This is a genomic window from Pseudomonas sp. FBCC-B1565, from assembly GCF_059133265.1.
This window is the reverse complement of record NZ_CP101438.1, coordinates 1,142,840-1,258,182: the sequence shown is the minus strand read 5'-3', so window position 1 is coordinate 1,258,182 and position 115,343 is coordinate 1,142,840. Positions and strand designations below refer to the sequence as shown.

At 60.8% G+C, this 115,343-nt stretch carries 102 protein-coding genes, 3 tRNA genes and 2 pseudogenes (2 of these 107 running past the window's edge); 35 read left to right on the top strand and 72 right to left on the bottom strand.

The window, feature by feature from the left end; all coding sequences use genetic code 11:
• The 3 genes from NL123_RS05965 to NL123_RS05955 form a co-directional block, all read left to right on the top strand.
• Positions 1-323, top strand: the 3' end of a protein-coding gene (locus NL123_RS05965) for a response regulator (protein WP_494357403.1). Its footprint begins 376 nt before the window's first position; the window shows 323 of its 699 coding nt (coding positions 377-699); its start codon lies beyond the left edge, outside the window; its stop codon occupies positions 321-323.
• Entirely contained in the window at positions 313-1,611 is a 1,299-nt protein-coding gene (locus NL123_RS05960; protein WP_494357402.1) for an ATP-binding protein, read from the top strand. The genes NL123_RS05965 and NL123_RS05960 overlap by 11 nt, the downstream gene beginning before the upstream one ends.
• 120 nt (positions 1,612-1,731) lie before the next feature.
• A complete protein-coding gene (locus NL123_RS05955) occupies positions 1,732-2,079 on the top strand; it encodes a hypothetical protein (protein ID WP_248484113.1) in 348 nt (115 codons plus the stop codon).
• A gap of 75 nt (positions 2,080-2,154) precedes the next feature.
• Here NL123_RS05955 and groL read toward each other — a convergent pair whose 3' ends face one another.
• The 5 genes from groL to NL123_RS05930 form a co-directional block, all read right to left on the bottom strand.
• Positions 2,155-3,801, bottom strand: a complete 1,647-nt coding sequence (groL, locus tag NL123_RS05950; protein WP_248484115.1) for a chaperonin GroEL — start codon at positions 3,799-3,801, stop codon at positions 2,155-2,157.
• A gap of 50 nt (positions 3,802-3,851) precedes the next feature.
• Complete coding sequence (locus NL123_RS05945; protein ID WP_071496483.1) at positions 3,852-4,148, bottom strand: co-chaperone GroES; 297 nt, start codon at positions 4,146-4,148, stop codon at positions 3,852-3,854.
• A gap of 247 nt (positions 4,149-4,395) precedes the next feature.
• A complete protein-coding gene (locus NL123_RS05940) occupies positions 4,396-4,872 on the bottom strand; it encodes an FxsA family protein (protein WP_016975517.1) in 477 nt (158 codons plus the stop codon).
• 66 nt (positions 4,873-4,938) lie between these two features.
• A complete protein-coding gene (locus NL123_RS05935) occupies positions 4,939-5,670 on the bottom strand; it encodes a HugZ family pyridoxamine 5'-phosphate oxidase (RefSeq protein WP_494357401.1) in 732 nt (243 codons plus the stop codon).
• Between the two features lie 105 nt (positions 5,671-5,775).
• The gene (locus NL123_RS05930; RefSeq protein ID WP_058423310.1) at positions 5,776-6,783 is read right to left on the bottom strand and encodes a DUF481 domain-containing protein; all 1,008 of its coding nucleotides are present in this window, start codon (positions 6,781-6,783) and stop codon (positions 5,776-5,778) included.
• A gap of 154 nt (positions 6,784-6,937) precedes the next feature.
• Between NL123_RS05930 and NL123_RS05925 the strand changes: the two genes are divergently transcribed.
• The 4 genes from NL123_RS05925 (at position 6,938) to NL123_RS05910 (ending at position 11,739) form a co-directional block, all read left to right on the top strand.
• A complete protein-coding gene (locus NL123_RS05925) occupies positions 6,938-7,291 on the top strand; it encodes an MGMT family protein (protein WP_179028691.1) in 354 nt (117 codons plus the stop codon).
• Between the two features lie 43 nt (positions 7,292-7,334).
• Positions 7,335-8,867, top strand: coding sequence for an AmpG family muropeptide MFS transporter (locus tag NL123_RS05920; RefSeq protein WP_071489296.1), 1,533 nt, complete (start codon positions 7,335-7,337; stop codon positions 8,865-8,867).
• Between the two features lie 182 nt (positions 8,868-9,049).
• Positions 9,050-10,765 (top strand): proline--tRNA ligase, encoded by a 1,716-nt coding sequence (locus NL123_RS05915; RefSeq protein ID WP_494357400.1) that lies wholly within the window; start codon positions 9,050-9,052, stop codon positions 10,763-10,765.
• A gap of 20 nt (positions 10,766-10,785) precedes the next feature.
• Positions 10,786-11,739, top strand: coding sequence for a hypothetical protein (locus tag NL123_RS05910; RefSeq protein WP_248484123.1), 954 nt, complete (start codon positions 10,786-10,788; stop codon positions 11,737-11,739).
• A 67-nt stretch (positions 11,740-11,806) separates the two neighbouring features.
• Here NL123_RS05910 and dinB read toward each other — a convergent pair whose 3' ends face one another.
• On the bottom strand, positions 11,807-12,865 hold the full coding sequence (gene dinB, locus NL123_RS05905) for a DNA polymerase IV (protein WP_064054577.1): 1,059 nt from the start codon (positions 12,863-12,865) through the stop codon (positions 11,807-11,809).
• 279 nt (positions 12,866-13,144) lie between these two features.
• On the opposite strand from dinB, the gene NL123_RS05900 reads away from it, so the two are divergent.
• From NL123_RS05900 to NL123_RS05885, 4 genes are all read left to right on the top strand, one after another.
• Positions 13,145-13,221 (top strand) — tRNA-Met (locus NL123_RS05900).
• 206 nt (positions 13,222-13,427) lie between these two features.
• Positions 13,428-13,504: transfer RNA gene (locus NL123_RS05895), tRNA-Met, on the top strand.
• A 279-nt stretch (positions 13,505-13,783) separates the two neighbouring features.
• Positions 13,784-16,426: a bifunctional lysylphosphatidylglycerol flippase/synthetase MprF gene (gene mprF / locus NL123_RS05890; RefSeq protein ID WP_494357399.1), complete on the top strand. Its 2,643-nt coding sequence runs from the start codon at positions 13,784-13,786 to the stop codon at positions 16,424-16,426.
• The gene (locus NL123_RS05885; protein WP_494357398.1) at positions 16,426-17,706 is read left to right on the top strand and encodes a virulence factor family protein; all 1,281 of its coding nucleotides are present in this window, start codon (positions 16,426-16,428) and stop codon (positions 17,704-17,706) included. Before mprF ends, NL123_RS05885 begins: the two co-directional genes overlap by 1 nt.
• 76 nt (positions 17,707-17,782) lie before the next feature.
• Here NL123_RS05885 and recJ read toward each other — a convergent pair whose 3' ends face one another.
• Both recJ and NL123_RS05875 read right to left on the bottom strand, forming a co-directional pair.
• On the bottom strand, positions 17,783-19,492 hold the full coding sequence (recJ, locus tag NL123_RS05880) for a single-stranded-DNA-specific exonuclease RecJ (RefSeq protein ID WP_248484129.1): 1,710 nt from the start codon (positions 19,490-19,492) through the stop codon (positions 17,783-17,785).
• A 60-nt stretch (positions 19,493-19,552) separates the two neighbouring features.
• A complete protein-coding gene (locus tag NL123_RS05875; protein WP_032858231.1) occupies positions 19,553-20,095 on the bottom strand; it encodes a YaeQ family protein in 543 nt (180 codons plus the stop codon).
• A gap of 136 nt (positions 20,096-20,231) precedes the next feature.
• Here NL123_RS05875 and NL123_RS05870 point away from each other — a divergent pair, with 136 nt between their 5' ends.
• Positions 20,232-21,431, top strand: a complete 1,200-nt coding sequence (locus NL123_RS05870; protein ID WP_494357397.1) for a CaiB/BaiF CoA transferase family protein — start codon at positions 20,232-20,234, stop codon at positions 21,429-21,431.
• Between the two features lie 226 nt (positions 21,432-21,657).
• Here the strand turns inward: NL123_RS05870 and NL123_RS05865 are convergent, their stop codons facing one another.
• The gene (locus NL123_RS05865; RefSeq protein ID WP_494357396.1) at positions 21,658-21,942 is read right to left on the bottom strand and encodes a DUF3509 domain-containing protein; all 285 of its coding nucleotides are present in this window, start codon (positions 21,940-21,942) and stop codon (positions 21,658-21,660) included.
• A gap of 313 nt (positions 21,943-22,255) precedes the next feature.
• Here NL123_RS05865 and NL123_RS05860 point away from each other — a divergent pair, with 313 nt between their 5' ends.
• Positions 22,256-22,456, top strand: a complete 201-nt coding sequence (locus NL123_RS05860) for a hypothetical protein (protein WP_248484133.1) — start codon at positions 22,256-22,258, stop codon at positions 22,454-22,456.
• 87 nt (positions 22,457-22,543) lie between these two features.
• On the opposite strand, the gene thrC is transcribed toward NL123_RS05860, so the two are convergent.
• The 9 genes from thrC to ffh all read right to left on the bottom strand — a co-directional run bounded on the left by thrC (position 22,544) and on the right by ffh (position 30,908).
• Positions 22,544-23,953: a threonine synthase gene (thrC, locus tag NL123_RS05855; RefSeq protein ID WP_248484135.1), complete on the bottom strand. Its 1,410-nt coding sequence runs from the start codon at positions 23,951-23,953 to the stop codon at positions 22,544-22,546.
• Positions 23,954-24,020: 67 nt separating this feature from the next.
• Positions 24,021-25,325 carry a homoserine dehydrogenase gene (locus NL123_RS05850; protein WP_010207988.1) on the bottom strand — a complete coding sequence of 435 codons (1,305 nt, stop codon included), beginning with the start codon at positions 25,323-25,325 and terminating at the stop codon, positions 24,021-24,023.
• A gap of 129 nt (positions 25,326-25,454) precedes the next feature.
• Positions 25,455-26,186, bottom strand: a complete 732-nt coding sequence (locus NL123_RS05845; RefSeq protein WP_010207987.1) for a thioredoxin fold domain-containing protein — start codon at positions 26,184-26,186, stop codon at positions 25,455-25,457.
• Between the two features lie 139 nt (positions 26,187-26,325).
• Entirely contained in the window at positions 26,326-27,222 is an 897-nt protein-coding gene (gene xerD / locus NL123_RS05840) for a site-specific tyrosine recombinase XerD (protein WP_058423323.1), read from the bottom strand.
• 113 nt (positions 27,223-27,335) lie between these two features.
• Positions 27,336-27,686, bottom strand: coding sequence for a 50S ribosomal protein L19 (rplS, locus tag NL123_RS05835; RefSeq protein WP_003175895.1), 351 nt, complete (start codon positions 27,684-27,686; stop codon positions 27,336-27,338).
• A 45-nt stretch (positions 27,687-27,731) separates the two neighbouring features.
• Positions 27,732-28,505, bottom strand: a complete 774-nt coding sequence (trmD, locus tag NL123_RS05830; protein WP_248484137.1) for a tRNA (guanosine(37)-N1)-methyltransferase TrmD — start codon at positions 28,503-28,505, stop codon at positions 27,732-27,734.
• Positions 28,487-29,023, bottom strand: a complete 537-nt coding sequence (rimM, locus tag NL123_RS05825) for a ribosome maturation factor RimM (protein ID WP_053135622.1) — start codon at positions 29,021-29,023, stop codon at positions 28,487-28,489. The genes trmD and rimM overlap by 19 nt, the downstream gene beginning before the upstream one ends.
• A gap of 5 nt (positions 29,024-29,028) precedes the next feature.
• On the bottom strand, positions 29,029-29,280 hold the full coding sequence (rpsP, locus tag NL123_RS05820; RefSeq protein WP_003175899.1) for a 30S ribosomal protein S16: 252 nt from the start codon (positions 29,278-29,280) through the stop codon (positions 29,029-29,031).
• 251 nt (positions 29,281-29,531) lie between these two features.
• Positions 29,532-30,908 carry a signal recognition particle protein gene (gene ffh, locus NL123_RS05815; RefSeq protein WP_003193965.1) on the bottom strand — a complete coding sequence of 459 codons (1,377 nt, stop codon included), beginning with the start codon at positions 30,906-30,908 and terminating at the stop codon, positions 29,532-29,534.
• A 220-nt stretch (positions 30,909-31,128) separates the two neighbouring features.
• Here ffh and NL123_RS05810 point away from each other — a divergent pair, with 220 nt between their 5' ends.
• The 3 genes from NL123_RS05810 to NL123_RS05800 all read left to right on the top strand — a co-directional run bounded on the left by NL123_RS05810 (position 31,129) and on the right by NL123_RS05800 (position 34,834).
• Positions 31,129-31,941, top strand: a complete 813-nt coding sequence (locus tag NL123_RS05810; RefSeq protein ID WP_071489286.1) for a cytochrome C assembly family protein — start codon at positions 31,129-31,131, stop codon at positions 31,939-31,941.
• 12 nt (positions 31,942-31,953) lie between these two features.
• Entirely contained in the window at positions 31,954-33,192 is a 1,239-nt protein-coding gene (locus NL123_RS05805; protein ID WP_494357395.1) for a transporter associated domain-containing protein, read from the top strand.
• Positions 33,193-33,520: 328 nt separating this feature from the next.
• Positions 33,521-34,834, top strand: a complete 1,314-nt coding sequence (locus NL123_RS05800) for an MFS transporter (protein WP_248484141.1) — start codon at positions 33,521-33,523, stop codon at positions 34,832-34,834.
• Positions 34,835-34,938: 104 nt separating this feature from the next.
• On the opposite strand, the gene purT is transcribed toward NL123_RS05800, so the two are convergent.
• The 5 genes from purT to NL123_RS05775 all read right to left on the bottom strand — a co-directional run bounded on the left by purT (position 34,939) and on the right by NL123_RS05775 (position 38,195).
• Entirely contained in the window at positions 34,939-36,120 is a 1,182-nt protein-coding gene (gene purT / locus NL123_RS05795; protein ID WP_065939222.1) for a formate-dependent phosphoribosylglycinamide formyltransferase, read from the bottom strand.
• Between the two features lie 69 nt (positions 36,121-36,189).
• Positions 36,190-36,657: a VUT family protein gene (locus NL123_RS05790; RefSeq protein ID WP_015885703.1), complete on the bottom strand. Its 468-nt coding sequence runs from the start codon at positions 36,655-36,657 to the stop codon at positions 36,190-36,192.
• Positions 36,658-36,819: 162 nt separating this feature from the next.
• Positions 36,820-37,035: a DUF1289 domain-containing protein gene (locus NL123_RS05785; protein ID WP_494357394.1), complete on the bottom strand. Its 216-nt coding sequence runs from the start codon at positions 37,033-37,035 to the stop codon at positions 36,820-36,822.
• The gene (locus NL123_RS05780; RefSeq protein WP_028617818.1) at positions 37,032-37,556 is read right to left on the bottom strand and encodes a gamma carbonic anhydrase family protein; all 525 of its coding nucleotides are present in this window, start codon (positions 37,554-37,556) and stop codon (positions 37,032-37,034) included. Before NL123_RS05780 ends, NL123_RS05785 begins: the two co-directional genes overlap by 4 nt.
• A gap of 36 nt (positions 37,557-37,592) precedes the next feature.
• On the bottom strand, positions 37,593-38,195 hold the full coding sequence (locus NL123_RS05775; protein ID WP_248484145.1) for a CoA pyrophosphatase: 603 nt from the start codon (positions 38,193-38,195) through the stop codon (positions 37,593-37,595).
• Positions 38,196-38,341: 146 nt separating this feature from the next.
• Here NL123_RS05775 and NL123_RS05770 point away from each other — a divergent pair, with 146 nt between their 5' ends.
• From NL123_RS05770 to nagE, 7 genes are all read left to right on the top strand, one after another.
• Positions 38,342-38,890 carry an NUDIX hydrolase gene (locus NL123_RS05770; protein WP_248484147.1) on the top strand — a complete coding sequence of 183 codons (549 nt, stop codon included), beginning with the start codon at positions 38,342-38,344 and terminating at the stop codon, positions 38,888-38,890.
• A gap of 17 nt (positions 38,891-38,907) precedes the next feature.
• Positions 38,908-39,411, top strand: a complete 504-nt coding sequence (locus NL123_RS05765; RefSeq protein ID WP_179028730.1) for a L,D-transpeptidase family protein — start codon at positions 38,908-38,910, stop codon at positions 39,409-39,411.
• A 263-nt stretch (positions 39,412-39,674) separates the two neighbouring features.
• A complete protein-coding gene (locus NL123_RS05760; protein ID WP_248484149.1) occupies positions 39,675-40,433 on the top strand; it encodes a GntR family transcriptional regulator in 759 nt (252 codons plus the stop codon).
• Positions 40,434-40,443: 10 nt separating this feature from the next.
• Entirely contained in the window at positions 40,444-41,550 is a 1,107-nt protein-coding gene (gene nagA, locus NL123_RS05755; RefSeq protein ID WP_494357393.1) for an N-acetylglucosamine-6-phosphate deacetylase, read from the top strand.
• A complete protein-coding gene (locus tag NL123_RS05750) occupies positions 41,531-42,553 on the top strand; it encodes an SIS domain-containing protein (protein ID WP_494357392.1) in 1,023 nt (340 codons plus the stop codon). The genes nagA and NL123_RS05750 overlap by 20 nt, the downstream gene beginning before the upstream one ends.
• 29 nt (positions 42,554-42,582) lie before the next feature.
• Positions 42,583-45,093, top strand: a complete 2,511-nt coding sequence (gene ptsP / locus NL123_RS05745) for a phosphoenolpyruvate--protein phosphotransferase (RefSeq protein WP_494357391.1) — start codon at positions 42,583-42,585, stop codon at positions 45,091-45,093.
• 25 nt (positions 45,094-45,118) lie between these two features.
• On the top strand, positions 45,119-46,825 hold the full coding sequence (gene nagE / locus NL123_RS05740; RefSeq protein WP_494357390.1) for an N-acetylglucosamine-specific PTS transporter subunit IIBC: 1,707 nt from the start codon (positions 45,119-45,121) through the stop codon (positions 46,823-46,825).
• A gap of 163 nt (positions 46,826-46,988) precedes the next feature.
• Here the strand turns inward: nagE and NL123_RS05735 are convergent, their stop codons facing one another.
• A complete protein-coding gene (locus tag NL123_RS05735) occupies positions 46,989-47,300 on the bottom strand; it encodes a YqfO family protein (protein ID WP_248484160.1) in 312 nt (103 codons plus the stop codon).
• Positions 47,301-47,304: 4 nt separating this feature from the next.
• Positions 47,305-51,201 (bottom strand): phosphoribosylformylglycinamidine synthase, encoded by a 3,897-nt coding sequence (gene purL, locus NL123_RS05730; protein WP_494357389.1) that lies wholly within the window; start codon positions 51,199-51,201, stop codon positions 47,305-47,307.
• Positions 51,202-51,488: 287 nt separating this feature from the next.
• On the opposite strand from purL, the gene mltF reads away from it, so the two are divergent.
• A complete protein-coding gene (mltF, locus tag NL123_RS05725) occupies positions 51,489-52,949 on the top strand; it encodes a membrane-bound lytic murein transglycosylase MltF (protein WP_248484164.1) in 1,461 nt (486 codons plus the stop codon).
• Between the two features lie 123 nt (positions 52,950-53,072).
• On the opposite strand, the gene NL123_RS05720 is transcribed toward mltF, so the two are convergent.
• From NL123_RS05720 to treP, 5 genes are all read right to left on the bottom strand, one after another.
• Complete coding sequence (locus NL123_RS05720; protein ID WP_248484166.1) at positions 53,073-53,351, bottom strand: PTS sugar transporter subunit IIB; 279 nt, start codon at positions 53,349-53,351, stop codon at positions 53,073-53,075.
• A 2-nt stretch (positions 53,352-53,353) separates the two neighbouring features.
• Positions 53,354-55,870 carry a phosphoenolpyruvate--protein phosphotransferase gene (gene ptsP, locus NL123_RS05715; protein WP_494357388.1) on the bottom strand — a complete coding sequence of 839 codons (2,517 nt, stop codon included), beginning with the start codon at positions 55,868-55,870 and terminating at the stop codon, positions 53,354-53,356.
• A 48-nt stretch (positions 55,871-55,918) separates the two neighbouring features.
• Positions 55,919-57,139, bottom strand: a complete 1,221-nt coding sequence (locus tag NL123_RS05710) for a maltoporin (RefSeq protein ID WP_248484170.1) — start codon at positions 57,137-57,139, stop codon at positions 55,919-55,921.
• A 69-nt stretch (positions 57,140-57,208) separates the two neighbouring features.
• Positions 57,209-58,855, bottom strand: a complete 1,647-nt coding sequence (gene treC / locus NL123_RS05705) for an alpha,alpha-phosphotrehalase (RefSeq protein WP_494357387.1) — start codon at positions 58,853-58,855, stop codon at positions 57,209-57,211.
• Positions 58,856-58,988: 133 nt separating this feature from the next.
• Positions 58,989-60,431, bottom strand: a complete 1,443-nt coding sequence (treP, locus tag NL123_RS05700) for a PTS system trehalose-specific EIIBC component (RefSeq protein WP_494357386.1) — start codon at positions 60,429-60,431, stop codon at positions 58,989-58,991.
• 238 nt (positions 60,432-60,669) lie between these two features.
• On the opposite strand from treP, the gene treR reads away from it, so the two are divergent.
• On the top strand, positions 60,670-61,374 hold the full coding sequence (treR, locus tag NL123_RS05695) for a trehalose operon repressor (RefSeq protein ID WP_494357385.1): 705 nt from the start codon (positions 60,670-60,672) through the stop codon (positions 61,372-61,374).
• Positions 61,375-61,450: 76 nt separating this feature from the next.
• Here treR and NL123_RS05690 read toward each other — a convergent pair.
• Positions 61,451-61,921: pseudogene (locus NL123_RS05690) on the bottom strand (HipA N-terminal domain-containing protein); the annotation flags it as partial.
• Positions 61,905-62,060, bottom strand: a pseudogene (locus NL123_RS05685) (transcriptional regulator); the annotation flags it as partial. The pseudogenes NL123_RS05690 and NL123_RS05685, both read right to left, overlap by 17 nt.
• Positions 62,061-62,153: 93 nt before the next feature.
• On the opposite strand from NL123_RS05685, the gene NL123_RS05680 reads away from it, so the two are divergent.
• Entirely contained in the window at positions 62,154-63,017 is an 864-nt protein-coding gene (locus NL123_RS05680; RefSeq protein WP_248488258.1) for an alpha/beta hydrolase, read from the top strand.
• Between the two features lie 290 nt (positions 63,018-63,307).
• Positions 63,308-65,596 (top strand): autotransporter family protein, encoded by a 2,289-nt coding sequence (locus tag NL123_RS05675; protein ID WP_494357384.1) that lies wholly within the window; start codon positions 63,308-63,310, stop codon positions 65,594-65,596.
• Positions 65,597-65,660: 64 nt separating this feature from the next.
• Here NL123_RS05675 and guaA read toward each other — a convergent pair whose 3' ends face one another.
• The 4 genes from guaA to NL123_RS05655 all read right to left on the bottom strand — a co-directional run bounded on the left by guaA (position 65,661) and on the right by NL123_RS05655 (position 70,342).
• Positions 65,661-67,238 carry a glutamine-hydrolyzing GMP synthase gene (guaA, locus tag NL123_RS05670; RefSeq protein ID WP_248484182.1) on the bottom strand — a complete coding sequence of 526 codons (1,578 nt, stop codon included), beginning with the start codon at positions 67,236-67,238 and terminating at the stop codon, positions 65,661-65,663.
• Between the two features lie 80 nt (positions 67,239-67,318).
• The gene (gene guaB, locus NL123_RS05665) at positions 67,319-68,788 is read right to left on the bottom strand and encodes an IMP dehydrogenase (RefSeq protein WP_010207937.1); all 1,470 of its coding nucleotides are present in this window, start codon (positions 68,786-68,788) and stop codon (positions 67,319-67,321) included.
• 162 nt (positions 68,789-68,950) lie between these two features.
• Positions 68,951-69,499 carry a hypothetical protein gene (locus tag NL123_RS05660; RefSeq protein WP_021492272.1) on the bottom strand — a complete coding sequence of 183 codons (549 nt, stop codon included), beginning with the start codon at positions 69,497-69,499 and terminating at the stop codon, positions 68,951-68,953.
• Between the two features lie 75 nt (positions 69,500-69,574).
• Positions 69,575-70,342, bottom strand: coding sequence for a sulfite exporter TauE/SafE family protein (locus tag NL123_RS05655; RefSeq protein ID WP_494357383.1), 768 nt, complete (start codon positions 70,340-70,342; stop codon positions 69,575-69,577).
• A 99-nt stretch (positions 70,343-70,441) separates the two neighbouring features.
• On the opposite strand from NL123_RS05655, the gene NL123_RS05650 reads away from it, so the two are divergent.
• From NL123_RS05650 to leuA, 5 genes are all read left to right on the top strand, one after another.
• Complete coding sequence (locus tag NL123_RS05650; RefSeq protein ID WP_494357382.1) at positions 70,442-71,332, top strand: LysR family transcriptional regulator; 891 nt, start codon at positions 70,442-70,444, stop codon at positions 71,330-71,332.
• Between the two features lie 10 nt (positions 71,333-71,342).
• Positions 71,343-72,722, top strand: a complete 1,380-nt coding sequence (xseA, locus tag NL123_RS05645; RefSeq protein ID WP_494357381.1) for an exodeoxyribonuclease VII large subunit — start codon at positions 71,343-71,345, stop codon at positions 72,720-72,722.
• Positions 72,723-72,725: 3 nt separating this feature from the next.
• Positions 72,726-73,547, top strand: coding sequence for a peptidoglycan DD-metalloendopeptidase family protein (locus NL123_RS05640; protein WP_494357380.1), 822 nt, complete (start codon positions 72,726-72,728; stop codon positions 73,545-73,547).
• A 406-nt stretch (positions 73,548-73,953) separates the two neighbouring features.
• A complete protein-coding gene (locus NL123_RS05635; RefSeq protein ID WP_494357379.1) occupies positions 73,954-77,799 on the top strand; it encodes a dermonecrotic toxin domain-containing protein in 3,846 nt (1,281 codons plus the stop codon).
• A gap of 367 nt (positions 77,800-78,166) precedes the next feature.
• On the top strand, positions 78,167-79,846 hold the full coding sequence (gene leuA, locus NL123_RS05630) for a 2-isopropylmalate synthase (RefSeq protein WP_248484192.1): 1,680 nt from the start codon (positions 78,167-78,169) through the stop codon (positions 79,844-79,846).
• Between the two features lie 164 nt (positions 79,847-80,010).
• On the opposite strand, the gene NL123_RS05625 is transcribed toward leuA, so the two are convergent.
• From NL123_RS05625 to trmJ, 21 genes are all read right to left on the bottom strand, one after another.
• Positions 80,011-80,802 carry an amidohydrolase gene (locus tag NL123_RS05625; protein ID WP_248484194.1) on the bottom strand — a complete coding sequence of 264 codons (792 nt, stop codon included), beginning with the start codon at positions 80,800-80,802 and terminating at the stop codon, positions 80,011-80,013.
• Positions 80,790-81,938 (bottom strand): pyridoxal phosphate-dependent aminotransferase, encoded by a 1,149-nt coding sequence (locus NL123_RS05620; RefSeq protein ID WP_494357378.1) that lies wholly within the window; start codon positions 81,936-81,938, stop codon positions 80,790-80,792. The genes NL123_RS05625 and NL123_RS05620 overlap by 13 nt, the downstream gene beginning before the upstream one ends.
• A gap of 128 nt (positions 81,939-82,066) precedes the next feature.
• On the bottom strand, positions 82,067-83,536 hold the full coding sequence (gene der / locus NL123_RS05615) for a ribosome biogenesis GTPase Der (RefSeq protein WP_016977675.1): 1,470 nt from the start codon (positions 83,534-83,536) through the stop codon (positions 82,067-82,069).
• A gap of 134 nt (positions 83,537-83,670) precedes the next feature.
• Complete coding sequence (gene bamB / locus NL123_RS05610; RefSeq protein WP_248484198.1) at positions 83,671-84,822, bottom strand: outer membrane protein assembly factor BamB; 1,152 nt, start codon at positions 84,820-84,822, stop codon at positions 83,671-83,673.
• Entirely contained in the window at positions 84,815-85,456 is a 642-nt protein-coding gene (locus NL123_RS05605; RefSeq protein ID WP_032890712.1) for a YfgM family protein, read from the bottom strand. The genes bamB and NL123_RS05605 overlap by 8 nt, the downstream gene beginning before the upstream one ends.
• Before the next feature lie 41 nt (positions 85,457-85,497).
• On the bottom strand, positions 85,498-86,787 hold the full coding sequence (gene hisS / locus NL123_RS05600; RefSeq protein ID WP_494357377.1) for a histidine--tRNA ligase: 1,290 nt from the start codon (positions 86,785-86,787) through the stop codon (positions 85,498-85,500).
• 21 nt (positions 86,788-86,808) lie between these two features.
• Positions 86,809-87,918, bottom strand: coding sequence for a flavodoxin-dependent (E)-4-hydroxy-3-methylbut-2-enyl-diphosphate synthase (ispG, locus tag NL123_RS05595; protein WP_248484202.1), 1,110 nt, complete (start codon positions 87,916-87,918; stop codon positions 86,809-86,811).
• A gap of 2 nt (positions 87,919-87,920) precedes the next feature.
• Positions 87,921-88,907: a RodZ domain-containing protein gene (locus tag NL123_RS05590; protein ID WP_248484204.1), complete on the bottom strand. Its 987-nt coding sequence runs from the start codon at positions 88,905-88,907 to the stop codon at positions 87,921-87,923.
• Positions 88,907-89,665: a type IV pilus biogenesis/stability protein PilW gene (gene pilW / locus NL123_RS05585; RefSeq protein ID WP_248484206.1), complete on the bottom strand. Its 759-nt coding sequence runs from the start codon at positions 89,663-89,665 to the stop codon at positions 88,907-88,909. Before pilW ends, NL123_RS05590 begins: the two co-directional genes overlap by 1 nt.
• A gap of 12 nt (positions 89,666-89,677) precedes the next feature.
• Positions 89,678-90,826 carry a dual-specificity RNA methyltransferase RlmN gene (gene rlmN, locus NL123_RS05580; protein ID WP_071496434.1) on the bottom strand — a complete coding sequence of 383 codons (1,149 nt, stop codon included), beginning with the start codon at positions 90,824-90,826 and terminating at the stop codon, positions 89,678-89,680.
• A gap of 29 nt (positions 90,827-90,855) precedes the next feature.
• The gene (gene ndk / locus NL123_RS05575) at positions 90,856-91,281 is read right to left on the bottom strand and encodes a nucleoside-diphosphate kinase (RefSeq protein WP_003175956.1); all 426 of its coding nucleotides are present in this window, start codon (positions 91,279-91,281) and stop codon (positions 90,856-90,858) included.
• 91 nt (positions 91,282-91,372) lie between these two features.
• Positions 91,373-91,573, bottom strand: a complete 201-nt coding sequence (gene iscX / locus NL123_RS05570) for a Fe-S cluster assembly protein IscX (protein ID WP_016977667.1) — start codon at positions 91,571-91,573, stop codon at positions 91,373-91,375.
• A gap of 14 nt (positions 91,574-91,587) precedes the next feature.
• The gene (gene fdx, locus NL123_RS05565; protein WP_016971995.1) at positions 91,588-91,929 is read right to left on the bottom strand and encodes an ISC system 2Fe-2S type ferredoxin; all 342 of its coding nucleotides are present in this window, start codon (positions 91,927-91,929) and stop codon (positions 91,588-91,590) included.
• Positions 91,930-91,932: 3 nt separating this feature from the next.
• Entirely contained in the window at positions 91,933-93,795 is a 1,863-nt protein-coding gene (gene hscA / locus NL123_RS05560) for a Fe-S protein assembly chaperone HscA (protein ID WP_494357376.1), read from the bottom strand.
• 53 nt (positions 93,796-93,848) lie between these two features.
• Entirely contained in the window at positions 93,849-94,370 is a 522-nt protein-coding gene (gene hscB, locus NL123_RS05555; protein ID WP_248484210.1) for a co-chaperone HscB, read from the bottom strand.
• A gap of 8 nt (positions 94,371-94,378) precedes the next feature.
• Positions 94,379-94,702, bottom strand: a complete 324-nt coding sequence (iscA, locus tag NL123_RS05550) for an iron-sulfur cluster assembly protein IscA (RefSeq protein WP_003175963.1) — start codon at positions 94,700-94,702, stop codon at positions 94,379-94,381.
• A gap of 28 nt (positions 94,703-94,730) precedes the next feature.
• A complete protein-coding gene (gene iscU, locus NL123_RS05545; RefSeq protein WP_028617851.1) occupies positions 94,731-95,117 on the bottom strand; it encodes a Fe-S cluster assembly scaffold IscU in 387 nt (128 codons plus the stop codon).
• Between the two features lie 99 nt (positions 95,118-95,216).
• Entirely contained in the window at positions 95,217-96,431 is a 1,215-nt protein-coding gene (locus NL123_RS05540) for an IscS subfamily cysteine desulfurase (protein WP_058423378.1), read from the bottom strand.
• 50 nt (positions 96,432-96,481) lie between these two features.
• A complete protein-coding gene (gene iscR / locus NL123_RS05535; RefSeq protein WP_003194020.1) occupies positions 96,482-96,973 on the bottom strand; it encodes a Fe-S cluster assembly transcriptional regulator IscR in 492 nt (163 codons plus the stop codon).
• A 303-nt stretch (positions 96,974-97,276) separates the two neighbouring features.
• Complete coding sequence (gene cysE / locus NL123_RS05530) at positions 97,277-98,059, bottom strand: serine O-acetyltransferase (protein ID WP_494357375.1); 783 nt, start codon at positions 98,057-98,059, stop codon at positions 97,277-97,279.
• Between the two features lie 2 nt (positions 98,060-98,061).
• Positions 98,062-98,832 (bottom strand): tRNA (cytosine(32)/uridine(32)-2'-O)-methyltransferase TrmJ, encoded by a 771-nt coding sequence (gene trmJ, locus NL123_RS05525; RefSeq protein WP_010207895.1) that lies wholly within the window; start codon positions 98,830-98,832, stop codon positions 98,062-98,064.
• A gap of 145 nt (positions 98,833-98,977) precedes the next feature.
• Here trmJ and suhB point away from each other — a divergent pair, with 145 nt between their 5' ends.
• Entirely contained in the window at positions 98,978-99,793 is an 816-nt protein-coding gene (suhB, locus tag NL123_RS05520) for a type III secretion system regulator SuhB (protein WP_003175971.1), read from the top strand.
• Positions 99,794-99,844: 51 nt separating this feature from the next.
• Here suhB and NL123_RS05515 read toward each other — a convergent pair whose 3' ends face one another.
• The 6 genes from NL123_RS05515 to queA form a co-directional block, all read right to left on the bottom strand.
• The gene (locus NL123_RS05515; protein WP_069078215.1) at positions 99,845-100,387 is read right to left on the bottom strand and encodes a glycine zipper 2TM domain-containing protein; all 543 of its coding nucleotides are present in this window, start codon (positions 100,385-100,387) and stop codon (positions 99,845-99,847) included.
• Positions 100,388-100,510: 123 nt separating this feature from the next.
• Complete coding sequence (gene secF, locus NL123_RS05510; RefSeq protein WP_248484214.1) at positions 100,511-101,425, bottom strand: protein translocase subunit SecF; 915 nt, start codon at positions 101,423-101,425, stop codon at positions 100,511-100,513.
• Positions 101,426-101,434: 9 nt separating this feature from the next.
• The gene (secD, locus tag NL123_RS05505; protein WP_058423382.1) at positions 101,435-103,306 is read right to left on the bottom strand and encodes a protein translocase subunit SecD; all 1,872 of its coding nucleotides are present in this window, start codon (positions 103,304-103,306) and stop codon (positions 101,435-101,437) included.
• 62 nt (positions 103,307-103,368) lie between these two features.
• Complete coding sequence (gene yajC, locus NL123_RS05500; protein ID WP_003175975.1) at positions 103,369-103,707, bottom strand: preprotein translocase subunit YajC; 339 nt, start codon at positions 103,705-103,707, stop codon at positions 103,369-103,371.
• Between the two features lie 43 nt (positions 103,708-103,750).
• Entirely contained in the window at positions 103,751-104,866 is a 1,116-nt protein-coding gene (gene tgt / locus NL123_RS05495; protein ID WP_003175976.1) for a tRNA guanosine(34) transglycosylase Tgt, read from the bottom strand.
• A gap of 5 nt (positions 104,867-104,871) precedes the next feature.
• Positions 104,872-105,921, bottom strand: a complete 1,050-nt coding sequence (gene queA / locus NL123_RS05490) for a tRNA preQ1(34) S-adenosylmethionine ribosyltransferase-isomerase QueA (protein WP_071489241.1) — start codon at positions 105,919-105,921, stop codon at positions 104,872-104,874.
• Positions 105,922-106,029: 108 nt separating this feature from the next.
• Between queA and NL123_RS05485 the strand changes: the two genes are divergently transcribed.
• Positions 106,030-106,114 (top strand) — tRNA-Leu (locus tag NL123_RS05485).
• A gap of 94 nt (positions 106,115-106,208) precedes the next feature.
• Here NL123_RS05485 and NL123_RS05480 read toward each other — a convergent pair.
• Genes NL123_RS05480 through NL123_RS05440 form a run of 9 tightly spaced genes read right to left on the bottom strand, consistent with a single transcriptional unit; the run spans position 106,209 to position 114,544 of the window.
• Positions 106,209-107,285 (bottom strand): protein-glutamate methylesterase/protein-glutamine glutaminase, encoded by a 1,077-nt coding sequence (locus NL123_RS05480; RefSeq protein WP_494357374.1) that lies wholly within the window; start codon positions 107,283-107,285, stop codon positions 106,209-106,211.
• Positions 107,248-107,781, bottom strand: a complete 534-nt coding sequence (cheD, locus tag NL123_RS05475) for a chemoreceptor glutamine deamidase CheD (RefSeq protein WP_058423385.1) — start codon at positions 107,779-107,781, stop codon at positions 107,248-107,250. Before cheD ends, NL123_RS05480 begins: the two co-directional genes overlap by 38 nt.
• On the bottom strand, positions 107,778-108,587 hold the full coding sequence (locus NL123_RS05470; RefSeq protein WP_494357373.1) for a CheR family methyltransferase: 810 nt from the start codon (positions 108,585-108,587) through the stop codon (positions 107,778-107,780). The genes cheD and NL123_RS05470 overlap by 4 nt, the downstream gene beginning before the upstream one ends.
• Before the next feature lie 9 nt (positions 108,588-108,596).
• Positions 108,597-109,136 carry a chemotaxis protein CheW gene (locus tag NL123_RS05465; protein WP_058423387.1) on the bottom strand — a complete coding sequence of 180 codons (540 nt, stop codon included), beginning with the start codon at positions 109,134-109,136 and terminating at the stop codon, positions 108,597-108,599.
• A gap of 39 nt (positions 109,137-109,175) precedes the next feature.
• Entirely contained in the window at positions 109,176-110,834 is a 1,659-nt protein-coding gene (locus NL123_RS05460; protein ID WP_494357372.1) for a methyl-accepting chemotaxis protein, read from the bottom strand.
• 29 nt (positions 110,835-110,863) lie between these two features.
• Complete coding sequence (locus tag NL123_RS05455; protein ID WP_248484223.1) at positions 110,864-112,903, bottom strand: chemotaxis protein CheA; 2,040 nt, start codon at positions 112,901-112,903, stop codon at positions 110,864-110,866.
• 40 nt (positions 112,904-112,943) lie between these two features.
• A complete protein-coding gene (locus NL123_RS05450; protein WP_248484225.1) occupies positions 112,944-113,231 on the bottom strand; it encodes an STAS domain-containing protein in 288 nt (95 codons plus the stop codon).
• A 23-nt stretch (positions 113,232-113,254) separates the two neighbouring features.
• On the bottom strand, positions 113,255-113,623 hold the full coding sequence (locus tag NL123_RS05445; protein WP_058423391.1) for a response regulator: 369 nt from the start codon (positions 113,621-113,623) through the stop codon (positions 113,255-113,257).
• Between the two features lie 9 nt (positions 113,624-113,632).
• Positions 113,633-114,544, bottom strand: coding sequence for a methyl-accepting chemotaxis protein (locus NL123_RS05440; RefSeq protein ID WP_371914395.1), 912 nt, complete (start codon positions 114,542-114,544; stop codon positions 113,633-113,635).
• A gap of 538 nt (positions 114,545-115,082) precedes the next feature.
• On the opposite strand from NL123_RS05440, the gene NL123_RS05435 reads away from it, so the two are divergent.
• Positions 115,083-115,343, top strand: the 5' portion of a protein-coding gene (locus NL123_RS05435) for a cupin domain-containing protein (protein ID WP_248484230.1). The gene runs 120 nt beyond the window's last position; only the first 261 of its 381 coding nucleotides appear in the window; the start codon lies at positions 115,083-115,085; its stop codon lies beyond the right edge, outside the window.

The following is a 115,343-nucleotide window of genomic DNA, read 5'->3' as shown; positions in this document are numbered from 1 at the left end:
CGTATTACCAGTGGGGCACATTCCGCTTGGACCTCAACAGCCATTTCGCCTGGCTCGACGAGGTGCCTTTGCAGTTCTCGGTGGCCGAGTTCGAGTTGCTTGCGATCTTTGCCCGCCACTGCGGGGTGTTGCTGACCCGGGAAAAACTCCTGCAAAGCCTGCGCGGCCTGGAGTACGACGGGCTCAATCGCTCGGTGGACATGCGCGTGTCACGCCTGCGCAAAAAGCTGATGAGCCTGGGGTGCCCGGTGACGATCCAGACCATCACCGCCCAGGGCTACCTGTTTGTCGAAACACCGCAAGAGGCCCGGCATGTTCTCTAGAGTGCGACCCTGGATGGCGATTCTCGCAGGCACCGGCTGGGGCGCGTTGACCCTGTATTTGCTGTGGCTGTGCGCCAATGCCTCGGTATTTGTCGGCGAATACAGCTTTTTGCGCTTGATGGCCGGGCCGGGCTATCTGGTGGCAGAGCAACTCAAGGCCCTGCCGGCCGACCAGCGTGAAGCCCGTATGGAGGTACTGCGCGCGCGCTTCCAGTACCCGATCCGCCTCGTCACCCTGGGCGAGGTCGAACTGCCGCCCGAAGCCCTGATCATGCTGCAACACCAGCAACCGGCACAGAGCAGCGATGAAGACATCACCTATTTCCCATTCGATGACAAAACGCTGATCCAATTCGGTCCGATGTGGGGAACCGCCGAGGTCAAGGACCTGCTGCAATTCCCGGTGTATGGGATCACCGCGTGCGTGGCCGGCCTGCCGCTGGTGCTGTGGATGTGGTTCGGTCTGCGCGCACGCCGCCAGCGTAGTGCCGACTTGCAAGCGCTCGATAGCTGCCTGGCTACCCTGGCCCGTACGCCCAATGCGATGCTGCCAGCCATGGGCAAGGAATGGGCGCCCGTGCTGCAGACCTTGCAGCAACATGCCCACGACATCAACGCCATGAGCGAACGTCACCGAGAGGTTTCCCAGGCCGTCTCCCATGAGTTGCGCACGCCGCTGGCACGCATGCGTTTTGCCTTGACCCTGCTGGGCAAAAGCGATGACCCGTCCACGCGCATACGCTTGCAGGAACGCCTGCAAACCGATGTGGAAGAGCTTGAAGCCCTGGTGCGCGCCAGCCTGGCCTTTGCCCGGATGGCCGGCGCGCCCGCCGACCTGCAGCATGAGCCCATCCCTATCCGTGACTGGTTGCATCAGGAGTTTGCCTTGCTCGACGGGCATCAGCGGCGCCTGAGCCTGGACACCGAGCCGGCGGACCTGCAATTGATCGGCGATCGCGCCTTGTTGCATCTGATCGTGCGCAACCTGTTGAGCAACGCCATCACCTACGCCCGCGACCAAGTCAGCGTCAGTGCAGCCCAACAGGATGACCAGCACCTGGTGCTGCATGTGGACGACGACGGCCCGGGCATACTCGCTGAAAACCGCGAAAAGATATTCGAGCCGTTTGTACGATTGGCCATGGGTGGCGATGAACCCGGCGGCTTCGGCCTTGGGCTGGCACTGGCCAGGCGCGCCACCCAATGGCATCGCGGTGAGCTGTCTGTGGCGCGCAGCCCGTTGGGCGGGGCACGCCTGACCCTGATCCTGCCACTGCGCCCCCAGTAACCTTCGTGTTACAGCCTGTGACAGTGAACCGCTGGCATTCTCCGTAATCTCGCCACCTGATCCAGGGTTGCCCCTGCGCCCTGGGTCCCCGTCCTTTGGACCCGGTTGGAGAGCCCGTTCATGCGTCCCCCAAAACAGCATTTACCCACGTTGATGCTATCGCTGTGTATCGTCGCCAGCGCGCTGCTGACCAGCCAAGCGGCTGCCGTGAGCCGCGCAGCGCCTGACTTCACTGGTTCGATCAAGTCGCCCGGCTACGACTCCCACACCCTTAAACTGCTGGGCGAGGTGACCATGTCCAGCCGCTGGCGGCGGCCCATACCCAGGCCACGCACTAAAGCCGCGACTCTGTCTGCCCAAGGGCCGCTCGGCCACACGTCTGCACCGTGGTCCTCTGCACGTGTGCCCTCGGCGCTTGCCAGAGGGATGACCTTCAAGAGGCTGTTGCGACGCGGCGGCATGGGCTGAACGCTCAACCAAGCATAAAAAAACCCCGCCTGCATCACTGCAGGCGGGGTTTTTTATGAGCCGGGTAAGGCTGGCTTACATCATGCCGCCCATGCCACCCATGCCGCCCATGTCTGGCATACCGCCGCCAGCTGCGCCTTCAGCCTTAGGCTTGTCGGCAATTGCAGCTTCGGTGGTCAGGATCAGACCGCCGATGGAAGCTGCAGCTTGCAGCGCGGAACGAGTCACCTTGGTTGGGTCCAGGATGCCCATTTCGATCATGTCGCCGTAGACGCCAGTCGCAGCGTTGTAACCGTAGTTACCTTTGCCGTTCTTGACTTCATTGACCACAACGCTTGGCTCGTCGCCGGAGTTGGCAGCGATCTGGCGCAGTGGCGCTTCAACAGCGCGACGCAGCACAGCGATACCGACGTTCTGGTCAGCGTTGTCGCCGGTCAAGTTGGTCAGGGCTTCCAGAGCACGGATCAGCGCAACGCCACCGCCAGGTACCACGCCTTCTTCAACGGCTGCACGGGTTGCGTGCAGGGCGTCTTCAACGCGGGCTTTCTTCTCTTTCATTTCAACTTCGGAACCGGCGCCAACCTTGATCACTGCAACGCCGCCAGACAGCTTGGCCAGACGCTCTTGCAGTTTTTCACGGTCGTAGTCCGAGGAAGTTTCGGCAACCTGGGCACGGATCTGAGTGATGCGCGCCTGGATGTCCTGCTCAACGCCAGCACCGTCAACGATGATGGTGGCTTCCTTGGAGATGGTCACGCGCTTGGCGCTACCCAGGTTTTCCAGGGTGGCGCTTTCCAGGCTCAGGCCGATTTCTTCGGAGATAACGGTACCGCCGGTCAGAACGGCGATGTCCTGCAGCATGGCCTTGCGACGGTCGCCGAAGCCTGGCGCCTTGACGGCTGCGACTTTAACGATGCCACGCATGTTGTTCACAACCAGCGTCGCCAGGGCTTCGCCTTCAACGTCTTCGGAAACGATCAGCAGTGGGCGGCCGGCTTTGGCAACGGCTTCCAGCACTGGCAGCATTTCGCGGATGTTGGAGATTTTCTTGTCGACCAGCAGGATCAGCGGGCTGTCCAGCTCGGCAACCATGGTTTCCGGCTTGTTGACGAAGTACGGAGACAGGTAGCCACGGTCGAACTGCATGCCTTCTACAACCGACAGTTCGTTTTCCAGGCCAGTGCCTTCTTCAACGGTGATCACGCCTTCTTTACCGACTTTTTCCATGGCTTCGGCAATGATGTCGCCGATGGAGCTGTCGGAGTTGGCGGAGATGGTGCCTACCTGAGCGATAGCCTTGGTGTCGGCGCATGGCTTGGACAGGTTTTTCAGCTCAGCAACGATGGCGATGGTCGCCTTGTCGATGCCGCGCTTGAGGTCCATCGGGTTCATGCCGGCAGCAACGGCCTTGTAGCCTTCGTTGACGATCGCCTGGGCCAGGACGGTAGCGGTGGTGGTGCCGTCGCCTGCGTCATCGTTGGCACGGGAGGCAACGTCTTTGACCAGCTGCGCGCCCATGTTTTCGAAACGGTCTTCCAGTTCGATTTCTTTGGCGACGGAAACGCCGTCCTTGGTGATGGTCGGAGCGCCGAAGCTCTTCTCGATGATCACGTTACGGCCTTTCGGGCCCAGGGTCGCTTTTACTGCGTCAGCCAGGATGTTGACACCGGTGAGCATTTTCTTGCGGGCGGAATCGCCAAATTTAACTTCTTTAGCAGCCATGATCGATAATCCTTAAATACTTTGGAGTAACGGGAAAATGAGCGGGGAAATTACGCTTCCAGTACGGCGAGAATCTCGTTCTCAGCCATGACCAGCAGGTCTTCGCCGTCGATTTTCACAGTGTTGCTGCCGGAGTAAGGGCCGAATACAACCTTGTCACCGACTTTAACGGCCAGAGCACGCACTTCACCGTTTTCCAGGGTCTTGCCTGGGCCAGCAGCGACGATCACACCGTGGTTGGCTTTTTCAGCAGCCGAACCTGGCAGAACGATCCCGCCAGCGGTTTTCTTTTCTTCTTCGCTGCGACGGATTACGACGCGGTCGTGCAGAGGACGAAGCTTGCTCATTGTCGATCTCTCCTAATTGTGTTTTTCATCGGCCGGTGTCTGTACCGGCGGGTTGTATTCCGGCTGTGCCGGTCGCGCCTCGCCAAGCAAGACGCGGAAGTCTGTCTGGTGTCGCCACCAGAAACCTTGCGGTGACCGTTACATAAGGGCGCATAAGCTTATTACAAGGGGCCGCGACGGAAATTTTTTGCAGGCGCCGACAGTTGAAAGCAACACGGCACCCGAAGGTGCCGTGCCAATGAAGCGGTTATTTGCTGTCGCGGTGTTCGAACTCGCCTTCGATCACATCCCCTTCACGCCCCAGCGGCTGGCGTGGAGCCGGTCCGCCACGGGGTTGCAGGTCGTCGGCAAAGGCTCGCTGGCGAATCGCCGCCTCTTCGGCGCGCTGGCGCATCTTGCCGGCCAGCAGCTTGCGGGTGAACGGCAGCAACATCACCAGACCCACCACATCGCTGATGAAGCCCGGCAGGATCAACAGGCCACCGGCCAGGGCCATCATCAGGCCTTCAAGCATGGTCTGTGCGGGCAGCTCGCCACGGTTCAGGCTTTCACGGGCACGCAGCGCCGTGGCCAGGCCGGCGACGCGCAGCACCAGCACGCCGAGCATCGAGCCGAGAATGATCAGCAACAGGGCCGGGAAAAACCCGATCGCGCTGCTGACTTGAACGAATACGAACAGCTCCAACACCGGGAACAGCAGAAAGAGCAATAAAAAAGGGCGCATCAAATGGTTCCTCAACGCAAGAATGCCTTGCCAGTCCACCTTAGATGACGTCGCCGTTTCGTGAATTCAAGCGTCAGCAGTGGCTTTTTTCGGCCAGGCCTCGGCATGGGCCAATGAAACCAGGGCTTCGCGTACTTGTGTCGGCGTGTTGCAAGGCTCCGCAAACGGCAACCAATATAAGGAATGGCCGATACGTAAGTGCATGCCTTCGCTGTCGATGCCGGCCAATTGAGCGGGCTCGGAAGTCGGCAAACCGCCGAGATCGACGTAATGGGCAATGGCCTTGGTGTGATCGCTGTTCATGTGTTCGATCATGCTGCGCTCGGCCTTGCCGGCGAACGGATTGGCCAGGTTCAACTGGTCGATCCAGTGAATCGCCCCAAAGCCACCGATGTAACGGTGGCGTACGGGCTTGAGTACCCAGAAGTCGAAGTCGTGGGCCTTGTGGTAGTTGGCGGAGTCCGGGAAGTAGCGGTAGTAACGCTCGGCCGCCGCCTCGATGGCCGCGCCCTCCTCCAGCTTTTCCGCTTCGGCCAGGTAGGTCAGGCGCCCGACGGCCTGCACGTCATCGGCCTCACGCTCACCGACCAGCAACGAACACTTGGGGTCTTTCTGCAGGTTATGGGTGTGCTGTGCGATGCGGCTGATCAGGATCAACGGGCGACCCTGCTCGTCGAGGCAATACGGTACGACCGAGCCGAAAGGGAAGCCAGGCATGGCTTTGGATAAAGTGGAGAGAGCCCCACGGTATTCCTTGAGCAACAGCTCTCGGGCGTTCTTGGCAACCTGTGCGCTCAACGTATGACTCCTCGGGTATTCAGCCGCCCATGGCATATGGGAATGGATCTCAACGCAAGGTAATCATATCCGCAAAGGTTGCCAAGCAGGTTTTGTGCGCCCGTGTTACCAGGCCACACCGAAACCAGCGGTGTAGCGGGTCTTGCTCAGGCTGCTCTCGGAGTCGCCGCTGATGATGTCGCGCTCGGCCTTGAGGTTGAGGGAGGCCCATTCGGTGACTTTGTAGCGCAGGCCCATTTCCGCATCCAGGGAGTAATCCACGGGCCCATCAATCGGCCGGCCCAGTTCACCATTGGTGAAGAACTCAACCGTCTTGCCCACCAGGTAGCGGTTGTAGTTCCACTTCATGGCCACCGAGTAGAAGTTGTCTTTGCCACCCTCGGCATATTCATAGTCAGTGCGGTTGACCAGCGAACCGAGGGAGAACGCGCCCAGTTCATCATCCCAGAACTGGTAGCCGGGGCCGGTGCCGACGGTGCGCTGGCGGGACAGGTCTTCGACCTTGTCGCGCTTGTAGGTCAAGCGTCCCTGCCAGAACCAATGCTCGGTGAGGAAACGGTCCAGGTCGTATTCCAGGGCCCAGTTGTCGGTGGTGGTGACATCGTCCTGGAACTCACGGTTGTATTCGCCCTGGCCGGTGTGGCGCCACTGGCCATGCCGCGCCGTGGTCTTGAAGTCGATGTCGTAGTCGTTGGTGTCTTTTTCGGCGCGCTTGTAGTCCAGCGCCAGGTCGACATTGCCCTTCCACACCAGGTCTTCGATCACCGGCTTGGGCTTGATGATCTGCTGGATGCTTGCCAAGTCCACCGTCTTGGGCGCCTCGCCGTTGGCCAGCACCACCTTGCCATCATCCGCTGCCTTCAGAGACTTGGCCTTCTCGCCGGTGTAGGCGTCCTGTTTGACCAATAATTCCTGGTCGCTCTCCAGGGTTTTCACCTGCTTCCAGTCCACGGGGATGGCACCGGCGTAGTCGGTCTGGATCAGCAATTTGCCGCCATCGAAGACTTTGATCTTGCCGGTCAGGCGGTCACCGTTCTTCAACCAGACGGTGTCGGCCAGCAAGGGCGTGGAGGCGCTGAAAACAGCAAGGCACAGCAGGGTTCTGGACAACATAAGCGGGTATGGGGCTCAAGGTTGGCGAAAAGGAGGCATTATCGTGTTAGATAGCTAGGACTGACTCAAGTATCGGGGTCGAGTTCAATGCTCATCGCCATGTTTACAGACGTTTCTTACAAAAATGCCGACGATTTCAACGGATAGCCGCGCAATGAATCAACCAGCCGAGTCGCCGCAAAGCCCTGCCGAGATGCGCCGTACTGCGCTGTACCTGACCCTGGCACAAGTGCCACCAGGCTGCGTGGTGAGTTACGGCGAGCTGGCTCACCTGGCGGGCCTCGGCCGTGCTGCGCGCTGGGTGGGTCGTACGTTGAGCCAACTGCCTGAAGACACCAGGCTGCCGTGGCACCGTGTGCTGGGTGCCGGTGGTCGGATAAGTCTGCCGGTGGGCAGTGCTTCAGGCGACGAACAACGGGCGCGTTTGCGCGACGAAGGCGTCACGGTCCGCAACAATCGCGTGGATATTCAGCGCCATGGCTGGCGCCCGGTAGAGCACAGCGGTTAGAGTGCGCGCTTTGTTTCCGCAAATCTGAGGCAGACTCCAGCCCATGCCCCGTAAAACCTGGCGCGCCGCGCTCGCTGCCTATGCCAGCCCTTCGACGTTAGTCCTGTTGTTGCTCGGCTTTGCCGCCGGTCTGCCTTACATGTTGGTGTTCTCGACGCTTTCGGTGTGGTTGCGCGAAGCCGGTGTGGCGCGCGAGACCATCGGCTATGCGAGCCTGATCGGTTTGGCGTATGCCTTTAAATGGGTCTGGTCGCCGCTGCTCGACCAATGGCGCCTGCCACTGCTCGGTAAACTCGGACGCCGCCGTTCCTGGCTGGTGCTGGCCCAGTCGCTGGTGATCCTCGGATTGATCGGCATGGGTTTCTGCGACCCACAGAAACACTTGTCCTGGCTGATCGCTATCGCCGTCATCGTCGCCTTCGCCTCCGCCACCCAGGACATCGCGGTGGACGCCTACCGCCTGGAAATCGCCGACGACAGCCGCCAGGCCGCGCTGGCCGCCAGCTACATGTCCGGTTATCGCATCGCCGCCCTGCTGGCTACGGCAGGCGCACTGTTTTTTGCCGAAGGGTTCGGCTCCACCGGTTTCAACTACAAGCACTCGGCCTGGACCGGCACCTACGTGCTGTTCGGCGTACTGATGATTCCGGCGCTGCTGACCACGCTGTTCATGCGCGAACCTGATGTGCCACTGCGCACCCAGTTGCAGGCCGGGCGCTACAGCTTCGTACACCAACTGGCATCGGTGTTTGTGCTGATCGTGCTGCTGGTATCGGTACCGGCGATGTTTACCCAGTTGTTCAACACGGACTTCGGCAGCGTGATATTCCACGGCGTGAGCCTGTGGGACCTGCTGATGGAAGACCGCGCCTTCCTGCGCGCCATCCTCTATATAACCCTCACGTCGCTGTGCCTGTCGGCCATGGGTCGCCGGGGTCTAGCGCCGGTGCTGACACCGGTCAACGACTTCATCCTGCGTTACCGCTGGCAGGCATTGCTGTTGTTGGGGCTGATCGCCACCTACCGCATGTCCGACACCGTGATGGGCGTGATGGCCAACGTGTTCTACATCGACCAGGGCTTCACCAAGGACCAGATCGCCGGCGTCAGCAAGATCTTCGGCCTGATCATGACCCTGCTGGGTGCAGGTATGGGCGGCCTGCTGATTGTGCGCTTCGGTATCCTGCCGATCCTGTTCATCGGCGGCGTGGCGTCGGCTGGCACCAACCTGCTGTTCGTGATGCTCGCCGACATGGGCCCGGACCTGCAGATGCTGATCTTCACCATTTCCCTGGATAACTTCAGCTCAGGGCTGGCGACCTCAGCGTTCGTGGCGTACCTGTCGAGCCTGACCAACCTCAAGTTCTCCGCCACCCAATATGCCCTGCTCAGCTCGATCATGCTGTTGCTGCCGCGCCTTATCGGCGGGTATTCGGGGGTGATGGTGGAGAAGTTCGGGTATCACAATTTCTTCCTGATCACCTGCCTGCTGGGCGTGCCGACGCTGTTCCTGATCGCGTTGCACTGGTTCCAGGAAAATCGGCGGGCGCGGTTGAGTCCGCCGACCGAAGACTGACAATGAGGGAGGGGCTTGCCCCCGATAGCAGGTTGTCAGGCGCTTATGTGTTACTGATCCACCGCTATCGGGGGCAAGCCCCCTCCCACATACCCCTCTGCGTTCTGATGCCTGTACTCCAGCAGCCGGCGCCCGTACAATCCCAAGTCATTTCAAGTCCAAGCAACCGACAACGGCCTACCATGCGTACCAGTCAATATTTGCTCGCCACACAGAAAGAAACGCCTTCCGACGCGGTCGTGATCAGCCACCAGCTGATGCTGCGCGCCGGCATGATCCGCAAACTGGCCTCCGGCCTCTACACCTGGCTGCCCATGGGCTTGAAGGTGATGCGCAAGGTCGAAGCCATCGTTCGTGAAGAAATGAACGCCGCCGGCTCTCTGGAAGTGTTGATGCCGAGCACCCAACCGGCTGAACTGTGGCAGGAATCCGGGCGCTGGGAAGAGTACGGGCCTGAGTTGCTGCGCTTCAAGGATCGCCATGGCCGCGATTTCTGCGCCGGCCCGACCCACGAAGAAGTGATCACCGACCTGATGCGCAACGAGCTGAGCAGCTACAAGCAGCTGCCGCTGAACCTGTATCAGATCCAGACCAAGTTCCGTGACGAAATCCGCCCACGCTTCGGCTTGATGCGCGGCCGCGAATTCATCATGAAGGATGCCTATTCGTTCCACGCTGACCAAGCGTCCTTGCAGGTCACCTACGACCGTATGCACCAGGCCTACTGCAACGTGTTCACGCGCCTGGGCTTGAAGTTCCGCCCGGTTGAAGCCGACAACGGCTCCATCGGCGGCGCCGGCTCCCACGAATTCCACGTGCTGGCCGAGTCCGGCGAAGACGACATCGTGTTCAGCAACGGTTCCGACTACGCGGCGAACATCGAGAAAGCCGAAGCCGTGCCACGGGAAACTTCCCGTCCAGCCCCGGCCGAAGAGCTGCGTCTGGTGGACACGCCGGATACCAAGACCATCGCGGCCCTGGTGGAAAAATTCAATCTGCCGATTGAAAAGACCATCAAGACCCTGATCGTGCGTGCCGAGGAAGAAGGCAAGCTGATTGCCCTGGTGATCCGTGGCGATCACGAGCTCAACGAAATCAAGGCGGCCCAGCAACCTGGCGTGGCCAGCCCGCTGGTCATGGCCACCGACGCCGAACTGCGCGACGCCATTGGCGCCGGTGCCGGTTCGCTCGGCCCGCTGAACCTGCCGCTGCCGATCATCATCGACCGTTCGGTGGAGCTGATGAGCGACTTCGGGATCGGCGCCAACATCGACGACAAACACTACTTCGGCGTGAACTGGGAACGTGACCTGCCGGTGCCGACCGTGGCCGACCTGCGTAACGTGGTAGCTGGCGACCCAAGCCCGGACGGCAAGGGCACCCTGGAAATCAAGCGCGGGATCGAAGTCGGGCACATCTTCCAGCTGGGCAACAAGTACAGCAAGGCGATGAAGTGCGAAGTGCTGGGCGAGAACGGCAAGCCGATCACCCTGGACATGGGCTGCTACGGCATTGGCGTATCCCGCGTGGTTGCCGCTGCCATCGAGCAGAACAACGATGAGAAAGGCATCATCTGGAGTGACGCCCTGGCGCCGTTCCAGGTCGCCCTGGTGCCGCTGCGTTATGAAACCGAGCAAGTGCGCGAAGCCACCGACAAGCTGTATGCCGAATTGACGGCTGCTGGTTTTGAAGTGCTGCTGGATGACCGGGACAAGAAAACCAGCCCGGGCATCAAGTTCGCCGACATGGAACTGATTGGCATCCCGCACCGGATCGTGGTCAGTGACCGCGGCCTGGCGGATGGCAATCTGGAATACAAGAGCCGGACCGAAGCCGAAGCCCAACCGTTGCCGGTGGCTGACGTGCTGTCTTTCCTTCAGGCGCGTATTCGTCGCTGAAAACCAGATCAAGAGAAGTCATGTTCAAGCGAAACACCAGAGCCCTGGGGGGCGCCGCCTTGTGCGGCGCCCTGCTGGTCAGCGGCTGCGCCAACCAGATGTCGCAACGCAGTGAGCACGAAGAGCGAGTCGAGCGTAAGTTGCTCGACCACAGCCTGCAGATCGATGTAGGCGAGCCCAAAGTGCTGGAGCTGCCGCAACGCCGGGTTCGCATTCACGAGCAGAAGACCTTCGAGGTCACCGAGTTCGAAGTCACCCGTCGTTACGACCGCTATACCCCTTACCAACCCTGGCGCAAGCTCTACGAGATGCCCTTGGGTGCGGTTGCCCTGGTGGCGGGCGCGGGTGCCAACGTGGCGAATATCTTCGCCCTCGGCCACCTGCCGACCAGCATGACCCATGACTGGCTGACCTATGGCGTGGACGGCCTCAACCCGTTCATGAACGTGCAATCCCACGGCCGTGCACAACAGAACCTGGCGGGTATCGATGAAGTCCAGCGCGACAAGCGCGTGGAGTATTCGAGCCTGCCCTGGAGCGAGCGCCCGGTGCAGGTCACCGCCGGCAAGCAGACCCATGAGCTGACCACCGACCGCAACGGCGTCCTGCGCCTGAACCTGTTGGACAGCCCATTTGCCGAGCAGGACCTAAACCGCGTCACCACCTTGAAGATCAGCGTGGAAGATGGCCAGGACGATGTGCATTCGGACTCGACCCTGGCGATCAGCAACACCCTGCGCGGCAAGTTGCTCGAAGCCCACGGTTTGATCTACGACGATCTGGAAGACGATGAAGTCAGCCAGTGGGTGCACCGGGTCAAGCGCTTGTCGGAGCTGGGCCTGGAAGAAGAGGCCAGTGAGCTGGAGCAAAGCCTGATCGAACTGACGCGCAATGATCCCGAGTTGCAGCAAGAGTTTCTGCAGGCGCTGACCAAGGATGCGGGGCGGCTAGTCGCAGATCCCGGCGCACGCTGAGCCCCTCAAATTGTTGCCGGTCAAATGTGTTAGGGGGCAAGCCCCCTCCCACATTTGCTCCCGATTTTTACCAGGAAAATTCGAGCTGCTCGTTGCCATTGCTCAGGTCCAACAACCGCACACCAATCCCCAACAAGCGCACCGGCTTGCCTCCGCGGTTGAACGCCTGCGTCAGCAGCTGTTGATAACTCTCCAGATCCCGCCCTGCCCCAGCCTGTTCCAGTGTGGTCTGGGTAAAGTCATGAAACTTCACCTTCACGAACGGCTTGCCCGCCCTGTAACTGCTATCGATGCGCGCCATGCGCCCGGCCAGGGTTTCCATCAGTTCGGGAAGTTTGGCCAGGCAGCTTGAGAGGTCCGGCAGGTCCACGTCATAGGTATTTTCCACACTGATCGATTGTCGGCGACTGTCGTTCTGCACCACACGGTCATCAATCCCACGCGCCAGGCTCCACAGCCGCTCGCCAAAACTGCCGAATTCGCGCACCAGCGCCAGCTTGTTCCACTCGCGCAGTTGCAGGCAGTCTTCGATGCCCAGGCGTGCCAGTTTATCGGCCGTGACCTTGCCCACACCGTGCAACTTGCTGACCCGCAACTGTGAGACAAAGTCTTCGACCTGGTCCGGGGTAATCACAAACAGGCCGTTGGGTTTCTTCCAGTCGCTGGCGATCTTGGCCAGGAACTTGTTCGGCGCCACGCCTGCGGACACGGTGATGTGCAGTTGGTTGGAGACACGGCGACGAATGTCCTGGGCGATGCGCGTGGCGCTGCCGCCAAAGTGCGGGCTGTCGGACACATCCAGGTAAGCCTCATCCAGCGACAGCGGCTCGATCAGGTCGGTGTAGTCGCGAAAGATCGTCTGGATTTCCTTCGAGGCTTCCTTGTAGGCGTCCATGCGTGGCTTGACGATGGTCAGGTCCGGGCACAGCTTCAAGGCATGCCGCGACGACATGGCCGAGCGCACGCCATAGGCGCGCGCCTCGTAGTTGCAGGTGGCAATCACGCCGCGCCGGTCCGCCGAGCCGCCCACCGCCAGCGGTTTTTGCGCCAGGCTCGGGTCATCGCGCATCTCGATGGCGGCGTAGAAGCAATCACAGTCGACGTGGATGATTTTGCGCTGCGTCATATAAACGGGGTGTGTACCTACGGGTGGCCAGTATCGCACTCACACCTGTATATAGCACCAGTAGTTTGAATCTTCCGCTTAAGCGGTAGGAAAATTCCAGGATGAATTTATTTTCTCAATCGGATTTGACCTTCCGATAGAGCTGAAAGCCTCGGCCAGACTGGGCCCGCGGGGTATCAAGGGGCCTTTATGGAGAGCTAAGCGATTGAACCACAAGCGCTTTTCTTTAATTCACAGGTTGACACACCGGCGTTCCTCTGTAGAATGCCGACACACAGACGCGGGATGGAGCAGTCTGGTAGCTCGTCGGGCTCATAACCCGAAGGTCGTCGGTTCAAATCCGGCTCCCGCAACCAAACATCAAAAAAGGCTACTCGAAAGAGTGGCCTTTTTTGTGCGTGCCTGTTTTGTCCTGTACGAAAATTGTAAGACAAAAAAATCTTTGCCCTTCGCGCACTTACGGTGCATGGCCGACATTCAACGGCTAATTCACACTTATTTGACCCATCGGCTCATTAACGGTTGACACCTCGGCGCTGAACTGTAGAATGCCGCCCACAGACGCGGGATGGAGCAGTCTGGTAGCTCGTCGGGCTCATAACCCGAAGGTCGTCGGTTCAAATCCGGCTCCCGCAACCAAACATCAAAAAAGGCTACTCGAAAGAGTGGCCTTTTTTGTATCTGGTGAAAAAGTTCTTCTGAAACAATGGCATGGCATCTTTCATGAAACCGCACGCGGTTTGTAGAGTCCATCTCATTGCAAGCTATGCTCAATGCTCAAGCGCTGCCCTCTACGACCAATGGCCGCAGTCGCCGCCCCCGGCGATACGCGTTAATATTTGTAATTATTTTGTCCATAGGGATTGGTAACTTGGCTGGATACCTCCATCCTGTCGCGCACAATCCACGAGGTGATTGATGCGCGCCAACTCGTCTGAACCACAAGACACCGTCACAGCAGAACAACCGATCACACCCACCCGCTTGCGCTGGCTGGATCTGGTGAGCAAGTACCGGCAACCTATCGGGCTGGCCGTCACCTTATTGCTGTTTGCCATTGCCCTGATCGCCTGCCGCCACCTGCTGCTGGAGCTGGACCTCTACGCCCTCCACGACTCGATCCTGGAAGTGCCCAAGCCGGCCCTGCTCGGTGCGTTTGCCGCAGCCGTTGCCGGTTTTGTCATTCTATTAGGCTATGAATTCTCCGGCGCCCGCTATGCCGGCGTAAACCTGCCCGCCAAGACCCTGGCCCTTGGCGGCTTTACCGCATTCGCCATCGGCAATGCCATTGGCCTGTCGATGCTTTCCGGCGGATCGGTACGCTACCGTTTATATGCACGCCATGGCATCGGTGCATCCGAAGTCGCCCATATGACCGTGTTCGCCAGCCTGGCGCTGGGCACTGCCCTGCCGCCACTGGCTGCATTGGCAACACTGAGCAACCTGCCCGCCGCATCGACCTACCTGCATTTACCGCAAGCGGTGCTGGGCGGTATTGCCGGCGCGGTGCTGCTGTTGTCGGCGGTGTTGTGCATCGGCATTTATCGCCGTCGCCTGCCGGAGCAACCCTACCCGGACAACCTGTTGGTCAAAGCCGGCCGCCGCACCTTGCGCCTGCCGGGCCGTCGCCTGACCTTCCTGCAACTGATCATTACCGCACTGGACGTTGCCGCCGCCGCTACCGTCCTTTATATGCTGTTGCCCGAGGCTCCGCCCTTCGGCCCCTTCCTGCTCGTGTACCTGCTGGCGCTGGCCGCCGGTGTACTCAGCCATGTACCGGGCGGTGTGGGTGTATTCGAAGCGATCCTGCTGGCAGCCTTCGCCGACAAACTGGGCGCCGCGCCACTGGCCGCCGCCCTGCTGCTGTACCGCATGATCTACGTGGTGCTGCCCCTGCTGATCGCCTGCGTGTTCCTGCTGGTCAACGAAGCGCAGCGCCTGTTCCAGACCCAGCAAAGCCTGCGGGTCGCCTCGGGGCTGGCGGCGCCAGTACTGGCCGTCCTGGTTTTTCTGTCCGGCGTGGTCCTGCTGTTCTCTGGCGCCACGCCCGAAATCGACTCGCGCCTGGAAAACATCGGCTTCCTGATTCCCCACCGCCTGATTGACGCCTCGCACTTTGGCGCCAGCCTGATCGGCGTGTTGTGCCTGCTGCTGGCCCAAGGCCTGCGTCGACGCCTGTCCGCCGCCTGGATGCTGACCATGGTGCTCTTGCTGGCGGGCGCCCTGCTCTCGCTGCTCAAAGGCTTCGACTGGGAAGAAGCCAGCCTGATGACCATGACCGCGATCCTGCTGGCGATCTTCCGACGCTCGTTCTATCGCGCCAGCCGCCTTACCGAGCTGCCGTTCTCGCCGCTGTACCTGGTGGCCAGTGTCTGCGTGCTCGGGGCGTCGATCTGGCTGTTGCTGTTCGCCTATCAGGACGTACCGTACAGCCACCAGCTGTGGTGGCAGTTCACCCTGGACGCCAACGCCCCCCGTGGCCTGCGCTCGTTGCTCGGCGCTGCCGTGTTGCTGGTGATCGTGTCGCTGACCTGGCTGCTGCGTACCGCGCGCCCGGTGATCCATTTGCCGACACCCGATGAACTGGAGCGCGCCAGCAAAATCCTGATGGCCTCTTCACAGCCCGACGGCGGCCTGTCGCTCACCGGCGACAAGGCTCTGCTGTTCCACCCCAACGACGAAGCCTTCCTGATGTACGCCCGTCGCGGACGCAGCCTGGTGGCCTTGTACGACCCGATCGGGCCAACCCAGCCACGGGCCGAGATGATCTGGCAATTTCGCGACCTGTGCGACATCCACCACGCCCGCCCGGTGTTCTACCAGGTGCGTGCGGAGAACCTGCCGTACTACATGGACATCGGCCTCACCGCGATCAAGCTGGGCGAAGAAGCCCGCGTCGACCTGAAACGCTTTGACCTGGAAGCCAAGGGCAAAGAGATGAAGGACCTGCGCTACACCTGGAACCGTGGCTCGCGGGACGGCCTGTCCCTGGAGATCTGCGAACCGGGCACCGCGCCGATGGACGAGCTCAAGGTGATCTCCGATGCCTGGCTGACCGGCAAGAACGTGCGGGAAAAGGGCTTTTCCCTGGGACGCTTCAGCGACGACTACCTCAAGCACTTCCGCATAGCGATCATTCGCTTCGAAGGGCGCCCGGTGGCCTTCGCCAACCTGCTCGAGACCTACAACCATGACCTGGCCAGTCTCGACCTGATGCGCGCCCACCCGGACGCGCCCAAGCTGACCATGGAATTCATGATGGTCGGCCTGATTCAACATTATAAGAGTCACGGCTACGCCCGCTTCAGCCTCGGCATGGTGCCGTTGTCGGGCCTGCAACCACGACGCGGCGCACCGCTGACCCAACGCCTGGGCTCGATGGTGTTCCGCCGTGGCGAGCAACTGTATAACTTCCAAGGTTTGCGCCGCTTCAAAGACAAGTTCCAGCCTGACTGGGAACCCCGTTACATGGCCGTGCCCGCAGGACTTGATCCGCTGGTGGCACTGGCCGATACCGCCGCCCTGATCGCGGGCGGCTTGACTGGATTGGTGAAACGCTGATGATTCGACGCTCCTGGCGGTATGTATTGGCCTTTGTAGTGCTGCTCGCCCTGTTCCTGGGTGGCGGCTATTGGTACTGGAACCGCCCTGCCCCACAACCGGTGCTGGAGCAACTGCCCCAGGCCGACGGTTCGGTCATGACCCGCGTGACCCCCAACGGCACGCCAAAAGCCCGCGTGGCCGTGGCCGTAATGGCCGATGAAACCCTGACCGACAGCCAGTTGATTGCCCTGAGCCAAGGCGGCAAGGCGCAGATTGTCCAGGTGGTCCTGCCCAAGGATGACTGCAAGCTGCAGGAACAAGCGCTGCAAGGCGCCCTGGCCCAGCTCAAGGGCCCGGCCACACTGGTCAGCGGCATCGGCCCTGGCGCTGCCCTCGCCTGGCGCTGGCTGGCCACCCAGAACGACGACAAGGCCAACGCCATCTCCGTCGGCTTCGCCCTGATGCAGGAAGGCTGCAAGGACCCACTGCCGAAGACAGCCGCCCACGGCAACTGGCTGGTGGCCTGGAACGACAACCCTGACGATGAAAGCGCCAGTTTCGTACGCGACACACCGCGCGCCACCACCAGCATCAGTGACTACGACATTCATTACCCGCAAGTGCTGAACAACGAGTTGCGCAAGCAACTGGTGGGCTCGGACAACGGCGGCCTGGCGATTCCGGTGGTTGAAGTACCGGCCGGCCAGGCCAAGGATACTGTCACCCTGTTCCTGTCCGGCGACGGCGGCTGGCGCGACCTCGACCGTGACGTGGCTGGCGAGATGGCCAAGATCGGCTACCCGGTGGTGGGCATCGACACGCTGCGCTACTACTGGCAGCACAAGACCCCGGAACAAAGCGCCAAGGACCTTACCGAGTTGATGCAGCACTACCGTCAGAAATGGGGCACCAAGCGCTTCGTACTGACCGGCTATTCGTTCGGTGCCGATGTACTGCCGGCCATCTACAACCGCCTGCCGGAGAACGAGCAGCAGCGTGTGGACGCAATCATCCTGCTGGCGTTTGCGCGTACGGGCAGCTTCGAGATTGAAGTGGAAGGTTGGCTGGGCAATGCCGGCAAAGAAGCCGCCACAGGCCCGGAAATGGCCAAGCTGCCGGCTGACAAAGTGGTGTGCATCTACGGCGCCGAAGAAGTCGACGAGAGTGGCTGCACGGACAAGACGGCTGTAGGTGAAGCCATCAAGCTGCCAGGTGGGCATCACTTCGATGAGAACTACCCGGCGCTGGCCAAGCGGTTGGTGGATATCATCGTCAAACACCAAACCAAAACCGAATAAGCCCGAGCCTTACACAAATCAAAATGTGGGAGGGGGTTTGCCCCCTCCCACATTGGTTTTGTGGTGTTGGTGAGATCTAACGCGGCTCGATGTGCGCAATCATCAACTGCACGGTTTCATTCCCGCGAAACTCGTTCACATCCAGCTTGTAGGCCAGCTCCACCCAGCGCACCGTCGGGTTCGGCCAGATCTCCCGGTCCACCCCAAACGCAATGCCATCGAGCTTCACCGAGCCGCATTCGCTCTTGAGCACGACCTTCAAGTGCCGCTCGCCCACCACGCGCTGCTCCACCAACTGAAACACGCCGTGGAACAACGGCTCCGGAAAGTGCTGCCCCCATGGCCCGGCATGTCGCAACGCGCGGGCCAGTTCCAAGTGAAACTCTTCCACCGCCAGTGTGCCGTCTGACAGCAGACGACCGGTCAGGTCTTCTTCGCGCAGTTGCCGACGCACTTCGGCATCGAAGGCTTCGGCAAACAGCGGAAAGTTTTCCTCGGGTAATGTCAGCCCGGCCGCCATGGCGTGACCGCCGTATTTGCTGATCAGGTTCGGATGCTGGCTGGCGACGACCGCCAAGGCATCACGGATATGAAAACCCTGCACGGAACGCCCAGAGCCCTTGAGCAAACCGTCGCCAGCATCGGCGAAGGCGATGGTCGGGCGGAAATAGCGCTCTTTCATGCGTGACGCCAGAATCCCGATCACACCTTGGTGCCATTCCGGGTCGAACAGGCACAAACCGTAGGGCATCGACTCCACCGGCAAGTCCTTGAGCTGGGCCAGGGCCTCGCGCTGCATGCCTTGCTCGATGGATTTGCGGTCCTGGTTCATGCCGTCCAGTTGCGCGGCCATTTCACGGGCAGCGGCCACGTCGGTGGTGAGCAGGCATTCGATGCCCAGGCTCATGTCATCCAGGCGTCCGGCGGCGTTCAGGCGCGGCCCGAGGATAAAGCCCAGGTCGGTGGAGGTGATACGTGCGGCGTCGCGCTTGGCCACTTCCAGAATCGCCTTGATCCCCGGCCGTGCGCGACCGGCGCGGATACGTTCCAGCCCCTGATGCACCAGGATGCGGTTGTTGGCGTCCAGGGGCACCACGTCGGCGACGCTGCCCAGGGCGACCAGGTCGAGCAACTCGCCGATGTTTGGCTGTGGCTTGTTCTCGTACCAGCCCAAACTGCGCAGGCGCGCACGCAAGGCCATCAGCACGTAGAAGATCACGCCCACGCCAGCCAGCGCCTTGCTCGGGAATTCACAGCCCGGCTGGTTCGGGTTGACGATGGCATCCGCCGCCGGCAACTCGTCGCCGGGCAAGTGGTGGTCGGTCACCAGCACCTGCAACCCCGCCGCTTTCGCCGCTGCCACGCCTTCGACGCTGGAGATGCCATTGTCCACGGTAATGAGCAACTGCGGCTCGCGCTGCAAGGCAACGGCGACGATTTCCGGGGTCAGGCCGTAGCCGTATTCGAAACGGTTGGGCACCAGGTAATCGACATGGGCCGCGCCGAGCAAGCGCAGGCCCAAGGTGCCCACGGTGCTGGCGGTGGCGCCATCGGCGTCGAAGTCACCGACGATGAGGATGCGTTGGCGTTGCTCCAATGCTGTCACCAGCAGGTCGACCGCCGCGTCGATGCCCTTGAGCTGCTGGTAGGGAATCAACCGCGCCAGGCTTTTATCCAGTTCGGCCTCGGACTGTACCCCGCGCGCGGCGTAAAGACGGGTCAACAGCGGCGGCAATTCACCAAGAAACGGCAGGACGGCGGGCAACGGGCGGGGATCGATACGCATGGGGTGACGGATACTTCTCTTCTGATACGGAAATAAAACAGGTGACCGGCGGCGATCCAATCAACCGCGTTCGCCAACCAGCCACTGCAACTGCACTTCATGCTGGCCGCGGTCGTCGGTGACGAAGATCGTGCCTTCGCTGATCATCACATCCCACTTGATAACACGCGGCATGTCCTTGGCCAGGGTCTCAAGGACTTCCTGCGGCACGGCGGCGATGTGTACGTTTTTCAGGTTGTTCGCCACCGGCACCACCTTGCCTTCCCACACACGCAGGCTGCCGTAGGCCAGCAGGCTGGTGCGTTCAGTGCGGCGCGAGCACCAGGTGAGGCGGTCCGCATCGGGCTGGCCGACTTCGATCCAGTGCAACACCCGGTCATCCAGGCTTTTTTCCCACAAGGCTGGCTCGTCTACATCTGATAGGCCACGTCCGAACGACAACTGCTCGTTGTACCAGAGGGCGTAGGCCAGCAGACGCACGGTCATGCGCTCTTCGGTTTCCGACGGGTGGCGGGCGATGGTCTGTTTGACGCTCTCGTACACCGAGCGATCGAGGTCGGTGAGGTTGAGTTCGAATTTGTAGGTCGTGGACGGCTGGGCCATGAACGGGCTTCTAGAGACAGGGAAAGGCGGCCAGTCTAACCGATGACGAGGCCAATCAACGAATCCAGCGCTGCCCTGGGCTGCTCGCCTATGTTAAAAGGCATCACACCACCGCCCTGCGCAGACAAGGATCCTCATGTCGTTCAATGCCAAACCACTTGCCGGCCTGAAAGTCATCGAACTCGGCACCCTGATCGCCGGCCCGTTCGCCTCACGTATCTGCGCGGAGTTCGGCGCCGAGGTGATCAAGGTCGAATCACCGGACGGCGGCGACCCGCTGCGAAAATGGCGCAAGTTGTACGAGGGCACTTCGCTGTGGTGGTTCGTGCAGGCGCGCAACAAGCAGTCACTGACGCTGAACCTCAAGCACCCGGACGGCCTGGCCATTCTCAAGAAGCTGTTGGCGGACGCCGACATCCTGATCGAGAACTTCCGCCCCGGCGTGCTGGAAAAGCTCGGCCTGAGTTGGGAGACCCTGCACGCGCTGAACCCCAAGTTGGTGATGGTGCGTCTCTCCGGCTTTGGCCAGACCGGGCCGATGAAAGACCAGCCAGGGTTCGGTGCGGTGGGTGAATCCATGGGCGGCCTGCGCTATATCACCGGTTTCGAAGATCGCCCGCCGGTGCGTACCGGCATTTCCATCGGCGACTCGATTGCCGCGTTGTGGGCGGTGATCGGCGCACTGATGGCGCTGCGTCATCGCGAGGTCAACGGTGGCCTGGGCCAGGTGGTGGATGTGGCGCTGTACGAAGCCATCTTCGCCATGATGGAAAGCATGATCCCGGAGTTCGACGTGTTTGGCTTTATTCGCGAGCGCACCGGCAACATCATGCCCGGCATCACGCCCTCCTCCATCCACACCAGCGCCGACGGCAAGCATGTGCAGATCGGCGCCAATGGCGATGCGATCTTCAAGCGCTTCATGTCGGCCATTGGTCGTGAGGACTTGGCCATCGATCCGGTACTGGCCAGCAATGACGGGCGCGACAGCCGCCGTGATGAACTGTACGGCGTGATTGATCGCTGGGTGAACTCACTGTCGCTGGATCAGGTGGTAGAAATTCTGAATAAAGCCGAAGTGCCCGCCAGCCGCATCTACAGCGCCGAGGACATGCTCGGCGACCCGCAATTCCTCGCCAGGGAAATGTTCCTCAAGGCCCAGCTTCCCGACGGCAAGGAATTCAAGATGCCGGGCATCGTGCCCAAGCTGTCGGACACGCCGGGCAGCTGTGAATGGGTGGGGCCGCAACTGGGTGAACATAACAGCGTAGTGCTCGCTGGCCTGGGCTACGACGCGGCCGCCATTGTGCGCTTGCGCGAGGAAGGCGCGATCTGATGTCCCATTCCGCCAGGCTTTGGCACCAGATGCCCTGTGCCAGATGACTTGCCTGACAAATCGCAGGCAAAAAGAAACCCCAAAGCGTGGGGAGACACTTTGGGGTTAAACGTGGCCTACAAAGACCAGTACAGCAAGGCACAAACACCGGAGCACAATGTTTGCTCTTGCTGTTACAAAATCTGACCGGCCACGCTGTAGGAAGTTTCCACAGTTAAACAATTCTTCATGCGGCGGTGACGTTGCGAGTCTGGGCTGCGTTGCGCAAGGCTGCTATGACCGAGGGTTCCAGACGTCCTTCGGCAATTTTGATGTCACGCAGCAGGCAATCCACTACATCCACCAGCACGCGCTTGTCCATCAATTGGGCGCGGTCGACGTCACGCTCGACCACGATGGCGCCAGCAGGATTCTTAACGGTTACCAGGCACTCGTCCTGCACACCAGAGGTGGTCAGCGTAACCTGATAAGGGCTCAGTGCTTCTTCGAGCAATAGGCTGATACTTTCCATCTCGATCACCACTCAATAGTTCGGGAACAATCGTTTCAACGGGAGCTGCATCTATCCTAAGTGACTGTTTGTGACGTAGGAAAGTTCGCTTTATCGTCTTTATGGGGCCGTCAGGGGGTGACGGATTCCAGCATGCGCTTGCAACATGACAACGAAAAAACGGCCGCACATAAGTGCTTACGCAATGGGCGGCTTTTTTGGGGGTTCCGGGCGTTGAGGCCCAAGGTGAATCCTATACTCGGTGGGCGCTGATCACTTTGCCTTGCAGGCAGGAGCGCATGTCAAAAGGCCCTTATTGCGAAGGATAAATACGATGCTGGAACACGATAAAGAGCAAGCTGCGCTAGAGAAGATTCACGCCGACATATCACGCATTTATGCGGAGCAACGCAAACTCACTGCCGAGACACACAAGATAACCCGTGAGAATTTCTGGTATCCATTGGGTGTCGTCATGGTCATGTTTACGGCGTTCAGCACTGTCTTGGCTATCGTACAGAAACTACTCACGTAGCCGCGTATACCAAGCGGGGCCTGCCAGAAACGAAAAACGCCGCTGCCCCAGGAAGGGAAAGCGGCGTTTTTGTCTACGCGGTGTGCCTTACAACGGCTTACCCCGGTTGCCATGCTGGCTCACAAACGCCTGTACGGCCTTCAGGTCATTGGCCAACACCGTGCAACGCTCTTCACGCTCGAACAGGTCAGCCAGGTGCACCGGCAACTCCAGCGCCTTGCCAACACCGGCCTTCTCCACCGCTTCCGGGAATTTCACCGGATGGGCGGTGCCCAGGATGACCATCGGGATATCCAGGCTGCGACGGCAGTCGCGGGCGGCCTTCACGCCGATGGCGGTGTGCGGGTCGAGCAGCTCGCCGGTCTGGGCATAGACTTCAGCGATGGTTTCGCAGGTCTGCGCGTCGTCCACGGCCAGGGAGTCGAACAGCTTGCGGGTTTCGGTCCAGCGCTCTTCATCCACGCTGAAACCGCCGCCGCTCTTGAAGGTGTCCATCAAGCCGGCAATCGCCGCACCGTTGCGACCGTGCATGTCGAACAGCAGGCGTTCGAAGTTCGACGAGACCATGATGTCCATGGACGGCGACAGGGTCGCGTGCAGGGTCTCCTTGACGTACTGGTTGCCGCTCATGAAGCGGTGCAGGATGTCGTTGCGGTTGGTGGCGACGATCAATTGGTTGATCGGCAGGCCCATGTTGCGCGCCAGGTAACCGGCGAAGATATCGCCGAAGTTACCGGTCGGCACCGAGAACGACACCGAACGCGCCGGGCCGCCCAACTGCAGCGAGGCATGAAAGTAGTAGACGATCTGGGCCATGATCCGCGCCCAGTTGATCGAATTCACCGCCACCAGGCGTGTGCCCTTCAGGAAGCTCTGGTCAGCGAAGCTGTTCTTGACCATTTCCTGGCAGTCATCGAAGTTGCCTTCGATGGCGATGTTATGGATGTTCTCGCCGAAGATGGTAGTCATCTGGCGGCGCTGCACTTCCGACACACGCTTGTGCGGGTGCAGGATGAAGATGTCGACGTTTTCGCAGTGCTTGCAACCTTCGATGGCCGCCGAACCGGTATCACCGGAGGTGGCACCGATGATCACCACGCGCTCGCCGCGCTTCTGCAGCACGTAGTCCAGCAGACGCCCCAGCAACTGCAGGGCGAAGTCCTTGAAGGCCAGGGTCGGGCCGTGGAACAGCTCCAGCACCCACTCGTTACCATTCAGTTGGCGCAGCGGTGCGATGGCGTTGTGGGAAAACACACCGTAGGTTTCTTCCAGAATCTTTTTAAAGTCCGCATCCGGAATGCTGCCGGTGACGAACGGGCGCATCACCCGGAAGGCCAGTTCGTGGTACGGCAAGCCGGCCCAGGAAGCGATCTCTTCCTGGGTGAAGCGTGGCAGGTTTTCCGGCACGTACAGGCCGCCGTCCGTGGCAAGGCCTGCCAGCAGGACGTCTTCGAAATTCAGGGCCGGTGCCTGGCCGCGGGTACTGATATAACGCATGACTGGCTCCTCTAGAGCATTCTTGAACAAGGGCCGCCGAACTTGCGGGGCTCTTGCCGCAAAACCATTAGTTCAGGTGTTCGACGCGAATCCGTACCACCGGGCCGACCACGCCTTGCAGGGCTTCCAGGGCAGCGATGGCATCGTTGATGTGCTGCTCGAGCACGCGGTGGGTCAGCAGGATCATCGGCACCTGGCCGTTTTGCTCCTCGACTTCCTTCTGCATGATCGACTCGATGTTGATACCGCGCTCCGACAGGATGCTCGCCACTTGGGCCAACACGCCCGGGTGGTCCTGGGCCTGGATGCGCAAGTAATAGGCGCTTTCGCAGGCTTCGATCGGCAGGATCGGGTGAGCCGACAGCGAGTCCGGCTGGAACGCCAAGTGCGGCACACGGTTTTCCGGGTCACTGGTCATCGCACGCACCACGTCCACCAGGTCGGCGATCACCGACGAAGCGGTTGGCTCCATGCCGGCACCGGCGCCGTAGAACAATGTGGAACCGGCGGCGTCACCGTTGACCATCACCGCGTTCATCACGCCATTGACGTTGGCGATCAGGCGGTCGGCCGGGATCAGCGTCGGGTGCACTCGCAGCTCGATACCGGCCGGCGTGCTGCGCGCCACGCCCAGATGCTTGATGCGGTAGCCCAGGGCTTCGGCGTAGTTCACATCGGCCGTGGTCAGCTTGGTGATGCCTTCTGTGTAGGCTTTGTCGAACTGCAGCGGGATACCAAAGGCGATGGACGCCAGGATGGTCAGCTTGTGCGCGGCGTCGATACCTTCCACGTCGAAGGTCGGGTCGGCTTCGGCGTAACCCAGGGCCTGGGCCTCGGCGAGAACGTCTTCGAAGGTGCGGCCCTTCTCGCGCATTTCGGTGAGGATGAAGTTGCCGGTACCGTTGATGATGCCGGCCACCCAGTTGATGCGGTTGGCGGACAGGCCTTCACGGATCGCCTTGATCACAGGGATGCCACCGGCCACTGCGGCTTCGAATGCCACGATCACGCCCTTCTCACGCGCCTTGGCGAAGATCTCGTTGCCGTGCACGGCGATCAGCGCCTTGTTGGCAGTGACCACGTGCTTGCCGTTCTCGATGGCCTTGAGCACCAGTTCGCGGGCAACGGTGTAGCCACCCACCAGTTCGATCACGATATCGATTTCAGGGTTGGTGGCCACGGCGAAGACATCGTTGGTAATCGCAATACCGGTCGTTTCGAACTGAGGCTTTGGCGAACGCGTGGCAATTTGCGCCACTTCAATCCCACGCCCTGCACGGCGGGAAATTTCTTCAGCGTTACGCTGAAGTACGTTGAAGGTGCCGCCACCGACGGTCCCTAACCCACAGATGCCTACTTTGACCGGTTTCACTGAAGAACTCCCCATGAAACGGCCGACGCGAGGTCGGCCGTGGAAAACAGCCGCACGACTGCGGCTTTCAATTAACGGCCTGTCGACTTATCCACAGGCCATGATCGTCAAAGGTTCGACGATGCTGGTTTATTTGGCACTCAGCGCCAGTTTCGCAACTTGTGGTGCCGGCTGGTAGCCCGGAATCACCTGGCCGTCAGCCAAAACGATGGCCGGTGTACCGTTGACGCCGATGGACTGGCCCAACGCGAACTGCTTGGAGACCGGGTTGGCGCATTTGGCGGCCTTGATTTCCTTGCCGTCGACCATCTTGTCCATGGCCGCTTTTTTGTCGGCCGAGCACCATACGGCTTGCAGCTGCTCGTCACCCGGCGAACCCAGGCCCTGGCGCGGGAACGCCACGTAGCGCACTTCCACACCCAGTTTGTTCAGCGCAGGCACTTCGGCGTGCAGCTTGTGGCAGTACGGGCAGGTGGTGTCGGTAAACACGGTGATGTGGGTCTTGGTCTCGCCGATGGCTGGGTAAACCACGGTTTCAGCCACCGGAATACCATTGATCAGCTTGGAAACACCCAGGCGTTCGGCTTTCTCGGTCAGGTTGACCGGCTTGCCGTCCTTCAACTGGAACAGGTAGCCCTGGACGATGTACTGGCCATCGGCACTGGCATACAGCACGCGGCTACCCTTGAGCTTGACTTCGTACAGGCCGGCCATCGGGCTGGCGCTGATGCTCTCGATCGGGGTGTCGAGCTGCAGGTTGGCCAGGCTTTTGCGGATGGTCTGCTCGGCGGCGTCATCGGCAAAGGCAAAGGTGGAAACCAACGCAATGGCTGCGGCGGCAATAATCTGGGTCAAGCGCATGGGAACTCCTGAAGGCAGATGCAGGGACGGGCAGTAACACTGCTTGGAAACACAGGTCTGGGTCGTCCCCTTTGCTAACCGGCAAAGCCTACCACAGTTGGGCCGCAGGGCAGCCCGTGGCCGGATAAATTGGACGTTTTCAGCCTCGCGGGTGGTGCTTGGCGTGCATATCCTGCAAACGCGCGCGGGCCACGTGGGTGTAGATCTGGGTGGTGGACAAATCGCTGTGGCCGAGCAGCATCTGCACCACACGCAAATCCGCACCGTGGTTGAGCAAATGCGTGGCGAATGCATGGCGCAGTGTGTGGGGCGACAGCGCCTTGCCGATCCCGGCGACCTTGGCCTGGTGCTTGATGCGGTGCCAGAAGGTCTGGCGAGTCATCTGCTCGCCACGCAAGCTGGGGAACAGCACATCACTGGGCCGTCCACCGAGCAGTTCGCTGCGGGCATCGCGCATATAGCGCTCGACCCACACAATCGCTTCCTCGCCCATCGGCACCAGCCGCTCCTTGCTGCCTTTGCCCATCACCCGCAACACGCCCTGGCGCAGATTGACTTGCTCCAGGGTCAGACTGATCAGCTCGGTCACCCGCAGGCCACAGGCGTAGAGCACTTCGAGCATGGCGCGGTCGCGCTGACCGATGGCCTCACTGAGGTCGGGGGCGGCGAGCAAGGCCTCCACGTCGGCTTCCGACAGGGATTTGGGCAACGGTCTGCCAAGTTGTGGCATATCGACTTGCAGGGTGGGGTCTAGGGCGATCAGCTTTTCCCGCAGCAGATAGCGATAAAAACCACGCACGCCGGAGAGGAATCTCGCGGTGGAACGTGGTTTGTAGTTCTGTTCCAGGCGCCAGGCCAGGTGGTCGAGGATCAGCTCACGGCCCGCGTTGATCAGTTCGAGGTTTTTCTCCTGCAACCAGCCGTTGAACAGCGCCAGATCGCTGCGGTAAGCCTGGCGCGTGTTGTCCGACAGGCCTTTTTCCAGCCAGAGGGCGTCGAGAAAACGGTCGATCAGGGGGTGGTCAATGGCAGGCATAGAGGCTCGAACAAAAAAGTGGGAGAGGCAGGTAGCATCCTATCTCGGACCTCAAATCGCAGGCACAAAAAAGCAGCCCGTAGGCTGCTTTTTTCTGCATCGGGAAGCTGGACTTAAGCCAGTTTTTCCTTGATGCGAGCTGCTTTACCGGACAGGTCACGCAGGTAGTACAGCTTGGCTTTACGTACGTCACCGCGACGCTTGACGGCCATGCTGTCGATTTGCGGGCTGTAGGTCTGGAAAGTACGCTCTACGCCAACACCGTTGGAGATTTTACGAACAGTGAAAGCACTGTTCACACCACGGTTACGCTTGGCGATTACCACGCCTTCGAACGCTTGCAGACGCGAACGGTCGCCTTCCTTCACTTTCACCTGAACGACAATGGTGTCGCCCGGGGCAAAGGTAGGGATCTCTTTGGTCATCTGCTCTGCTTCGAGTGCAAGGATGATTTTGTTAGTCATGCTGTGCTCCTAAGGTAAGTCAATGGACCTACCATCGATACGTTGTTAACTATCGTCCCGCGCGAGGATGTATTCCTCGAGCAGCTTCTTCTCTTCTCCAGAAAGCGAGCGGCTTTCCAGAAGATCGGCGCGTCGTTCATAGGTCCGACCAAGGGACTGCTGTAAACGCCAACGCCGGATGTGTGCGTGATTGCCACTTAGCAATACGTCGGGAACACGCTGATCCGCATACACCTCCGGTCGGGTGTAGTGCGGGCAATCCAGCAAACCATCCGTGAAGGAATCTTCCTCCGCGGAGTCCGCATGCCCTAAAGCTCCAGGCAGCAGTCGTGTAACCGCATCTATCAGGACCATCGCTGGCAGCTCGCCGCCAGACAGGACATAGTCCCCAATCGACCACTCTTCATCGACATGAGCTTCAATAAAACGCTCGTCAATGCCTTCATAGCGACCGGCAATCAGGATCAGTGCTTCCTCATTCGCCAGTTCGCGGACCCCAGCCTGTTTCAGCTGACGGCCTTGAGGGGACAGGTAAATCACCTTCGCCTTCTCCCCGGCAGCGACCTTGGCCTGAACCAACGCGTCTTCCAGGGGCTTGATCTTCATCACCATGCCCGGGCCACCGCCAAATGGGCGATCGTCCACAGTGTGATGTCGATCCGTCGTGTAGTCTCGCGGATTCCAACAGGTAAGCTGCAACAGCCCCTGTTTCACCGCCCGACTGGTGATGCCGTACTCGCTGATGGCGGAAAACATCTCGGGAAACAAACTGATCACTTCAATGCGCAAATTAGCCACGCTTAGAAGTCCGCGTCCCATTCCACCTTCATCTCGCCCGCTGCCAGGTCGACGGCCAACACGCATTGCTCGGTATAGGGCAACAGGCGTTCGCGATCATCCAGGCTGCCAGCGCAAGGCTTGACCACCATTACATCATTGGCGCCGGTTTCCAGAAGATGATCGATTTTCCCGAACAGTTGCCCGAGTTGATCAATAACCTTCAGACCTTCCAGCTGGTACCAGTAGTACTCGCCGTCGGTCAATTCAGGGAACAGGTTGCGCGGCACGCAGATCTCATAACCGGCCAGAAGACGAGCTTCTTCACGATCATCAAGACCCTTGAGCTTTGCGACCAGGAACTTGTCGCTCCCGCGTCCACTGACCAGCTCGACCTGTTTCACACTACCCTCGCGCTTGAGCGTCCAGGTTTTGTACTGCAACAGGTTTTCAGTCGGATCAGTAAAGGAATACACCTTCACTTCGCCGCGAACGCCATGAACCGAGTAAATCTTGCCGATAACGATCAAATCATCAGCAACAGCTGGCGTCGCGTTCATATTGCTCAGGCTGCGGCCTTAGCCGAGTCCTTCAACAGTTTTGCAACGCGCTCGGATGGCTGTGCACCCACGCTCAGCCAGTAGGCTACGCGCTCTTGGTTCACGGACAGACGAACTTCTTGACCACGAGCAACAGGGTTGAAGAAACCAACCTGTTCCTTGTGCGAACCGTCGCGCGGGTTGCGGCTGTCGGTTACGGTCAAGTGGTAAAACGGGCGCTTTTTGGAGCCGCCAAGGGCAAGACGGATTGTTAGCATGTGAACATCGTTCCTGTAGTCGGTGCTGCAAATCTAAATGCACAGCGGGCATAGGTGCCCGAAAGGCCGCATATTCTAAGGAATATCCGGACTTTTGCAAATGTCTTTTTCTGGCGCCTATCAGCGTGCCATTCAGATCTGCTATAGAGCCGTCGGTTAAAACGGCGAGTCAGCGCCCGCCAACGGCGGGTTTGCTGGAGATCCCACATCCCTGTGGGTCGGAGCAGGAGCTGGGCTCCCGCTCGAATTCTTTACATCTTGGGCATGCCACCGCCGGGCAACATACCGCCCATGCCGCGCATCATCTTGGCCATACCGCCCTTGGCGGAGAATTTCTTCATCATCTTCTGCATCTGCTTGTGTTGCTTGATCAAGCGACCGATGTCCTGCACCTGGGTGCCGGAACCCATGGCGATCCGACGCTTGCGCGAACCGCTGATCAGCTCAGGGTCGCGGCGCTCGGCCGGGGTCATGGAGTTGATGATGGCTTCCATCTGCTTGAACTGCTTCTCTGCCGCGCCCTGGGCATTGCCCATCTGCGCCAGGTTCACACCGCCGATGTTCGGCAGCTTGTCCATCAGGCCGCCGAGGCCGCCCATGTTCTTCATCTGTTGCAGCTGGTCGCGGAAGTCTTCGAGGTCGAAGCCCTTGCCCTTCTTCAGCTTTTTAGCAAGCTTGTCGGCCTTGTCTTTGTCGAGGGTAGCTTCGGCCTGCTCGATCAGGCTGAGCACGTCGCCCATGCCGAGGATGCGCGAGGCGATACGCTCGGGATGGAACGGTTCGAGCGCTTCGCTCTTCTCGCCCATACCGATGAACTTGATCGGCTTGCCGGTGATGGCACGTACCGACAGCGCGGCACCGCCACGGGCATCGCCGTCGACCTTGGTCAGGATCACGCCGGTCAGCGGCAGTGCGTCGCCGAAGGCCTTGGCGGTGTTGGCCGCGTCCTGGCCGGTCATGGCGTCGACCACGAACAGCGTCTCGACCGGGTTGATCGCGGCATGCAGCGCCTTGATCTCGCCCATCATCTCTTCGTCGATGTGCAGGCGACCGGCGGTATCGACGATGACCACGTCGATGAACTTGAGCTTGGCTTCTTTAATGGCAGCGTTGGCGATGTCGACTGGCTTCTGGCTCAGGTCGGACGGGAAGAAGGTCACGCCCACTTCGCCCGCGAGCATTTCCAGCTGCTTGATAGCGGCCGGACGGTACACGTCGGCCGACACCACCATCACGGACTTCTTCTTGCGCTCTTTAAGGAAGCGCGCCAGCTTGCCGGCGGTGGTGGTCTTACCCGCACCTTGCAGACCCGCCATCAAGACGACAGCCGGCGGCACCGCACTGAGGTTCAAGTCTTCGTTGGCCGCGCCCATCAGGCTTTCGAGTTCGGCCTGGACAATCTTCACGAACGCCTGGCCCGGGGTCAGGCTGCGGGACACTTCGGTGCCCACCGCGCGCTCTTTGACCGAGTTGACGAAGTCCTTCACCACCGGCAAGGCCACGTCGGCTTCCAGCAACGCCATGCGCACTTCACGCAGGGTGTCTTTAATATTGTCCTCGGTCAGCTTGGCCTTGCCGGTAACGTGGCGCAGCGTCTGCGAGAGACGGTCAGTCAGATTTTCAAACATGCGCGATCCTTTCAGGCCCTATTCATAGACCGAGGTAATGGCGGCCCAGGCTGTGGTAAATCGCTATTAAAAACAGCGCTCGGCGAGCCTGCGGCGTGGGCAGGTCGCGGATTATAGCGAAGACTGCGCCCATGCACACCCGCTGTCTGGCCCGGGAGTCTTTCGTGTTGCGCGGGGGTATGCCAAACTCAGCGCCTTTCGGGCTTGCCTAACAGGATTTATGCTCCCTTTGTCACCCAGTTTGCTACCCAGCCTCGCCGCCGCCATCTTGTACGCCGCTGCGACCGTCTATCAGGGCACTCGTCTGGCCCAGGGCACCAAGGCGGACAAACGCCTGTTGGTAGGCCTTGGTGTCCTCGCCTTGCTCGCCCATGCGGCCAGCCTGTTCACGCACTTGATGACGCCGGTCGGCCTGGCCCTGGACTTTTTCAGCGCCGCCAGCCTGATCGCGGCGGCCGTCATCGCGCTGACCCTGATGGCCTGTTACCGGATCCCGGTCGAAAACCTGCTGGTGCTGCTCTTCCCGCTGGGCATGCTGACTGTGCTGCTGGCGCAATTCGCGCCTACCGGTACGGTGCCGGTGATCGATGAAGAGCCGGGCATCCTCGCCCACATCCTGCTGTCGATCCTGGCCTATGGCATGTTCACCATCGCGGTGTTCCAGGCCCTGCTCCTGCTGCTGCAGGACCACCAGCTCAAGCACAAGCATCCGTCCGGGCTGATCAAGAACTTCCCGCCACTGCAAACCATGGAAAGCCTGCTGTTCGGTTTCCTGTGGGCCGGCTGGACCTTGCTCTCGCTGTCGCTGATCTCCGGCTGGCTGTTCTTCGAAAACCTGTTCGCCCAGCACCTGGTGCACAAGACCCTGCTGGCCTGCCTGGCCTGGATCGTGTTCAGCGTCCTGCTGTGGGGCCGCAACCGCCTCGGCTGGCGCGGGCACAAGGCGATCCGCTGGACCCTGGCCGGGTTCTGCCTGCTGATGCTGGCCTATTTCGGCAGCAAGCTGGTTCGCGAATACATCCTGCATATCTGACGGGCGGCGATCATGGACAACTTGCCCCTGGAGCCGATGCTCGCGGTAATCGCCCTGCTGGTGTTGTGGGCCGCGCTGTTCACCGCCATCGAGGCCGCCCAGCAACATTTGCTGGCCCTGCGCCCCGGTACACGCCAGGGTGACAAGGCGGCCACCCGCCTGAGCTTTCCGCGTAACAGCCTGATCCTGTGCAACAGCCTGTGTCGCGCCGCCGTGGTCATCCTGTGCACGCTGCTGGCCATATACGCCTGGGCGCAGAACGGGCCGTGGCTCGGCTGGCTGATCTCCTGCGCGATCCTGCTGATACTGGCCGACTACCTGCCCCGCGCCCTGGCCACCCGCTATCCGCAAGCGGTACTGGGCTTCGGCAATACGCTGCTGGGCGTGCCACTGAAAATCGTCTACCCCCTGGCCTGGCTGCTCAATGGTATTAGTCTGTTGCTGCTTCGCCCGTTCGCGCGCAAGACCGGCGTGGTGAAGAAGAGCGACGAACCGCTGCCTGACCATGATGACGAACCCGAGCCCGAGATCGCCGAAGGCCGTACCCCCGGCATGCCGGGCATCCATGCTCTGGACAACATCACCGTCAACGACATCCTGGTGCCCCGCAGCGAGGTGGACGGCATCAACCTGGATGACGACATCGAGGAAATCATCGAGCAACTGCGCACCTCCCAGCGTACGCGGCTGCCGGTGTTCCACAGCGACATCAACCAGGTCGAAGCCGTGCTCAACACGCGGCAGATCCAACACCTGCTGCCCGACGCCAGCCTGACCAAAGAGGCATTGCTCGCCGCCTGCCACGAGCCCTACTTCGTCCCGGAAAGCACCCCGCTGCAACTGCAACTGCTGAACTTCCACAAACAGCAGCGCCGCCTGGGCATGGTGGTGGATGAATACGGCGAAGTGCTGGGTATCGTGACCCTGGAAGACATTCTCGAAGAAATCGTCGGTGAATTCGAAAGCGAACAGAGTGCGGACAACCCGCATATCGAAGCGCAACCGGATGGCCGCTACATCATCGACGGCGCCGCCTCGATCCGCGAATTGAACAAGAGCCTGAACTGGCACCTGCCCAGCGACGGCCCCAAGACGCTCAACGGCCTGGTCACCGAGGCGCTGGAGACCATTCCGGATTGCGCGGTGTGCCTGAAAATAGGCCGCTACCGCCTGGAAATCCTCGAGACCGAGGACAACCGGGTGAGCAAGGTGCTGATCTGGCATACCAGCCGGATGCCGGTCGCCGCTTAATTCGTAATCAAATAATGTGGGAGGGGGCTTGCCCCCGATGGCCGAGTGTCAGTCACCGCATCAAGTGGCTATACACAGCTATCGGGGGCAAGCCCCCTCCCACATTTTGACTTGTTGTATGTTCAAACCCCTTCCTATAATCGGGACGGCTTACCAGAGCCCCGCCCGACCGCGTGCTACCCGCACTGAACGCGTCCAGGCGCCGCTGTACCGCGTCTGACCGGTGTTCGCTCCCATCCCGAGCCGCCCCGCGCGCTACCCTGATCCATGGGAGTTCGACCAATAATAATCCGCGTCCAAACGCGCAATGACCGTCAGGGATACCACCATGAGCACCACCTACAACGAGGCCGCGCCCGCCGCTGCCCCGACCAACTCGACCGCACGGGTCGCCACGGCGAGCATCGTCGGCACCGCCATCGAGTTCTACGACTTCTATATCTACGCCACGGCCGCTGCGCTGGTGATCGGCCCGGTGTTCTTCCCGCAGACTTCCGGCACCGCGCAGATGCTGGCGTCGTTCCTGACCTTCGGTATCGCCTTCATCGCCCGCCCACTGGGGTCGGCGCTGTTCGGTCACTTTGGCGACCGTATCGGGCGCAAATCGACCCTGGTGGCCTCGCTGCTGCTGATGGGCGTGTGCACCACGCTGATCGGTTTGTTGCCCGGTTATGACAGCATCGGGGCGTGGGCGCCGATCCTGTTGTGCGTACTGCGCTTCGGCCAGGGCCTGGGCCTTGGCGGTGAATGGGGCGGCGCAGCGCTGCTGGCGACCGAGAACGCTCCCAAAGGCAAACGCGCCTGGTTCGGCATGTTCCCGCAACTAGGGCCTTCAATCGGCTTCCTGGCGGCCAACGGTTTGTTCCTGATCCTGGCCATGAGCCTGAGTGACGAACAGTTCCGCAGTTGGGGCTGGCGCATCCCGTTCATCCTCAGCGCGGCGCTGGTGATGGTGGGCCTGTACGCACGATTGAAGCTGCACGAGACGCCGGTGTTCGCCAACGCCGTCGCCAAGCAAGCGCCGGTCAAAGTGCCGTTGGTGGAACTGTTCAGCCAGCATTGGCTGCCGGTGTTGCTAGGCGCTGCATCCATGGTGGTGTGCTATGCGTTGTTTTACATCACTACTGCGTTTTCCCTGAGTTATGGCGTTTCAACCCTGGGCTACAGCCGCGAAACCTTCCTCGGCCTGCTGTGCTTTGCGGTGCTGTTCATGGGGCTGGCGACGCCATTGGCAGCGTTGGCCAGTGATCGTTACGGACGCAAACCGGTGCTGATCGTCGGCGCGATCCTGGCGATTCTGTCGGGCTTTACCATGGAGCCATTGCTCACCCACGGTTCGACCTGGGCGGTGGCGCTGTTCCTGGCGCTGGAGCTGTTCCTGATGGGCGTGACGTTCGCCCCGATGGGCGCGCTGTTGCCGGAACTGTTCCCGACACGCGTGCGTTATACCGGCGCTTCGGCGGCGTATAACCTGGGGGGAATTGTGGGGGCATCCGCCGCACCGTTCTTCGCGACCAAACTGGTGGCGATGGGTGGGCTGAGTTATGTCGGTGGGTATGTGTCGGCGGCGGCGTTGCTCAGCTTGATTGCTGTGCTGTGCCTGAAAGAGACGCGGGATAATGATTTGAATCGCGTGGGCTGATAGACCGCTATCGGGGGCAAGCCCCCTCCCACATTTGAATGTATTCACAAATCTAACTCTGTGAACTGGATCAAGTGTGGGAGGGGGGCTTGCCCCCGATGCTTTTAGAGCTCTACCACCACTGCCTGGGAAGCACGGGTCGCCTTGGCCCGAGCCGCTTCAATCGACTCATCCCGCGCCAACGCCACACCCATGCGGCGCTGGCCATTCACTTCCGGTTTGCCGAACAGGCGCAGGGCGGTATCAGGCTCGCTCAACGCGGCGCCCAGGTTGGCGAACGCCGTCTGGGTCGACTGCCCTTCCACCAGGATCACCGCCGAGGCCGAAGGGCCGAACTGACGGATCAACGGGATCGGCAGGCCCAGGATCGCACGAGCATGCAGTGCGAACTGCGACAGGTCCTGGGAAATCAGGGTCACCAAACCGGTGTCATGCGGGCGTGGCGACACTTCGCTGAACCACACCTGATCACCCTTGATGAACAACTCCACGCCAAACAGGCCGCGGCCACCCAGGGCCTCGGTAACCGCCTTGGCAACGCGCTCGGATTCGGCCAGGGCAATCGGGCTCATGGCCTGTGGCTGCCAGGATTCCTGGTAGTCGCCCTTCTCCTGACGGTGGCCGACTGGCGCGCAGAAGGTGGTGCCGCCGATGTGGCGCACGGTCAGCAGGGTGATTTCGTAGTCGAAGTCGATAAAGCCTTCGATGATCACACGGCCTTTACCTGCACGGCCGCCTTCCTGGGCGTAGTCCCAGGCTTTCTGCACGTCATCGACGCTGCGCAGCAGGCTCTGGCCCTTGCCCGACGAACTCATCACCGGCTTGACCACGCACGGGAAGCCCAGGTCCTGCACAGCCTTGCTGTAGTCTTCGAAGGTATCGGCGAAGTGGTACGGCGAGGTCGGCAGGTCCAGCTCTTCGGCGGCCAGGCGGCGGATGCCTTCGCGGTTCATGGTCAGCGAGGTGGCGCGCGCGGTCGGGATTACGGTGAAGCCTTCGGCTTCCAATTCCACCAGGGTGGCGGTGGCGATGGCTTCGATTTCCGGCACGATAAAGTGCGGTTTTTCCGCCTCAATCACCGCACGCAGCGCGGCGCCGTCGAGCATGTTGATCACGTGGCTACGGTGCGCAACCTGCATGGCCGGCGCGTTGGCGTAGCGATCCACGGCAATCACTTCAACGCCCAGGCGCTGCAGTTCGATTACCACTTCCTTGCCCAGCTCACCGCAGCCACACAGCAAAACGCGGGTCGCGGTTGGCGACAATGGAGTTCCGATTCGGGTCATCTCAGGTCCTCAGGGGAGCGGATCATTGGGAGAAAGGCCGGCATTTTACATGAACTGCAGGAATTGGCCTCAGTTGGCGACGGCCCGCTTGCGGATACGCCAGGCCATGATCAGCCACACCACCGTGACCCCGGCGAACTTCGACACCAGCGCAGTTCCCGCCACCGCCGGGGTAAGCGCGCCGATCAGGCCGAAGAAGATAAAGGTGTCGAGGGGAATGCTCAGCGCCGAACTGATCCACAGGCGGTCGTGCAGCGGACGCTTGGTGATGCTGAACACCAGCCAGTCGATACACTCGGACACTGCGAAGGCCGTGGCGCTGGCGAGGGCGATGGCCGGGTCGGACGTGACGTACGACAGCACCAGCGCGGCCAGCATGGCGATGATTGCGCCATGGCCGAAGCGGGTTTGCACCATGTCGCGCAGGATAAAGACCAGGCCACCCCAGGCGGACCAGATGACATCCAGGTGCGGGGCGGTGGAGAAGGCGAAGTTGATCAGCACGACGCTGCTGATGTAGGCGATCAGGAAGAGCATGGGAGTGGACCTGTGAACAAGGGGCACAGGGTACTTCACATTTTGAAATATGTCGTCTGGGTGGACCCTATCGGGGGCAAGCCCCCTCCCACATTTTGACCGCATTCCTACAGATTAAACGCGGTCAACTGTGGGAGGGGGCTTGCCCCCGATAGCGATCGATCAGTTGCCCGAGCTCTCAGGCATCATCCACACCAACCCACTCGCCAGCGCCCGCTCATGACACAGCCCCAGCACCACCCGGCGCTCGGCATTATCCATGCGGCTCCAGCGCGTAATCTCATCCACCGTACGCTGGCAGCCTGTGCAGATATCGTCATCGTCCAGCGCGCAAATACTCACGCAAGGCGACACAACAGGACGTTCAATCGGGTTCATTCTTCCTGCTCGACCAGGTCCCGCGCATAACGCTGCGAGTTATGCACATAGTGCGCGGCGCTGGCTTCGAGCATGCGTTTCTGCGCGTCGGTCAGTTCACGCACCACCTTGCCCGGCGAGCCCATTACCAGCGAACCATCGGGAATTTCCTTGCCTTCACCGATCAGCGAATTGGCGCCGATGATGCAGTGCTTGCCGATCTTGGCGCCGTTGAGGATCACCGCATTGATGCCGATCAGGCTGTAATCGTCCACCGTGCAACCGTGCAACATGGCGTTATGGCCGATGGTCACGCCGGTGCCCAGCGTCAGCGGGTAGCCCATGTCGGTGTGCATCACGCTGCCGTCCTGCACGTTACTGTTCTTGCCGATCAGGATCAGTTCGTTGTCGCCACGCAACACCGCGTTGAACCACACGTTGGCGCCCTCCTCCAGCTTGACCTTGCCCACCAGGGTGGCATTCGGCGCTACCCAGCTGTGTGGATGAGTCTCGACGCGGGCGTCGCCCAGGCGGTATTTCATGGTTTTTCCTCACGGCGTTGCCATTCAAACGATGGCTTAGATATTGATGAAACTCTTGGGCGGTTGATGCAGGCTGATCTTGGCGTCGTCATAGAGCAGATTGATCAGCTCGACGATCATGATCGCCGTCAGCCCCCAGATCTTGTATTCGCCAAACCGATAGCTGGGCACGTACCAACTGCGGCCCTGGTAATCGATCCGGTGGGTATGTTCGCGTGGGTCCTGTCGGAAGAAGTCCAAGGGCACGCTGAAAACCGCGGCAATCTCCGCATCGTTGGCCAGGTATTCGACGTAATCAGGGATCACGCCGACATACGGCGTGACCCGAATGCCATGCAGGGAGATCAAGGGGCTCAGCGGGCCGATGACTTCGACCAGGCCGGGTGGCAGGCCGATCTCTTCTTCCGCTTCACGTAGCGCGGTGAAGATCAGGTCCGGGTCTTCGGGGTCGCGGCGTCCACCGGGAAAGGCCACTTCGCCACCATGGGTCGACAGGCCGCTGGCGCGCAGGGTCAGGATCAGCTCAGGTTCGTCACTGCGGGTAATCGGCACCAGCACCGCGGCCTCGGGGAAACGCCCGTCGGCTTCAAGCAGGTGGGGGGTGTGGTTGCTTACCCGTCGAAGTAGCTCGTCCAGCATGAGTCATCTCGGTCTGTTGGCTACCTTGCATCATGCACCAAAGCGTACGGGCGCCCAACCCCAAAACCCGCCCGGTGTCGCTAAACGACAACTTGCAGCGCCCTGCCCGTCACGCCAAGATAGACGCACTTTCCAGGAACCCCAGCATGAATTTCTGCAGCCAGTGTGGCAAACCGGTTACCCAACGCATCCCCGAAGGCGATGGCCGCCTGCGCTTTGTGTGTGATCACTGCTCGACCATCCACTACCAGAACCCCAATATCGTTGCTGGCACAGTGCCGGTGTGGGGCGACAAAGTGCTGCTGTGCCGCCGCGCCATCGAGCCGCGCCTGGGTTACTGGACCCTGCCCGCCGGTTTCATGGAGAACGGCGAGACGGTCGAACAGGCAGCCGCTCGCGAAACCCTGGAAGAAGCCTGCGCCCGCGTGCACAACCTGAGCATCTACACGCTGATCGACGTGCCGCATATCAACCAGGTGCATATCTTCTACCGTGCCGACCTGGTGGACCTGGACTACGCCGCAGGCCCCGAAAGCCTTGAAGTGCAGCTATTCGACGAAGCCGACATCCCTTGGTCAGAGCTGGCGTTCCGCACGGTCGGGCGTACCCTCGAATACTATTTCGCTGACCGTCGGCAGCAGGCCTTCCCGGTGCGCAGCGAGGCCGTAGAGCCGCGGGTGTTGCCCGCTCCATGACCAGGGATACCGTTTTAATGCGTTGGCTGCTTGCGCTTATCTGCCTGTCGTTCGCGACCCTGTCATCAGCCTCGACCGTGGAAACCCTGGGCGGCAAGACCGTCGAAAAGGTCCTGGTGCTCAAGTCCGCCCATCAGTTGCAGTTGATCAACGACGGCAAGCCGCTCAAGACCTACCGCATTTCCCTGGGCAAGAACCCCAAGGGCCACAAGCTGATCGAGGGTGACCGCCGCACGCCAGAGGGGCTCTACTGGATCGACTGGCGCAAGACCAGCGACCGCTTCAACCTGGCCATGCACATCTCCTACCCGAATATCAGCGACGCCGCCCGCGCCCGCCGCGAAGGCGTGAAACCCGGCAGCATGATCATGATCCACGGCACCCCCGATACCGAGGAATACCCGGAGCAGTGGTTCCACACCCTGGACTGGACCGACGGCTGCATCGGCATGCGCAACGTGGATATGCGTGAAGTCTGGAACCTGGTCAAGGACGGCACACTGATCGAGATTCGTCCGTAATCTCGTACCGTTCGTAAAATAATTCAAAAAAAATTCCCATCCCAGCCTGCGCCCGCCGGTGAATACCAGTTCATCCCCGCGGGCTGCGCCGTTCTGCGCGCGATAAAGACCTCTCTAATACCACTTGATACCAGGCCCCATTGCAGGGCCCTTAAATCAATGAACGCACTGTTTTCGCTGCATTGACATGGTATTTAAGTGGTATTAATTTCCGGCCAATACCGGGCGACAACACTCCAATAACCGCATCGGAAACCTGACAGATGAATCCCATCCTGGCCCTGCGCCCCGACGACAAACAATCCACGCCGCTGTACCTGCAATTGGCGCGCAAACTGGAAGCAGCGATCCATGCCGGCCAGTGGACGTCCGAACAAGCCCTGCCATCGGAACGCGTACTCAGCGAGCAACTGAGCATTTCGCGAGTCACCGCTCGCAAGGCGCTGGAAGTGTTGTTTGCCCAAGGGCTGATCCGCCGCAACCAAGGCTCCGGCACTTACATTTCGCCACGCCTGGAGCAGCCGCTGTCGCGCCTGTCGGGGTTCAGCGAGATGCTGCGACTCAAGGGTTTTGTGCCCAGCTCCCAATGGCTGGAGCGTGAACTGACCCAGCCGACCCACGAAGAGATGATCCGCCTGGGCCTGTCGCCCGCCGACAAAGTGGCACGCCTCAAGCGCTTGCGTAAGGCGGACGACACGGTGATGGCGATTGAAATGAGCACCCTGCCCGCCTTGGTGCTGCCGCAGCCCCAAGCCATCGGTCATTCGCTGTACGAATACCTGGAAGGCATCGGCAAACCGGTGGTGCGTGCCCTGCAGCATATCCAGGCGATCAACGCCTCCGACGAGTTCGCCAAGCTGGTCGGCATCGCCCCCGGTACCGCCATGCTGCTGATGACCCGGGTCGGCTACACCGCCGACAACACGCCGATTGAAATCACCGACACCTACTGCCGCAACGACTACTACGACTTCGTCGCAGAGCTGCGCCGCCATGACTATTCCGCTGAACTGCGAATTTAGAGAACTGCCCATGTCCGAAGACAACATCCTCACGCCCAACGGCTGGATTCGCGGCCGCCTGGTGCACGAGCTCGGCAAGGTGGTCGCCATCGAAGGCGACCCCTGCGACCCGGCTGACAACGACCGGCCCTACCTGCTGCCAGGTTTTATCGACCTGCACGTCCACGGCGGTGGTGGCAAAGACATCATGCAAGGCGTTGAAGCCTTCGAGACCATCACCCGCACCCATGTGCGTTTTGGTACGACTTCTCTACTGGCTACGACCATGACGGCGCCGGTAGATGAAATCTCCAGCGTACTCGGCCAGCTCGGCACCTTCTGCGAACAGCGTCCGACGGGCAGCGCCCGCGTACTGGGTGTGCACCTGGAAGGGCCCTACATCAATCCGGGAAAACTCGGCGCCCAACCCAACTTCGCCCACACCGCATTGATGGCCGAAGTGGAAGCCTACCTGCGCCTGGCGCCGATCCGTGTAATCACCATCGCCCCGGAAATCGCCGGCCACGATGCCCTGATCCGCGCCCTCAGTGAACGCGGCGTGCGCATGCAGATCGGCCACACCCTGGGCAGCTACGAAGAAGGCGTCGCCGCCCTCGCTGCCGGCGCCACCAGCTTCACCCATTTGTACAACGCCATGAGCCCGCTGCATCACCGCGAGCCAGGCATCGTCGGCGCCGCGCTGGCCCACGCCAAGTACGCCGAATTGATCCCGGACCTGCTGCATGTGCACCCCGGCGCCATGCGCGTGGCTTTGCGCTCGATCCCGTGCCTGTACTGCGTCACCGACTCCACTGCCGCCGCCGGCATGCCCGATGGTGAATACAAGCTGGGCAGCCACACCGTGACCAAATGCCTGGGCGGCGTGCGCCTGGCCGACGGCACCCTGGCCGGCAGCACGCTGACCATGGACCAGGCGCTGCGCAACCTGGTGAAGATCGGCCTGCCCATCAGCGAAGCCTCACAACGCCTGTCGCAATTTCCTGCGGACTACCTGGGCCTGGAAGAACGCGGCCGCCTGCAACCCGGCAGCTTTGCCGACTGCGTACGCCTGGACCGCTCCCTGACACTCACCGACGTAATGGTCGAAGGAGAAACCATTGACTTCAAAAATGCTTGAAGAGGCCCTGGCCTCCTGCGACGCCGTGTCGGCGCAATTGCAACGCCTGGACCCGCTGCTGGAAGACGTCGCCGGGCGCCTGCGCCGTCAGCCACCGCAAGTGGCGATGACCATCGCCCGGGGCAGCTCCGACCACGCCGCCAGCTACTTCGCCTACCTGGCCATGCAACACGTGGGCATTCCAGTGGCGTCGCTGCCGATGTCGGTGGTGACCCTGCTGCAAGCCCCGTTGAAAGTCTGCGGCCAAGTGGCGTTCGGTTTCTCGCAGTCGGGGCAAAGCCCGGACCTGGTCAACAGCTTGCGCCTGCTGCGCAAACGCGGCGCCCTGAGCATTTCGCTGGTCAACGCCGAAGACTCGCCGCTGGAAGCCGCCTGTGAATTCCATGTGCCGCTGTGCGCCGGGACGGAGCAAAGCGTTGCCGCCACCAAAAGTTTTATCGCCACCCTGAGTGCCAGCGCGCTGCTGATCGGCCACTGGAACCAGGAAGCCGATTTGCTCCAAGCCTGTCGCGCCTTGCCGGACGAACTGCGTGCCGCCGCCAAGCAGGACTGGACGGTCGCCATCGACGCCCTGCGCGGCTGCCAGCAATTGATGGTGATCGGTCGCGGCGCCGGTTTTGCCATCGCCCAGGAAGCCGCGCTCAAGCTCAAGGAAACCTCGGCGATCCAGGCCGAAGCCTTCAGCAGTGCCGAAGTGCGCCACGGCCCGATGGCCTTGATTGGCGATAACTACCCCCTGCTGGTGTTCGCCCCGCGTGGCGCCGAGCAGGCTGGCCTGTTGAGCCTGGCCGCCGACATGCGCCAACGCGGTGCCCGCGTGTTGCTGGCCGCGCCGGACGATATCGCCGAGCGCGACCTGACCCTGAGCCGCGCCGAACACCCGAGTTTGGACCCGATCCTGGCCATCCAAAGCTTTTACGTCATGGCCGCTGGCCTGGCTGAAGCCCGGGGCATGGACCCGGACCAGCCGCGTCACCTGAGCAAAGTTACCCGCACTCACTGAGTCGCGTTTTCCTGATGAGTACCGTGCCCATGTCCAACAACAATAATGACCTGACCCTCAGCGCCCCCCTCAGCGGGCCGGTGCTGGCCTTGGGCAACGTTCCCGACGAAGTATTCGCCAGCGGCGCCATGGGCGACGGCATTGCCATCGACCCGTTGAACGATTGCCTGCATGCGCCATGTGACGGGGTGATCATCCACGTCGCCCGCACCGGGCATGCGCTGACGATCCGCGCTGACAACGGTGCCGAAGTGTTGATGCATGTGGGCATCGATACTGTGGAACTGAACGGCGAAGGCTTTGCCTTGCTGGTCAAGGACGGCACGCGGGTAAGCAAGGGCCAGGCATTGGTGCAGTTCGATCTGGACCGCATTGCGCGCCAGTGCAAAAGCCTGGTGAGCCTGATCATCCTGACCAATGGCGAGCGCTTCGAGTTGCGCTCGGTGGCGGCTAAAACGGTCAAGGTCGGCGAGCCGTTGTTGCAGATTGTCGCGCGTTTGGCCGCGTCGGTTTCGGCGTCTGTGGATAACTCGGCGGGTGAAGCCAGCGCCAGCGTACGCATCACCCATCGTGGTGGTTTGCATGCCCGCCCGGCGGCGTTGGTGCGCAAGGCTGCGCAGGGTTTCAGCAGTCAGGCCTCGCTGCACTTCGGCGATAAAACCGCCTCGTGTGACAGCCTGATCGGTTTGCTGGGCCTGGGGATTGGCGAAGGCGATGAGGTGCGTGTGAGCTGTCGCGGCAAGGATGCCGAGGCGGCGATGCAGGCGGTGGTCGCGGCCTTGTCAGCCGTGATCAACGAAGAACACCACGCCCCAGTCGTCGCCGCGCCCCGTCGGGTCAATACCGAGGTCGGTGTATTGCAAGGCGTGTGTGCCGCACCGGGCCTGGTCTGCGGGCCGCTGTTTCGCCTGACCGGTATCGAACTGCCGGCAGACACCGGCAAGCATGCGGCCGACGAGCAACTGCAACGCCTGGACGCTGCCCTGGAGCAGGTGCGCAGCGAAATCCGCAGCACCCTGGAGCACGCCCGCCAGCGCAGGAACGTTGAAGAAGAAGACATCTTCGCCGCCCACCTTGCCCTGCTGGAAGACCCGACCCTGCTGGACGCCGCCACCGCCGCCATCGAGCACGGCAGCGCCGCCACTCATGCCTGGCGCGATGCGATCCAGGCGCAATGCGCCGTGTTGCTGGCGTTGGGCAAACCGCTGTTTGCCGAACGCGCCAACGACCTGCGCGACCTGCAACAACGGGTACTGCGCGCACTGCTGGGCGAAGCCTGGCACTTCGAATTGCCCGCAGGGGCGATTGTCAGCGCTCACGAACTGACCCCGTCCGACCTGCTGCAACTGAGCGCGCAAAACGCCGCCGGCATCTGCATGGCCGAAGGCGGCGCCACTTCCCATGTGGCTATTTTGGCCCGTGGTAAAGGCTTGCCCTGTGTGGTCGCGCTGGGCGCCGAAGTACTCGACGTGCCCCAAGGCCAACGGGTGGTGCTGGACGCCGCCAACGGCCGCCTGGAACTAGCCCCCAACGACGCGCGCCATGCCGAAGTCCACCAGATTCGCGACGCGCAAAAACTGCGACGCCAGCAGCAACAAGCGCAGGCCCAACAACCGGCGCGTACCACCGATGGCGTGGGCATCGAAGTCGCGGCGAATGTCGCCTCCAGTGCCGAAGCCCAGGTGGCATTTGAAAACGGTGCCGATGGCGTCGGCCTGCTGCGCACCGAATTTCTTTTCGTCGACCGCCGCACCGCGCCGGATGAGCAGGAACAACGCCAGGCCTACCAGGCCGTGCTGGACGCCATGGGCGACAAGTCGGTGATCATCCGCACCATCGACGTAGGTGGCGACAAGCAGCTCGACTACCTGCCGCTGCCGGTCGAGGCCAACCCGGTGCTGGGTCTGCGCGGTATCCGCATGGCCCAGGTACGCCCGGAACTGCTCGACCAGCAACTGCGGGCGCTGCTGCAAGTCAGCCCGCTGGAACGCTGCCGCATCCTGCTGCCGATGGTCAGCGAAGTGGATGAACTGCTGCAGATCCGCCAACGCCTGGATGAGTTGTGCGCCGAGCTGGAACTGACCCAGCGCCCCGAACTGGGCGTGATGATCGAAGTGCCCGCCGCGGCATTGATGGCCGAGCAACTGGCCAGGCACGCGGACTTTTTATCCATCGGCACTAATGACCTGTCCCAGTACACCCTGGCCATGGACCGCGACCACGCCGGCCTCGCCGCCCGCGTCGATGCGCTGCACCCGGCGTTGCTGAGGCTGATCGCCCAGACCTGCGCCGGGGCAGCCAAACACGGGCGCTGGGTCGGCGTGTGCGGTGCCCTCGCTTCCGATCCGCTGGCCACGCCGGTACTGGTCGGCCTGGGTGTCAGCGAACTGTCGGTGAGCCCGCCGCAGATCGGAGAAATCAAGGACCGCGTCCGCCACCTGGACGCGGCGCAATGCCGGCAACTGAGCCAGGGCCTGCTCGACCTGAGCAGCGCCAAGGCCGTTCGCCAAGCCTGTCAACACCACTGGCCGCTGAGCTGATAACAACAACAAAAGGAGACTCGCCATGTACCAACATTTCATCGAAGGCCTGCAACGCCTGGGCCGTGCACTGATGCTGCCGATCGCGATCCTGCCGATCGCCGGCCTGCTGCTGCGCCTGGGCGACACCGATCTTTTGAACATCGCGGTGATGCACGACGCCGGGCAGGCGATCTTCGCCAACCTGGCGCTGATCTTTGCCATCGGCATTGCCGTGGGTTTTGCCCGCGACAACAACGGCACGGCGGGTCTCGCCGGGGCGATTGGTTACCTGGTGATGGTTTCCACGCTCAAGGTGATGGACACCACCATCAACATGGGCATGCTCGCCGGTATCGCCAGTGGTTTGATGGCAGGCGGGCTGTATAACCGCTTCAAGGACATCAAGCTGCCGGAGTACCTGGCGTTCTTTGGTGGGCGACGGTTTGTGCCGATTGTCACCGGGTTTTCGGCGGTTGCGCTGGGTGTGATCTTTGGCCTGATCTGGCCGCCGATACAGCACGGCATCAACAGCTTCGGCGTGTTGCTGATGGAGAGCGGCAGCCTCGGCGCCTTCGTGTTTGGCGTGTTCAACCGCCTGCTGATCGTCACTGGCCTGCACCATATCCTCAACAACATGGCGTGGTTCGTGTTTGGCACCTTCACCGACCCGGTGACCGGTGCCGTGGTGACCGGTGACCTGACCCGTTACTTTGCTGGTGACCCCAAAGGTGGCCAGTTCATGACCGGCATGTTCCCGGTGATGCTGTTCGGCCTGCCGGCTGCGTGCCTGGCGATGTACCGCAATGCATTGCCCGAGCGCCGTAAAGTGATGGGCGGGATTTTCCTGTCGATGGCGCTGACCTCGTTTCTGACCGGGGTGACCGAGCCGATTGAATTCGCCTTCATGTTCCTCGCGCCGTTTTTGTACCTGATCCATGCGGTGCTGACCGGCCTGTCGATGGCGGTCACTAACCTGCTGAATATCCACCTCGGGTTTACCTTCTCCGGTGGGTTTATCGACATGGTGCTGGGTTGGGGCAAGTCCACCAACGGCTGGCTGGTGTTCCCGGTGGGGTTGGCGTATGCGCTGATCTACTACAGCGTGTTCAACTACTGCATTCGCAAGTTCAACCTGAAGACGCCGGGGCGGGAAGATATCCAGGTGGTGCAGGCTGAGGTGATGACGGATAACCAGCGCGCCAGTGCCTATATTCGTGCGCTCGGGGGTGCGGCGAACCTGCTGAGCGTGGGTGCGTGCACTACCCGTCTGCGCCTGGACATGGTTGATCGCAACCAAGCGGTGGATGCGGAGCTGAAAGCACTGGGCGCCATGGCCGTGGTTCGGCCGGGTAACGGCGGGAGTTTGCAGGTGGTGGTTGGGCCGATGGCGGATAGCATTGCTGATGAAATCCGGCTGGCCATGCCTTCGTTTGTTGCCAGCGCGCCGGTGAAGGTTTCCCCTGTGGATAAGCCGGTGGCGGTGAATGTGCAGGAGGCCGAGAAGTGGCTGAGTGCGTTGGGTGGCCAAGCGAATGTGCGGCAGTTGGAAGCGGTGGCGATGACCCGCTTGCGCGTGGAGTTGGGAGATGATTCGGGGCTGTCTGAAGCTCAGCTCACTGCGCTCGGTTGCCAAGGTATGAGTCAGCTTGAGAGCGGTGTTTGGCACCTGTTGATTGGTGACAAGGCTTCCGGGTTGGGTGAGGCGTTGGAGCGGTTGGTCAGTGGTCGAGAGGTCGGCGCCAGGGTTTAGAGATGCAGTGGCTGTTCTCGCCTCATCGGGGGCAAGCCCCCTCCCACAGTTGACCGCATTGCCAAGGTGGGAGGGGGCTTGCCCCCGATGAGGCCCTGACAGACAACAAAAAACCCGCTGACCAAACTGGCCCAGCGGGTTTCTTGTTTTTGCAGCATGCGAATCAAAAGTCCGCCAACTGCCACACCTCATAGGCCGGTGTCTCATACGGGTGGCTGAGTTTCAAAGCAGCCACAACAGCCACAATCAACTCATCCGCCACCACCAACTCCACCTTCCACTCTTCAACCCCTTCAACCTGGCCCACCTGTCCGATGAACGGCTGGCTGCCGTCCAACGCGCGGAATTGGCCCTGGCCCAGCACTTGCCAGGCGCAGCTGTCGTAGTTGCCGATGCGCCCGCCGCCGGCGGCAAAGACGGCGATCTTCACCGTCTCCACATGGCTGTCGGGCACAAAGAAGGCGAGCTTGTACACCGTCTTAGTTCACCCACACGCGGGCGTTACGGAACATGCGCATCCAGGCGCCGTCTTCGTTCCACTCTTCCGGGCGCCACGAGTTTTGCACGGCGCGGAATACACGCTCCGGGTGCGGCATCATGATGGTCACGCGACCGTCGCGGCTGGTGAGGCCGGTGATCCCGCGCGGCGAGCCGTTCGGGTTGGCCGGGTAGGTCTCGGTGACCTTGCCATGGTTGTCGACGAAACGCATGGCCACGCAACCGGACAGGTCGGCTTCCAATAAAGCTTCTTCGCTGGAAAACTCAGCGTGACCTTCACCGTGGGCGATGGCGATTGGCATGCGCGAACCGGCCATGCCTTGCAGGAAGATCGAGTTGGACTCCTGCACCTGCACCATGGCGACACGGGCTTCGAACTGCTCGGAACGGTTGCGCACGAAGTGCGGCCAGAACTCGCTGCCCGGGATCAGCTCGCTGAGGTTGGACATCATCTGGCAACCGTTGCACACACCCAGGGTGAAGCTGTCGTTGCGCTCGAAGAAACCCTGGAACGCATCACGCGCACGGCTGTTGAACAGGGCCGATTTGGCCCAGCCTTCACCGGCACCCAGCACGTCGCCGTAGGAGAAACCGCCGCAGGCCACCAGGCCTTTGAACTCGTTGAGGTCAACGCGACCGGCGAGGATGTCGCTCATGTGCACGTCGATCGCATTGAAGCCGGCACGGTCGAACGCGGCCGCCATTTCCACCTGGCCGTTGACGCCCTGCTCACGCAGTACGGCAACCTGTGGGCGAATGCCTTTCTTGATGTAAGGCGCGGCGATGTCCTGGTTGACGTCGAAGCTGAGCTTGGTGCTCAGGCCCGGGTTGTCTTCTTCCAGGATCACGTCGAATTCCTGCTCGGCGCAATCGGCGTTGTCACGCAGGCGTTGGATCTGGTAGCTGGTCTCGGCCCACTGGCGTTGCAGCAAGCGGCGCTGACCGGCAAAAACAGTATCGCCGTTGAAGGAGATGTTGATCTCGCCGTTGTTGATCGGCTGGCCGATCACCGCCACGCAGTCGTCCAGGCCGGCGGCGCTGAACTGTGCAAGTACGTCCGGGGTAGCGTCCTGGCGCACCTGGATCACCGCGCCCAACTCTTCGTTGAACAGGATGCCGTTGATCTCGGCCGCATCCTCGGCAACGCTGTCGAGCACAATGTTCAGGCCGCAGTGACCGGCGAAGGCCATTTCGACGACGCTGGTCAGCAGACCACCATCGGAACGGTCGTGGTAAGCCAGCAGGTGGCCGTCGGCATTGAGGCCCTGGATCACGGCGAAGAACGCCTTGAGGTCTTCGGCGTCATCGACGTCCGGTGCCTGTTTGCCGAGCTTGCCATGGGTCTGCGCCAGGATCGAAGCGCCCATGCGGTTCTGGCCACGGCCCAGGTCGATCAGGATCAGGTCGGTGGTGCCCTTGTCCATGCGCAGTTGCGGGGTCAGGGTCTGGCGGATGTCGGTGACCGGTGCAAAACCGGTGACGATCAGCGACAGCGGCGAGGTGACTGTCTTGTCGACGCCGTCTTCGTTCCAACGGGTGGCCATGGACATGGAGTCCTTGCCCACCGGAATGGTGATACCCAGCTCAGGGCACAGCTCCATGCCGACCGCCTTGACGGTGTCGTACAGGCGCGCATCTTCACCCGGGTGGCCGGCTGCGGACATCCAGTTGGCCGACAACTTGATGTCGGACAGCTTACCGATGCGCGATGCGGCGATGTTGGTGAGGGTTTCACCAATGGCCATGCGGCCCGACGCCGGAGCGTCGAGCAGGGCCAGCGGGGTACGCTCGCCCATGGCCATGGCTTCACCGGTGTAGACGTCGAAGCTGGTAGCGGTGACGGCAACGTCGGCCACCGGAACCTGCCACGGGCCGACCATTTGGTCACGGGCCACCAGGCCGGTGATGGTACGGTCGCCGATGGTGATCAGGAAGCTCTTGCTCGCCACGGCCGGGTGGTGCAGCACGCGTTCGATGCTGTCGGCCAGTTCCAGCGTGCTTGGGTCGAAATCATCGCCCAGCTCGGCTTCACGCACAGCGGAACGGTGCATGCGCGGGGCTTTGCCCAGCAGCACTTCGAGCGGCATGTCCACCGGGCTGTTGCCGAAGTGGCTGTCGGTGACCGTCAGTTGCGGCTCGGCAGTGGCTTCGCCGACCACGGCGAACGGGCAGCGCTCACGCTCGCAGATGGCTTGGAAGCGCGCGAAGTCTTCTGCGCCAACCGCCAGCACGTAGCGTTCCTGGGATTCGTTGCTCCAGATTTCGTGCGGGGCCATGCCCGGCTCGTCGTTTGGAATATTGCGCAATTCGAAGCGGCCACCGCGGTCGCCATCGTTGACCAGTTCCGGGAAGGCGTTGGACAAACCGCCCGCGCCGACGTCATGGATGAAGCTGATCGGGTTCTTGTCACCCAACTGCCAGCAACGGTCGATGACTTCCTGGCAGCGACGCTCCATTTCTGGGTTTTCGCGCTGTACCGAAGCGAAGTCCAGGTCTGCCGAGCTGGTGCCGGTGGCCATGGAGGAAGCGGCGCCGCCGCCGAGGCCGATCAGCATTGCCGGGCCGCCGAGCACGATCAGCTTGGAGCCGACCAGGATCTCGCCTTTCTTGACGTGTTCTTCACGGATGTTGCCCATGCCGCCGGCCAACATGATCGGCTTGTGGTAACCGCGCACTTCATCGCCACGCGGGGTGGTGATGGACTGCTCGAACGTACGGAAGTAACCGGTCAGGGCCGGACGCCCGAATTCGTTGTTGAACGCAGCGCCGCCCAGTGGGCCTTCGATCATGATGTCGAGCGCGGTGACGATGCGCTCAGGCTTGCCGTACGGCACTTCCCACGGCTGTTCGAAGCCCGGGATCTGCAGGTTGGAGACGGTGAAACCGGTCAGGCCCGCCTTGGGCTTGGCGCCACGGCCGGTGGCGCCTTCGTCGCGGATTTCGCCGCCGGAACCGGTGGCTGCGCCCGGGAACGGGGCAATCGCAGTCGGGTGGTTGTGGGTCTCGACCTTCATCAGGATGTGCACCGGCTCCTGCACCGCGCCGTACTGGCGGGTCTCAGGGTCCGGGAAGAAACGGCCGGCGACGGAGCCGACGATCACCGAGGCGTTGTCCTTATAAGCAGAAAGAACACCTTCGCTGTGCATCACGTAGGTGTTCTTGATCATGCCGAACAGGCTTTTTTCCTGGCTTTCGCCGTCGATGTCCCAACTGGCGTTGAAGATCTTGTGACGGCAGTGCTCGGAGTTGGCCTGGGCAAACATCATCAGTTCGATGTCGTGCGGGTTGCGCTTCAAGCCGTTGAAGGCGTTGACCAGGTAGTCGATCTCGTCTTCGGCCAGGGCCAGGCCCAGTTCGGTGTTGGCCTTCTCGAGGGCGGCACGGCCACCACCGATCACGTCAATCGCGGTCAGCGGCTTGGGCTCGGCGTGGCTGAACAGGCCGGCAGCCTGTTCCAGCTGGCTGACGATGATCTGGGTCATGCGGTCATGCAGGCTGCTGGCGATCAGCTCGGCCTCGGCATCGCTGAACTGGCCGGCGACATAGAAAGCGATACCACGCTCCAGGCGCTGGATTTTCTCCAGGCCGCAGTTGCGGGCGATATCGCTGGCCTTGCTCGACCAAGGCGAGATGGTGCCGAACCGTGGCAGAACCAGGAACAAGCGGCCAGTCGGCTCTTGAACGGGAACGCTTGGGCCGTACTTCAGAAGGCGTGCGAGCACTTGCTGTTCGTCGGCGGTCAATACGCCGGTAACGTCGGCGAAGTGAGCAAATTCAGCGTACAGGCCTGTAACAGCTGGAACCTTCTGGCTCAGTTGCTCAAGGAGTTTGCTGTGGCGAAAGGCAGAAAGGGCAGGAGCGCCGCGCAGGATCAACATCTTCGGGACAGCCTCGGGAAGGGGGTGTGCTTTGAGGCCGTGCATTCTAGCGTAAACCGCCGCCAACGGCACCCGAAACGCTACCGGTGGCTGCCGCCGAACGTCAGTTGGCCGGATTACACCCCTTTCGCGGGGTCATGGAGGGCATTCGGCGCAGTTATTTTAACCGTCACAATACCTCGCCAAGCCGCGTTTCTGCGGGTTGCAGCACAGTTTTGCCAGCGCTAGCAGACAACGCCCATGCTGTCGAGATATGGCGCCGTGGGCCGTTTGCGTATACTGCGCAGATGTTCTCCCCAACGGCTTTGCGACCGCGATGCGCCAAATGGCTCATCGCCACCGGACTCTTCCTGATGCTCAGCGCCTGTGTTGATAAACCCAGCACGCTCGAGCGAATCAAGGAGGATGGCGTATTGCGGGTGATCACCCGGAACAGCCCGGCGACTTATTTCCAGGACCGCAACGGCGAAACCGGTTTCGAGTACGAACTGGTCAAGCGCTTCGCCGACGACCTGGGCGTGAAGCTGGAGATCGAGACCGCCGACAACCTCGACGACCTGTTCGGCCAGTTGGGCAAACCCAACGGCCCGGTCCTCGCCGCCGCCGGCCTGGTCAGCAGCGAACAGCGCAAGGCGCAGGTGCGTTTCTCCCACCCTTACCTGGAAGTTACCCCGCAGATCATCTACCGCAACGGCCAGTCCCGCCCGACGAACGCGGCAGACCTGGTGGGCAAGAAGATCATGGTGCTCAAGGGCAGCACCCACGCCGAACAATTGGCGGCGCTTAAAAAGCAGAATCCTGCGATTGAATACGAAGAATCCGACGCCGTTGAGGTGGTCGACCTGCTGCGCATGGTGGACGAGGGGCAAATCGACCTGACCCTGGTGGACTCCAACGAAGTGGCGATGAACCAGGTGTACTTCCCCAACGTGCGCGTGGCGTTCGACCTCGGCGATGCCAGCAACCAGAGCTGGGCCGTGGCGCCGGGTGAAGACAACAGCCTGCTCAACGAGATCAACAGCTACCTGGATAAAGTCGAAAAGAACGGCACGTTGCAGCGCCTGAAAGACCGCTACTACGGGCACGTTGATGTGCTCGGTTATGTGGGCGCCTACACCTTCGCCCAGCATCTGCAGCAGCGTTTGCCCAAGTACGAGAAACACTTCCGCGCCTATGCCAAGGAAGAAAAGGTCGATTGGCGCCTGTTGGCCGCCATCGGCTATCAGGAATCGCTGTGGCAGCCGGCCGTCACCTCCAAGACCGGCGTGCGCGGCCTGATGATGCTGACCCAGAACACCGCCCAGGCCATGGGCGTGTCCAACCGCCTGGATCCCAAGCAAAGCATCATGGGCGGCGCCAAGTACCTGGCCAAGATCAAGGATGAACTGGACGACAGCATCGCCGAGCCGGATCGCACCTGGTTCGCCCTCGCCGCCTACAACGTCGGCACCGGTCACCTGGAGGATGCGCGCACGCTGGCCAAGCGCGAGGGCCTGAACCCGAACAAGTGGCTGGATGTGAAAAAGATGCTGCCGCGCCTGTCGCAGAAGCAGTGGTACAGCAAGACCCGCTACGGGTATGCGCGAGGCGGTGAGCCGGTGCACTTTGTGGCGAACATCCGGCGTTACTACGACATCCTCACCTGGGTGACCCAGCCGCAGCTGGAGGGCAACCAGGTGGTCGAAGGCAACTTGCATGTGCCGGGTATCGACAAGACCAAGCCGCCGGAAGATAACCCTCAATTGTAAGAACACCACAAAACCCGGTGGGAGGGGGCTTGCCCCCGATAGCGGTGTGTCAGTTACTACTAAGCTGGCAGATACATTGCAATCGGGGGCAAGCCCCCTCCCACATTGGGATCTCTACCGGGCTTAGAGGCCGGTAAGCAGGTGGACCACTCCGCCTGCGAGCATCATCACTGCCGGTACTCCCGCCGCCTTCAACGCCACCTCATCCAACCGCCCCACATCCTGCAACTGCACCCTCACCCGCGTCAACGCCACACGCTGCTGCGACTTGAGGTTGTCCGCGCCGCCCAGCGCGCTGATTACTTCGGCCGGCAATAGACTCTGCGTCGGTGTTGCTACGGTCTCGGCAATCAAATCCGGCGTCAGGGCCTTCCAGAACGCCCGCTGCAATTTCTCGAACATGCTCAAAGCTCCATGACAGGTGAGGTTTCAACGGTAGCTGCGTGATATTGGCGCAGGGCCTCACGCACTTGGGCGGCTTCTTCCAGGCCCAACACTTGGCGGGCGATGATCTGGCAGTCGGCCAGGTCCAGTTCGCGCACGGTGGCCTTGATGGTGGGGATCAACGGCACGCTGACTGACAACTCGTCCACGCCCAGCCCGATCAGCACCGGCGCGGCCAGCGCTTCGGAGGCCAGCGCACCGCACACCCCTACCCACTTGCCATGGGCATGGGCGGCCTTGACGGTGGTGGCGATCAGGCGCAGCACCGCCGGGTGGAAGCTGTCGGCCTGGCTGGCCAGGCGCGGGTGGTCGCGGTCCATGGCCAGGGTGTATTGGGTCAGGTCGTTGGTGCCGATGGAGAAGAAATCCACGTGGGGCGCGAACACATCCGCCATCAGCGCGGCGGACGGTACTTCAATCATGATGCCCAGCTTCGGCAGCTCGGTAAGCCCCAGCGCCAGCGCTTCCTCTTCCAGAATCTTGCGCGCCAGGTGCAGCTCCGACAGCAGGCTGACCATCGGCAACATGATGTGCAGGCGCGCAAAACCGGCGCTGGCAAGGATCGCGCGGAACTGTTCGCGCAGCAGCTCAGGACGTTCCAGGCACAGGCGGATGCCGCGCAGGCCGAGGAACGGGTTGGTTTCGGCATCCATCGGCACATAGGCCAACGGCTTGTCACCACCCACGTCCAGGGTGCGCACCACCAGGTTGCGCTCGGTGCCCAGGGCACGGGCGATGGCGGTGTAGGTGGCTGCTTGTTCATCGGGGCCTGGCGCACGGTTGCGGTCCAGGTAGAGAAATTCTGAACGCAGCAGGCCGACGCCTTCACCGCCGAGGGTCAGGGATTGCTCAACTTCCTGCAAGGAGGCCACGTTGGCGGTGACTTCAACGTGATGGCCGTCGCGGGTGGTGGCGGGCAACGACGCCTGCGCCACATCGCGCTGATGGCGCAGCACCTGTTGCTTGCGGGCAGTTTCCAACTGCTCGATTTCGGCCAGGTTCGGCTCCAGGTGCAGCTCACCTTTGTCGGCGTCGAGCAGCACCTGTTTGCCATTGGCCAGCCCCAGAACCTCGGCTGAAACACCGCAAATGGCCGGCAGGCCGAGGGCGCGGGCAAGGATGGCGACATGGCTGGTCGCGCCACCACCGACGGTGACGAACCCCAGCACTTTGCGGGTATCCAGGCTCGCCGTCTGCGAGGGGGTCAATTGCTCGGCGATCAGGATCGCGCGCTCCGGCAAGTCCCAGGCGCTGTCCTGGATGCCCAGGATCAGTTTCAGTACGCGCTGGCCGACGTCCGCCAGGTCTGCCGCGCGCTCGGCGATCAGCGCATTGCCCAGGCCCTGGAACAGCTTGACGGTCGCGAGCGTGGCACTGTTCCAGGCAAACGCGGCGCTCTTGCCCTCCGCCAACAAACTGTGGGCGTGTTCCAGCAAGGTCGGGTCTTCGAGCAATTCCTGGTGAGCGCGAAAAATCTCGGCCTGGGCACTGCCAGCAGCCTTGTCCCGCAGCGCCTGCAATGCCTCAGTGGCAGCCAGCAGGCCACGCTTCAAAGCAGCACGCTCAGTGGCTTCACCCGTGCCATGTTCAGTGATGGTCAACTCAGGTTCAGTCACTTGAACCACCTGGCCAAACGCCGACCCCGGCGATGCACACACGCCACCTAGCACGGTCGCCGACGACTGCGTTGCCAACGGCTCGGCAACGCTCGCCACTACCTCGCCACAACCTTCAGCCAACAAGGCCACCAGCGCCTTGATCGCCACTTCGGCATCCTCACCCGCAGCGCTCACCTGCAAGGTATCGCCGTGCACGGTTTGCAGCGCCATGATCGCTACCAGTGATTTGGCGTTGGCGCTCTGGGTTTGCTTGTGCAGGTAGATGCTCGCCTTGAAGCCCTTCGCGGCCTGGGCGAACACCGCCGCCGGGCGGGCGTGCAAACCGTTGGCATTGGGCAAAGTCAGCGGTTTGGAGAACAGTGCGTCGCCCTCCTCTTCGTCCACTGTGTCAACGGCTTCACCTGGGGATAACTGCAACAGCGGCTGGCCGACCTCTACACAATCAGTGGCCAACACGCTGAACGGCTCGCCGCTGACCACCAGCATCAAGGTCAGCAGACTGCGCGCATGGAGCGCCACATAGTCGGCATCGAATTCGATCAGCGCCTGCCCGGCCTCCACCCGCTGGCCTTCCTGCACCAACCGGGTGAAGCCCTTGCCCGCCAGGTTCACGGTGTCCATGCCGATGTGCATGAGCACCTGGACGCCGTTGTCGTCGGTAATGCTGACGGCATGACCACTGTCCTGGATATTGCTGATCGTCCCGGCCAATGGCGCGCAGAGGGTCTGCGACGTGGGGTCGATGCACAGGCCATCGCCAATCAGGCGGCTGGAGAAGACCGGGTCGGGCACCTTGTCCAGCGCCAGCAGCACACCCGACAAGGGCGCCAGCAATTCCAGGGGTTGCGTTGTGGTCATGACTTCACCTGCTGTTTTGTTCTGTAGATATATTGAGCGGAGGAAGGATCACTTCCACCAGTACTCAACCTGCACACCAACGTTCGACCCATGCCGCGCCGTGCCATACGAGCCGGTATCGGACAACGCCGACCCCGCCGCCAATTCATTCGCCGCACGCTTGGCCGCTTCGTTCCAGGTGGCATAGGTGTAGTACAAGCGCACCTCCGGCCGCGCCCAGAAATCCGGGCCTTTGGGCGACCAGGTCGGGGCGAAGGTGAATTTGCTCAGCTTGCGCGTCCCGCCCGTAGCCTCGACCTGATCATGCCCAAGCTCCGTGACCAGTTTGAACTGCTCGCTGATGGCGTACGCCGGGCGCACACCGAGGGACATCCAGGTCTGGTCCTGGCTGCCCGGACGAATATCCTTCTGGTACACCGCTTCGATCTGCCCACCGAAACGCGGGGTCACCTGCCAGTCGAAAAACTCCACGGCGCGGTAACTTTTGCTGCTGTTGTCCAGGAAGGTATTGCCGGTGTAACCCAGGCCGGTGCCGGGGCCTTCGCCGTACTGCAAGGCGAACTTGTTCTTGCCGCCCAGGAAAGGTTTTTGCACGTGCTGCGCGGTGATCGCCCAGCCGCTGTTGGTGTCACGCCCGCCGGCTTTTTCGATGTAGCTAAGGCCCAGCTCCAGCTCCCCGCCGGGGTTGGTCTTGAAGCCTGCAACGTTGAAGTCATGACGGGTCGCGTATTCCTTCTGGTATAGGTTGTCCTTACGAGAAATGGCGTAGCTGTACTTGAGGTCGCCGATCAGCACGTCCTCGATACCACCGCCCGTGGCGCTCTGGTTCCAGTAGTAGAAGTCGGAGATATGGATGTCATTACGTTTGTAGTAACGCCGGCCGGCCCACAGTGAACCGCCATTGAGGCTGGGCAGGTTGGACCACTGCGCATACATCTGCGGCATGCGCGCGGTGCCGTTGTCTTCGCCCTGGAACTTCAGCGCGCGGTCGTACTTGTTGTAGAGCGATGCCATGGCATCGACGCTGAGCACCGAGCCGTCGTCGAGGGTGAGCAGGTCCTGGCGCAGCTCCAGCTCGGCGTATTGCTCGCATTCGTTACCCAGGCGGTACTTGGATTGCGCCCCCGGCAGTTGGAAGCACTGCTGCGGGCCGCTGCCCGTGGAAGTGCCCGCGCCGCTGCGCAGGTAACCGGCAAATTCCAGGGCTTGAGCGCCGAACGGCAAGCCCAGGCAAGACGCAACGAGGCCCAGCTTTATTGTTGTTTTCATGAAGCACTCCGATATTTTTATTATGTTTTTTGAAGCGCCCCGTGCTCCCACACGGGGTTACAACAGGTCTCAGTCCTTGAGGTGCAGCACGAACGATTCGTAAGGACGCAATGCAACCGTGCCCGTTCGCACCGGGCAGTCGGGGTAGTTGCTGATCAGCAGGCGTTGCTCGGTCGCCTGGTTGATCACGTTGTCCGGCAGTTGGATTTCGCAGGGCGTGCCGTAGAAGTTGTTCAGCACCAGCAGACGCTCGCCCTGGCCTTCGCGCAGGTACGCCCAGACTTGCGAGTGGCCTTGCAGCAGCTCGCGATAAACTCCTTCTTGGATCAGCGGTTCATGACGGCGCAACGCAATCAATGCGCGGTAGTGATGCAGCACGGACTCGGGGTCATCCAGCTGGCTTTCGACGTTGATGATGGAGGCGTTGGCCGGAATGCCAATCCAGGGTTCACCGGTACTGAAACCGGCGTTTTCCCCGGCATGCCACTGCATCGGCGTACGGCCGTTGTCGCGGGACTTCTGCATGATCGCCGCCATGCTCGACGCCGCGGATTCCCCCGCATCGCGCTTGAGGCGGAAGATGTTCAAAGTCTCCACATCGCGGTACTGCTCGATCCGATCGAAGCCCGGATTGGTCATGCCCAACTCTTCGCCCTGATACACATACGGCGTGCCCTGGAGAAAGTGCAGCGCGGTGGCGAGCATCTTGGCCGAGACCACGCGATGCTCGCCGTCGTTGCCAAAGCGCGAGACCACCCGCGGCTGATCGTGGTTACACCAGAACAGCGCGTTCCAGCCACCACCGGCCTGCATGCCCAGTTGCCAGTCAGAGAAGATCTGCTTGAGTTGCAGGAAGTCGAAGTCGGCCTTCACCCACTTCTGCAGGTTCGGGTAATCGACTTTCAGGTGATGAAAGTTGAAGGTCATCGACAGTTCTTTCGACGCAGGATTCGAGTAGCGAATGCAATGCTCGAGGCTGGTGGAGGACATCTCGCCGACGTTGATCAGGTCATGCCCTTCGAAGACTTCGCGGTGCATTTCCTGCAGGTATTCGTGCACGTTCGGGCCGTCGGTGTAGAAGCGCCGGCCATCCGTGCTGTCCTCGGGGAAATCGGCGGGCTTGGAGATCAGGTTGATCACGTCCAGGCGGAAGCCGCCCACGCCCTTGTCGCGCCAGAAGCGCATCAGCTTGAACACTTCGGCACGCACCTTGGGGTTGTCCCAATTCAGGTCTGCCTGGGTGTGGTCGAACAGGTGCAGGAAATACTGGCCGGTTTGCGCCTCGTATTCCCAGGCCGAGCCGCCGAACTTGGATTCCCAGTTGTTCGGCTGGTCGCGCCAGATGTAGAAGTCACGGTACGGGTTGTCGAGGCTGCTGCGCGCCTGCTGGAACCATTCGTGTTCGATGGAGGTGTGGTTGACCACGATGTCGAGCATCAGCTTGATGCCGCGCTTGGCCGCTTCGCTGATCAGCAGGTCGCAGTCGGCCATGGTCCCGTAGCTGGGGTCGATGGCGTAGTAGTCGCTGATGTCGTAGCCGTTGTCGCGTTGCGGCGAGCGCAGGAACGGGGTGATCCACAGGCAGTCGACGCCCAGCCATTTGAGGTAGTCGAGTTTGTCCACGATGCCCAGCAGGTCACCGGTGGCGTTACCCGCGTGGCTGTGGAAGCTTTTGGGGTAGATCTGGTAGATCACCGAGTGTTGCCAGTCTTGCATGGTGGGTTCCTTCAGTTGATTTTTGTGCAGGCCTTTCGGGCCTCATCGGGGGCAAGTCGAGTCGTCGCACCGCCCCTCCCACATTTGAAATGCGTTCCAATGTGGGAGGGGGCTTGCCCCCGATTGCGCCGGTTCAGGCGACGCGGTACCCAGGCCGAACAATCTTCATGCTCAACGCACAGGTCAAAACGAACGGCACGACAATCGCGATCACCATCCCGATCACAAAACTAGGGATGTACTGCGGAATGATCGAAATGAATCCAGGCAAGCCCCCGACGCCGATGGCCGACGCCTGTACCTTGTTCAGCGACAGGAAAATACTGCCCAGCGCCGAGCCGAGCAGCGCGGCATAGAACGGGAACTTGAAGCGCAGGTTCACGCCGAACATTGCCGGTTCGGTGATGCCGAAATACGCAGAAATCGCCGAGGTCGAGGCCATGCTTTTGTCCCGCGCATTGCGGGTCATGTAGAACACACCGAGCGCGGCGCTGCCCTGGGCCAGGTTGGACATCACGATCATCGGCCAGATAAAGGTGCCGCCCTGGGTGGAGATCAGTTGCAGGTCCACGGCGAGGAACATGTGGTGCATGCCGGTGATCACCAGCGGCGCATACAGAAGGCCGAAAATCGCCCCGCCGACCATCGGCGCCAGGTCAAACAGGGTGACCACGCCTTCGGTGATCAGGATGCCGAGGTGACGGGTCACCGGGCCGATGATCGCCAGGGCGAGCACGCCGGTAACGACGATGGTGGTGATGGGCACGACGAGCAGCTGAATCGCATTGGGGACGCGTGCGCGCAACCATTTCTCGATGACGCTCATCACATACGCCGCCATCAGGATCGGCAGGATCTGCCCTTGGTAACCGACCTTTTCAATCTTGAACCAACCGAAAATATCGAAGTACGGCAGGCTCTGGCCGTCGAGACCAGCGACTGCCTTGCCGTAGTTCCAGGCGTTGAGCAGGTCCGGGTGCACCAGCATCAGGCCGAGCACGATCCCAAGGATTTCGCTGCCGCCAAAGCGCTTCGCCGCCGACCAGCCCACCAGGGCCGGCAGGAACACGAACGAGGTGTTGGCCATCAGGTTGATCAGGCTCCACAGGCCATCCAGATTCGGATAGGCCTCCAGCAGCGTCTTGCCCTCGATGAACATGCCCTTGGCACCCATCAGGTTGTTCACGCCCATCAACAGGCCGGCGATGATCAACGCGGGCAGGATCGGCATGAACACATCGGAGAACACCCGCACCAGGCGCTGCATGGCGTTGGTCTTGTCGGCGCCCTTCTTCTTCACGTCAGCGATAGTCGCGGCGGCGAGGCCGGTCTGTTCACGCAGGGCGGCGTAGACCTTCTCCACTTCGCCGGGGCCGATCACCACCTGGAACAATCCACCGGTGAAGAACGAACCCTTGACCAGATCGACCTGGTTCAGCGCGCTGCTGTTGACCAGGCTCGGGTCCTTGAGCGCCAGGCGCAGGCGGGTCACACAGTGGGCAGCTTGCTCAAGGTTGTCGCTACCCCCGAGGTTCTCGAGAATCTCGCGGGCGATAGTCGAATAGTCGTGGCTCATGCTTGGTTTCCACTTTGGTTTTTTTTATTGGGGGCAGTCATTGGCAGCACGCCGAGGGCAAAAGTACTCGTCTGTACGAGTTAAAGCAACAACTCGTCTGTACGAGTTACATATTGTTTATTTTTTGTAGGACGCCGCACCGCTGCGCGCCGCATAAATCCAAGGGTCTAATGGACAAACCCCAGCCGGGCCACTAAGGTTCCTGCCTTGACCGCAACCCCGGCAAAGAGCCATCCCCATGAGCAAATACAACCAGATCTATACGGATCTGCTTGCCAGCATCACGACTGAACGCCTGCAACGCGGCACGCGCCTTCCCTCCGAAACCGAATTGATGGACAGCTACCAGGCCAGCCGAGGTACCGTGCGTCGCGCCATCGAGCAGTTGCAGGAGCGCGGGTTTGCGCAAAAGATCCACGGCAAGGGCACCTTCGTGTTGTCGCCCAACCCGATCGAGTTCCAACTCGGCGGCATCGTCAGCTTTCACGAAACCCACGCCGACCTGGGCGACGACGTACGCACCGAAGTAGTCGAGTTCACCCAATTCTCGCTGGAAGGTTCACTGCTGCAACACATCGAAGCCGAACCCGGCACCCTGATCACCCGCATCAAACGGGTGCGGCGCATCGGCGGCAAACGGGTGATCCTCGACATCAACCACTTCGTGGCCGACGTGATCCCCGGCCTGGACCGCTCGATTGCCGAGCAGTCGATCTACGCGTTTATCGAACAGTCCTTGCAACTGCAAATTGCCTACGCCCAACGCACCATCGAAGCCCTACCGCGCAGCAAGGACGACCAGACACACCTGGACCTTGAAGGTCAGAGCCATGTGATCGTGGTGAGCAACCAGACGTTTTTGCAGGACGGGCGGCAGTTCGAGTACACCGAGTCGCGGCATACGTTGGATAAGTTTTACTTTTCGGATATTGCGCGGCGGTAGGCACAAGTCGGGGAGGTCATTGCACCGCGATACTCTTGGCCAGTCCTGCCGTCCACGCAGCAGTCATCTTCTCCCCTACCAGCACCTTGGGTTGAACACCCGACACCCCCGAGTAGGTGGCGTAGATTTTCAGAAGGTCGTCAAACAGGTCTTTGGCCCCGTCATAGACCAACAGCTCGGAGAGCTTGACCTCAGGCGGTGACTCACCATCTGCGTCATGGGCAACGCTGATACCTCCTAATTGGTGTGGGCCTACAATACCGAGCAAAGCGAAGTCGTCAAAGCCGCGCACCGACTTGCTGAAGCGTCGCACAAGTTCGTCCTTGAGATGTCCCTCGGGGATATGCATCTCGAACAGAGGATGGACTCCATACTCCCAGTTGTAGCTTTCCAGGCGCACCGGCATGGTCAGGGAGACGGCATTCTCTTCGCTGACGGTGTCGTTATATGAGAAAACCGTATCGCGGCGGCTCTCCTCTCCCCGCCCGAGCGTTCCCGCAGGCACGCCGCCTTCGCCGATATAGAGCCGCTCACGTTGACTGGTCATGGATATTCTCCGATTTCAGCTCATCAAGGGTCTTGCGCCGACGTTTGGGGATGGCCGTCAACTCATATCCCAAGCCCTCAAGAATGGCTGCGACCTTGCGAATCCCCACTTCCGGGATGGTATTGTTCTCAATCCCCGAGTACAAACCTGCGGCCGGAGCTGCCTTGATTCAGCCTGGAACTAGGCCGCTAATGCCGACGACTCCATTGCCAATGACGCGTTATAAAACATGATGAGTAGATACTTTCCCTGTCGTCGGGCATTGGCCGGCTTATACAAAGTCTGGGTGGTGATGCTCAGCGCTCTTCTCATCGCCTGCCAATCACCGCGCGAGGCTCTGCAACAACTGGCTGAGGAGCACCATCGACAATGGGAGGTCCTGCCGGGAGAGCACTTTCCTCTCTTCATACTTGCGCCGCACACTGCAGAAAAGATCACTCGCCTGCGTGTGTACCTGGAAGGCGATGGCCATTCCTGGGCCACGGCCACTCAACCCAGCCTGGATCCGAGCCCGCACAATCTGTTGGTACCACGGCTGGCGATCAATGATCCGACACCGAATGCGTACCTGGCACGCCCCTGCCAGTTCGTCATGGTCGCAGCCTGCGAATCAGCGCTCTGGACCCACCGACGATTTTCTCAGGAAGTGGTCACCCGCCTCAGCCAGGCGCTGGATCAATTAAAACAGCGCTACGGCAACAGTGAGTTCGAACTGGTCGGGTACTCCGGTGGTGCCGCGCTCGCATTATTGTTAGCGGCACAGCGCAATGATGTTACCCAGGTGCAAACCCTCGCTGGCAATCTCAGTCCACGCCTGTGGGCGACGATGAAAGGCCTGTCGCCACTCGACGGTTCACTGGATCCGCTGGACTATCGTAGTCAACTCGCCTTGTTGCCCCAGCGTCATCTCATCGGCGAAGCAGACCTGATCGTTCCAAGTCGTTTGGCGGACAGGTATCAACAGGCGCTTGACTCGCCCCTCTCCGAATTCGTTCATGTACCGGGAGCAAGTCATGACAGGGGGTGGGAAGCGACGTGGAGCCGATGGGATAAAACACCATTGATGCATGAGAATCCTGAAATCAAGGGAAAATAGGTCCGCTTAAAAACATCTGAATACCATTCCCCTAGCGCGACCATAACCACCACCTAAAAGTTTCATTTGTTGCTCAATTACCCCGTAATACCGCGAAAAATAACGGTAACGTCGCATTTATTAGATTTTTTTCGTCACTTATCCTTTTTATGATGAATTGTCCTACAGGCATCGTGTAGATTCCCACGCGCTTGAATCAGCAATTCACTGACAAGCTGGCAGGGATGCCTAAAACAGACGCTGACGCGTGGGTTGTTCCCTGTCAGTTTCTGCCCTGTAAGGATACTGCCTTGAATATTTCCCACCTGCGCCGCTCTTTGTTGGCGCTGTCCGTCGCGACTGCTACTGCGACAGCATATGCCGTACCCGCCCCCGACTTGAACCACGACCTGAGCACAGGGGCATACAGCAGCTCCGGTGACGTATTCAATAACGCCACCTTCACCGGGACATCGCAAAACGCAGGTGTAGAGCTGACCAACGTGACCCTGGCGGGCAACCTGGTCAACCAGGGCAAAATCAACCTGACGGCTGCCACCCCCACCGACTTCCCGTCCGGTATCGCCATGACCCTCAATTCCAACGTCGGTGGCGACTTGGTAAATAATGGCGACATTACGGTGAGCGGTGACGCCGTCGTCGGGCTGGACCTGTATCTGGCAAAGATCGCTGGTGAAGTGAACAACAACGGCAACATCACTGTGACAGGCGCCAATGCCGAAGGCATGCTGATCACCTCGTCCCAGGCGCGCATCAATAACTCGGGCACTATCACCGCACGTGGCATCGACTCTGTGGGTATCGACATCGAGAACGCACGCTTTACGGGTCAGATGACGAGTGGTATCTACAACAGCGGGACTATCTCCGCAGACGGGGTCGGTATCCGCTTTCGCAGTCTCGACACCTCCGGCGGTTCCGACACCCTCTCCATCAGGCAGACAGGTGGCCTGATCGAAGGCGGCAGCGCAGCCATTCTGGCGGACGACAATGCCCCACGTTCGTATTTCTACTGGGAGGGTGGCCAGGTCAAGGGTGACCTGCTGGGCCTGAGTGGTGTGCTGGTGCGAGGGGACGCAATGTTCGATGGCTCGACCATCCGCGCCGGTTACGTCGATATCGGCGATGGCCGCCTGACGCTGCTTCGCCCGCAGACCACGATTGTGGGCGGCCTCGACCTGGACAGCGCCACCGCGCGCCTGCGCCTGCTGCTGGACAACAATACACTGCCCAACACGCCGATCCTGAAAGTCACCGGCAATACCTTCTTCTCTGCAGGCAGCCAGATCGAACTGCAGGCGCGCTCCGATGACTTCCGCACGTCGGCCCAGGGCACGCGCTACACCCTGATCAACTCTGGCACCTGGGAAGACCCGCAGAACCTGTCCGTGGTTTCCTCCTCGGCGCTGCTTGAGGTGAGGAGCTTCGGCATCGAAGGCCAGGACGTGAAAGCACTGGTTGCCACCCGCAGTGATGAGGTGATCACGCAAGACCTGATGAGCGCCCGTGGTTCGCGCAACGCGGTGAGCGCCATCAAGCCATTCAAGAACACGCTCATGGGCAAGCTGGACGAAAGCGACCCGGTGTTCCAGCAATTTGCCAACGCCGCCTCCAGCGAAGAACTGGCCAAACTGGCCGAAAGCCTGAGCCCGGACGTCAGCCGTGGCGCGATCAACGCAGCCACCAGCAGCCAGAACCTGGTCGCCAGTACCCTCAACCGCCGCGCCAGCAAAGCGCGTAGCGGCCTGTCCTCCGGTGACGTGCTGGCCGGACAAGGCGTATGGCTGCAGGCACTGTCCAGCGATGCCAACCAGGACAGCCGCAACGGTATCGACGGCTATGATGCCAACACCAACGGCATCGCCGTGGGCGCCGACGGCAAGCTCAACGCCGATACCACAGTGGGCCTGGCTTACAGCTACCTGACCAGCGACGTGAAAACCGACCAGGGCAACAAGACCGACGTCAACGGCCATGCACTGACCCTGTACGGCAACTGGGCCCGTGACAACTTCTTTGTCGACACCTCACTGATGTACGGCTGGAACGACAACGAATCCAAACGCTACATCGCCGGCACCCGCGCCAAGGCCGACTACGACAGTGAGATTTTCGGCGTCAACGCGCTGGCAGGCTACACATTCCAGCTCGACAAACAGTGGCTGCTGGAACCACAGGTCGGTGCGCGCTATGCCAACGTATCGATTGATTCGTACCGTGAAAAAGGCAGCTCAGCCGCCCTCAACGTCGGCAGCCAGCGCTATGAAATCGGCGAAATGGGCCTGGGCGCTCGCCTGGCGGCCGCTTTTGACGTAGGTGTGGGCAGCTTTGAACCGGAAGCCAAGCTGATGGCCTGGCACGATTTCATCGGCGACAAAGCTGGCACCACCTCCACCTTCGTGCTCGGCGGCACCCCGTTCACCACCACAGGCGCAACACCTGCGCGCGACAGCTACGAGCTGGGACTGGGCGCCAACTACCGCGTGGGCGCGTGGAGCGTGGGCGGGACGTACAACTACCTGACCAGCAGCGGTTTCGACGCCGACACCTTCACTGCGAACGTGCGTTACGACTTCTGATCAACGTCTACGTCTGAAATGAAAAAACCGGCCTAAGCCGGTTTTTTCGTACAGCGCTGCGGGATCACTCCCACTCAATCGTCGCCGGCGGCTTGCTCGACACGTCATACGTCACGCGCGAAATGCCTTCGATCTCATTGATGATACGACCGCTGACAGTCTCCAGCAGTTCGTACGGCAGGTGTGCCCAGCGGGCGGTCATGAAGTCGATGGTTTCTACCGCACGCAGGGCCACAACCCACGCGTAGCGACGGCCATCGCCTACCACACCCACGGATTTCACCGGCTGGAACACCACGAACGCCTGGCTGACCTTGTGGTACCAGTCGGCCTTGCGCAGTTCTTCGATGAAGATGTGGTCGGCGCGACGCAGCAGGTCGGCGTATTCCTTCTTCACTTCACCGAGGATGCGCACGCCCAGGCCCGGGCCTGGGAATGGGTGGCGGTAGACCATGTCGTACGGCAGGCCCAGTTCCAGGCCCAGACGGCGGACTTCGTCCTTGAACAGTTCGCGCAGCGGTTCGACCAGCTTGAGGTTCATTTCCTCAGGCAGGCCACCCACGTTGTGGTGGGACTTGATCACGTGGGCCTTGCCGCTCTTGGCGCCGGCCGACTCGATGACGTCGGGGTAGATGGTGCCCTGGGCGAGGTACTTGATGTTGTCCAGTTTGTTGGACTGGGCATCGAACACGTCGATGAAGGTGCGGCCAATGATCTTGCGCTTCTTCTCCGGGTCGGACTCGCCGGCCAGGTTATTCAAGAACTGATCTTCAGCGTTGGCGCGGATCACTTTGACGCCCATGTTCTCGGCGAACATGGCCATCACCTGCTCGCCTTCGTGCAGGCGCAGCAGGCCGTTGTCGACGAACACGCAGGTCAGTTGGTCGCCGATGGCTTTGTGCAACAGGGCAGCTACCACGGAGGAGTCAACGCCGCCGGACAGGCCAAGCAATACGTTGTCGGTGCCGACCTGGGCGCGCACCTGGGCGATGGCGTCTTCAGCGATTTTCGACGGAGTCCACAGCGCTTCACACTCGCAGATGTCGAGGATGAAGCGCGACAGGATGCGCCCGCCTTGCTTGGTGTGGGTCACTTCCGGGTGGAACTGCACGCCGTAGTAACGACGCTCATCGCTGAACATACCGGCGATCGGGCAGCTCGGGGTGCTGGCCAGGATGTGGAAGTCCTGCGGCATCTTGGTGACCTTGTCACCGTGGCTCATCCACACGTCGAGGCCGAACAGGCCGTCGGCGTCGACGTGGTCTTCGATGCCGTCCAGCAGGCGGCTCTTGCCGACCACATCGACACGGGCATAACCGAATTCACGCAGCTCGGAACCTTCGACCTTGCCGCCCAGTTGTTCGGCCATGGTCTGCATGCCGTAGCAGATGCCGAAGACCGGTACGCCCAGGTCGAACACGGCTTGCGGGCAACGCGGGCTGTTGGCTTCGTGCACGGACTCGGGGCCACCGGCGAGGATGACGCCTTTCGGTGCGAATTCGCGGATCGCTTCGTCGTCCATGTCGAACGGATGCAGTTCGCAGTACACGCCGATTTCGCGCACGCGGCGGGCGATCAGCTGGGTGTACTGGGAACCGAAATCGAGGATCAGGATGCGGTGGGCGTGAATGTCGAGGGCCATGAAGTCAGTCTCGTCTAATGAATCAGAAACAACTCGGGGCTGAAGAACAGCCCCGGTTACTTAACATTTTGCTGGAAGCCTCAACCTACGCGGTAGTTTGGCGCTTCCTTGGTGATCTGCACGTCGTGGACATGGGATTCAGCCATGCCGGCGCCGGTGATCCGTACGAACTCAGGCTTGGTACGCATTTCTTCGATGTCGGCGCTGCCGGTGTAACCCATCGAGGAACGCAGGCCGCCCATCAGTTGATGGATGATCGCGCTCAGGGTGCCTTTGTACGGCACACGGCCTTCGATGCCTTCCGGGACGAGCTTCTCGGCGCCTGCCGAGGAGTCCTGGAAGTAACGGTCCGAAGAGCCTTGCGCCTGGGACATGGCGCCCAGCGAACCCATGCCGCGGTAAGCCTTGTAGGAACGGCCCTGGAACAGTTCGATCTCGCCTGGCGCTTCTTCGGTACCGGCGAACATCGAGCCCATCATCACGCAGGAAGCACCGGCCACGATGGCCTTGGACAGGTCACCGGAGAAACGGATGCCGCCGTCGGCGATCAACGGTACGCCGGTGCCTTCAAGGGCAGCAGCAACGTTGGCGATGGCGCTGATTTGCGGCACGCCCACACCGGCGACGATACGCGTGGTGCAGATCGAGCCAGGGCCGATACCGACCTTGACCGCATCGGCGCCCGCTTCAGCCAAGGCCTTGGCGGCAGCGCCGGTGGCGATGTTGCCGCCGATCACTTGCACTTCAGGGAAGTTCTGTTTGACCCAACGCACGCGGTCGATCACGCCTTTGGAGTGGCCGTGGGCAGTGTCGACCACCACTACGTCCACACCGGCAGCGACCAGCGCCGAAACGCGGTCGCCGGTGTCTTTACCGGTGCCGACCGCAGCGCCAACGCGCAGACGACCTTGGTCATCCTTGCTGGCCAGTGGGTAAGCCTTGGCTTTTTCGATATCGTTGACGGTCATCATGCCTTTGAGGGCGAATTTGTCGTCGACGATCAGCACGCGCTCGATGCGGTGCTTGTGCAGCAGTTCGCGCACATCGTTCTTGTCGGCGCCTTCCTTGACAGTGACCAGACGCTCTTTGGGCGTCATCACTTCGCGGACGGTGACTTCAAGACGGTTCTCGAAACGCACGTCACGGGAAGTGACGATGCCGACCAGGTCGCCATCGTGCAGTACCGGAACGCCGGAGATGTTGTGCAGGCGGGTCAGGTCGAACAGGTCACGCACGGTGGCGTCGGCTTCGATGGTGATCGGATCTTTCACCACACCGGCTTCGTAACGCTTGACCTTGCGCACTTCGGCAGCTTGCTGCTCGATGGTCATGTTCTTGTGGATGATGCCGATGCCGCCTTCCTGAGCCATGGCGATGGCCAGACGGGCTTCGGTGACGGTGTCCATGGCAGCGGAAACCAGGGGAATATTCAGCTCGATGCCACGGGTTAGGCGGGTCTTGAGACTGACTTCGTTAGGAAGCACCTCGGAATAACCGGGCACTAGGAGAATGTCGTCGAATGTCAGAGCTTCTTGGCTGATACGCAGCATCGCGGGGGCTCCCGAGCGGGAAAATGGAAGCGCGCCATTATATACATGCACCCTGTCGGGCTCAATGTAAAACTCTGACAAACTTGGTAATACTGATAGATGGGTAATTTAACTGTCCCGATCGTTCCCACGCTCCGCGTGGGAACGATCGGATCAGGAGGGTTACAACTCGACTTTGACCCAACTCATCTTCTGGTCCAGCCAATCGGCGAATTCGTCGATAAAACTCTGCTTGAACCCCGCTTCCGCCCAGTTGTTGAAGATGAATCCCAGGTTGGAAAACCCGCATTCCTGCAGGAACAGGAACCCGTTGATGTCGTCTTCATGCCCACACAGCGGGCAGGTGAAATTGTCGGTGTGGCCGGGCATCCAGTCTTCCAGGCTTTCGAACAGCGCTTCGCCGACTTCCTTGCGGCATTCCGGGCAACCGGCTTCTTCGAGAAAGCCCTTGGCCGGCGTGTAGATGCAGCGCTTGTAGATGATCTCCAGGCCATTGATCGGCTCGTTGAACGGCAGTGCCTCGGGGTAAAGCACCACGGCACGGGCGCCATCGGCCAGGGCGTAGCCCATGCGGTTGCCGGTGCGGCCACAGGTGGTCAGCTCTTCCTTGATGATGTTCTTGCGCACCAGCCAGCGCACGATCGCCCGGGCACGGGGTTCGTGGACGGGCAAGGTGGAGATTTTCGGGACAAGGATGCTTTGGGAATTCATGGGAGTCCTGCGGTGTGGCCACTTGCCCCCGAAGAGGCCCTGAAGGCAGGCAGCTTAATCCCTGAAAAGAACAGGTCAAGTACTCAAATACCGCCCGATCAATGCAATACCGCTGGCCAGCACCAGCCAGGTCACCAGCCGCACAAACGCCTCACGCGACATGCGCATCGTCAACCTGCGCCCACACCACAGCCCCAACGCCATCGCCGGCAACAGGCACAGTGCCAACATCAACAACGGTAAATCAGCATACACCCCGGCGATCAGGAACAGACTGAGGCGCACCACTGTGCTGCAACTGATCAACGCACTCTGGGTGGCGCGCGCCGCGTCTTTGGACAGGCGACTGTTGAGGTAGATCGCATATAAGAAGCCACCACTGCCGAACAGCGCCCCAAACAACCCACCCACCGTGCCCATCGGTATCGACCACCCCGCCGCCAGTTGCGTCGGCCGCGCCTTCACCGCCAGGCTGTAGAGCGCGTAGGCGCTGATAAACAGGCCCATCAACAACAGCAGCAGGTCCGAATGCAAGTTGAGCAAAAACACCACGCCGAGTGTGCAGCCAACCGCCATGCACGGCAGCAATCGCAGCAACTCCGGCTTGTTCACCTCGCGCCGCGATTGCAGCAGGTTGCCAAATGCCGCGACAAAATCCAGCAGCACCAGCAGCGGGATGATCTTCGACAGCGGCATGAACAGGATCAGCAGCGGCCCCGCCACCAATGCGGTACCGAATCCCGCGATGCCAAACACGATGTAGGCCACCACCACACCCACGCCGATCACCAGCCAATCCACACCACCAAACGACCACTGACTCATCAGCTCAACCGGGCTCATGGGGTATTCCTTGTACGAGATGATCATCACTTTAGCCATCGGTGAGAGATGCGACTAATATCTTCAAAGCCCGCCACCTATCTCGAAAAGGCATGACGCGTGATATCAACCCGCCAACTGCGTTACTTCGTCGAAATCGCCGACTGCGGCAGCTTCAGTGCCGCCGCCGAACGCCTGTTTGTGGCGCAGTCAGCCTTGAGCCGACAGATCAAGGAGCTGGAAACCCAGCTGCAAACCCCGCTGTTCGAACGCACCGCACGCCAACCGAGGCTTACGGCGGCGGGCGAAGCCTTCTATCCGCGAGCCCGCAACCTGCTGAGTGAACTGCTCAAGGCCAGCCAAATGGCGACACAAGTGGGCAATGGCGAACTGGGTACGCTGCGCCTGAGCCATTCGAGCACTGTGCCGATGAGCGGCCCTTTGCTGCAGGGCATCAGCGCTTGGCTGGAACGCTGCCCTGGGGTGTCGATGGACATCGTCAAACTGTCCTCCGAAGCGCAGTTGGAAGAAATCGCCGACGGTCGCCTTGAGGTCGGCGTGCTGCGCTTGCCAGTGCTGCGCCAGCGCGAGGGGGTTCGGGTGATGCCGTTGTATAGCGAGCAACTGCTGCTGGCCGTACCGCCCAACCATGCGTTAGCGCGTAGTCATGCGCCCATCGAGCTAGGGCAATTGAAGGACGAAGCGTTTATTTCAATACCCCACCCCCAGCGCGGCGGCCTGAGTTATCTATCAGCCGAGCTATGCATGCGTGCCGGATTTTTCCCCAAGGCCGCGCGAGTGATGTCGCGCAAGACCACCCAGTTGCAACTGATCCAGGCCGGCTTCGGTATTGCCTTGTTACCAAAATCCATGCAGGACATCGCCCCCGCCAACGTGCACTTTTTACCCCTGGCCGAGCCGGACTGCCTCAGCACCGTGGCCCTGGCCTGCGCACAGGCGCCGAGCGCGCTGGTGGAGCAGTTCTGTCAAACCTTGCACGAATGCCTATAAACTGCCGCCCATGATTAAAGATCCTTTTGCTGGTTTAGGCCTGGACCGCGAAGTCCTGACTGTCAGCCAGCTCAACGGCCGTGCGCGGGTGTTGCTGGAAGACGTGTTCACCAATATCTGGGTCGAAGGCGAGATCTCCAACCTCGCCCGCCCGGCCTCCGGCCATGTGTATTTCACCCTCAAGGACAGCGGCGCTCAGGTGCGTTGCGCGTTGTTTCGCAACAACGCTGCGCGGGTGCGCCAGGCGCTGAAGGATGGCCTGGCGGTGAAAGTGCGCGGCAAGGTCTCGCTGTTCGAGGGCCGGGGTGATTACCAATTGATCCTCGATACGGTGGAGCCGGCCGGTGATGGGGCGTTGCGCCTGGCGTTCGATGCGCTGAAGGAAAAGCTCAGCGCCGAAGGCCTGTTCAGTGCCGAACGCAAAGTGCCGCTGCCGGCGCATCCTCGACGCATCGGCATTATCAGCTCGCCGACAGGCGCGGTGATCCGCGACATCATCAGTGTGTTCCGTCGCCGTGCGCCCAACATTGAACTGACCCTGATCCCCACCGCCGTGCAAGGCCGCGAAGCGATCCCGCAGATTGTGCGCGCGCTGAAACTCGCCGATGCCCGTGGCTTCGATGCGCTGATCCTGGCCCGTGGCGGCGGCTCGCTGGAAGACCTCTGGTGTTTCAACGAAGAAGCCGTGGCCCGTGCGGTGGACGCCTGCGTCACGCCAATCGTCAGCGCCGTCGGCCACGAGACCGATGTGTCGATCAGCGACTTCGTGGCGGACGTGCGCGCCCCCACCCCTTCCGCCGCAGCCGAATTGCTCGCGCCAGACGCCAGCCACCTGGTGCGCCAGGTTGAAAACCTGCACCGCCGCCTGGTGCTGCTGATGCGCAACCGCCTGAGCCACGACCGCCTGCGCCTGGAAGGCATGGCCCGACGCCTGCGTCACCCCGGTGAACGTCTGCGCCAGCAAGCCCAGCGTCTGGACGACCTGGACATGCGCTTGCGCCGTGCCTTCGAGCGCAGCCTCAATACCCGCCGTGAACGCCTGATCCGCCTTGAAACGCGCCTTGCCGGCCAGCACCCGGGCCGCCAGTTGGCCCTGTTGCGCCAACGCCTGGACAGTCTCGCCGAACGCCTGCCCCGCGCCATGCGCGAAGGCCTCAAGGCACGGCGCCTGCAACTGCAAAGCCAGATGCAGACGCTGCACGTGGTCAGCCCGCTGGCGACCCTGGGTCGTGGCTACAGCATCCTCTTGGATGAGCGCGGCCAGGCCATTCGCAATGCCGCGCAGACCCACACCGGCCAGCGCCTGACCGCGCGCCTCGGTGAGGGCCAATTGCAGGTGCGGGTGGAAGACAACCACCTGACACCCGTCACCCTTTCGTTATTGGATTGATTGATGCCACGTCTCTTTAGTGTGTTGATGCTGCTGTGCCTTGCCTTTAACGCACAGGCCGACAGCTACATTACCCGAACCCTCAACAAGCCCGTGCCTGGCGGGGTTGCCGTGGTCGAACTTGGCCCTTCCGCTGCCGCACCCAAAGCCACGTACCTGGGCAAGCCGGTACTGGTGGTGAAAGAAGCGGACACCTGGCTGGCGATTGTCGGTATTCCGTTGACGGTCAAGCCTGGCAATGAGCGCATCAGCAGCGGCGGACGCAACCTGCCGTTTATCGTCGGCTACAAAAAGTACCCGGAACAACGCATCACCCTGAAAAACAAAAGCCAGGTAAACCCTGACCCGGCGCAGCTCAAACGCATCGAAGGCGAATTGGCGGTGCAGCTCAAGGCCTACCGCAGTTTCAGCCCTAACCTGCCGAGCAACCTGGTGCTGGACAAACCGGTGAACGGGCCGCTGTCGAGCAAGTTCGGTGTGCGGCGTTTCTTCAACGGTGAAGAACGCAATCCTCATTCGGGCCTGGACTTTGCGGTGCCGGCCGGTACGCCGATCAAGACGCCAGCCAACGGCAAGGTGATCCTGGTGGGCAACTACTTCTTCAACGGCAACACGGTGTTCGTCGACCACGGCCAGGGCTTTATCAGCATGTTCTGCCACATGTCGAAAATCGATGTAAAAGTGGGCGATCAACTCACGCGCGGCGCGGTGGTGGGCAAGGTCGGTTCGACTGGCCGTGCGACCGGGCCACATATGCATTGGAATATCAGCCTGAATGATGCGCGCGTTGATCCAGCGATCTTTATCGGCGCATTTCAACCCTGAACCCCGGGCATCGGCCGGCACCATTCGGTGCCGTCGCCGGAGCTTTTCTTACCGATGCAACAGGAACCAAACCATGCTGAACACCCACCCATTCGACGACTTACAAGGAGCGTAAACGACACTCAACCTACCCTGTGAGACACTCCCTATGTTTGCTACCGCGCAAGCCCTTATGTCAGTTGCTTCTCGGCAGACCACCACGCTACGTCAGACCACTCCGCCCGCAACCGACAACCGCCCACCTACTTCCAGCTCTCCCACTGCCCACCTGACCTTCGCGCCAGACTTCCCCCCCCTCCCCAGCTCATCAGGCATCCCCCCAGCCACACCTAGCCCACTTGCAAAGCACTTTAACGTCAGTGACCAGCAGGCCTTTCTGGATCAACACGACAGCCTCACCCTCGAGATGCAACGCCTACACAATCAGCAACCCACCTTCAAGGCATTCCTGCAAAGCGAACTGGAAAAAGCGTTTCCAGACGTCAGGCCGCTCAACGCCGAAACGCTCTCGCTCAACCGTTACCGCAGAGACGGCGATAACGAAACACTGGCCTCTTCCGAGCCCTTGATGACCGCCCTCGCCCGAATGATGCAAGAGATCCAGGCCAATCCGAATCGGCTGAGATCGGCTGAGCGCAACATCCGCACGGAGTTCATCAACCGACAAACTCCCGATGACAGTGCCACGCCAGCCATTACCTCAGGCTCCTTGCAATCCATCGCCAGAGCGATCGTCACGCAGTACCCCGCAACGCTGCAGGCATTCTGGACGACACCTCGCCCAGGCTCGACACCACCGCAGACGCCCCAGGACCACCTGCTGGCCTTGCACAAACAACAACTATCGACCCTCGCCGCACTGCGCGCAGCAGACGGCACTCTAAGCCCGGCCAGCAAGACGCTGATCGACAACGCACTGCAATACCCCACCCTGGCCGAGCGGGAAAAAGCCTTCGCCGATGGCGCGCGCCCAGGTGTGTATCCGCTCACGCTCGACGACGGCACCGAGCGCGGCGCACTGCTGGCGGGCACCTTTCTGATCACACAGACCGATGGGTCCTTTGCCTCACCACCCACCTGGCCCAAAGGAAAATCCTTGGCGCTCAACGACGCCCATGGCCCGGTCGTGCTGTACACCCCAGGCGAAGGTTTCGAGGAGTTTGCCACGCCGGCCCAGGCGCGCCAGGCCTTGGCAAAACGGCTTGACGAGGGAGGCGTCAACGCCGACCTGCTGCTGCAAACCCTGCCCCTATCGTTGCAAAACCGCCCCGAACCACCCAACGGGGAAGACCTGATGCTCAGCGTCGCACCGCTGGATGGCGATGTACTGGCCGAAGGCGTCCCCTGGATGTTCAAGCGCCAGCAGGCAGAAGTCGAAGCGAGCCAGCTCAAAGCCCCGCTGTCAGCCACGGCCATCGATGACGCTGCCGACTGGTCGTATCTGCTCGAAGGCACCAATGCCTTGCAGGCACGTAATCAAGCATTGGCGGATAAGCTGCAACCCGAGTGGCTGAAAAACCTGAGCCCCGCCCAAGAAGCCCTCTTCGCCCATCTGGAGCAAGCGCAAGAAAAAAGCGCCGATGCGCTGGTGCCGCTGCTTGAAACTATTCCGGCCCTGCCCACTTTCGCTCGTGATCGGATGAACGAAGCGATTAAAAAGCAGTACCCGAATGCCGAGGTGAATGCCGATCAACTGATGGTTCAGGTCCGCACCAGGACTCACGTCAACAACGGTCGAAAAACCAGCAGCCATACGCCTTTCGAAAAAAACAAACAGGTATCGCTCACCGACCTGGCCCTGAAAAACCCCACCGAGTTCCCCGCCGGTGAAACGGCCACGTTCACCCAAACCACCTTCAAACTGCCTCTGAGCGACAAACAGGGCAAACCGGTGCTCGACGCCGATGGCAAGCCTGTTGTACTGGACACCGACCAACTCAAGCCCCTGGTCAACGCCGCCGATGTCGGGGGTGAATACACCGCTCTGCTGAAAAAAGAACTGGCCACAGACGCCGTGGCGGGCCTGGCAGGACAGCGGCGTGACGCATGGAAAGCCAGCCAGGCTGACCTGATGGCCAAAGAGGCATTTCTCGCAGAACTCAACCCCGATGCCTATAAAGCCGAAGCCAAGGAGGACAAGACCAGCAAGCGCGGGGCGCAATGGGTCGCGGCCGTACTGGATCACCCCGACCCGGCCAACCGCCCGCAAGTCGATGGCGAAACCATCGAGACCCACGCCCTCGTCCAACGTGGCCTGCCGGTTCAAGGCGTGATGGTGATCGGCAACAGTAAAGATCCGGAGCGGGTGCTATACACGCCGAATGCACCCGACGGCATCACGTTTCGCGAAGTCGCCAGCCAACAGGCACTCAACACCCTGCTGGAAAAAAACGAGTGGAAGCTGTACACCGCGAACCGCAAGTCGCCGGTCAGCAAAGATGACGTCGCCCAAGCGAAACAGACCCTCGACAAACACAAGTTAGATATGGCGAGGAACCCCGCCGCAGCCATCGAGACCTTCGTCAAAGCCCTCAAACTGACAGGCGACACATCCACCCTCACCCCCATGACCGGCAACAGCCTGGATGCGCTGTACAAGCAACATGTCCAATTGCTGACCGACAGGGCCGACCACCAATCCGTCAGCAGCGCTGAAGTGGCAACGCAGTCAAGGGCCAACAAAGCGCAATTCGGTGTGGATGTGGCGCTGATCTTCCTCGATCTGTTGCCCGTCGTGGGCAAAGGCGCCTCGATGGGCGTACGTCTGGGTAAAGCCGGGGTGACGGCGCTGCGTGCCAACGCCAGAGTCTTGCCCAAACTGATCAGGAACCCGGCACTTGGCCGGGCAATTTATGCTGACTTTGCCACGGCAGGGGCAGGTATGCCCGTGGTTCGGACCTCGCCGCTGCGCCCGGTTGCCAAGGCGCCCTTGCGCGCCATTGAGCCCGCACCGCGCCCAACACCCAGGGCGCTACCGGCGCCCGACGGCCCGCCACCGGCCACGCCATCGACCAGTAGAGGTATTGTCGCCCGAATCGAACAGCCCACCATCACGAATGTAAACCGTGACCTGAGCGCCTATGCCGTGCCGAATGACGTGATACAGGGCGCCGTATTAGGCCCAGGCAGTACTTATAGGGTGGGCGACGACTTTTACGTGCGCTTCACGGACGGCACGGGAGAGCAAAGGGTTTACCAGATAGAGTCGAACTTTCATGCCCGGGATGGACAGGTCACTGTCGTCAATCCCCATTTGCCGCCCACGACAAACAGGTCAAACAGGGCCGTGGCGTTTCTAGTGTCCACAGGAAATGGCGAGTGGCAAATCAACAATCTGGTCGGGGCCGGGCGTCATCGGGGCAGACATTTGCCACCCGAAGACGTCACCTACATGGACCGGATACTCTCCGGCAGAGCAGCCTATGATATTGATGGGAGCGCAGTTACTACCGGGCAAGTCAGACGCTGGTTCCGGCGCGATATGAATAGTTTCTACGACGCCCTGGCAACAGGCGGCATGCCGACACGACCTACGCTACCCGTGATGGCGATCAACAGTACACCGGATTCGGCCATACAAAACAGCCTGACCCAAAACGGTGTACGGGGGCTTGTGCTGGGTGAAATGCATGATGAGCCTGCGGCGTATCAGTTGGTCATTGATCAGATGCAGAACTTCAAAAATAACGGCGTCACCACTCTGTACGTTGAGGGCGCGCCATTCCTGCAGGGTTCTCCCAACATTTCCGACGCAGCGCTGCGCACCTCCGATGCGGCCTACTTTGGCCAGCATCCTTACAACTTGGACTACAAGAGCGGCCCTACGCTTACGGATATCATCAAAGAAGCAGACAAACATGGGATAAAAGTCGTCGGGCTAGAGCACCAGCAATTGACATGGCGTACCGACGATCCCATGCATATGTACAAACATGCGCTGGGCCAGCAGAACCGTCTTAGAGAATTCAACTATCATGCTGCAAAAATCATCGAACGCACCCCGCCCGGCGAAAAGTTCGTGGCCATCGTCGGGAAATTTCATATGAATACCGAACTGGGCGTCCCAGGCATCGCTGAATTGACCAACGGTATCGGCCTGTCTGTAACGCCTTCGCTAAAAGGCAGCTCAAGCCTGGTCAGCCAGCCACCGCACACACCGCCACCGTCACTGAAGTTGCAGCGCGGTACCAACGTCCCTGAGCCATACGGCGATATTCATGTCGATTACAACGTGGATGCGTTGACGAACTAGACACGCCCTATAAACCTCGGTCACGCCGCCTCAACGCGGCGTGATTATTAATTGCGCACCAGCAAAAACAAGCAGCAATAAATCACTAACAATTCTAAAAAAACAAATCATTAATTTCGAAAAACAATCAAAAAACGAAAATTATCTCAATTTTTTTTTGCAACTTGCCATCCCATTCGCTGGCGGTTAGGGTTGAGCCCATGAAAACCTCTCACACCCTCATTCAGCTCCGCCAGCACCGCAGCCTGTGCCTCGTCAGCGCACGACTGCCAGGCTGAATCGATCTGCCTCGTCTTTACGTTTTATCCCCAAAAACAGTTCCACGGCAGGCCGCCTTTTCTCGGCCCCTACAACAAAGGATTTCCCGATGAGCATGCTCAAAGACCCGTCTTCGAAGTACCGCGCGTTTCCGACCATCGATATCCCGAACCGCACCTGGCCATCGAAGACCATCACCGAAGCGCCGATCTGGTGCAGCTCCGACCTGCGTGATGGCAACCAGTCGCTGATCGAGCCGATGGACGCGGTGAAAAAGCTGCGTTTCTGGAAGACTCTGGTCGCTGTCGGCGTGAAAGAAATCGAAGCTTCGTTCCCGGCCGCCTCGCAAACCGACTTCGACTTCGTACGCACACTGATCGAAGACGGCCACATCCCCGAGGACACCACCATCCAGGTGCTGACCCAGGGCCGTGAAGACTTGATCGCACGCACCTTCGAATCCCTGCGCGGCGCCAAGAAAGCCATCGTGCACCTGTACAACGCCACGTCGCCGTCCTTCCGCCGCATCGTGTTCAACCAGGACAAGGAAGGCATCAAGGCCATCGCGGTCAACGCCGCCAAGTTGTTCGTCAAATACGCCGCCCAGCAGCCGGAAACCCAGTGGACCTTCGAATACTCCCCGGAGACCTTCAGCGCTACTGAGCTGGAGTTTGCCAAGGAGGTGTGTGACGCGGTGATCGAGGTGTGGAACCCGACGCCCGAGCACAAGATGATCCTCAACCTGCCGGCCACCGTGGAATGCGCCACGCCGAACATCTATGCCGACCAGATCGAATGGTTCGGTCGCCATATCAATCGCCGTGACAGCGTGATCATCAGCCTGCACACCCACAACGACCGTGGCACCGGCGTGGCCGCCACCGAGCTGGGCCTGATGGCCGGCGCCGACCGCGTCGAAGGCTGCCTGTTCGGCAACGGCGAGCGCACCGGCAACGTCGACCTGGTCACCGTGGCACTGAACATGTACACCCAGGGCCTCGACCCACAGCTGGATTTCTCCGACATCGATGGCGTGCGCAAAGTCGTCGAAGAGTGCAACCAGATCCAGGTTCACCCGCGTCACCCGTACGTGGGTGACCTGGTGCACACCGCGTTCTCCGGTTCGCACCAGGATGCAATCCGCAAGGGTTTCGCCCAGCAGAAAGACGATGCGCTGTGGGAAGTGCCGTACTTGCCGATCGACCCGGCCGATATTGGTCGCAGCTACGAGGCGGTGATTCGCGTGAACAGCCAGTCGGGCAAAGGCGGCATCGCCTACCTGCTGGAGCAGGAATACGACATCAGCTTGCCACGTCGCATGCAGATCGAGTTCAGCCAGGTGGTACAGGCCGAAACCGACCGCGTCGGCCTGGAGATGACTGCACCGCAGATCTATGCCTTGCTGCAGCGTGAATACCTGCAAGCCAACACCCCGTACGCGTTGGTCAGCCATCGCCTGCAGGAAGAGAACGGCAACAGCTTTGTCGAGGTGGAAGTCGCGGGCAAGGGCCAGGGCGAAACCAACCTGCACTGGAAAGGCAAAGGCAACGGCGCCCTGGAAGCGTTGGTGGCCGGCTTGCCGATTGGCGTGGAGATCATGGACTACAACGAACATGCGATCGGTGCGGGCACCAACGCCAAGGCGGCGGCCTACATCGAACTGCGTGTGAACGGCGAGCGTCCGGTGCATGGTGTGGGGATTGATGAAAACATCACCACAGCGAGCTTCAAGGCGCTGTTCAGTGCGCTGAACCGTTCGTTGAGCCAGCAGGAAGCAAAAGCAGCGTAAGCAGTCTGCTTAAAATGTGAAAGGCCCCTGGATATGAGTCCTGGGGCCTTTTTTTTGGTTTTTTGTGGTCTGTGAGGGCCTCATCGGGGGCAAGCCCCCTCCCACATTTTGAATGTATTCACAAATTAAAGTGTGGGAGGGGGCTTGCCCCCGATAGCGGTCTGTCAGACAAACTGGAAAGTATCGGCATCCAGGTTGGCTGGAAACCTGGTGCGATACGCGGCCAATTCCGCCGCATCCAGGCTCACCTGGAACACTCCATCCGCCTCCCCCGCACTCAGCAGCGTCTCGCCCTGGAAGTCCAACACCTGGCTATCCCCGGTGTAGGCAAAGCCCTTCCCATCCGTGCCCACCCGATTCACCGCCGCCACATAACACAGGTTCTCGATGGCCCGCGCCGGCAGCAGTCGGTTCCAGTGCGAGCGCCGCGCTCCTGGCCAGTTGGCGGTGTACAGCAGCAGGTCTGTGTCCTGAGCATCGCGGCTCCACACCGGGAAGCGCAGGTCGTAGCAAATCAACGGGCGAATACGCCAGCCCTTCACTTCGAACTGTACCTGGCGCTCACCGGGGGTGTAGTGGTTGTGCTCGCCGGCCATGCGGAACAGGTGGCGCTTGTCGTAATGCAACACCTCGCCATCCGGCCGTGCCCACAGCAATCGGTTGCGATGGCTGCCGTCGGCAGCCTGGATGATCAGGCTGCCGGTGATGACGGCGTTGTACTTCGCGGCCTGGGCCTGCAGCCAACGGTGGGTCGGCCCGTTCTCGGGTTCGGCCAGGGTTGCTGACTCCATGGAAAAACCGGTGGTGAACATCTCCGGCAACACGATCAGATCAGCGCCTTTCGCCTGCTCCAACAATAACCCGAAGTGCTCAAGGTTGGCTTGGCGGTCGTGCCAGGCCAGGCTGGTCTGGACCAGGGCGATGTTCAGGTTCGGCAGAGCACTCAGATCGCGCATAGTTTTTCAGCCGCTTGTTGCAGCGTTTCCTCACGTTTGGCAAAGCAAAGGCGCACCAGGCGCTGGCCTTGGGGTGGGGTCTGGTAGAACACCGAGACCGGAATCGTCGCCACGCCGTGTTCGCGGGTCATCCATAGCGACATGGCGACGTCATCCAGGTCCGGGCGGATCTGTGAGTAATCCACCAGTTGGAAGTAGGTGCCGGTCACTGGGGTAAAGCTGAAGCGCGATGGCGCCAGCAGGTCGCAGAACAGATCGCGCTTGGCCTGATAGAACGCCGGCAACTCATCGACATGCTCCGGGTGCTCAGCCATGAAATCGGCCAGCGCGTACTGCAATGGGGTTACGCCACAGAAATTGACGTATTGATGCACCTTGCGCAGTTCGCCGGTGAGGGCCGGCGGGGCGACGACGTAGCCGGTTTTCCAGCCGGTGACGTGGTAGGTCTTGCCGAAAGAGCTGACCACGAAGGCGCGCTGGTAGAGTTCTTCGTGGGCCAACACGCTGACATGGGCCACGCCGTCGAACACCAGGTGTTCGTAGACCTCATCGCTGACCAGGTAGATGTCACGCTCGCGAATCAGTTCGGCCAACTGGTCCAGTTCGGCGCGGCTGATCAGCGCGCCGGTCGGGTTATGTGGGGAGTTGAGGACGATCATGCGCGTACGCGGTGACAGCGCCGCCTTGATCTTCTCGAAGTCCAGCGCAAAGCCATCCAGGCGCAGTTGCACATGCACGCAGCGACCACCCGCCAGCTCCACCGACGGCTCGTAGCTGTCGTAGCTGGGGTCGAACACGATGACTTCATCACCGTTGCGAATCACCGCCTGGATCGCGCAGAAGATCGCCTCGGTGGCGCCTGGAGTGATGGTCACTTCAGTGTCGGCATTGACTGTGGCGCCATAGCTGCGGGCGATCTTGGCGGCCACCTGCTGGCGCAGCACCGGTAAGCCGGTCATGGGCGCGTATTGGTTATGCCCGAGGGCGATATGCTTGCCCACTGCGTCGAGCAAACCCTGGGGGCCATTGAAGTCCGGGAAGCCCTGGGACAGGTTCAGCGCGCCGGTCTCGGCAGCGAGTTGCGACATGGTGGTGAAAATGGTCGTGCCGACATTCGGCAGCTTGCTGGTGATCATGGGAGCCCCCTTCGGCTGAGCTGCAAGTTTTAAGCTGCAAGCCATAAGCAGGTCAAGGGGCAAACCGCCAGGCACAAAAAAGGGCTCCAAAGGAGCCCTCTCTTGCAGCTAACAACTTGAAGCTACGATTACTTCTTATCGCGGCGCTTCTTGTCGGCCTTCTTATGGTGAGTCATCAAACGACGCTTCTTGTTCACCTGACGGTCAGTCAGTGTGTTCTTGTTGCCTTCGTATGGGTTCTCACCACCCTTGAACTCGATACGGATCGGCGTACCGACCAGTTTCAAGACACGCCGGTAGGTGTTTTCCAGGTAACGCACGTAGGACTTGGGCACCTTCTCGATCTGGTTACCGTGGATCACGATAATCGGTGGGTTGGCACCGCCCAAGTGGGCGTAACGCAGTTTGATCCGGCGGTTGTTGACCATCGGCGGCGCGTGCTCGCCAACCGCGTCTTCCAAGATCTGGGTGAGACGGTTGGTCGGCCAGCGGGTGACCGCGGACTTGAACGAGTTCTGTACGGAAGCGTAGAGGTTGCCCACGCCGGTGCCGTGCAGTGCCGAGATAAAGTGGATATCGGCAAACTCGACGAAGAACAAGCGGCGTTGCAGCTCGATCTTGACGAAATCGCGCTCGCTCGGCGTCATGCCGTCCCACTTGTTGATCGCGATCACCAGCGCACGACCGGCCTCCAGGGCAAAGCCCAACAGGTTGAGGTCGTGGTCCACCACGCCTTCGCGGGCGTCCATCACGAAGATCACCACGTTGGCGTCTTTGATCGCCTGCAGGGTTTTCACCACCGAGAACTTTTCAACTTCCTCGTGGATCTTGCCGCGCTTGCGCACACCGGCGGTGTCGATCAGCGTGTACTTTTCCTCGTTACGTTCGAACGGGATGTAGATGCTGTCGCGGGTGGTGCCAGGCTGGTCATAGACGATGACTCGGTCTTCACCGAGCATGCGGTTGACCAGGGTCGACTTGCCGACGTTAGGACGACCGATGATAGCGATCTTGATACCGTCTTTTTCGCTCGGGCCAGGAATGCGCTTGGCTTCCTCACCTTCGGCGACGATTTCCTCTTCGCCCTCTTCTTCCTCGACGTCATCCTTGGGGAAATCGCGCAGGGCAATTTCCAGCATCTGGGTGATACCGCGACCGTGCGCCCCGGCGACCGGGATCGCATCGCCCAGGCCCATCGGGCTGAATTCGGCTCGGGCAGCTTCAGGATCGATGTTGTCGATCTTGTTCGCGACCAGATAGGAACGCTTGTTGCGCTTGCGCAGGTGCTCGCCAATCATCTGGTCGGCAGCGGTGTAGCCCGCACGGGCGTCCACCAGGAACAACACGACATCGGCTTCTTCAATGGCCAGCAACGACTGCTCGGCCATCTTTTCGTCCATGCCATGCTCGTCACCGGAGATACCACCGGTGTCGACGATAATGTAGGAGCGCCCTTGCCACTTTGCCTCACCGTATTGGCGATCACGGGTCAGACCGGACAAGTCGCCGACGATAGCGTCGCGAGTCCTGGTCAGGCGGTTGAACAAGGTGGACTTGCCGACGTTAGGTCGGCCCACCAGGGCGATTACGGGAACCATGCGGCTCTCCACTTCGTTATTTCAGAAAATACAAAAGCCGCTGCAAGGCAGCGGCTGGTGCTCGGGGCAGCATAATCAAATGCCGCATGCCCCGCCGAAGCGGGGCCGCCTGGGTGTTACCCCAAGCATAGTTCTTACTTGATGGTCAGGGCTTCCAGCTTGCCGCTGTTGCCAAACACATAAAGCATGTTACCCACCACCAGCGGACGCGCACGCAGGCCGTCGCTGTCGATACGCTCGCGACCGACGAAACGACCATCCACCTGGCTCAGCAGGTGCAGGTAGCCTTCGAAGTCACCGACCGCCACATAGCTGGAGAAGACTTCCGGTGCCGACAACTGGCGGCGCGCCAGGGAGTCGTTGCTCCACAGTGCCGTGGTGGAACGCTCGTCGACACTTTCGACAGTGCCGGACGCCAGGCTGACATAGACGCTGCCAAACCCTTGGGCGACACCGGCGTAGCTGGAAGCATCACGCTGCCAGTTGACGCGGCCGCTCTGCAGGTCCAGTGCCGCAACACGGCCCTGGTAAGTGGCGACGTAGATGGTTTCACCCGACAACAGCAAGCCACCGTCAATGTCCACTACGCGGTCCAGCTCGGAACGACCTTGCGGGATGGCCACACGGGTTTCCCAGGCCGGCACGCCGTTCTGGGTATCCAAGGCGACCACTTTACCGGTCGACAGGCCTGCAACGGCCAGATTGTTGGTCACAATCGGACCACTGGTACCGCGCAGCGTCAGCACCGCAGGCGTGCTGTCGTACAACCAACGCTGTGCGCCGGTGCTGGCGTCGAGGCCGATCACACGGTCGTCCTGGGTTTGCACCACGACGATATCGCCGTTGGTGGCAGGCGGTGCGAGCACTTCACTGGTCACGCGAGCGCGCCATTTCTCTTCGCCGGTGCTGGAATCCAACGCCACGACTTCGCCCTTGAGCGTGCCGAGCAAGACCATGCCGTAACCCACGCCTACTGCGCCGGATACCGGAATTTCGAGGTCTTTCTTCCACTTCACGTCGCCGTTCATGCGATCCATGGAGATCACTACGCCGGTCACGTCAGCAGCGACAATGTTGTCACCGTCGATAGCCGGTACCAGCATGTTGTAGGTTTCGCCCTGGCCGTCACCGATGGAGCGGCTCCACTGCTTTTGCAGGACCACTTCTTCCTTGAAGCTGGTCAGCTCCGCAGGCGGCAATTCTTTCTTACTGTTGCTGCTGCAACCCGCGGCCAGAACGGCCAGAGCCAGCAATGCTGCATGTTTCCAACGGATCACGTCACGCATCCCCTTTGGCCAAGTCGTCCAGCTTGATTTGTAAGCCACCGACCGCCGCTTCATCAGACAGCGCCGCCTTGGCTTTCTTGTACGCAGCATTGGCTTCGTCGGTACGACCCAATTGGACCAACAGGTCGCCCTTGAGCTCTTCGCGAGTGGCTACAAATGCCTTGTCAGCATCGCCGTCGAGCAGTTTGAGTGCTTCGTCAGCCTTGTTCTGTGCCGCCAGTACCTGCGCCAGGCGCTGACGTGCGATTTCACCCAGGGTCGGGTTGGTCGGCTTGTCGGCGATGGCCTTCAGCTCAGCGGCAGCGTCGTCCAGCTTGCCGGTGTCGACCGCGACTTTCGCGACGAACAGGCTGCCGTATTGGGCGTAGGTGCTACCGCCGAATTCGTTCTTCAGCTTGCCGGCCAGGTCTGCAACCTGCGCAGGGTCGGGCTTGCCGTCCGGCGTCAGGGTGGTTTCCAACAATTGCTGATAGAGGATCGAGGCGCCTTGGGACTGGTTGGCCTGATACTTGGTCCAGGCTTGCCAGCCGAAGACAACCACTAAAGCCAGCAGACCGCCAGTAACCAGAGGCTTGCCGTTGCGCTGCCACCAGTCCTTGAACTCGGCCAGTTGCTCATCATCAGTACTCGACACCCCAATACTCCTTAATCGCTAAATTCGGCTGTTCGACAGCTTCAACCCTGCACGACGCAGGTGGCCAAGTGCGCAGCGAGCGCATCAAAGGCAATGTTCTGTTGCTCACCCTGGCCACGCAGGGGTTTGAAACCTATCACTTGCTGGGCCAGCTCGTCTTCGCCGAGGATCAGTGCATACAACGCACCGCTCTTGTCGGCCTTCTTGAACTGGCTCTTGAAGCTGCCGGCGCCCGCATTGACTTGCAGGCGCAGATTGGGCAGTTGGTCGCGAACCTTTTCGCTCAGGGCCAGGGCTGCCAGTTCGGCGGTCTCGCCAAAGGCGCACAGGTACACGTCCACCTGACGGGAGATCTCTTCCGGGACCTGCTCAAGGGTTTCCAGCAGCAGGATCAGCCGCTCGATGCCCATGGCGAAACCCACACCGGTGGTCGGCTTGCCGCCCATCTGCTCTACCAGGCCGTCGTAGCGGCCACCAGCACACACGGTGCCCTGGGCGCCGAGTTTGTCGGTGACCCACTCGAATACGGTCTTGCTGTAATAATCGAGGCCGCGCACCAGCTTGGTGTTGATCACGAACGGGATACCGGCCGCATCCAGCCGAGCCTTGAGGCCCTCGAAGTGGATACGAGACTCGTCGTCCAGGTAGTCGGCCATTTTCGGCGCATTGACCAGCACGGCCTGGGTATCGGCGTTCTTGGTATCGAGGACGCGCAATGGGTTGGTCTTCAGACGGCGCTGGCTGTCTTCGTCCAACTTGTCCAGGTGGGCGGACAGGTACTCGACCAGGGCCACTTTGTAGCGGCCGCGGGATTCACTGGTGCCCAGGCTGTTGAGTTCAAGCTTGACCGCGTCGCGGATACCCAGCAGGCCCCACAGGCGCCAGGTCAGCACGATCAGCTCGGCGTCGATATCCGGACCGTCAAGGTTGAACACCTCCAGGCCGATCTGGTGAAACTGGCGATAGCGGCCTTTTTGCGGGCGCTCGTGACGGAACATCGGGCCGATGTACCACAGCTTCTGTGGCTGGCCACCACCGGTGAGGCCATGTTCGAGCACAGCGCGCACGCACGCGGCAGTACCTTCCGGACGCAGGGTCAGGGAGTCGCCGTTACGGTCTTCAAAGGTGTACATCTCTTTTTCGACGATGTCGGTCACTTCACCGATGGAGCGCTTGAACAGCTCGGTGAACTCAACGATCGGCATGCGGATCTGCTTGTAACCGTAGTTATCCAGCAGGCGCGCAACAGTGCTCTCGAAGTAGCGCCACAGCGGCGTCTGCTCCGGGAGGATGTCGTTCATGCCACGAATGGCTTGCAGAGACTTGCTCACATCAAATCCTTAAATTCGTTCTTAGCCGCGCGCGATCAGCGCTGCGTCAGCCGCGACCTTTTCGGCCGCTTTCTCGCGGATCAGTCTTTCGAGATGATCCACCAGATTGTCATTCGTCAACTTCTGCGACGGTTTGCCGTCGATGTAGATCAGGTTCGGTGTACCGCCGGTCAAACCGATGTGCGCCTCCTTGGCTTCTCCCGGCCCGTTGACCACACAACCAATTACCGCGACATCCAGCGGCACCAGCAGGTCTTCGAGGCGCCCTTCCAGCTCGTTCATGGTTTTCACCACGTCGAAGTTCTGCCGCGAGCAGCTCGGACAGGCAATGAAATTGATACCTCGGGAACGCAAATGCAGGGATTTGAGGATGTCGTAACCGACCTTCACTTCCTCTACCGGGTCTGCCGCCAGGGAGATGCGGATAGTATCGCCAATCCCTTCGGCGAGCAGCATACCGAGACCCACCGCAGATTTCACTGTGCCTGAACGTAAACCGCCTGCTTCAGTGATACCCAGGTGCAACGGCTGTACGATTTCCTTGGCCAGCAGGCGGTAGGCTTCTACCGCCATGAACACGTCGGAGGCCTTTACGCTGACCTTGAAGTCCTGGAAATTCAGGCGTTCAAGGTGCTCAACGTGGCGCAGCGCCGATTCGACCAGCGCCGCCGGGGTCGGCTCGCCGTATTTCTTTTGCAGGTCTTTTTCCAGGGAGCCGGCGTTGACGCCGATACGGATCGGAATACCACGGTCGCGAGCAGCATCCACCACGGCACGCACACGGTCTTCGCGACCAATGTTGCCCGGGTTGATACGCAGGCAGTCCACACCCAGCTCGGCGACGCGCAATGCGATCTTGTAGTCGAAGTGAATGTCGGCAACCAACGGCACCTTGACCAGTTGCTTGATGCGACCAAAGGCCTCGGCAGCGTCCATGTCCGGTACGGAGACGCGCACGATGTCCACGCCAGCGGCTTCCAGACGGTTGATCTGGGCAACGGTGGCGGCCACGTCATTGGTGTCGCTGTTGGTCATGCTCTGTACGGCGATGGGGGCATCGCCACCCACCGGCACCGAGCCGACCCAGATTTTGCGCGATACGCGACGTTTGATTGGAGATTCGCCGTGCATGACTATTGTCCCAACTTCAGGCGAGCGGTCTCGCCGGTGGTGAACGGCGCTACGTCTACAGGCTGGCCGTTGTAGGCCACTTGCGCGCCACGGGCAAAGCCCAGACGCAGCGTCAAAGGAGGCTTGCCGCCTTGGTCGAGCGTATCTCCCTTACGCTTGAGACCGCTAAACAGCACTTTGCCATTGCCGTCGGTGACTTGCGTCCAGCAGTCGGCGACGAAGGTAATCTGTACGCGGCCATCACCGGCGATCAACGCTGGGGTGGTAGGTGGCGAAATCGCAGGAGCTGCCGGAGCGGTTGGCGCTGGAGTCGCTGGCGCCTGCACTGGAGCGGCCGGTGTATGGGCTATGGCCCCCGAAGCAGCCGGCGTCGCGGGAACCGTTGCGGCAGCGGTCGCGGCAGGCGCGGTTTCCGGTGCTGGCAGCTCAGTAGCGGCGGATGCTTCAGGCGCGGCCTGGCCTTGGGCGACAGCCTGGTCTTCCGGCTCGTCCAGCGGATGAATCTGGGTAGTGCCGTCGGCGCTTTCGACTTCGACGTGCTCCATGGCGTTGCTGGTCAGGTCCTTGGTGCGCTGGGAGGTCTGGTCTTGCCACCAGACAAAACCGCCACCAATGACAGCGATCAGCAGCAACAGGCTGACAATTCGCAAAATCGTGTGGGAAACCCGCACCGGTTCTTCGATGCGACCCAAGCCATGCACATTGCTACCTTGGGAGTCGGTGCCGGTAAACTGGTCGAACTCCTGGACTAGAACAGTCTGGTCGATCCCCAGCAGCTTGGCATAGGCACGGATATAGCCGCGGGCGAAGGTGTGCCCAGGCAACTTATCGAACGCGCCAGCTTCCAGGTTGCCCAGGGATGTACTGGTCAAATTGAGCTTGAGGGCCACTTCCGCCAGCGACCAACCATTGCTTTCGCGGGCCTGACGCAAGGTGTCGCCTGGGTTTACGCGATTAGCTGCTACAACTTCCGGGTGCGCCGCTTTCATCATTGCTCCGACAGGTATTGCTGATATTCCGGCGTACCGGGATAGAGTCGTTCGAGTTGCTGGCCAAAACGTGCGGCCGTATCGCGTTCTTCATGAACCGTCGCCAACCGCACACCGAGCAATAGACTACGTGCATTTTGCCCGCTGAGCAGGCTAAAACGCTCGTAATAGTCACGTGCCGGCACATAATGCCTGTCATCAAAGGATATCTCAGCCATTTCGAGCAATGCCCGAGGCTGGCGACCATTCAAGTGCAGGGCTTTTTCCAGTTGCCGGCGGGCATTGTCGCGCTGGCCGAGGCGGATCGAGGTGACCCCGAGGTTCTCGAACACCCGCGAACGCTCAGGATAGAGGGTATCGGCGCTGGCCTGCTGGAAATAAAGAGCGGCCTGGTCATAACGCTTCTGCGCAAACAGGAAACTGCCGTAGTTGTTCAGCAGCCGCGGGTCGGCAGGGCGTGCGGCCAGGGCCTTGTGGAAATACCGGTCCGCCAGTTCAGGCTCGGCCTGGGCCTGGAACACCAGGGCCAGTGCGGCATTGGCGTCGGCATCGTCGCTGTCCAGCTCAAGCGCCTTCTTCAACGGCACCTTGGCCTGCTCGTTCATCCCTTGCTGAAGGTAACCCAAGCCCAGTTGCACATAGGCAACTCGCGCCTCATCACGGCCTTTACCGGTTTGCATAGGGCTGTCATGGCCCGATGAAACACAACCAGCCGACAGGCCGGTAACAAGCAGAAGCAGCGCAAGGCGCAAGGGCATAGAGATCCTCTCTCAGATTCGATTCACAGCGATCAGCGGTAAATCGTCGGCGGCGTTCACTTCACGTCCGGCGATATAACGCTCGCTGCGGCGGGTGCGGTCCATCACCTGCCCGACCAATTGGCCACAGGCGGCGTCAATGTCTTCACCACGGGTGGTGCGGACGGTGACGTTGTAGCCAGCCTGGTGCAGTTGATCCTGGAAACGGCGGATGGCGTTGTTGCTCGGTCGCTCGTAGCCAGAATGTGGAAACGGGTTAAACGGAATCAGGTTGATCTTGCACGGGGTGTTCTTGAGCAACTCGATCATCTCGACCGCGTGCTCGACCTTGTCATTGATGTCTTTGAGCAAGGTGTACTCGATGGTCAGCACGCGCTTTTCACCCAGGGACGACATGTAGCGCTGGCAAGATTCGAGCAGCATCTTAAGCGGATACTTCTTGTTGATTGGCACCAATTGGTTACGCAATGCGTCATTGGGTGCGTGCAGCGACAACGCCAGGGAGACGTCGATGTGCTTGGACAGCTCATCGATCATCGGCACCACGCCGGAGGTGGACAGGGTCACACGGCGCTTGGAGATGCCGTAGCCCAGGTCGTCCATCATCAGGTGCATGGCCGAAACCACATTGTCGAAGTTCAGCAGCGGCTCACCCATGCCCATCATCACCACGTTGGTGATGGCACGGTCGACGGTCGCCGGGACGCTGCCAAAGGATTTGTTGGCAATCCACACCTGGCCGATTACTTCGGCGGCGGTGAGGTTGCTGTTGAAGCCTTGCTTGCCGGTGGAGCAGAAACTGCAGTCCAGGGCACAGCCTGCCTGGGACGAAACGCACAAGGTGCCGCGTTTGCCCTGGGGAATGTACACAGTCTCGACACAGCTGCCGGACGCCACGCGCACCACCCACTTACGGGTGCCATCGCTGGAGATGTCCTCGCTGACCACTTCGGGACCACGTACTTCAGCAATGGCCTTGAGCTTGTCGCGCAGGGCCTTGCTGACGTTCGTCATGGCGTCGAAATCATCGACGCCAAAGTGGTGAATCCATTTCATTACCTGACCGGCACGGAAACGCTTCTCCCCGATTGAGTCGAAGAATTTCTCCATTTCCGGCTGGGTCAGCCCCAGCAGGTTGGTTTTTACAGTCGATGTCGTCATGGATTCACCCTCACTCTTTAAGCCGATGCTTAGCGAGCGGTTACTTCAGTAGCGGCGAAGAAGTACGAGATTTCGCGAGCAGCAGCAGCTTCGGAGTCCGAACCGTGTACAGCGTTGGCGTCGATGGACTCGGCGAAGTCAGCACGGATGGTGCCGGCAGCGGCTTCTTTAGGGTTGGTAGCGCCCATCAGCTCACGGTTCAGAGCGATAGCGTTTTCGCCTTCCAGAACCTGGACAACAACAGGACCGGAGATCATGAAGGCAACCAGGTCGCCGAAGAAGCCACGAGCGCTGTGCTCAGCGTAGAAGCCTTCAGCTTCAGCCTTGGACAGTTGCTTGAGTTTCGAAGCTACAACCTTCAGGCCGGCTTTTTCGAAACGAGTGGTGATCTCGCCGATGACGTTTTTTGCAACAGCGTCAGGCTTGATGATGGAGAAAGTACGTTGAACAGCCATGGTGTAACTCCAGAAACGGTAATTTACGAAAAATTAAACCCGCGAATTATACGCGGGTTATTGGGTATTGCCTAACTGCGTAAGGGAGGCGTCAGTCCTGTTCTTCTTTCCAGGCAGTCTGGATAGCCTCCAGGACCTTTTCACCACCGCGATCACGCTCATCTTCGAACCCTGGCAACGCCATGACCATGTCACGCAAAGCTACAAAGTTCAGGGAGTAAGGATCCAGATCCGGGTTGGCATCTGCCAACAGGATAGCGATCTCTTGCACATCAACCCATTTAAGACTCATGACACTTCCTTGAATCAATGCGGCGCTTCGGCAGCATGGTTGAGGGAATACTTCGGAATTTCGACAGTGATGTCTTCCGTGCCGACCTTTGCTTGACAGCTTAGGCGAGAAGTCGCTTCCAGGCCCCAGGCACGATCAAGAAAGTCCTCTTCCAGCTCGTCTGCTTCTTCCAGAGTGTTGAAACCCTCGCGGATGATGCAATGACAGGTGGTGCAGGCGCAGACACCGCCGCAGGCACTTTCGATCTCGATGTGGTTGTCATGGGCAACTTCGAGGATGGACTTGCCGGTCTCAGCCTCCACGACCATACCGTCCGGGCAATGCTCGGCGTGTGGCAGAAAAATGACCTGCGGCATTAATTATTCCTCGATTTCATTCAGGTTGCGCCCGGCCAGTGCGGCTTTCACCGTCTGATCCATGCGGCGGGCGGCAAAGGCATCCGTCACTTGCGACAGTCGCTTGGTCTGTTGCTCGATGGCATAACCGTCGTTGCCTTTCATCAGTTCGGCCAGTTCCTGCATCTGCAGGTCGATGACCATGCGCTCTTCGGCATCCAGCAGGCGCTCGCCGTCGACCTCAAGGGCGCCCTGCACCGCCTCGAGCAGGCGCTGGGCATCCACTTGCTGCTCGCGCAGTACGCGAGCGACCTTGTCGTCACCGGCATATTGGAACGAGTCCTTGAGCATCTTGGCGATTTCGCCGTCGGTCAGCCCGTAGGACGGCTTGACCTGGATGCTGGCTTCAACACCCGAACCCAACTCACGCGCAGCGACGTTGAGCAAGCCGTCGGCGTCAACCTGGAAGGTCACGCGAATCTTTGCTGCGCCCGCGACCATGGCCGGGATACCGCGCAATTCAAAGCGCGCCAGGGAGCGGCAGTCGCTGATCAGCTCGCGTTCACCTTGCAGCACATGGATCATCATGGCCGTCTGGCCATCTTTGTAAGTGGTGAAGTCCTGGGCGCGGGCGACGGGGATGGTGGTGTTGCGTGGAATCACCTTCTCCATCAGGCCCCCCATGGTTTCCAGGCCCAGGGACAGCGGGATAACGTCGAGCAGCAGCAATTCGCCACCATCACGCTTGTTGCCGGCCAGGGTATCAGCCTGGATCGCGGCGCCGATGGCGACCACCTGATCCGGGTCGATTTCAGTCAGCGGCTGGCGGCCAAAAGCTTCGGCGACGGCTTCACGCACGCGTGGTACGCGGGTGGACCCACCGACCATGACCACGGCACCGACTTCTTCCAGCTCGATACCGGAATCGCGCACCGCGCGGCGGCAGGCTTTCAGGCTGCGGGCAACCATTGGCTCGATCAACGCATCGAAAGCTTCGCGGGTCAGTTGGGCCGACCAGGTGCCGTAGGAAACTTCAACGCTTGCAGCATCGGTCAGCGCTTCCTTGGCCGCGCAGGCGGTTTGCAGCAGGTTGCGCTGCGCGCCCGGGTCCAGGTCGGCAGACAAGCCGGCGCTGGTGATGATCCAGCCCGCAATGGCGTGGTCGAAGTCATCGCCGCCCAGGGCGCTGTCGCCGCCGGTGGCGAGCACTTCGAAGACGCCGCCGGTCAGGCGCAGGATCGAAATATCAAAGGTACCGCCGCCCAAGTCGTAAATAGCGACGAGGCCTTCTGCATGCTGGTCCAGGCCATAGGCCACGGCCGCTGCGGTCGGCTCGTTGAGCAGGCGCAATACGTTCAGGCCGGCGAGTTTCGCCGCGTCCTTGGTGGCCTGACGCTGAGCGTCATCGAAATAAGCCGGAACGGTGATTACGGCACCGACCAGTTCGCCGCCCAGGGTTTTCTCCGCGCGCTGGCGCAGCACCTTGAGGATATCGGCCGACACTTCCACCGGGCTTTTCGGGCCTTGGACAGTGTCGATGAACGGCATATGGGATTCGCCACCGACAAAGCGGTACGGCAACTGGTCGCCCAATTGCTTGACATCGGACAGACCACGACCCATCAAGCGCTTGACCGACAGCACGGTATTCAAAGGGTCGGAAGACGCCGCCAGCTTGGCCGACTCACCCACTTCGGTACGATCAACGTGATAGCGCACGGCAGACGGCAGAATCACCTGGCCATCAGCGTCCGGCAGCGGCTCGGACAGGCCGCTGCGCAAGGCAGCAACCAGGGAATTGGTGGTGCCCAGGTCAATCCCGACCGCCAGGCGACGCTGGTGCGGTTGAGGGCTTTGGCCGGGTTCGGCGATTTGCAGTAGGGCCATGGTAATCAGGTCTTATCTGTCTATCAGGCGTGCATCACGGGCAGCACACTGGGTTAATCGTCGAGGCGCTCTTCTAGCTGGCGCACTTCGTAGGTGAGCTTGTCGAGGAACTGCATGCGCCGCATCAGGCGTTCGGCCTGTTCGCGCTGCGCTGCGTCATTCCAACAGGCTGCGAAGCTTTCGTTGAGCTCATCCTGGGCCGTTTTCAGACGACGCTTGAAGATTGCGACACCGGCCAGATCGGCTTCGTCCTGCAAGTCTTCGAGTTCTTCGCGCCATTGCATCTGTTGCATCAGGAAGTCCGGATCGTGCACCGTAACTTCCAGCGGCAACTCACCACCGTTCATCGCGAGCAGGTAGCGCGCGCGTTTCGGGGGGCTTCTGAGCGTCTGATAGGCTTCGTTGAGGCTGGCCGATTGCTCCAGCGCCAGACGTTGCTCACGCTCGGAAGCGTCAGCGAAGCGGTCCGGATGCACGCCACGCGCCAATTCTCGGTAGCGCGTGGCAAGTTGCTCAAGGTCCAGCCGAAAGCTCGGCTGCAGCTCGAATAAAGCGAAATGACAAGGAGTACCCACGAATAGCCTCAGATGTTGAAGCTTTCGCCGCAGCCACATTCACCGCGTACGTTGGGGTTGTTGAACTTGAAGCCTTCGTTCAACCCTTCCTTGACGAAATCGAGCTCGGTGCCGTCCAGGTAGGTCAGGCTTTTAGGGTCGATAATCACTTTTTCGCCGTGACTTTCGAACACCTGGTCTTCCGCAACCACCTCGTCGACAAACTCCAGCACGTAGGCAAGGCCGGAACAGCCCGTGGTGCGAACACCCAGACGAATCCCCTCACCTTTACCGCGCCCATTCAGGGAGCGGCGAATGTGCTGCGCAGCCGCTTCTGTCATGCTGATAGCCATCATTGACTCCTTACTCGTCGCCAAATGCTTAGATCAAGCCTTTCTTCTGCTTGTAGTCGCGAACGGCCGCCTTGATGGCGTCTTCTGCGAGTACCGAGCAGTGGATTTTCACGGGCGGCAGGGCCAGTTCTTCGGCCAGCTGGGTGTTGCTGATGGTGACAGCCTCATCCAGGGTCTTGCCTTTCATCCATTCGGTCGCCAGCGAACTGGAAGCGATGGCCGAACCGCAGCCGTAGGTCTTGAACTTGGCGTCTTCGATAACGCCAGCGTCGTTGACCTTGATCTGCAGGCGCATCACATCGCCGCACGCCGGAGCGCCGACCATGCCGGTGCCGACATCAGGGTCTTCCGCGTCCATCTTGCCGACGTTGCGCGGGTTTTCGTAGTGGTCGATGACCTTTTCGCTGTAAGCCATGGTACTGAATCCTCACTCATCAGGGCCGCTCTGGAACCCTGTAGAAACGCCTGCGTTTTCCGCCACGTTCCTACAGAGCTGGGGTGGCGGCTTCTATAGTTAGTGTGCCGCCCACTCGATCTTGGAAATATCGACACCGTCTTTGTACATGTCCCACAGCGGCGACAGGACGCGCAGCTTGTTGACGGCTTCGCAGACTTTCTGCGCGGCGTAGTCGACTTGCTCTTCGGTGGTGAAACGGCCGAACGTAAAGCGGATCGAGCTGTGTGCCAGTTCGTCGTTGCGGCCCAGTGCGCGCAGTACGTACGAAGGCTCAAGGGACGCCGAGGTGCAGGCCGAACCGGACGAAACCGCCAGGTCCTTGAGCGCCATGATCAGCGACTCGCCTTCGACATAGTTGAAGCTCAAATTCAGGTTGTGCGGTACACGGGCGGTCATGCTGCCGTTGATGTACAGCTCTTCAAGGCCTTCGACCTGCTTGTAGAAGCGGTCGCTCAGCGCTTTGATGCGCACGTTTTCGGCAGCCATGTCTTCCTTGGCCACGCGGAAGGCTTCGCCCATGCCGACGATCTGGTGGGTCGCCAAGGTACCCGAACGCATGCCGCGCTCGTGACCGCCGCCGTGCATGGTGGCTTCGATGCGCACACGTGGCTTGCGGCTCACGTACAGGGCGCCAATGCCTTTAGGGCCATAGGTTTTGTGGGCCGAGAACGACATCAGGTCGACTTTCAGCTTCGACAGGTCGATGTCGACCTTGCCGGTGGACTGGGCAGCGTCGACGTGCAGCAGGATGCCCTTGGAACGGGTCAGCTCGCCGATGGCCGCGATGTCGTTGATGGTGCCGATTTCGTTGTTCACGTGGATCACGGAAACCAGGATGGTGTCTTCACGCAGCGCGGCTTCGATCATGGCCGGGGTGACGATACCGTCGGTGGTCGGCTCGAGGTAGGTAACCTCGAAACCTTCACGCTCCAGTTGGCGCATGGTGTCGAGGACAGCCTTGTGCTCAATCTTGGTGGTGATCAGGTGCTTGCCCTTGGTCGCGTAGAAATGCGCCGCGCCCTTGATAGCCAGGTTGTCGGACTCGGTGGCACCGGAGGTCCAGACGATTTCACGCGGATCTGCGCCAACCAGGTCTGCCACCTGGCGACGAGCGTTCTCGACCGCTTCCTCGGCTTTCCAGCCGAATACGTGGGAACGGGAGGCCGGGTTGCCGAAGTTTCCGTCAACCAGCAGGCATTCGCTCATCTTTTGCGCGACACGCGGATCAACCGGGGTGGTCGCTGAGTAATCAAGGTAAATCGGCAATTTCATGGACTTTCTCCTAAATCAGGCTGGCTGGCGTGCCGTTAGCTCTTCGGCTGTCACTCGACGGCGGACGCTTCGATCTTGTCCAGACGCGGCGCCTTGGTGTTGCAACGGCGCTGGTCCTGACGCTGGGCTACTTCTTGCACCTCACGGCGAGTCACAAGATCAGCCAAGCTGATACCACTCAAAAACTCATGGATCTGCAGGCTCAAGTCACACCACAAGTGGTGCGTGAGGCAGGTGTCGCCGGCGTGGCAATCACCCAGCCCCTGGCATTTGGTGGCGTCGACGGATTCGTTGACCGCGTCGATCACCTGGGCGACCTGAATGCCCTGCATGTCACGGGACAACTGATAGCCACCACCCGGCCCACGCACACTGGACACCAGGTTGCTGCGACGCAATTTGGCGAACAGTTGCTCGAGATAGGACAGGGAAATGCCTTGGCGCTCAGAGATATCGGCCAGGGACACCGGCCCAGTTTGCGCGTGCAAAGCCAAGTCGAGCATGGCGGTCACCGCGTATCGGCCTTTTGTAGTCAGTCTCATGGACAAGTACCAAGGTGTTTCAGAATGGGAGCAAGTATGCGATTCCCGAGTATTTAAGTCAACTATAAGACCTAGTACTTTAGTCAGGATTACCCGTAAAAAGGGCGCGCGAATCATAGCAGGATGGGGTGGGGACGAACAGCGGGAACAGGGCCGGATGGAGATTGCTGGATCAACGGAGGTCAACATGTGGGAGGGGGCTTGCTACAGATAGCAGTCTGACAGCTGAAGAATGCATCGACTGACCCACTGTCATCGGGGGCAAGCCCCCTCCCACATTTGAGCTGCATTGGTCGCGAGGCCTCAGCCGACCTTGGTGGCGGCTTCGTCCTTGATTTCGGCGAAGTCCTCTTCGCGCAACTCAGGCAGATCCTTGGCGCAATACGGGCTACCCAGATCCTTCAGCGCACCACACATACCCTCCAACTTGCCGTCCACCGCCTGCAGATGGTCGAGCAACTGGCCGATAGCGCGTGCCACCGGGTCGGGCATATCTTCGCTGACACCGTAGGCATCAAAACCGATTTTCTCGGCCATGGCCTTGCGCTTGGCCTCCTGCTCGTCGCCGGCTTCCGGCTTGACGATGATCCGGCCTGGAATACCGACAACGGTCGCACCTGGAGGCACAGCCTTGGTCACGACAGCATTGGAACCGACCTTGGCACCCGCGCCGACAGTGAAAGGGCCGAGCACCTTGGCGCCCGCCCCCACCACCACGCCATCACCCAGCGTGGGGTGCCGCTTGCCTTTGTTCCAGCTGGTGCCGCCCAGGGTCACGCCCTGATAAAGGGTGACGTCATCACCAATTTCGGCGGTCTCACCAATCACGATGCCCATGCCGTGGTCGATAAAGAAACGGCGCCCGACTTTGGCACCCGGATGAATCTCGATCCCGGTCAACCAGCGACCGAAGTTCGACACCAGCCGCGCCAGCCATTTCCAGCCCATGCCCCACAAGGTGCCGGACAGGCGATGGATCCAGATGGCGTGCATGCCCGGGTAGCAGGTGAGCACTTCAAAGGCATTGCGCGCCGCCGGGTCACGGTGGAAAACACTCTGGATATCTTCTCGCAAACGCTCGAACATTTTTAATCCTTCCGTTTAAGAAGCTCGCCACGGGCCGCCTTCTGGGTTTCCGTGAGGATGCCACGCAATATATTCATTTCTGCCCGGCTGACCGAGCTGCGTCCGTAAAGGCGACGCAGGCGCGCCATCAAGTGCCGTGGTTTTTCCGGATCGAGGAACTCGATGGCCACCAGGGTTTGCTCCAGGTGTTCATAGAACCGTTCCAGCTCGTCCATGGTGGCCAACTCGCCACTTTTGGTCGAGGCAACCTCTTCCTTCTCTACCTTGCTTGGCTGACCAGCAGCGGCCAGCCAGGCCATGCGCACTTCGTAAGTCAACACCTGCACCGCTGCCCCGAGGTTCAGCGAGCTGAATTCAGGGTCTGATGGGATGTGCACGTGGTAGTGACATCGCTGCAGCTCTTCATTGGTGAGGCCGGAGTCTTCACGACCAAACACCAAGGCGATTTCAGCGCCACCGGCGGCCTCTTCCACCACCTTGGTGCCGCACTCACGAGGATCCAGCAATGGCCAGGGGATGCGACGGTCGCGGGCACTGGTACCGAGCACCAGGTTGCAGCCGACCAAAGCGTCTTCCAAGGTGGCGACGACCTGGGCTTTTTCAAGCAGGTCATTGGCACCGGATGCGCGGGCATCGGCCTCGTGATGCGGGAACACGCGTGGTTCGACCAGCACCAGGCGCGTCAGCCCCATGTTTTTCATGGCTCGCGCCACCCCGCCGATGTTGCCGGGATGACTGGTATTGACCAAGACGACACGAATGTTTTGCAGCAAGGGAGGCGCTCTCGGACACGGGAAAGGGGAGCAAATCTTACAGAACAGCCTAAGGTTATGCCATGAAAGCTAACGTCGTCCTTCACCTGAAGAAAGTTTCTGCTAGAATGCTCGGCTTTCTTTAACAACCTTAGGTGACACATCCATGCAGCCCATGCTGAATATCGCGCTGCGCGCCGCCCGCAGCGCCAGTGAATTGATCTTCCGCTCCATCGAGCGCCTGGATACCATCAAGGTCGACGAAAAAGACGCCAAGGATTACGTATCCGAGGTGGATCGCGCCGCCGAACAGAAAATTATCGACGCCCTGCGCAAGGCCTACCCTACCCACGGCATCCTCGGTGAAGAAACCGGCCTGCACAAAGGCAGCGGTGAAGGCGAAGACTACCTGTGGATCATCGACCCACTGGATGGCACCACCAACTTCCTGCGCGGTATCCCGCACTTTGCCGTGAGCATCGCGTGCAAATACCGTGGCCGCCTGGAACACGCCGTTGTTCTGGACCCGGTCCGCCAGGAAGAATTCACCGCCAGCCGTGGCCGTGGCGCCCAATTGAACGGTCGTCGCCTGCGTGTCAGCGGTCGTACCAGCCTGGACGGCGCCCTGCTGGGTACCGGCTTCCCGTTCCGTGACGACCAGATGGACAACCTGGAAAACTACCTGGGCATGTTCCGCGCCTTGGTTGGCCAGACCGCCGGCATCCGTCGCGCTGGCGCAGCAAGCCTGGACCTGGCCTACGTGGCCGCCGGTCGTTTTGATGCGTTCTGGGAGTCGGGCCTGTCCGAGTGGGACATGGCGGCAGGCGCCCTACTGATCCAGGAAGCGGGCGGCTTGGTGAGCGACTTCACCGGCGGTCATGACTTCCTTGAGAAAGGTCACGTGGTTGCCGGCAACACCAAATGCTTCAAGGCAGTATTGACGGCGATCCAGCCGCACCTGCCGGCTTCGCTGAAGCGTTAAGCGAGCGAGCACAAAAAAGCACCCCGAGGGGTGCTTTTTTTATGCCTGGGATTACTGCTGGTTCTGACCCAGGACCAGACGACCTTCTTTGTCGACCGGGATCTGGCCACCTGGATCACGATCCATACGCACCGTGCCTTCCTTGCCATCCAGGTTGTAACGCACGTCATAGCCGACCACTTTGTCGCTGATGTCGTTGACGGTGTTACAACGAGTTTGCGTGGTGGTATAGGTATCGCGGTTCTGCATGCCTTCCTGAACCTTGTTACCAGCGTAACCACCGCCGACAGCACCGGCTACGGTAGCCAGTTTCTTGCCATTACCGCCACCCACCTGGTTGCCGAGCAGGCCACCGGCCAGCGCACCAACCACGGTGCCGACGATCTGATGCTGATCCTGCACCGGCTTCTGCCGGGTCACGGCCACGTCCTTGCAGACCTCGCGCGGGGTTTTGATCTGGGTTTTCACCGGCTGCACTGCCAGCACTTGCGCATACTCAGGGCCGCTTTTTACCAGGCTGTAGGTGGCAACAGCACCCCCGGCAGTCACACCGACAGCACCCAATACCGCACCAACCAGTAACGACTTGTTCACGTGAACCTCCTGACCATCACAAACGGATCGAAAGATCCGCGCTATACCCAGCCTTGGAGCAAAAAAAAAGGCACGAGTTCAATACTCGTGCCTTCTTTGTAACAGCGGATCAACAAGCGCCCATCAAGGGCGGTCGTCAACCTCCTTGCCAGTAGCCGCAGGAGGGATCAGATCTTCGCTGTTGAGGTTCAGCCAGATCAGCACCACGTTGGCGATATAGATCGACGAGTAGGTACCCGCCAGCACGCCGATGAACAACGCCAGGGAGAAACCCCACAGGTTGTCGCCGCCGAAGATCATCAGCGCCGCAATCGCCAGCAACGTGGAGATCGACGTCGCCATGGTGCGCAGCAGGGTCTGGGTGGTGGAGATGTTAATGTTCTCGATCAGCGAGGCCTTGCGCAGTACACGGAAGTTCTCGCGAACCCGGTCGAATACCACGATGGTGTCGTTGAGCGAGTAACCGATGATCGCCAGCACAGCCGCCAGTACGGTCAGGTCGAAGGTCACCTGGAAGTACGCCAGGATACCCACGGTCACGATCACGTCGTGGATCAGCGACACAATCGCGCCGACACCGAACTTCCACTGAAAGCGGAACGCCAGGTAGATCATGATGCCGACCAGCGCCATCAGCATGCCGAGGCCGCCCTGGTCGCGCAGTTCTTCACCGACTTGCGGGCCGACGAACTCGACGCGCTTGACCGATGCCGGGTTGTCGCCGCCGACCTTCTGCAAGGCCTCCGCCACCTGGTGACCCAGTTGCGGGTCTTCGCCCGGCATACGCACCAGCAGGTCGGTGGTCGCACCGAAGCTCTGCACGATGGCTTCGTGATAGCCGGCCTTGACCAGCTCGTTGCGCACCAGGGTAACGTCGGCAGGCTTCTCGTAGGTCAGCTCGATGAGCGTACCGCCGGTAAAGTCCAGACCGTAGTTCAGGCCCTTATGGAACCAGCTGAACAACGCCAGAACGGTAAGGAGCACGGTGACGCCGAACGCAATGTTGCGAACGCCCATGAAGTTGATTGTACGTAACATGGCAGCCCCTTAAATCCACAACTTCTTGAAGTCACGCCCGCCAAAGATCAGGTTGACCATTGCGCGGGTCACCATGATGGCCGTGAACATCGAGGTAAAGATACCCAGGGACATGGTCACCGCAAAACCTTTGACGGGGCCTGTGCCCATGGCAAAGAGAATCCCGCCGACCAGCAACGTGGTCAGGTTGGAGTCGAGAATCGCGGTAAATGCCCGGCCGAAGCCTTCGTTGATTGCACGCTGTACGGTCATGCCTGCCGCGATCTCTTCACGGATCCGCGAGAAGATCAGTACGTTGGCGTCTACCGCCATACCCATGGTGAGTACGATACCGGCGATACCTGGCAGGGTCAGTGTAGCGCCCAGCAGCGACATCAGGGCCAGCAGCATCACCATGTTGCCCGCCAGGGCCACGGTGGCGATGATGCCAAAGAAGCGATAGATGGCGATGATGAACAGCGACACGAACAGCATGCCCCACAAGGCTGCATCGATACCCTTGGTGATGTTGTCGGCACCCAGGCTCGGGCCGATGGTACGCTCTTCAGCGAAGTACATCGGCGCCGCCAGGCCACCGGCACGCAGCAACAGGGCCAGCTCAGACGATTCACCCTGGCCGTTCAGGCCGGTGATACGGAATTGAGCCCCCAGCGGCGACTGGATGGTCGCCAGGCTGATGATCTTCTTCTCTTCCTTGAAGGTCTGGACCGGTACGTCTTTCTCGACGCCGTCGACCATTTGCTTGGTGTAAGTGGTGACCGGGCGCTGCTCGATGAAGATCACCGCCATGCTGCGACCGACGTTGCTGCGCGTGGCGCGGCTCATCAGGTCGCCGCCATGGCCATCCAGACGGATGTTCACTTCAGGCGTACCGTGCTGCGAATCGAAACCGGCCTTGGCGTCGGTGACCTGGTCACCGGTGATGATCAAGCCACGCTCGATCAATGCAGGAGGACGGTTGCCTTCGCGGAATTCGAACTCTTCGGCCGTGGCGCGGGTAGCACCCGGCTCGGCCGCCAGACGGAATTCCAGGTTGGCCGTCTTGCCCAGGATACGCTTGGCTTCAGCCGTGTCCTGCACGCCCGGCAGCTCAACCACGATGCGGTTGGCGCCCTGGCGCTGGACGATCGGCTCGGCTACACCCAGCTCGTTGACGCGGTTACGCACCGTGGTCAAGTTCTGCTTGATGGAGTATTCACGGATTTCCGCGATCTTGGCCGGCGTCATCGCCAGGCGCAGTACAGGCTGACCATTGAGGTCGGCCGGTACGATGTCGAAATCGTTGAAGTTCTTGCGGACCAGCGCACGGGCCTGTTCGCGGGACGCTTCGTCAGAGAAACCCAGCTGGATGGCACCGTTGAACTGCGGCAGGCTGCGATAGCGCAGCTTCTCTTTGCGCAGCAGGCTCTTCACGTCGCCTTCGTAGACTTTCAGGCGAGCGTCGAGGGCTTTGTCCATGTCGACTTCCAGCAGGAAGTGCACACCACCGGACAAGTCCAGGCCCAGCTTCATCGGGTGCGCGCCAATGCTGCGCAGCCATTGTGGCGTGGTCTGTGCCAGATTGAGCGCGACTACATAGTCATCACCCATGGCCTTGCGTACGACGTCCTTGGCCGGCAATTGGTCTTCTGCCTTGGTCAGGCGCAACAAGCCGCCTTTGGCACCCGCCGCCAATGTTGCCGCCTTGACCTGGATCCCCGCATCAGTGAGCGCTTTGCTCGCACGGTCCAGATCGGCCTGATTGACCTGCAGCGAAGTGCTGGCGCCAGTGATCTGGATCGCCGGGTCATCAGGATAAAGATTGGGAGCGGAATAAATAAAACCGATCGCCAGCACCGCCAGGATCAGTACGTATTTCCACAGAGGGTATTTGTTCAGCATCACGCCGCCCGCTTATAACGCGGGGCGCCTTGCGCGCCCCGTCGATTGGTAAAGGTTGTTACTCAGATCGCTTTGAGCGTGCCTTTTGGCAGCGTGGCGGCGATGGCGCCCTTCTGGAACTTCATTTCTACGGTGTCGGAGACTTCCAGGACCACGAAAGCATCGGAAACCTTGGTGATCTTGCCGGCGATACCGCCAGTGGTCACCACTTCGTCGCCTTTTTGCAGGCTGCCGAGCAGGTTTTTCTGCTCTTTCGCGCGCTTGGCCTGTGGACGCCAGATCATCAGGTAGAAGATGACCAGGAAGCCGACCAGAAAAATCCACTCGAAACCACCGCCCATAGGACCGGCAGCGGCAGGCGCAGCGGCATCAGCCATGGCGTTAGAGATAAAAAAGCTCATTTAGCACTCCAGTTGCAAATAGTGAATCTTAGGGTCGGAAAACTCAGTCCAAGGGCGGCACAGGGAGCCCGCGCTTGGCATAGAAGGCATCGACGAAGGCGGCCAATGTACCCTGTTGAATAGCCTCGCGCAAACCAGCCATCAGGACTTGGTAGTGACGCAAATTGTGGATGGTATTCAACATGCTACCCAGCATTTCCCCACACTTGTCCAGATGGTGCAGATAAGCACGGGAGAAGTTCTGGCAGGTGTAGCAGTCACAGGTGGGATCCAGCGGCGAATCATCATGGCGATGGAACGCGTTACGGATCTTCAGCACGCCTGTATCGATGAACAGATGCCCATTGCGGGCATTACGGGTTGGCATCACGCAATCGAACATGTCCACACCGCGGCGCACACCCTCTACGAGATCTTCCGGTTTGCCAACGCCCATAAGGTAACGAGGTTTGTCAGCCGGCATCAGGCCCGGCAGGTAATCCAGTACCTTGATCATCTCGTGCTTGGGCTCGCCCACCGACAGACCGCCGATGGCAAGGCCGTCAAAACCGATCTTGTCGAGACCTTCGAGCGAGCGTTTGCGCAGGCTTTCATGCATACCGCCCTGGACGATCCCGAACAGCGCCGCCGTATTGTCGCCATGGGCGTTCTTCGAGCGCTGGGCCCAACGCAGCGACAACTCCATGGAAATCCGCGCGACGTCTTCATCGGCCGGGTACGGCGTGCACTCATCGAAAATCATTACGATGTCGGAACCCAGGTCACGCTGCACCTGCATCGACTCTTCCGGGCCCATGAATACCTTGGAACCGTCCACCGGCGAGGCGAAGGTCACGCCCTCTTCCTTGATCTTGCGCATGGCACCCAGGCTGAACACCTGGAAACCACCCGAGTCGGTCAGGATAGGGCCCTGCCACTTCATGAAGTCATGCAGGTCGCCGTGCTTCTTGATCACTTCCGTGCCCGGGCGCAGCCACAGGTGGAAGGTGTTGCCGAGGATGATCTCGGCGCCGGTGGCGACGATGTCACGCGGCAGCATGCCCTTGACGGTGCCGTAGGTGCCCACGGGCATGAAGGCCGGGGTCTCGACGGTGCCGCGCGGGAAAGTCAGGCGACCACGACGGGCTTTACCGTCGGTGGCGAGCAATTCAAACGACATACGACTCATAGTTGTTCCTCTGGGCCGCGTGGCGCCGGGTTACGGGTGATAAACATCGCATCACCGTAGCTGAAAAAACGGTACCCATTGTCGATGGCGGCTTGATAAGCGGCCATGGTCTCGGGGTAACCGGCAAATGCCGACACCAGCATCAACAGCGTGGATTCCGGCAAATGGAAGTTGGTGACCAGGCAATCGACCACATGGAACGGCCGACCTGGGTAGATAAAGATATCGGTATCGCCGCTGAACGGCTTGAGCACGCCATCACGCGCCGCACTCTCCAGGGAGCGCACGCTGGTGGTGCCGACCGCGATCACCCGCCCGCCCCGCGCCTTGCACGCAGCCACGGCATCCACGACGTCCTGGCTGACTTCCAGCCATTCGCTGTGCATATGGTGGTCTTCGATGTTATCCACACGCACCGGCTGAAACGTCCCGGCCCCCACGTGCAGGGTCACATAGGCGGTTTCGACGCCCTTGGCCGCAATCGCATCCAGCAGCGGCTGGTCGAAATGCAACCCGGCCGTCGGCGCGGCAACGGCGCCCAGGCGTTGGGAGTACACCGTCTGATAGCGCTCGCGGTCCGAGTCTTCGTCGGGGCGGTCTATATAAGGAGGCAACGGCATATGGCCGACACGCTCCAGCAGCGGCAACACCTCTTCGGCGAACTTGAGCTCGAACAGCGCATCATGGCGCGCCACCATCTCGGCTTCGCCACCGCCATCAATGAGGATGGAAGAGCCCGGTTTCGGCGACTTGCTGGAGCGCACATGGGCCAGCACGCGATGGCTGTCCAGCACCCGCTCCACCAGGATTTCCAGCTTGCCGCCAGAGGCTTTCTGGCCAAACAGCCGCGCCGGAATCACCCGGGTATTGTTGAACACCATCAAGTCGCCTGGGCGCAAATGCTCAAGCAAATCAGTGAATTGACGGTGTGCGAGGGCACCGCTCACCCCGTCCAGGGTCAGCAGTCGACTGGCGCGACGCTCGGCCAAAGGGTGGCGAGCGATCAGCGAATCAGGGAGCTCAAAAGTAAAGTCAGCAACGCGCATGATGGGGTTCGTCTAGCAGGGCCGGGAAGTCTAGCGGAAATAGTCAAAATTGACCATGAAACGTGATTGACCAACGGTAATCACCTCTCTATACTTCGCCGCCATTGAGCCCTGATGGCGGAATTGGTAGACGCGGCGGATTCAAAATCCGTTTTCGAAAGGAGTGGGAGTTCGAGTCTCCCTCGGGGCACCATCTTAAAAAAGACCTTGAAATTCAAGGTCTTTTTTTTCGTCTGTAGAAAAGTGGTTTGTCGACGCAACAACTCCCTTCCCCCTCCCACTCCCCCTCACTTATGCAAGATCGCCCGATAAATATCCTCCAGCGCCATGATGCGCTGAGCGGCGTTGAGTTTGATGGCTTCCTTGGGCATGCCGAACACCACGCAACTGGCTTCATCCTGGGCGACTGTCGCGGCCCCGGCCTCAAGCATTTCCTTGAGCCCGCGCGCGCCGTCGTCGCCCATGCCGGTCATGATGATTCCGGTGGCATTCCTGCCGGCGTAGCGGGCCACCGAGCGAAATAGCACATCCACGGAGGGTCGATGGCGGTTGACCAGCGGTCCATCGATCACCTGAGCGTGGTAATAGGCGCCGCTGCGGTTGACCATCAGGTGCTTGCCGCCGGGTGCGATCAGGGCCAGGCCGGGCAGGATACGGTCGTTGTTGCGCGCTTCACGCACCTCGATCGCGCATACGCTGTTGAGGCGCTCGGCGAACGAAGCGGTGAACTTCTCGGGCATGTGCTGCACGATAACCATACCTGGGCACACGCGCGGCAGTGCCGTCAGCACGGCTTCCAGCGCTTGGGTGCCGCCGGTGGAGGTGCCGATGGCGACGATACGCTCGGTGGTCTGGGCCATGGCGTGGCCATTGCCGGCTGGCAGGATCGCATCGGCACTGAGCTTGCTGGCCGGGGTCAATGGCGGGCTGACGCTGCGCTTTCCCAGGTTCTTGACGTTGGAGTTCGCTGCGGCCCGGATCGCTGCCACCAACTCGGCCGCCGACTCAATCAGGAAACTCTTCAGGCCGGTTGAGGGCTTGGTGATGATTTCCACAGCGCCCGCCGACAGCGCCTGCAGGGAGGTTTCCGCGCCTTTCTGGGTCAGCGAGGAGCAGATCACCACCGGCGTCGGCCGCTCGCTCATGATTTTCTTGAGAAACGTGATGCCGTCCATGCGCGGCATTTCGACGTCCAGCACGATCACGTCCGGCCATTCCCGCGCCAGTTTGTCCATGGCGAAAATCGGGTCGGAAGCCGCCCCCATGACGTGGATATCCGGCGTATCGCTGAGAATCGCCAGCAGTACCTGGCGCACCACGGCCGAATCATCGACCAGCAGCACACTGATTTTTTTGGTAGGCATCTTCTTGAAGTATTCCCATTGGTTGGTGCCGAACCCAGACGTTGCCGTTCCACAGGTCGAACATGATCGTGCGGTAACCGGTACTGCCCATGTCCTGGGCGGTCAGGTGCAGGTGATGACGCTCGGCCAGGGCCAGCGCCGCGCGAATATTCAGGCTGGCCACGTCCTGCGTCGGCAGGCGGCGTTGCAGATCAGGAAACATCTCGCCGCCACCGAACAACTTGACCTGGTAATCCCGTGCATGCGTGCCATTGATTTGCGCGTGGCGCAGCAGCAGTTCCAGTGCTTCGTCGGCATACCGGCCATCGAGGGGCTGATGGTTGCGCAGGCGCCCCGGCAGCATGAAGTGACACATGCCGCCGATCAGCCGCTGCGGATGCCAAAAGGTGATCGCCACGCATGAGCCGAGCAAGGTCCGCAGGCGCGTCGGCCGCGTTGCAAAACTGACTTGGCCAGGCGCCAATACCACTTCGGTCGTACCCACGGGCTTTTTCATGGCTTGCGGTAAATCGACGGCGCCACCAGCTTCAAGGTGTCATTGACGCCGTGGAGGCTTTCGGAGTGACTGATGATCAAATAGCCACCACGCTTAAGCAGCGGCAACAGACGCGCGACCACCTGGCTCTTGGTCTGCTGATCGAAATAAATCATCACGTTGCGCAGGAAAATCACCTCGAACTCCCCCAGCGCCGGCAGCGCTTCGTTAAGGTTGACCTGGATAAAATTGACGCGGTTGCGCAAGGCCTTGTCGATCAGGACGGTGCCCTCCTGACGCCCCATGCCCTTGAGGCAGTACTTGACCAGCAGCGGCTGGGGCAATGTCTCGATGCGTTCCATTGAGTAATGCCCCGTGCGCGCCTTGGCCAGTACCTGGGAGCTGATGTCCGAGCCGATCACTTCCCAGGGCGTGGTGCCGAGGCTTTCGGCCAGGGTCATCGCCAGGCTGTAGGGCTCTTCGCCGGTGGAACTGGCCGCGCTCCACACGCGAAACATCCGGCCCGGCGCGGCCTGGGGCAGCACGTGCTGACGCAGGAAGTCGAAGTGCTTGGGCTCGCGAAAAAAATAGGTTTCGTTGGTGGTCAGCAAATCCAGCGCAACCTGCAGTTCGCCCTTGCGCTGGTCATTCATGATCAGCCTGAAATACTCACCATAGCTCTGCAGCTCATAGTGCTTGAGGCGCTTGAACAGGCGCCCGGCCACCAGGGCTTTCTTGGCGGGCGACAGGTTGATGCCGGCCGCCCGGTACAGCCAGGTCTGGAACTGACCGAATTCATGATCGTCGATGGAGACGGTGTCTGACATGATCGAGCCTCAACGCAGGTCGAGGTCAGGGGCCGGCGCCTGGCCGGCCTCGGCCAGGCTGGACATCTCGTCGATGGACAGCACCTTGTCCACTTCCAGCACGATCACGAATTTGCCCTCGACCTTGGCCATGCCACTGATGAAATCGGCGCGAATGCGCGCACCGAAGCTGGGTGGCGGTTCGATCTGCGTGGCCGGGATCTCCTGCACGGCAGATACCGTATCGACCAGCAGCCCGATGTCCTGTGGCTGACCGTCCTCGGTACTCGCCTCGATGATGATCACGCAGGAACGCCGGGTGATCGCCGAGTTGGCCCGCCCAAAGCGCGCCGACAAGTCCACCACCGGCACCACTGCGCCGCGCAGGTTGATCACTCCGCGCACGAAAGCGGGCATCATCGGCACCACGGTCAGGCTGCCGTATTCGATAATTTCCTTGATCCCCAGGATGCCGATGGCGAACATTTCGCCGCCCAGCATGAAGGTCAGGTACTGCGCATCCTCATCGACCGCCACTGCGGTCTGCCGAGTCGTCATTACTGCGCCCATGTCACTACTCTCCCTTGTAGGCCCGCATCGATCGTGCGATCAGAAGCGGGTGAAATCCGATTCGTCCGGGGCACTGGCCATGGTGTAGGCGAACGCCTTGCGCGGCGGCGTTGGTTTGGTGCGCGGCGGTTGACGGTTGGGCGTGCTGCCGGGGCTGTCCACGCCGGTGCTTTGCACCGCAGCCTTGGACGCTGAATCCAGCACGAAGAAACTCATGGCCTGTTGCAGTTGCTCGGCCTGGCTGCTCATTTCTTCGGCCGTGGCCGCCAGTTCCTCACTGCTCGAGGCGTTTTGCTGGGTCACTTGGTTGAGCTGGGTCATCGCCGTGTTGATCTGCGCTACGCCGGCGGCCTGTTCTTCGGACGCCGCGCTGATTTCCTGCACCAGGTCGGACGTCTTGTTGATGGAAGGCACCATTTCGTCGAGCAACTTGCCGGCTTTCTCGGCCATCTCCACGCTGCTGGAAGACAGTTCGCCGATTTCCTGGGCGGCGACCTGGCTGCGTTCGGCCAGCTTGCGCACTTCGGCGGCCACCACGGCGAAACCCTTGCCGTGCTCGCCGGCCCGAGCGGCCTCGATGGCGGCATTGAGCGCGAGCAGATTGGTCTGGTAGGCGATGTCATCGATGATGCTGATGCGCTGGGCGATTTTCTTCATCGCCACCACCGTCTGCTGTACCGATTCGCCGCCCTCGGTGGCTTCCTTGGCCGCTTTGCTGGCCATGCCATCCGTGACCTTGGCGTTTTCGGTGTTTTGATTGATGCTGGCGCTCATCTGCTCGACCGACGCACTGGTTTCCTCGACACTGGCTGCCTGTTCACTGGTGGCCTGGCTCATCGATTGCGCGGTGGCGCTGACTTGTTCGGAGGCGCTGGCGAGGTTATCGGAGGCGTTACGCACTTCGCCGATGATATGGGCCAGCTTGCCGACCATGTTGCGCATGGCGTTGAGCACCATGCCGGTTTCATCTTTGCCACCTGGCTCGATGTGCGCATTAAGGTTGCCTTCGGCCAATTGCTCGGCGGCGCTCGCCGCCTGGCGCAACGGCCGGGAAATGATCCGCGCGATGAATATCGCCAGGCCCAGACCGATCAGCAGGGATGCGGCCAGTACCGCGATGATCGACACGCGTGAGCTTTCATACAGCGCCGAGCCCTTGTCACCCGCGGCAGTGGCGCCGGCGTCATTGAGCTCGACCATTTTCTGCAGGCGGTTGGTCACCTCATCGAAATGCCCTTTGGATTCACCCCGGAGCAAACTGCGCGCCTGGGCTTCCTGGTTCTGACGGGAAAACTCCAGGACCTGCTTGCTGCTCGCAATGTAGGCGTCCCATGCGCTTTTCACGCTGAGCAGGAGTTGGCGATCTTCATCGTTCGACAGCAATTGCTCGTAGGTCTGCATGCGGGTTTCGAACTCCTGGCGCGCTTCGGTGGCTTCGCGTTCGGCCTGGGCCTTTTCTTCGGGAATCTCGGTACCGATGTGGCGGTTTTCTTTCAAGCGATAGTTGGCGGCAAAAAAACGCATGCCTGCGGCTGCACGCATGGAGGGCATCCAGTTGCCCTTGATGTCCTGGGCGGCCTGGTTGACGGCACCGAGCTGAAGGATAGCGAAGGCGCCCATGGCCCCGGTGAGGGCCAGGACCACCAGGAACGAGCTGATCAGCTTGGTGGAAATTTTAAGATCGTAGAACCATTTCATCGGGGAACCTCCATGGAATTGCAAAGACGTCAGCGGGCGACGAGCGGTGGCGACTGAGGCGCCTGGGCCGTGCGGGCTTCCAGTTGTACGATTTGATTGAGTAGCGCCGGCACATCCAGAATCAAGGCCACTGCGCCGCTGCCCAGAATGGTCGAGCCACTGATACCCCGCAGCGCGCCGAACAGCTTGCCCAGGGGCTTGATCACGGTCTGGAACTCGCCGTGCAGGTCATCGACCACCAGCCCGGCCTTGTGCTCGGCATAGCGCACCACCACCACGTTCTGACGGCGAGCGGCCGGGCCTTCGTGGCTGAAGTGGTCGCGCAAGTCCACCAGGGGCAGCACCTCGCCACGCAGGTCCAGATAGCCCTGATCGCGGCTCGACTGGCGCTGGCGTTCATCCAGCTCGACGCATTCCTGGACCATGTCCAGCGGAATCACGTAGGTGGATTGGTCGACGCCGACCAGGAAGCCATTGATGATCGCCAGGGTCAGCGGCAAGCGAATACGTACCACCGTGCCCTGGCCTGGGCGGCTGTCGAGGTCCACGGTGCCGCGCAACAGCGTGATATTGCGCTTGACCACGTCCATGCCGACGCCACGCCCGGACAGGTTGGTGACGGCCTCGGCGGTAGAGAAGCCCGCCTCGAAGATCAGGTTGTAGACCTCCTGGTCGGAGAGCACCGCGCCGCTGGCCACCAGCCCGCGTTCCTGGGCTTTTTCCAGAATGCGGTCGCGGTTGAGCCCGGCGCCGTCATCGGCGATTTCGATGACGATGCTTCCGGAGTCGTGGTAGGCATTCAGGCTCAGATGGCCCTTGCTCGACTTGCCCGCCGCACGTCGCGCATCGGCGCTTTCGATACCGTGGTCCATGGCGTTGCGCAGCAGGTGCATCAGCGGGTCGCCGATCTTCTCGACCACGGTCTTGTCCAGCTCGGTCTCCGCGCCGCTGATGATCAGCTCGATGTCCTTGCCCAGTTCCTGGCTGACATCGCGCACCACGCGACGGAAGCGGTTGAACGTGTCGCCGATGGGGATCATGCGCAGGTGCAGGGCACCATCGAGAATCTCTTCCACCAGCCCCGACACTGTCGAGGTGGCCTCTTGCAGCGGGTCGTTGTTACAGGAGCGCGCCAACAGGCTTGCGCCGGCGCTGGCGATCACCAATTCACCGACCAGGTTGATCAACTCATCGAGCTTGTCGGCGTTGACCCGAACATAACTGCCGTCGCGGGTTTTCGCCTCGCTGTTCGCCGGCTGGCGCTGGGGCGACGCGGGGGCCAGGCCTGGCTCGGCTTGCGCGATCAGGTCACTGCCGATGGCGACGCTGCTTGCGGGCGTTTCGTCGACGGCGCGGATGTGCACGTCACAGTCGTCGCGCACGAAGTCGAACACTTCGTTGAGCGTGGCATGGCTGGCCGTCGAACGCAGGTCGATCTCAAAGCCCAGGTAGCAGCTTTCCGGGTCCCAGTGCTCCAGGGCGGGGATGCTGTCGGTCAGGGTGGTGACCTGCACCATTTGCCCCAGCGTATCGAGGTAGCGCAGGAACGACAGCGGGTCCATGCCATTACGGAACACGTCCACGCCGAAACGCAGAGAAATATGCCAAAGCACGTCGGCCCCCGTGTCGTCGTGCACCGCAGCGGGTACGACGTCGGCGGTGGCGGTGCGCAGCGGCTGGTAGTCGCTCAGCGCCTCGCGCAAGGTCTCACCGCGCTCCAGCGTGGCCGGGGTCGGCGTCTCACCGCGACTGGCGACCACGTCGATCAGTTCAAGCATGTGGTCGCCGCACTTGAGCAGCAGCGCGATCAACGCCGCGTCCACCGCCACACTGCCATCGCGCAGGCGATCGAGAACGTCTTCGACGATATGCGTGAACCCCACGATCGACGCGAGGCCGAACAGTCCGGCGGATCCCTTGATAGTATGCGCGGCGCGGAAAATCGCGCCGATGGCATCCTGGTCGCCGGGGTCGCTTTCCAACTGCAGCAGGGATTGCTCCATGGCCTGCAGTAGCTCGCGCGCCTCGACGATGAAGGTCTGCAGTGCCTGATCGAGATTGATGCTCACCTGGACTTTCCTTGTCGATCAATGAACGGGACAGTGCCGCTTAAAGAGCGGCGCTGCGACACAGTTGGAGCGCCTGCATGACTGCCTGGCTCTGGCCGGTGACACTCAAGGCGGTGCCGGCAATGCCGGCTTCACGCTGGATGACGGCCAGCAACTGCAGGCCGGCACCGTCCATTTCCGTCACCTGGGACAGGTCCAGTTCCAGGCGCGGCGCCGCGCCCATCTGCGGCCACAACGCGCCCGCCAGTTCAGCGACGGTGTAGATCGTGAGTTCGCCGTCGATGCCCACATGGGTAGTGTCGTCGATTGTTTCGTGAGTGATCGGCATGTTGGCCTCCCTGGCGCCGGGTGTCAGGGCAGGATCAATTTGGAGACCGCCGCCAGCATCTGCGCCGGCTGGAATGGCTTGACCACCCATGCCTTGGCGCCCGCAGCCTGGCCTTCGGCCTTCTTCGATTCCTGAGACTCGGTGGTCAGCATGATGATCGGGGTGAACTTGTAGTTGGCCAGCTTCTTCACCTCCTTGACGAAGGTGATGCCATCCATGTTGGGCATGTTCACGTCGCTGATGATCAGGTGCACTTTTTGCCCGGTCAGCTTGTTCAGGGCGTCCTTGCCGTCGCTGGCCTCGATCACGTCGTAACCGGCGCTTTTCAAGGCGATGCCGACCACTTGGCGCACGCTGCTGGAGTCGTCGACCACTAATACATTCTTCGCCATGATGTGCTCCTAAAAGAAAGTGATGTCTTGGGAATTCGACTGCACTGCCGCCTCGCCACGATGGAGGCGTCGTTGCTCGTCAGTGGCATAGGTGGTTTCCATGCGCGCCAGCCATTGGCGGGCGTCGATGGCCAGCGGCTGGTCCGGGGTCTGGTTGGCCTGTTGCAGATGGTCATGCAGGGCGTGCATGTTGTCGCGCACATGACTGAGGATCTGGCTGACCCGGTCCTGGAATTGCAGGTTGACCAACACCTCGGTCATCTCATCGCGGATGCCGTAGCTTTCCTGTTTGAGCAGGTCGGCGGATTCGGCCAGACGCCCAGTGATGTTCTGGAAGCGTGTGAGCACCATTTGAATACTGTTTTCGGACTCGGCCACCGAATGGCTGTCCTGGTCGGCACTGCTGGACGCGGCCTGCACCAATTGAGTAATGGCGTTATTGATGATGTCGACCTTGGCCGACATCTGCTGGCCCGTTTCACTGGATTTGCTCGACAGGCTGCGCACCGCATCGGCCACCACCGCGAAGCCGCGACCGGCCTCACCGGCGCGCGCCGCTTCGATGGCCGCGTTGAGGGCCAGCAGGTTGGTTTGTGCGGCAATCGCTGCCACATCAGCGGCCATGGTACGCAGTTCGCCCGTATAGGCGGTCAAGCTGCGCACCTGCGCCAGGGTCTGGTCACGGCTGGTTTGCGTGGCCTTGAGCGAATTGATCACCTGGCTCAACTCGCTGTCACTGCGTGCCAGCACCTCAAGCGCGCCGTCAGCGGCCTGCCCGTCCAGCTCGCCGGCCGCGTGCTGCGACGCTTGTACCGTTTCCTCCAAGCGGGTGGCGATCCCGGTGAAACGGTTCACCAGGCTCACAATCGCTTCCTCGGTCTGATGGCGCGAGCTTTCCACCTGCTTGGCCCAGATGGGCATGGCGCCCAGCAATACCTCATCGAGCTGTGCACGCGAGGCCAAGCCGTTATGCGCGTACACACTCGATTGGTCCGCCTGCGCCTGAGCAATCGCTCGCTGCAGTGCGTTGCGCTGTGAAGCCGCGCTCCAGGCACAGGCACCGAGGCCGATCATCACCAGTACCGTGCAGGCCAGCAGATTGGCCGGCGAAGTGGATTGCACGAGTATCCACACAACGGCCGGCACGACCGGAATCAAGGCGAACCAACGGAAACGAGGATAAACGGGAAGGTGCGTGCGGCTGGATGGGCGCTGGGGCATGAGTTCGATCCTTGAACAGTGTTGCGGATGTAAACGACATAGAGTTTATCCGCCCCTAGCGGCTCAACTTTAGGTCTGTTGAGTGCCTTCCGTCTGGTTTATGACCGGTGTGTGACTGAGCACGGAGTTAAGTGTAGGTGACGCCAGCTGACACGCTCAGGCTGCTTGCAGGATCGTACAAGCGCCCTCGATCCCTCGTTCGCTAACCTGACGACTCTTATCCAGCAGAGTCTCCGACATGTCTCAGTCACAGCCCCCGACACACCCCATAAATCTCATCCAAAAAGCTGACCTGATCGACCAACCATGGAGCCCACGCGTCGTTGCGGAGATGAACGACTACCAGTTCAAAGTCGTGCGCATCGAAGGCGAGTTCATCTGGCACTCCCACCCGGAAACCGACGAGGCCTTTCTGGTACTCGACGGTACCCTGCGTATCGACCTTGCAGACGGCCCGGTCTATGTCGCACCGGGCGAGCTGTACGTGGTCCCTCGGGGC

What these genes read in the sequence shown, in the direction of transcription:
- NL123_RS05960 (WP_494357402.1), top strand. Translation starts at nt 313, where the DNA reads ATGTTCTCTAGAGTGCGACCCTGGATGGCGATTCTCGCAGGCACCGGC.
- NL123_RS05955 (WP_248484113.1), top strand. Translation starts at nt 1,732, where the DNA reads ATGCGTCCCCCAAAACAGCATTTACCCACGTTGATGCTATCGCTGTGT.
- groL (WP_248484115.1), bottom strand. Translation starts at nt 3,801, where the DNA reads ATGGCTGCTAAAGAAGTTAAATTTGGCGATTCCGCCCGCAAGAAAATG.
- NL123_RS05945 (WP_071496483.1), bottom strand. Translation starts at nt 4,148, where the DNA reads ATGAGCAAGCTTCGTCCTCTGCACGACCGCGTCGTAATCCGTCGCAGC.
- NL123_RS05940 (WP_016975517.1), bottom strand. Translation starts at nt 4,872, where the DNA reads ATGCGCCCTTTTTTATTGCTCTTTCTGCTGTTCCCGGTGTTGGAGCTG.
- NL123_RS05930 (WP_058423310.1), bottom strand. Translation starts at nt 6,783, where the DNA reads ATGTTGTCCAGAACCCTGCTGTGCCTTGCTGTTTTCAGCGCCTCCACG.
- NL123_RS05925 (WP_179028691.1), top strand. Translation starts at nt 6,938, where the DNA reads ATGAATCAACCAGCCGAGTCGCCGCAAAGCCCTGCCGAGATGCGCCGT.
- NL123_RS05920 (WP_071489296.1), top strand. Translation starts at nt 7,335, where the DNA reads ATGCCCCGTAAAACCTGGCGCGCCGCGCTCGCTGCCTATGCCAGCCCT.
- NL123_RS05915 (WP_494357400.1), top strand. Translation starts at nt 9,050, where the DNA reads ATGCGTACCAGTCAATATTTGCTCGCCACACAGAAAGAAACGCCTTCC.
- NL123_RS05910 (WP_248484123.1), top strand. Translation starts at nt 10,786, where the DNA reads ATGTTCAAGCGAAACACCAGAGCCCTGGGGGGCGCCGCCTTGTGCGGC.
- dinB (WP_064054577.1), bottom strand. Translation starts at nt 12,865, where the DNA reads ATGACGCAGCGCAAAATCATCCACGTCGACTGTGATTGCTTCTACGCC.
- mprF (WP_494357399.1), top strand. Translation starts at nt 13,784, where the DNA reads ATGCGCGCCAACTCGTCTGAACCACAAGACACCGTCACAGCAGAACAA.
- NL123_RS05885 (WP_494357398.1), top strand. Translation starts at nt 16,426, where the DNA reads ATGATTCGACGCTCCTGGCGGTATGTATTGGCCTTTGTAGTGCTGCTC.
- recJ (WP_248484129.1), bottom strand. Translation starts at nt 19,492, where the DNA reads ATGCGTATCGATCCCCGCCCGTTGCCCGCCGTCCTGCCGTTTCTTGGT.
- NL123_RS05875 (WP_032858231.1), bottom strand. Translation starts at nt 20,095, where the DNA reads ATGGCCCAGCCGTCCACGACCTACAAATTCGAACTCAACCTCACCGAC.
- NL123_RS05870 (WP_494357397.1), top strand. Translation starts at nt 20,232, where the DNA reads ATGTCGTTCAATGCCAAACCACTTGCCGGCCTGAAAGTCATCGAACTC.
- NL123_RS05865 (WP_494357396.1), bottom strand. Translation starts at nt 21,942, where the DNA reads ATGGAAAGTATCAGCCTATTGCTCGAAGAAGCACTGAGCCCTTATCAG.
- NL123_RS05860 (WP_248484133.1), top strand. Translation starts at nt 22,256, where the DNA reads ATGCTGGAACACGATAAAGAGCAAGCTGCGCTAGAGAAGATTCACGCC.
- thrC (WP_248484135.1), bottom strand. Translation starts at nt 23,953, where the DNA reads ATGCGTTATATCAGTACCCGCGGCCAGGCACCGGCCCTGAATTTCGAA.
- NL123_RS05845 (WP_010207987.1), bottom strand. Translation starts at nt 26,186, where the DNA reads ATGCGCTTGACCCAGATTATTGCCGCCGCAGCCATTGCGTTGGTTTCC.
- xerD (WP_058423323.1), bottom strand. Translation starts at nt 27,222, where the DNA reads ATGCCTGCCATTGACCACCCCCTGATCGACCGTTTTCTCGACGCCCTC.
- rplS (WP_003175895.1), bottom strand. Translation starts at nt 27,686, where the DNA reads ATGACTAACAAAATCATCCTTGCACTCGAAGCAGAGCAGATGACCAAA.
- trmD (WP_248484137.1), bottom strand. Translation starts at nt 28,505, where the DNA reads ATGGGACGCGGACTTCTAAGCGTGGCTAATTTGCGCATTGAAGTGATC.
- rimM (WP_053135622.1), bottom strand. Translation starts at nt 29,023, where the DNA reads ATGAACGCGACGCCAGCTGTTGCTGATGATTTGATCGTTATCGGCAAG.
- rpsP (WP_003175899.1), bottom strand. Translation starts at nt 29,280, where the DNA reads ATGCTAACAATCCGTCTTGCCCTTGGCGGCTCCAAAAAGCGCCCGTTT.
- ffh (WP_003193965.1), bottom strand. Translation starts at nt 30,908, where the DNA reads ATGTTTGAAAATCTGACTGACCGTCTCTCGCAGACGCTGCGCCACGTT.
- NL123_RS05810 (WP_071489286.1), top strand. Translation starts at nt 31,129, where the DNA reads ATGCTCCCTTTGTCACCCAGTTTGCTACCCAGCCTCGCCGCCGCCATC.
- NL123_RS05805 (WP_494357395.1), top strand. Translation starts at nt 31,954, where the DNA reads ATGGACAACTTGCCCCTGGAGCCGATGCTCGCGGTAATCGCCCTGCTG.
- NL123_RS05800 (WP_248484141.1), top strand. Translation starts at nt 33,521, where the DNA reads ATGAGCACCACCTACAACGAGGCCGCGCCCGCCGCTGCCCCGACCAAC.
- purT (WP_065939222.1), bottom strand. Translation starts at nt 36,120, where the DNA reads ATGACCCGAATCGGAACTCCATTGTCGCCAACCGCGACCCGCGTTTTG.
- NL123_RS05790 (WP_015885703.1), bottom strand. Translation starts at nt 36,657, where the DNA reads ATGCTCTTCCTGATCGCCTACATCAGCAGCGTCGTGCTGATCAACTTC.
- NL123_RS05785 (WP_494357394.1), bottom strand. Translation starts at nt 37,035, where the DNA reads ATGAACCCGATTGAACGTCCTGTTGTGTCGCCTTGCGTGAGTATTTGC.
- NL123_RS05780 (WP_028617818.1), bottom strand. Translation starts at nt 37,556, where the DNA reads ATGAAATACCGCCTGGGCGACGCCCGCGTCGAGACTCATCCACACAGC.
- NL123_RS05775 (WP_248484145.1), bottom strand. Translation starts at nt 38,195, where the DNA reads ATGCTGGACGAGCTACTTCGACGGGTAAGCAACCACACCCCCCACCTG.
- NL123_RS05770 (WP_248484147.1), top strand. Translation starts at nt 38,342, where the DNA reads ATGAATTTCTGCAGCCAGTGTGGCAAACCGGTTACCCAACGCATCCCC.
- NL123_RS05765 (WP_179028730.1), top strand. Translation starts at nt 38,908, where the DNA reads ATGCGTTGGCTGCTTGCGCTTATCTGCCTGTCGTTCGCGACCCTGTCA.
- NL123_RS05760 (WP_248484149.1), top strand. Translation starts at nt 39,675, where the DNA reads ATGAATCCCATCCTGGCCCTGCGCCCCGACGACAAACAATCCACGCCG.
- nagA (WP_494357393.1), top strand. Translation starts at nt 40,444, where the DNA reads ATGTCCGAAGACAACATCCTCACGCCCAACGGCTGGATTCGCGGCCGC.
- ptsP (WP_494357391.1), top strand. Translation starts at nt 42,583, where the DNA reads ATGTCCAACAACAATAATGACCTGACCCTCAGCGCCCCCCTCAGCGGG.
- nagE (WP_494357390.1), top strand. Translation starts at nt 45,119, where the DNA reads ATGTACCAACATTTCATCGAAGGCCTGCAACGCCTGGGCCGTGCACTG.
- purL (WP_494357389.1), bottom strand. Translation starts at nt 51,201, where the DNA reads ATGTTGATCCTGCGCGGCGCTCCTGCCCTTTCTGCCTTTCGCCACAGC.
- mltF (WP_248484164.1), top strand. Translation starts at nt 51,489, where the DNA reads ATGTTCTCCCCAACGGCTTTGCGACCGCGATGCGCCAAATGGCTCATC.
- NL123_RS05720 (WP_248484166.1), bottom strand. Translation starts at nt 53,351, where the DNA reads ATGTTCGAGAAATTGCAGCGGGCGTTCTGGAAGGCCCTGACGCCGGAT.
- ptsP (WP_494357388.1), bottom strand. Translation starts at nt 55,870, where the DNA reads ATGACCACAACGCAACCCCTGGAATTGCTGGCGCCCTTGTCGGGTGTG.
- NL123_RS05710 (WP_248484170.1), bottom strand. Translation starts at nt 57,139, where the DNA reads ATGAAAACAACAATAAAGCTGGGCCTCGTTGCGTCTTGCCTGGGCTTG.
- treC (WP_494357387.1), bottom strand. Translation starts at nt 58,855, where the DNA reads ATGCAAGACTGGCAACACTCGGTGATCTACCAGATCTACCCCAAAAGC.
- treP (WP_494357386.1), bottom strand. Translation starts at nt 60,431, where the DNA reads ATGAGCCACGACTATTCGACTATCGCCCGCGAGATTCTCGAGAACCTC.
- treR (WP_494357385.1), top strand. Translation starts at nt 60,670, where the DNA reads ATGAGCAAATACAACCAGATCTATACGGATCTGCTTGCCAGCATCACG.
- NL123_RS05680 (WP_248488258.1), top strand. Translation starts at nt 62,154, where the DNA reads ATGAGTAGATACTTTCCCTGTCGTCGGGCATTGGCCGGCTTATACAAA.
- guaA (WP_248484182.1), bottom strand. Translation starts at nt 67,238, where the DNA reads ATGGCCCTCGACATTCACGCCCACCGCATCCTGATCCTCGATTTCGGT.
- guaB (WP_010207937.1), bottom strand. Translation starts at nt 68,788, where the DNA reads ATGCTGCGTATCAGCCAAGAAGCTCTGACATTCGACGACATTCTCCTA.
- NL123_RS05660 (WP_021492272.1), bottom strand. Translation starts at nt 69,499, where the DNA reads ATGAATTCCCAAAGCATCCTTGTCCCGAAAATCTCCACCTTGCCCGTC.
- NL123_RS05655 (WP_494357383.1), bottom strand. Translation starts at nt 70,342, where the DNA reads ATGAGCCCGGTTGAGCTGATGAGTCAGTGGTCGTTTGGTGGTGTGGAT.
- xseA (WP_494357381.1), top strand. Translation starts at nt 71,343, where the DNA reads ATGATTAAAGATCCTTTTGCTGGTTTAGGCCTGGACCGCGAAGTCCTG.
- NL123_RS05640 (WP_494357380.1), top strand. Translation starts at nt 72,726, where the DNA reads ATGCCACGTCTCTTTAGTGTGTTGATGCTGCTGTGCCTTGCCTTTAAC.
- NL123_RS05635 (WP_494357379.1), top strand. Translation starts at nt 73,954, where the DNA reads ATGCAACGCCTACACAATCAGCAACCCACCTTCAAGGCATTCCTGCAA.
- leuA (WP_248484192.1), top strand. Translation starts at nt 78,167, where the DNA reads ATGAGCATGCTCAAAGACCCGTCTTCGAAGTACCGCGCGTTTCCGACC.
- NL123_RS05625 (WP_248484194.1), bottom strand. Translation starts at nt 80,802, where the DNA reads ATGCGCGATCTGAGTGCTCTGCCGAACCTGAACATCGCCCTGGTCCAG.
- NL123_RS05620 (WP_494357378.1), bottom strand. Translation starts at nt 81,938, where the DNA reads ATGATCACCAGCAAGCTGCCGAATGTCGGCACGACCATTTTCACCACC.
- der (WP_016977675.1), bottom strand. Translation starts at nt 83,536, where the DNA reads ATGGTTCCCGTAATCGCCCTGGTGGGCCGACCTAACGTCGGCAAGTCC.
- bamB (WP_248484198.1), bottom strand. Translation starts at nt 84,822, where the DNA reads ATGCGTGACGTGATCCGTTGGAAACATGCAGCATTGCTGGCTCTGGCC.
- ispG (WP_248484202.1), bottom strand. Translation starts at nt 87,918, where the DNA reads ATGCACGGCGAATCTCCAATCAAACGTCGCGTATCGCGCAAAATCTGG.
- NL123_RS05590 (WP_248484204.1), bottom strand. Translation starts at nt 88,907, where the DNA reads ATGAAAGCGGCGCACCCGGAAGTTGTAGCAGCTAATCGCGTAAACCCA.
- pilW (WP_248484206.1), bottom strand. Translation starts at nt 89,665, where the DNA reads ATGCCCTTGCGCCTTGCGCTGCTTCTGCTTGTTACCGGCCTGTCGGCT.
- rlmN (WP_071496434.1), bottom strand. Translation starts at nt 90,826, where the DNA reads ATGACGACATCGACTGTAAAAACCAACCTGCTGGGGCTGACCCAGCCG.
- ndk (WP_003175956.1), bottom strand. Translation starts at nt 91,281, where the DNA reads ATGGCTGTTCAACGTACTTTCTCCATCATCAAGCCTGACGCTGTTGCA.
- iscX (WP_016977667.1), bottom strand. Translation starts at nt 91,573, where the DNA reads ATGAGTCTTAAATGGGTTGATGTGCAAGAGATCGCTATCCTGTTGGCA.
- fdx (WP_016971995.1), bottom strand. Translation starts at nt 91,929, where the DNA reads ATGCCGCAGGTCATTTTTCTGCCACACGCCGAGCATTGCCCGGACGGT.
- hscA (WP_494357376.1), bottom strand. Translation starts at nt 93,795, where the DNA reads ATGGCCCTACTGCAAATCGCCGAACCCGGCCAAAGCCCTCAACCGCAC.
- iscA (WP_003175963.1), bottom strand. Translation starts at nt 94,702, where the DNA reads ATGGCTATCAGCATGACAGAAGCGGCTGCGCAGCACATTCGCCGCTCC.
- iscU (WP_028617851.1), bottom strand. Translation starts at nt 95,117, where the DNA reads ATGGCTTACAGCGAAAAGGTCATCGACCACTACGAAAACCCGCGCAAC.
- NL123_RS05540 (WP_058423378.1), bottom strand. Translation starts at nt 96,431, where the DNA reads ATGAAATTGCCGATTTACCTTGATTACTCAGCGACCACCCCGGTTGAT.
- iscR (WP_003194020.1), bottom strand. Translation starts at nt 96,973, where the DNA reads ATGAGACTGACTACAAAAGGCCGATACGCGGTGACCGCCATGCTCGAC.
- cysE (WP_494357375.1), bottom strand. Translation starts at nt 98,059, where the DNA reads ATGTTCGAGCGTTTGCGAGAAGATATCCAGAGTGTTTTCCACCGTGAC.
- suhB (WP_003175971.1), top strand. Translation starts at nt 98,978, where the DNA reads ATGCAGCCCATGCTGAATATCGCGCTGCGCGCCGCCCGCAGCGCCAGT.
- secF (WP_248484214.1), bottom strand. Translation starts at nt 101,425, where the DNA reads ATGTTACGTACAATCAACTTCATGGGCGTTCGCAACATTGCGTTCGGC.
- secD (WP_058423382.1), bottom strand. Translation starts at nt 103,306, where the DNA reads ATGCTGAACAAATACCCTCTGTGGAAATACGTACTGATCCTGGCGGTG.
- yajC (WP_003175975.1), bottom strand. Translation starts at nt 103,707, where the DNA reads ATGAGCTTTTTTATCTCTAACGCCATGGCTGATGCCGCTGCGCCTGCC.
- tgt (WP_003175976.1), bottom strand. Translation starts at nt 104,866, where the DNA reads ATGTCGTTTGAATTGCTCGCCACCGACGGTAAAGCCCGTCGTGGTCGC.
- queA (WP_071489241.1), bottom strand. Translation starts at nt 105,921, where the DNA reads ATGCGCGTTGCTGACTTTACTTTTGAGCTCCCTGATTCGCTGATCGCT.
- NL123_RS05480 (WP_494357374.1), bottom strand. Translation starts at nt 107,285, where the DNA reads ATGCCTACCAAAAAAATCAGTGTGCTGCTGGTCGATGATTCGGCCGTG.
- cheD (WP_058423385.1), bottom strand. Translation starts at nt 107,781, where the DNA reads ATGAAAAAGCCCGTGGGTACGACCGAAGTGGTATTGGCGCCTGGCCAA.
- NL123_RS05470 (WP_494357373.1), bottom strand. Translation starts at nt 108,587, where the DNA reads ATGTCAGACACCGTCTCCATCGACGATCATGAATTCGGTCAGTTCCAG.
- NL123_RS05465 (WP_058423387.1), bottom strand. Translation starts at nt 109,136, where the DNA reads ATGGGCGCAGTAATGACGACTCGGCAGACCGCAGTGGCGGTCGATGAG.
- NL123_RS05460 (WP_494357372.1), bottom strand. Translation starts at nt 110,834, where the DNA reads ATGAAATGGTTCTACGATCTTAAAATTTCCACCAAGCTGATCAGCTCG.
- NL123_RS05450 (WP_248484225.1), bottom strand. Translation starts at nt 113,231, where the DNA reads ATGCCGATCACTCACGAAACAATCGACGACACTACCCATGTGGGCATC.
- NL123_RS05445 (WP_058423391.1), bottom strand. Translation starts at nt 113,623, where the DNA reads ATGGCGAAGAATGTATTAGTGGTCGACGACTCCAGCAGCGTGCGCCAA.
- NL123_RS05440 (WP_371914395.1), bottom strand. Translation starts at nt 114,544, where the DNA reads ATGCCCATCTGGGCCAAGCAGGTGGAAAGCTCGCGCCATCAGACCGAG.